Source organism: Pantoea sp. FN0305 (assembly GCF_050113845.1).
GTDB lineage: Bacteria > Pseudomonadota > Gammaproteobacteria > Enterobacterales > Enterobacteriaceae > Mixta > Mixta alhagi.
This window is the reverse complement of sequence record NZ_JBNJSN010000008.1, coordinates 115343-230685: the sequence shown is the minus strand read 5'-3', so window position 1 is coordinate 230685 and position 115343 is coordinate 115343. Positions and strand designations below refer to the sequence as shown.

99 protein-coding genes, 2 pseudogenes and 1 CRISPR repeat array (2 of these 102 running past the window's edge) are annotated in these 115343 nt (G+C 53.7%); of the genes and pseudogenes, 41 read left to right on the top strand and 60 right to left on the bottom strand.

The window, feature by feature from the left end; translation table 11 throughout:
* From glnD to ACQE3Y_RS16730, 3 genes are all read left to right on the top strand, one after another.
* Positions 1 to 827: the end of a bifunctional uridylyltransferase/uridylyl-removing protein GlnD gene (gene glnD, locus ACQE3Y_RS16740; protein WP_426974528.1), read on the top strand. 1828 nt of this gene lie to the left of the window's left edge; 827 of the gene's 2655 nt are visible here — the last part of the coding sequence; its start codon lies beyond the left edge, outside the window; it ends in the stop codon at positions 825 to 827.
* Positions 828 to 918: 91 nt separating this feature from the next.
* Positions 919 to 1746, top strand: a complete 828-nt coding sequence (dapD, locus tag ACQE3Y_RS16735) for a 2,3,4,5-tetrahydropyridine-2,6-dicarboxylate N-succinyltransferase (protein WP_085067924.1) — start codon at positions 919 to 921, stop codon at positions 1744 to 1746.
* Positions 1747 to 2077: 331 nt separating this feature from the next.
* Entirely contained in the window at positions 2078 to 2470 is a 393-nt protein-coding gene (locus tag ACQE3Y_RS16730; protein WP_085067925.1) for a DUF3461 family protein, read from the top strand.
* Between the two features lie 85 nt (positions 2471 to 2555).
* On the opposite strand, the gene ACQE3Y_RS16725 is transcribed toward ACQE3Y_RS16730, so the two are convergent.
* From ACQE3Y_RS16725 to dgt, 3 genes are all read right to left on the bottom strand, one after another.
* The gene (locus ACQE3Y_RS16725; protein ID WP_250651884.1) at positions 2556 to 3713 is read right to left on the bottom strand and encodes a CdaR family transcriptional regulator; all 1158 of its coding nucleotides are present in this window, start codon (positions 3711 to 3713) and stop codon (positions 2556 to 2558) included.
* 191 nt (positions 3714 to 3904) lie between these two features.
* Positions 3905 to 5329 (bottom strand): serine endoprotease DegP, encoded by a 1425-nt coding sequence (gene degP, locus ACQE3Y_RS16720; protein WP_426974526.1) that lies wholly within the window; start codon positions 5327 to 5329, stop codon positions 3905 to 3907.
* A 151-nt stretch (positions 5330 to 5480) separates the two neighbouring features.
* Positions 5481 to 6977: a dGTPase gene (dgt, locus tag ACQE3Y_RS16715; protein ID WP_426982119.1), complete on the bottom strand. Its 1497-nt coding sequence runs from the start codon at positions 6975 to 6977 to the stop codon at positions 5481 to 5483.
* Positions 6978 to 7082: 105 nt separating this feature from the next.
* Here dgt and mtnN point away from each other — a divergent pair, with 105 nt between their 5' ends.
* Positions 7083 to 7781, top strand: coding sequence for a 5'-methylthioadenosine/S-adenosylhomocysteine nucleosidase (gene mtnN / locus ACQE3Y_RS16710; protein WP_426982118.1), 699 nt, complete (start codon positions 7083 to 7085; stop codon positions 7779 to 7781).
* Entirely contained in the window at positions 7774 to 8565 is a 792-nt protein-coding gene (btuF, locus tag ACQE3Y_RS16705) for a vitamin B12 ABC transporter substrate-binding protein BtuF (RefSeq protein WP_426982117.1), read from the top strand. The genes mtnN and btuF overlap by 8 nt, the downstream gene beginning before the upstream one ends.
* A gap of 91 nt (positions 8566 to 8656) precedes the next feature.
* Here the strand turns inward: btuF and erpA are convergent, their stop codons facing one another.
* Both erpA and clcA read right to left on the bottom strand, forming a co-directional pair.
* The gene (gene erpA / locus ACQE3Y_RS16700; RefSeq protein ID WP_352410669.1) at positions 8657 to 9004 is read right to left on the bottom strand and encodes an iron-sulfur cluster insertion protein ErpA; all 348 of its coding nucleotides are present in this window, start codon (positions 9002 to 9004) and stop codon (positions 8657 to 8659) included.
* Positions 9005 to 9083: 79 nt separating this feature from the next.
* Positions 9084 to 10502, bottom strand: coding sequence for a H(+)/Cl(-) exchange transporter ClcA (gene clcA / locus ACQE3Y_RS16695; protein WP_426974523.1), 1419 nt, complete (start codon positions 10500 to 10502; stop codon positions 9084 to 9086).
* Positions 10503 to 10663: 161 nt separating this feature from the next.
* Here clcA and hemL point away from each other — a divergent pair, with 161 nt between their 5' ends.
* Complete coding sequence (gene hemL / locus ACQE3Y_RS16690) at positions 10664 to 11944, top strand: glutamate-1-semialdehyde 2,1-aminomutase (protein WP_426974522.1); 1281 nt, start codon at positions 10664 to 10666, stop codon at positions 11942 to 11944.
* Positions 11945 to 12016: 72 nt separating this feature from the next.
* Here hemL and fhuB read toward each other — a convergent pair whose 3' ends face one another.
* The 7 genes from fhuB to hrpB form a co-directional block, all read right to left on the bottom strand.
* The gene (gene fhuB, locus ACQE3Y_RS16685) at positions 12017 to 14002 is read right to left on the bottom strand and encodes a Fe(3+)-hydroxamate ABC transporter permease FhuB (protein WP_426982116.1); all 1986 of its coding nucleotides are present in this window, start codon (positions 14000 to 14002) and stop codon (positions 12017 to 12019) included.
* Positions 13999 to 14874 (bottom strand): Fe(3+)-hydroxamate ABC transporter substrate-binding protein FhuD, encoded by an 876-nt coding sequence (gene fhuD, locus ACQE3Y_RS16680; protein WP_426982115.1) that lies wholly within the window; start codon positions 14872 to 14874, stop codon positions 13999 to 14001. The genes fhuB and fhuD overlap by 4 nt, the downstream gene beginning before the upstream one ends.
* A gap of 15 nt (positions 14875 to 14889) precedes the next feature.
* A complete protein-coding gene (gene fhuC, locus ACQE3Y_RS16675) occupies positions 14890 to 15684 on the bottom strand; it encodes a Fe3+-hydroxamate ABC transporter ATP-binding protein FhuC (protein WP_085067936.1) in 795 nt (264 codons plus the stop codon).
* Positions 15685 to 15737: 53 nt separating this feature from the next.
* A complete protein-coding gene (gene fhuA, locus ACQE3Y_RS16670) occupies positions 15738 to 17945 on the bottom strand; it encodes a ferrichrome porin FhuA (RefSeq protein WP_426974519.1) in 2208 nt (735 codons plus the stop codon).
* 316 nt (positions 17946 to 18261) lie between these two features.
* Entirely contained in the window at positions 18262 to 20196 is a 1935-nt protein-coding gene (locus tag ACQE3Y_RS16665) for a methyl-accepting chemotaxis protein (protein ID WP_426974518.1), read from the bottom strand.
* A gap of 410 nt (positions 20197 to 20606) precedes the next feature.
* On the bottom strand, positions 20607 to 23129 hold the full coding sequence (mrcB, locus tag ACQE3Y_RS16660; RefSeq protein WP_426982114.1) for a bifunctional glycosyl transferase/transpeptidase: 2523 nt from the start codon (positions 23127 to 23129) through the stop codon (positions 20607 to 20609).
* A gap of 80 nt (positions 23130 to 23209) precedes the next feature.
* Positions 23210 to 25651 carry an ATP-dependent helicase HrpB gene (gene hrpB / locus ACQE3Y_RS16655; protein WP_426982113.1) on the bottom strand — a complete coding sequence of 814 codons (2442 nt, stop codon included), beginning with the start codon at positions 25649 to 25651 and terminating at the stop codon, positions 23210 to 23212.
* A gap of 76 nt (positions 25652 to 25727) precedes the next feature.
* Here hrpB and thpR point away from each other — a divergent pair, with 76 nt between their 5' ends.
* From thpR to panD, 9 genes are all read left to right on the top strand, one after another.
* Positions 25728 to 26261: an RNA 2',3'-cyclic phosphodiesterase gene (gene thpR, locus ACQE3Y_RS16650; protein ID WP_426974515.1), complete on the top strand. Its 534-nt coding sequence runs from the start codon at positions 25728 to 25730 to the stop codon at positions 26259 to 26261.
* Positions 26258 to 26962 (top strand): DNA/RNA nuclease SfsA, encoded by a 705-nt coding sequence (gene sfsA, locus ACQE3Y_RS16645; protein ID WP_426974514.1) that lies wholly within the window; start codon positions 26258 to 26260, stop codon positions 26960 to 26962. Before thpR ends, sfsA begins: the two co-directional genes overlap by 4 nt.
* 176 nt (positions 26963 to 27138) lie before the next feature.
* Positions 27139 to 27594 (top strand): RNA polymerase-binding protein DksA, encoded by a 456-nt coding sequence (gene dksA, locus ACQE3Y_RS16640; RefSeq protein ID WP_013507920.1) that lies wholly within the window; start codon positions 27139 to 27141, stop codon positions 27592 to 27594.
* A 65-nt stretch (positions 27595 to 27659) separates the two neighbouring features.
* Complete coding sequence (gene gluQRS, locus ACQE3Y_RS16635) at positions 27660 to 28586, top strand: tRNA glutamyl-Q(34) synthetase GluQRS (RefSeq protein WP_426974513.1); 927 nt, start codon at positions 27660 to 27662, stop codon at positions 28584 to 28586.
* A gap of 37 nt (positions 28587 to 28623) precedes the next feature.
* Positions 28624 to 30030, top strand: a complete 1407-nt coding sequence (pcnB, locus tag ACQE3Y_RS16630) for a polynucleotide adenylyltransferase PcnB (protein WP_426974561.1) — start codon at positions 28624 to 28626, stop codon at positions 30028 to 30030.
* Positions 30027 to 30506 (top strand): 2-amino-4-hydroxy-6-hydroxymethyldihydropteridine diphosphokinase, encoded by a 480-nt coding sequence (gene folK, locus ACQE3Y_RS16625; protein ID WP_426974512.1) that lies wholly within the window; start codon positions 30027 to 30029, stop codon positions 30504 to 30506. Before pcnB ends, folK begins: the two co-directional genes overlap by 4 nt.
* Positions 30507 to 30612: 106 nt before the next feature.
* On the top strand, positions 30613 to 31407 hold the full coding sequence (panB, locus tag ACQE3Y_RS16620; RefSeq protein WP_426982112.1) for a 3-methyl-2-oxobutanoate hydroxymethyltransferase: 795 nt from the start codon (positions 30613 to 30615) through the stop codon (positions 31405 to 31407).
* A gap of 14 nt (positions 31408 to 31421) precedes the next feature.
* A complete protein-coding gene (gene panC, locus ACQE3Y_RS16615; RefSeq protein WP_426974511.1) occupies positions 31422 to 32276 on the top strand; it encodes a pantoate--beta-alanine ligase in 855 nt (284 codons plus the stop codon).
* A 69-nt stretch (positions 32277 to 32345) separates the two neighbouring features.
* Positions 32346 to 32726, top strand: a complete 381-nt coding sequence (panD, locus tag ACQE3Y_RS16610) for an aspartate 1-decarboxylase (protein WP_038628123.1) — start codon at positions 32346 to 32348, stop codon at positions 32724 to 32726.
* A gap of 39 nt (positions 32727 to 32765) precedes the next feature.
* Here the strand turns inward: panD and ACQE3Y_RS16605 are convergent, their stop codons facing one another.
* The 5 genes from ACQE3Y_RS16605 to ACQE3Y_RS16585 all read right to left on the bottom strand — a co-directional run bounded on the left by ACQE3Y_RS16605 (position 32766) and on the right by ACQE3Y_RS16585 (position 36369).
* Positions 32766 to 33338 (bottom strand): DUF1349 domain-containing protein, encoded by a 573-nt coding sequence (locus tag ACQE3Y_RS16605; RefSeq protein WP_426982111.1) that lies wholly within the window; start codon positions 33336 to 33338, stop codon positions 32766 to 32768.
* Between the two features lie 20 nt (positions 33339 to 33358).
* Positions 33359 to 33913 (bottom strand): sugar O-acetyltransferase, encoded by a 555-nt coding sequence (locus ACQE3Y_RS16600; RefSeq protein ID WP_426974509.1) that lies wholly within the window; start codon positions 33911 to 33913, stop codon positions 33359 to 33361.
* A 41-nt stretch (positions 33914 to 33954) separates the two neighbouring features.
* Positions 33955 to 34497 carry a TetR/AcrR family transcriptional regulator gene (locus ACQE3Y_RS16595; RefSeq protein ID WP_426982110.1) on the bottom strand — a complete coding sequence of 181 codons (543 nt, stop codon included), beginning with the start codon at positions 34495 to 34497 and terminating at the stop codon, positions 33955 to 33957.
* Between the two features lie 178 nt (positions 34498 to 34675).
* On the bottom strand, positions 34676 to 35446 hold the full coding sequence (locus tag ACQE3Y_RS16590) for an ABC transporter permease (protein WP_085067952.1): 771 nt from the start codon (positions 35444 to 35446) through the stop codon (positions 34676 to 34678).
* Positions 35443 to 36369: an ABC transporter ATP-binding protein gene (locus ACQE3Y_RS16585; RefSeq protein ID WP_085067953.1), complete on the bottom strand. Its 927-nt coding sequence runs from the start codon at positions 36367 to 36369 to the stop codon at positions 35443 to 35445. The genes ACQE3Y_RS16590 and ACQE3Y_RS16585 overlap by 4 nt, the downstream gene beginning before the upstream one ends.
* Before the next feature lie 112 nt (positions 36370 to 36481).
* On the opposite strand from ACQE3Y_RS16585, the gene can reads away from it, so the two are divergent.
* Positions 36482 to 37144 carry a carbonate dehydratase gene (gene can / locus ACQE3Y_RS16580; protein ID WP_208615334.1) on the top strand — a complete coding sequence of 221 codons (663 nt, stop codon included), beginning with the start codon at positions 36482 to 36484 and terminating at the stop codon, positions 37142 to 37144.
* A 79-nt stretch (positions 37145 to 37223) separates the two neighbouring features.
* On the opposite strand, the gene hpt is transcribed toward can, so the two are convergent.
* Positions 37224 to 37760 carry a hypoxanthine phosphoribosyltransferase gene (gene hpt / locus ACQE3Y_RS16575; RefSeq protein ID WP_426974507.1) on the bottom strand — a complete coding sequence of 179 codons (537 nt, stop codon included), beginning with the start codon at positions 37758 to 37760 and terminating at the stop codon, positions 37224 to 37226.
* Positions 37761 to 38008: 248 nt separating this feature from the next.
* Here hpt and ACQE3Y_RS16570 point away from each other — a divergent pair, with 248 nt between their 5' ends.
* Positions 38009 to 39292: a cystathionine gamma-synthase family protein gene (locus ACQE3Y_RS16570; protein WP_426974506.1), complete on the top strand. Its 1284-nt coding sequence runs from the start codon at positions 38009 to 38011 to the stop codon at positions 39290 to 39292.
* A gap of 103 nt (positions 39293 to 39395) precedes the next feature.
* Here the strand turns inward: ACQE3Y_RS16570 and ACQE3Y_RS16565 are convergent, their stop codons facing one another.
* The gene (locus ACQE3Y_RS16565; RefSeq protein WP_426982109.1) at positions 39396 to 39611 is read right to left on the bottom strand and encodes a hypothetical protein; all 216 of its coding nucleotides are present in this window, start codon (positions 39609 to 39611) and stop codon (positions 39396 to 39398) included.
* A gap of 152 nt (positions 39612 to 39763) precedes the next feature.
* Positions 39764 to 41374, bottom strand: a complete 1611-nt coding sequence (gene cueO, locus ACQE3Y_RS16560; protein ID WP_426982108.1) for a multicopper oxidase CueO — start codon at positions 41372 to 41374, stop codon at positions 39764 to 39766.
* Positions 41375 to 41835: 461 nt separating this feature from the next.
* On the opposite strand from cueO, the gene ACQE3Y_RS16555 reads away from it, so the two are divergent.
* The 3 genes from ACQE3Y_RS16555 to speD all read left to right on the top strand — a co-directional run bounded on the left by ACQE3Y_RS16555 (position 41836) and on the right by speD (position 43987).
* The gene (locus ACQE3Y_RS16555) at positions 41836 to 42183 is read left to right on the top strand and encodes a YacC family pilotin-like protein (protein WP_085067958.1); all 348 of its coding nucleotides are present in this window, start codon (positions 41836 to 41838) and stop codon (positions 42181 to 42183) included.
* Positions 42184 to 42290: 107 nt separating this feature from the next.
* Positions 42291 to 43163 carry a polyamine aminopropyltransferase gene (speE, locus tag ACQE3Y_RS16550; RefSeq protein WP_426974503.1) on the top strand — a complete coding sequence of 291 codons (873 nt, stop codon included), beginning with the start codon at positions 42291 to 42293 and terminating at the stop codon, positions 43161 to 43163.
* A gap of 14 nt (positions 43164 to 43177) precedes the next feature.
* Complete coding sequence (speD, locus tag ACQE3Y_RS16545; protein WP_085067960.1) at positions 43178 to 43987, top strand: adenosylmethionine decarboxylase; 810 nt, start codon at positions 43178 to 43180, stop codon at positions 43985 to 43987.
* Positions 43988 to 44029: 42 nt separating this feature from the next.
* Here speD and ACQE3Y_RS16540 read toward each other — a convergent pair whose 3' ends face one another.
* The 3 genes from ACQE3Y_RS16540 to dtnK are packed head-to-tail and all read right to left on the bottom strand — an operon-like array spanning position 44030 to position 47045.
* Complete coding sequence (locus tag ACQE3Y_RS16540; protein ID WP_426982107.1) at positions 44030 to 44803, bottom strand: DeoR/GlpR family DNA-binding transcription regulator; 774 nt, start codon at positions 44801 to 44803, stop codon at positions 44030 to 44032.
* Between the two features lie 6 nt (positions 44804 to 44809).
* A complete protein-coding gene (locus ACQE3Y_RS16535; RefSeq protein ID WP_426982135.1) occupies positions 44810 to 45766 on the bottom strand; it encodes a D-threonate 4-phosphate dehydrogenase in 957 nt (318 codons plus the stop codon).
* A 16-nt stretch (positions 45767 to 45782) separates the two neighbouring features.
* Complete coding sequence (dtnK, locus tag ACQE3Y_RS16530; protein WP_426982106.1) at positions 45783 to 47045, bottom strand: D-threonate kinase; 1263 nt, start codon at positions 47043 to 47045, stop codon at positions 45783 to 45785.
* Between the two features lie 233 nt (positions 47046 to 47278).
* Here dtnK and ACQE3Y_RS16525 point away from each other — a divergent pair, with 233 nt between their 5' ends.
* From ACQE3Y_RS16525 to ACQE3Y_RS16500, 6 genes are all read left to right on the top strand, one after another.
* The gene (locus ACQE3Y_RS16525) at positions 47279 to 48427 is read left to right on the top strand and encodes an iron-containing alcohol dehydrogenase (protein ID WP_426974498.1); all 1149 of its coding nucleotides are present in this window, start codon (positions 47279 to 47281) and stop codon (positions 48425 to 48427) included.
* A gap of 14 nt (positions 48428 to 48441) precedes the next feature.
* Positions 48442 to 49326, top strand: a complete 885-nt coding sequence (locus ACQE3Y_RS16520) for a dihydrodipicolinate synthase family protein (RefSeq protein ID WP_426982105.1) — start codon at positions 48442 to 48444, stop codon at positions 49324 to 49326.
* Positions 49327 to 49406: 80 nt separating this feature from the next.
* Positions 49407 to 50816, top strand: a complete 1410-nt coding sequence (locus tag ACQE3Y_RS16515) for a sodium:solute symporter family protein (protein ID WP_426982104.1) — start codon at positions 49407 to 49409, stop codon at positions 50814 to 50816.
* 70 nt (positions 50817 to 50886) lie between these two features.
* On the top strand, positions 50887 to 51993 hold the full coding sequence (locus ACQE3Y_RS16510; protein WP_426982134.1) for a sialidase family protein: 1107 nt from the start codon (positions 50887 to 50889) through the stop codon (positions 51991 to 51993).
* Positions 51994 to 52017: 24 nt separating this feature from the next.
* Positions 52018 to 52494, top strand: a complete 477-nt coding sequence (locus tag ACQE3Y_RS16505) for a YhcH/YjgK/YiaL family protein (RefSeq protein ID WP_426982103.1) — start codon at positions 52018 to 52020, stop codon at positions 52492 to 52494.
* On the top strand, positions 52491 to 53171 hold the full coding sequence (locus ACQE3Y_RS16500; RefSeq protein ID WP_426974494.1) for an SDR family NAD(P)-dependent oxidoreductase: 681 nt from the start codon (positions 52491 to 52493) through the stop codon (positions 53169 to 53171). Before ACQE3Y_RS16505 ends, ACQE3Y_RS16500 begins: the two co-directional genes overlap by 4 nt.
* A gap of 31 nt (positions 53172 to 53202) precedes the next feature.
* On the opposite strand, the gene yacL is transcribed toward ACQE3Y_RS16500, so the two are convergent.
* From yacL to ACQE3Y_RS16480, 4 genes are all read right to left on the bottom strand, one after another.
* A complete protein-coding gene (gene yacL, locus ACQE3Y_RS16495) occupies positions 53203 to 53565 on the bottom strand; it encodes a protein YacL (RefSeq protein ID WP_250651849.1) in 363 nt (120 codons plus the stop codon).
* 211 nt (positions 53566 to 53776) lie between these two features.
* Entirely contained in the window at positions 53777 to 56374 is a 2598-nt protein-coding gene (gene acnB / locus ACQE3Y_RS16490) for a bifunctional aconitate hydratase 2/2-methylisocitrate dehydratase (RefSeq protein ID WP_426982102.1), read from the bottom strand.
* Positions 56375 to 56736: 362 nt separating this feature from the next.
* Positions 56737 to 57240, bottom strand: a complete 504-nt coding sequence (locus ACQE3Y_RS16485; protein ID WP_426974492.1) for a phenolic acid decarboxylase — start codon at positions 57238 to 57240, stop codon at positions 56737 to 56739.
* A 344-nt stretch (positions 57241 to 57584) separates the two neighbouring features.
* Positions 57585 to 57905 carry a type II toxin-antitoxin system RelE/ParE family toxin gene (locus tag ACQE3Y_RS16480; protein WP_426982133.1) on the bottom strand — a complete coding sequence of 107 codons (321 nt, stop codon included), beginning with the start codon at positions 57903 to 57905 and terminating at the stop codon, positions 57585 to 57587.
* A 330-nt stretch (positions 57906 to 58235) separates the two neighbouring features.
* On the opposite strand from ACQE3Y_RS16480, the gene umuD reads away from it, so the two are divergent.
* From umuD to ACQE3Y_RS16465, 3 genes are all read left to right on the top strand, one after another.
* Entirely contained in the window at positions 58236 to 58670 is a 435-nt protein-coding gene (gene umuD, locus ACQE3Y_RS16475) for a translesion error-prone DNA polymerase V autoproteolytic subunit (protein WP_426974491.1), read from the top strand.
* The gene (gene umuC / locus ACQE3Y_RS16470) at positions 58658 to 59923 is read left to right on the top strand and encodes a translesion error-prone DNA polymerase V subunit UmuC (protein ID WP_426982101.1); all 1266 of its coding nucleotides are present in this window, start codon (positions 58658 to 58660) and stop codon (positions 59921 to 59923) included. Before umuD ends, umuC begins: the two co-directional genes overlap by 13 nt.
* A gap of 683 nt (positions 59924 to 60606) precedes the next feature.
* On the top strand, positions 60607 to 61125 hold the full coding sequence (locus tag ACQE3Y_RS16465; RefSeq protein WP_426982100.1) for a serine acetyltransferase: 519 nt from the start codon (positions 60607 to 60609) through the stop codon (positions 61123 to 61125).
* 376 nt (positions 61126 to 61501) lie between these two features.
* On the opposite strand, the pseudogene ACQE3Y_RS16460 reads toward ACQE3Y_RS16465, so the two are convergent.
* The 9 genes and pseudogenes from ACQE3Y_RS16460 to casA all read right to left on the bottom strand — a co-directional run bounded on the left by ACQE3Y_RS16460 (position 61502) and on the right by casA (position 71066).
* A pseudogene (locus ACQE3Y_RS16460) lies at positions 61502 to 61740 on the bottom strand (helix-turn-helix domain-containing protein).
* Between the two features lie 7 nt (positions 61741 to 61747).
* Positions 61748 to 62083: pseudogene (locus ACQE3Y_RS16455) on the bottom strand (type II toxin-antitoxin system RelE/ParE family toxin).
* Between the two features lie 115 nt (positions 62084 to 62198).
* A CRISPR array of direct repeats spans positions 62199 to 65097; the repeat unit is 29 nt; unit sequence CGGTTTATCCCCGCTGGCGCGGGGAACAC.
* Between the two features lie 93 nt (positions 65098 to 65190).
* Complete coding sequence (gene cas2e / locus ACQE3Y_RS16450; protein ID WP_426982099.1) at positions 65191 to 65475, bottom strand: type I-E CRISPR-associated endoribonuclease Cas2e; 285 nt, start codon at positions 65473 to 65475, stop codon at positions 65191 to 65193.
* 2 nt (positions 65476 to 65477) lie between these two features.
* Entirely contained in the window at positions 65478 to 66395 is a 918-nt protein-coding gene (gene cas1e, locus ACQE3Y_RS16445; RefSeq protein WP_426982098.1) for a type I-E CRISPR-associated endonuclease Cas1e, read from the bottom strand.
* Positions 66395 to 67099: a type I-E CRISPR-associated protein Cas6/Cse3/CasE gene (gene cas6e, locus ACQE3Y_RS16440; RefSeq protein ID WP_426982097.1), complete on the bottom strand. Its 705-nt coding sequence runs from the start codon at positions 67097 to 67099 to the stop codon at positions 66395 to 66397. The genes cas1e and cas6e overlap by 1 nt, the downstream gene beginning before the upstream one ends.
* Positions 67099 to 67824, bottom strand: coding sequence for a type I-E CRISPR-associated protein Cas5/CasD (gene cas5e, locus ACQE3Y_RS16435; RefSeq protein WP_426982096.1), 726 nt, complete (start codon positions 67822 to 67824; stop codon positions 67099 to 67101). The genes cas6e and cas5e overlap by 1 nt, the downstream gene beginning before the upstream one ends.
* A gap of 9 nt (positions 67825 to 67833) precedes the next feature.
* Positions 67834 to 68889 (bottom strand): type I-E CRISPR-associated protein Cas7/Cse4/CasC, encoded by a 1056-nt coding sequence (gene cas7e / locus ACQE3Y_RS16430; protein ID WP_426982095.1) that lies wholly within the window; start codon positions 68887 to 68889, stop codon positions 67834 to 67836.
* Positions 68890 to 68911: 22 nt separating this feature from the next.
* Positions 68912 to 69514 carry a type I-E CRISPR-associated protein Cse2/CasB gene (casB, locus tag ACQE3Y_RS16425; protein ID WP_426982094.1) on the bottom strand — a complete coding sequence of 201 codons (603 nt, stop codon included), beginning with the start codon at positions 69512 to 69514 and terminating at the stop codon, positions 68912 to 68914.
* Positions 69507 to 71066, bottom strand: coding sequence for a type I-E CRISPR-associated protein Cse1/CasA (gene casA, locus ACQE3Y_RS16420; protein ID WP_426982093.1), 1560 nt, complete (start codon positions 71064 to 71066; stop codon positions 69507 to 69509). Before casA ends, casB begins: the two co-directional genes overlap by 8 nt.
* Positions 71067 to 71626: 560 nt before the next feature.
* Between casA and cas3 the strand changes: the two genes are divergently transcribed.
* Positions 71627 to 74341: a CRISPR-associated helicase Cas3' gene (gene cas3, locus ACQE3Y_RS16415; RefSeq protein WP_426982092.1), complete on the top strand. Its 2715-nt coding sequence runs from the start codon at positions 71627 to 71629 to the stop codon at positions 74339 to 74341.
* Between the two features lie 154 nt (positions 74342 to 74495).
* Here cas3 and ACQE3Y_RS16410 read toward each other — a convergent pair whose 3' ends face one another.
* The 5 genes from ACQE3Y_RS16410 to pdhR all read right to left on the bottom strand — a co-directional run bounded on the left by ACQE3Y_RS16410 (position 74496) and on the right by pdhR (position 83306).
* Entirely contained in the window at positions 74496 to 75644 is a 1149-nt protein-coding gene (locus tag ACQE3Y_RS16410) for an acyltransferase family protein (RefSeq protein ID WP_426982091.1), read from the bottom strand.
* A 505-nt stretch (positions 75645 to 76149) separates the two neighbouring features.
* Complete coding sequence (gene lpdA, locus ACQE3Y_RS16405) at positions 76150 to 77574, bottom strand: dihydrolipoyl dehydrogenase (protein ID WP_085067978.1); 1425 nt, start codon at positions 77572 to 77574, stop codon at positions 76150 to 76152.
* A 219-nt stretch (positions 77575 to 77793) separates the two neighbouring features.
* Entirely contained in the window at positions 77794 to 79689 is a 1896-nt protein-coding gene (gene aceF, locus ACQE3Y_RS16400; RefSeq protein WP_250651848.1) for a pyruvate dehydrogenase complex dihydrolipoyllysine-residue acetyltransferase, read from the bottom strand.
* Positions 79690 to 79702: 13 nt separating this feature from the next.
* Positions 79703 to 82366: a pyruvate dehydrogenase (acetyl-transferring), homodimeric type gene (gene aceE, locus ACQE3Y_RS16395; RefSeq protein ID WP_426974488.1), complete on the bottom strand. Its 2664-nt coding sequence runs from the start codon at positions 82364 to 82366 to the stop codon at positions 79703 to 79705.
* A gap of 175 nt (positions 82367 to 82541) precedes the next feature.
* Entirely contained in the window at positions 82542 to 83306 is a 765-nt protein-coding gene (pdhR, locus tag ACQE3Y_RS16390; protein ID WP_085067981.1) for a pyruvate dehydrogenase complex transcriptional repressor PdhR, read from the bottom strand.
* 537 nt (positions 83307 to 83843) lie between these two features.
* Here pdhR and aroP point away from each other — a divergent pair.
* The 3 genes from aroP (at position 83844) to ACQE3Y_RS16375 (ending at position 87751) form a co-directional block, all read left to right on the top strand.
* The gene (aroP, locus tag ACQE3Y_RS16385) at positions 83844 to 85199 is read left to right on the top strand and encodes an aromatic amino acid transporter AroP (RefSeq protein ID WP_426974487.1); all 1356 of its coding nucleotides are present in this window, start codon (positions 83844 to 83846) and stop codon (positions 85197 to 85199) included.
* A 165-nt stretch (positions 85200 to 85364) separates the two neighbouring features.
* Positions 85365 to 86780: a glycoside-pentoside-hexuronide (GPH):cation symporter gene (locus ACQE3Y_RS16380; RefSeq protein ID WP_426974557.1), complete on the top strand. Its 1416-nt coding sequence runs from the start codon at positions 85365 to 85367 to the stop codon at positions 86778 to 86780.
* Positions 86777 to 87751: a glycoside hydrolase family 43 protein gene (locus ACQE3Y_RS16375; protein ID WP_426982090.1), complete on the top strand. Its 975-nt coding sequence runs from the start codon at positions 86777 to 86779 to the stop codon at positions 87749 to 87751. Before ACQE3Y_RS16380 ends, ACQE3Y_RS16375 begins: the two co-directional genes overlap by 4 nt.
* Here ACQE3Y_RS16375 and ampE read toward each other — a convergent pair.
* Complete coding sequence (gene ampE, locus ACQE3Y_RS16370) at positions 87722 to 88576, bottom strand: beta-lactamase regulator AmpE (protein ID WP_426982089.1); 855 nt, start codon at positions 88574 to 88576, stop codon at positions 87722 to 87724. The two genes, ACQE3Y_RS16375 and ampE, sit on opposite strands and share 30 nt — an antisense overlap.
* The gene (ampD, locus tag ACQE3Y_RS16365; protein ID WP_426974484.1) at positions 88573 to 89148 is read right to left on the bottom strand and encodes a 1,6-anhydro-N-acetylmuramyl-L-alanine amidase AmpD; all 576 of its coding nucleotides are present in this window, start codon (positions 89146 to 89148) and stop codon (positions 88573 to 88575) included. The genes ampE and ampD overlap by 4 nt, the downstream gene beginning before the upstream one ends.
* Positions 89149 to 89494: 346 nt before the next feature.
* Here ampD and nadC point away from each other — a divergent pair, with 346 nt between their 5' ends.
* From nadC to hofC, 4 genes are all read left to right on the top strand, one after another.
* Positions 89495 to 90385 (top strand): carboxylating nicotinate-nucleotide diphosphorylase, encoded by an 891-nt coding sequence (gene nadC, locus ACQE3Y_RS16360; RefSeq protein WP_426982088.1) that lies wholly within the window; start codon positions 89495 to 89497, stop codon positions 90383 to 90385.
* Between the two features lie 193 nt (positions 90386 to 90578).
* Positions 90579 to 91019 (top strand): prepilin peptidase-dependent pilin, encoded by a 441-nt coding sequence (gene ppdD / locus ACQE3Y_RS16355; protein WP_426974482.1) that lies wholly within the window; start codon positions 90579 to 90581, stop codon positions 91017 to 91019.
* A complete protein-coding gene (gene gspE, locus ACQE3Y_RS16350) occupies positions 91019 to 92395 on the top strand; it encodes a type II secretion system protein GspE (RefSeq protein ID WP_426982132.1) in 1377 nt (458 codons plus the stop codon). Before ppdD ends, gspE begins: the two co-directional genes overlap by 1 nt.
* Positions 92388 to 93587, top strand: a complete 1200-nt coding sequence (gene hofC / locus ACQE3Y_RS16345) for a protein transport protein HofC (RefSeq protein ID WP_426982087.1) — start codon at positions 92388 to 92390, stop codon at positions 93585 to 93587. The genes gspE and hofC overlap by 8 nt, the downstream gene beginning before the upstream one ends.
* Here the strand turns inward: hofC and ACQE3Y_RS16340 are convergent.
* Positions 93584 to 94624: a GMP reductase gene (locus ACQE3Y_RS16340; protein ID WP_426974480.1), complete on the bottom strand. Its 1041-nt coding sequence runs from the start codon at positions 94622 to 94624 to the stop codon at positions 93584 to 93586. The two genes, hofC and ACQE3Y_RS16340, sit on opposite strands and share 4 nt — an antisense overlap.
* Positions 94625 to 94864: 240 nt before the next feature.
* Between ACQE3Y_RS16340 and coaE the strand changes: the two genes are divergently transcribed.
* From coaE to yacG, 3 genes are read left to right on the top strand one after another with little or no spacing between them, the layout of a single operon-like run.
* Positions 94865 to 95476, top strand: a complete 612-nt coding sequence (coaE, locus tag ACQE3Y_RS16335) for a dephospho-CoA kinase (RefSeq protein WP_250651837.1) — start codon at positions 94865 to 94867, stop codon at positions 95474 to 95476.
* A 4-nt stretch (positions 95477 to 95480) separates the two neighbouring features.
* The gene (zapD, locus tag ACQE3Y_RS16330) at positions 95481 to 96224 is read left to right on the top strand and encodes a cell division protein ZapD (RefSeq protein ID WP_426982086.1); all 744 of its coding nucleotides are present in this window, start codon (positions 95481 to 95483) and stop codon (positions 96222 to 96224) included.
* 10 nt (positions 96225 to 96234) lie between these two features.
* Positions 96235 to 96441 (top strand): DNA gyrase inhibitor YacG, encoded by a 207-nt coding sequence (gene yacG, locus ACQE3Y_RS16325; RefSeq protein WP_085067994.1) that lies wholly within the window; start codon positions 96235 to 96237, stop codon positions 96439 to 96441.
* Positions 96442 to 96468: 27 nt separating this feature from the next.
* Here the strand turns inward: yacG and mutT are convergent, their stop codons facing one another.
* Entirely contained in the window at positions 96469 to 96867 is a 399-nt protein-coding gene (mutT, locus tag ACQE3Y_RS16320) for an 8-oxo-dGTP diphosphatase MutT (RefSeq protein WP_426974477.1), read from the bottom strand.
* 925 nt (positions 96868 to 97792) lie between these two features.
* Between mutT and ACQE3Y_RS16315 the strand changes: the two genes are divergently transcribed.
* Positions 97793 to 97981, top strand: coding sequence for a hypothetical protein (locus ACQE3Y_RS16315; RefSeq protein WP_426982085.1), 189 nt, complete (start codon positions 97793 to 97795; stop codon positions 97979 to 97981).
* Between the two features lie 241 nt (positions 97982 to 98222).
* Here the strand turns inward: ACQE3Y_RS16315 and ACQE3Y_RS16310 are convergent, their stop codons facing one another.
* The 15 genes from ACQE3Y_RS16310 to murE form a co-directional block, all read right to left on the bottom strand.
* Positions 98223 to 98678 carry an Hcp family type VI secretion system effector gene (locus tag ACQE3Y_RS16310; RefSeq protein ID WP_250651831.1) on the bottom strand — a complete coding sequence of 152 codons (456 nt, stop codon included), beginning with the start codon at positions 98676 to 98678 and terminating at the stop codon, positions 98223 to 98225.
* Positions 98679 to 98888: 210 nt separating this feature from the next.
* A complete protein-coding gene (secA, locus tag ACQE3Y_RS16305) occupies positions 98889 to 101594 on the bottom strand; it encodes a preprotein translocase subunit SecA (RefSeq protein ID WP_426974473.1) in 2706 nt (901 codons plus the stop codon).
* Between the two features lie 77 nt (positions 101595 to 101671).
* Complete coding sequence (secM, locus tag ACQE3Y_RS16300; RefSeq protein WP_250651829.1) at positions 101672 to 102181, bottom strand: secA translation cis-regulator SecM; 510 nt, start codon at positions 102179 to 102181, stop codon at positions 101672 to 101674.
* A 285-nt stretch (positions 102182 to 102466) separates the two neighbouring features.
* Positions 102467 to 103384, bottom strand: coding sequence for a UDP-3-O-acyl-N-acetylglucosamine deacetylase (lpxC, locus tag ACQE3Y_RS16295; protein ID WP_085072222.1), 918 nt, complete (start codon positions 103382 to 103384; stop codon positions 102467 to 102469).
* 100 nt (positions 103385 to 103484) lie between these two features.
* Positions 103485 to 104642, bottom strand: coding sequence for a cell division protein FtsZ (ftsZ, locus tag ACQE3Y_RS16290; RefSeq protein ID WP_085068000.1), 1158 nt, complete (start codon positions 104640 to 104642; stop codon positions 103485 to 103487).
* Between the two features lie 72 nt (positions 104643 to 104714).
* Complete coding sequence (gene ftsA / locus ACQE3Y_RS16285; RefSeq protein ID WP_038628246.1) at positions 104715 to 105971, bottom strand: cell division protein FtsA; 1257 nt, start codon at positions 105969 to 105971, stop codon at positions 104715 to 104717.
* Complete coding sequence (ftsQ, locus tag ACQE3Y_RS16280) at positions 105968 to 106810, bottom strand: cell division protein FtsQ (RefSeq protein WP_426974472.1); 843 nt, start codon at positions 106808 to 106810, stop codon at positions 105968 to 105970. Before ftsQ ends, ftsA begins: the two co-directional genes overlap by 4 nt.
* Position 106811: 1 nt before the next feature.
* Entirely contained in the window at positions 106812 to 107732 is a 921-nt protein-coding gene (locus ACQE3Y_RS16275; protein WP_426982084.1) for a D-alanine--D-alanine ligase, read from the bottom strand.
* On the bottom strand, positions 107725 to 109200 hold the full coding sequence (gene murC / locus ACQE3Y_RS16270) for a UDP-N-acetylmuramate--L-alanine ligase (RefSeq protein WP_426974469.1): 1476 nt from the start codon (positions 109198 to 109200) through the stop codon (positions 107725 to 107727). Before murC ends, ACQE3Y_RS16275 begins: the two co-directional genes overlap by 8 nt.
* A 45-nt stretch (positions 109201 to 109245) precedes the next feature.
* A complete protein-coding gene (gene murG, locus ACQE3Y_RS16265; protein WP_426974468.1) occupies positions 109246 to 110307 on the bottom strand; it encodes an undecaprenyldiphospho-muramoylpentapeptide beta-N-acetylglucosaminyltransferase in 1062 nt (353 codons plus the stop codon).
* A complete protein-coding gene (ftsW, locus tag ACQE3Y_RS16260) occupies positions 110304 to 111521 on the bottom strand; it encodes a cell division protein FtsW (protein WP_426974467.1) in 1218 nt (405 codons plus the stop codon). Before ftsW ends, murG begins: the two co-directional genes overlap by 4 nt.
* The gene (murD, locus tag ACQE3Y_RS16255) at positions 111521 to 112837 is read right to left on the bottom strand and encodes a UDP-N-acetylmuramoyl-L-alanine--D-glutamate ligase (RefSeq protein WP_426974466.1); all 1317 of its coding nucleotides are present in this window, start codon (positions 112835 to 112837) and stop codon (positions 111521 to 111523) included. The genes ftsW and murD overlap by 1 nt, the downstream gene beginning before the upstream one ends.
* 2 nt (positions 112838 to 112839) lie before the next feature.
* A complete protein-coding gene (gene mraY, locus ACQE3Y_RS16250) occupies positions 112840 to 113922 on the bottom strand; it encodes a phospho-N-acetylmuramoyl-pentapeptide-transferase (RefSeq protein ID WP_085068007.1) in 1083 nt (360 codons plus the stop codon).
* Entirely contained in the window at positions 113916 to 115277 is a 1362-nt protein-coding gene (gene murF, locus ACQE3Y_RS16245) for a UDP-N-acetylmuramoyl-tripeptide--D-alanyl-D-alanine ligase (protein WP_426974465.1), read from the bottom strand. The genes mraY and murF overlap by 7 nt, the downstream gene beginning before the upstream one ends.
* Positions 115274 to 115343, bottom strand: the 3' portion of a protein-coding gene (murE, locus tag ACQE3Y_RS16240) for a UDP-N-acetylmuramoyl-L-alanyl-D-glutamate--2,6-diaminopimelate ligase (RefSeq protein ID WP_426974464.1). It continues 1418 nt past the right edge of the window; only the last 70 of its 1488 coding nucleotides appear in the window; its start codon lies off the right edge, out of view; the stop codon is at positions 115274 to 115276. Before murE ends, murF begins: the two co-directional genes overlap by 4 nt.

The window sequence follows — 115343 nt, the reverse complement described above, 5'->3', positions numbered from 1 at the left end:
AGCTGTTTTTCGCCACGGAAAAACAGCTGCGACGCGGAATGGAAAATTCACCCGATCTGCGTGAGCGTGTGCGCCATCATCGCCTGCAGGCGCTGGCTCTGCTGCGTATGGACAACATCAATGAAGAGAGGCTGCACCAAATCTGGAGCCGCTGTCGCGCCGACTATTTTCTGCGCCATACGCCTAACCAGCTCGCCTGGCATGCGCGCCATTTAATGAATCATGACCTGCACAAGCCGCTGGTATTGGTCAGTCCGCAGGCGACGCGCGGCGGCACGGAAATCTTTATCTGGAGCCCGGATCGCCCCTATCTGTTTGCTGCCGTTGCGGGCGAGCTGGACCGCCGTAATCTCAGCGTGCACGATGCGCAGATCTTTACCAGCCGTGACGGTATGGCAATGGATACCTTTATTGTGCTGGAGCCGGACGGCAGCCCGCTGGCGGCGGATCGCCACCAGATGATTATCCAGGCGCTGGATCAGGCGATTACCCAAACCAGCTGGACGCCGCCGCGCACCCGCCGCCAGTCAGCCAAGCTGAAACACTTTAATGTCGATACCGAGGTGCGTTTTCTGCCCTCTTTCAACGAACGCCGCACCTGGCTGGAGCTGATTGCGCTTGATCGTCCTGGCCTGCTGGCGCAGGTGGGCGAAGTCTTTGCCGACCTGGGCATTTCGCTGCACGGCGCACGCATCAGCACCATTGGCGAACGGGTCGAGGATCTGTTTATTCTGGCTGATGATGAACGCCGCGCGCTGAGCGCCAATTTGCGACATAAGCTGCAACAACGGTTGACAGAGGCCCTTGATCCAAACGATAAAGTGTGACTCAGATCTTTTTACACAGCCGTTCGCCAAATCATCGGAGCAACAGCGATAGTGTGCGATGGTGAATGCAATAACCAGGATGAAAATACACATGCAACAGTTACAGAGTGTCATTGAGAGCGCGTTTGAGCGCCGTGCCGATATCACGCCCGCCAGCGTAGATTCCGCCACCCGCGAAGCCGTAGAGCAGGTTATCGCTCTGCTGGACAGCGGCGCCCTGCGCGTAGCCGAAAAGATTGATGGTGAATGGGTCACGCATCAGTGGCTGAAAAAAGCGGTGCTGCTCTCTTTCCGTATCAATGACAATCAGGTAATCGACGGCGCTGAAAGCCGCTATTACGACAAGGTGCCGATGAAGTTTGCCGCTTATGATGAAGCGCGCTTCAAAAAAGAGGGCTTCCGTGTGGTGCCACCAGCGGCCGTTCGTCAGGGGGCCTTTATTGCCCGTAACACCGTGCTGATGCCTTCCTATGTTAATATTGGCGCATGGGTTGATGAAGGCTCGATGGTTGATACCTGGGCGACCGTGGGTTCTTGTGCTCAGATTGGTAAAAACGTGCATCTTTCTGGCGGCGTCGGCATCGGCGGCGTACTGGAGCCGCTTCAGGCTAACCCGACCATCATTGAAGACAACTGCTTTATCGGCGCCCGTTCTGAAATCGTCGAAGGGGTAATCGTTGAAGAAGGTTCCGTGATTTCCATGGGCGTTTATATTGGTCAAAGCACCAAAATTTACGATCGTGAAACCGGCGAAATCCACTATGGCCGCGTTCCGGCTGGCTCAGTTGTGGTTTCCGGCAACCTGCCGTCAAAAGATGGCTCTTACAGCCTCTATTGCGCGGTCATCGTGAAAAAAGTTGATGCAAAAACACGCGGCAAAGTTGGCATCAATGAGCTGCTGCGCACCATTGATGAATAACGCCTGATCCTCTGCCCTGCCTTAACGGCAGGGTAAGTTCGCGTCTGTTTTCGCCTTTTCCCGCGCCGTTCCGGCCTGCGTTTTCCTTTTTCCCTCACCGTTATCCACGCCGCTTTGCCTGCAAATTAAAGGTGCGTTTATTTTTTACGCAGGCGATAATTTATCTCCGCCATTTCTGCGGCGCAATTTCCCGAAAGTCGTCGTTTATGTCTACAGTGATGACAGGCCCTTTGTGCTGCTTCAGCAGGATGCTCGTACAGCGTCAGGGCCGAAATAAGGTGTAACGGAAGAGTTGCGACGCCCTAATTTCACGTTCACAGGAAACATCGCCATGTATGACAATTTAAAAAGCCTGGGCATTTCCAATCCGGAAGATATCGATCGCTACAGCCTGCGTCAGGAAGCGAATAACGACATTCTGAAAATTTACTTCCGTAAAGATAAAGGCGAATTTTTTGCCAAAAGCGTTAAATTTAAATATCCGCGCCAGCGTAAAACCGTGGTGGCGGATGGCATTGGGCAAGGCTACAAAGAGGTGCAGGAGATCAGCCCTAACCTGCGCTATGTGATTGATGAGCTGGATCAAATCTGCCAGCGCGATCAGGTAGAAATCGATCTGAAGCGTAAAATCCTTGACGACCTGCGTCATCTGGAAAACGTGGTTTCCAACAAGATCGCTGAAATTGAATCCGATCTGGATAAGCTGACGCGCAACAGCCGCTAATGAAAAACAGGATAGCCAACACGCCTGGCTTTTCGGGCATGAGGTTATCAACACGCCTGATACGCCGCGCTGCGGCGTATTCTCTTTAGGGCTGCTCATCCAGCTGTAGCGCCACGTACAGCAGCAGCCGATCGTCAAAATGGCCCAGGTTAAGCCCGGTCAGTTCAGAAATCCGGTTCAGCCGGTACTCCAGCGTATTACGATGAATAAACAGCGCCCGGGCGGTGGCCGAAGGCTGCACGTTATGAGTGAACCAGGCGATTAGCGTACGCCGCAACAGGCCGTTATTATCCATCGCTTTCAGTTTTGCCAGCGGACGCGACAGCTCATTTGCCTGCCAGCCGCCGCGCAGGCTATCAAGCAGCACCGGCAGCACTAAATCCTGATAAAAAAAGCTGCGCTGTTCCGGCATACGCTGTTTGCCAACGCTCATGGTGGTTTGCGCCGTGCGGTAAGAGCGGGCAATACTGCCCTCGCCGGTAAAGTAGTTGCCCAGCGCAATGCGAATACGCAGATGCCCACTCTCTTTCATGCGCCCTAATAGTTGATCAACGCGCCGCCGGTGCTCATCCTGATCGTAACGGCCATGAGCATTCAGCGCCGGTTTCAACACCACCATTTCCGTAAGGGAAACGATGGCAATCAGATTATCGCGCTCTGGCATGGTCAACAGCGTCTGTAACTGCTGCAGCTCCGCCATCGCACTGTCCACGCCCAGTTGCCCGCTGTCGACCTCTACCACCGCAACCACGCGCGGCTGATTAAGGTCGATACCCAGCCGCTGCGCCCATGCCATCAGCGCCGGAGAAAGGGTTTCACTACGGATAAGATTCAGCACCAGCTCTTCGCGCAGACGGCTATCCTGCGCCAGCATATGCAGCAGTCGCGCCTGCTCCAGCATCATCTCCGCCGTCATACAGACCAACTCGCCATACTGACGCAGTGAAACGGGATCGCCAGTCAGGCCGATGACTCCAACGATTTCACCGGCAATACGCAGCGGTAAATTGATACCGGGCCGTACGCCATGCAGATGGCGCGCAACGGCTTCGTCAATATCCACCACACGCGCTTGCGACAGCGCCAGCAGCGCGCCTTCGTGCAATTCACCAATGCGTTCCCGATCGCCGCTGCCGATAATCCGGCCACGGGCATCCATGACGTTGACGTTACTGTCGATAATTTTCATGGTGCGCGCAACGATATCCTGGGCCAGACGAGCATCCAGGTGATAGTTAGCCATCTTTCACTCCAGTCAGGGCCTGAAGAAGCAGCATACGTTGACGATCGCAGCGAAGCATTGTGCATTTGCACGAAGCACCGCTTCGGTTAATAAATTTGCGGGCGATATCACAAACTAAAAAACGGCCCGACGAACAAGCCGTCGGGCCGTTGAGCTCTCTGTTTTGCTGCGGGTTTCCCGGCAGGAACGCGTTATTGCATAAGCAGATAGATATTGCTGTCGCCGCGTTTGATATTCAGCGCCAGCACGGAGGGCTTGGTATCAAGGATTTTACGTAGCTCGCCAAGATTGGTCACTGGCTGCTGGTTTACACCAAGAATAATATCGTCTTTTTTCAGGCCGATACGTGCTGCGGAGCTGCCAGGTTTAACGCTGTCCACCCGCACGCCTTTCTGACCGTTAACTTCCGCGTTGCTCAGACCCGCGCCCTCAATGCCGGTATAGATGGTTGCGGAATCGACATTACTCTGTGAGCTTTGTTGCAGCTCAACCGTAACCGTCAGCGGTTTACCATCACGCAGCAGGCCCAGTTCCAGTTTAGTGCCAACCGGCAGCGAGCCGACTTCAGCACGCAACGCGGCAAAGCTGGAGATCTGTTTTTTGTTCAGCGAGGTGATCACATCGCCCGCCTTAATGCCCGCTTTAGCAGCGGAAGACTTCGGCATCACCTGGCTGACAAAGGCACCGCGTTGCGCATCCACTTTCATCGCTTTCGCCAGCTCAGAATTCAGCTCGGTGCCCATGATGCCCAGTTCGCCACGTTTTACCTGACCATATTCCACCATCTGTGCAGTGAGGTTCTTCACCATATTGCTGGGGATGGCGAAGCCGATACCAATGTTGCCGCCGTCCGGAGCCAGTATCGCGGTATTAATCCCAATGAGTTCACCGTTCAGATTAACCAACGCGCCGCCGGAGTTACCACGGTTAATGGCCGCATCGGTCTGGATAAAGTTCTCGTAATTTTCCACATTCAGGCCGCTACGACCCAGCGCGGAGACAATACCGGACGTGACGGTTTCGCCCAGCCCGTACGGGTTACCGATCGCAACCGTATAGTCACCGACGCGCAGGGTGTCAGAGTCAGCCATGGTAATGGCAGTAAGATTTTTAAAATCCTGAAGCTGAATCAGCGCAATATCGGAACGCGGATCTTTGCCGATCACTTTCGCCTCATAACGGCGTCCGTCGCTGAGCTGCACCTGAATTTTGGTGGCATTATCCACGACATGGTTGTTGGTGACGACATACCCTTTCTGCGCATTGATGACTACACCGGAACCCAGCGCGCGGAATTTTTGCTGAGGCGCGTTGCCGCCAGGCGCTGCGCCCTGGCACATCGGCGAGTTCAGGAATGGCGAACCATCCTGACAGAACGGCGAGTTATCACCAAAGAACTGCTGGAACTGTGGCGGCAGACGCGGCGTTTTCACCGAGGTGCTACCTTCAACGTTGATGCTGACAACTGACGGCATCACTTTTTCCAGCATAGGTGCCAGGCTGGGGAGTTGCTGAGTGGAGGAAGAGGCTGTTTCAGCAGCCATAACGTAAGTCGGACTCATCGCCATACCCAGGCTGAGAGCTAATGCGCTTAATACAAGAGTTGTTTTTTTCATTCGTCTGTTACTCGTATTGGATCAATGAAGCTGACCATCATTTTGGCCGTGTTGATGAGATTAAATTTTTACCGCAAAGTTCATCAGTAACTTTTTGGCAAAAGTAAAAAAATATTCTGCATCTTTACAAAACTCCTTTTTTATTACTTCACTATTCAACCGCCATTAAACGCCGGTATTCATCCCAGGCATAAAGATCGGTCATTCCACTAATATAGTCCTGAATCAGACGCGCACGATAATAACGTTCCCACAACAGCCGCTGATATTTATGCTCAATTTTCAAAGTGCGCATATGTTGTTGATAAGCACGGCGGTGTTTGCCAGATAGCTTATGAAACAGTCGGGTTTCGATAGGATGTCCGGCCAGGAAATCTTCGGTCATCAGCGTGGTAAAAGCTTCATAATTTAGCTTAAGCAGCGGCTGGTAAACCTCCAGCAGCCCTTTTATTACCCGATAGCCCTGTAATTCGAGCTGTTCAACTTCTGAATGATTAAATACATGGCGGCGCGCGACGGTTTTAAATAACTTCAGCAACCTGCCCTCTTCGCCCTCGTCTTCCAGCAACGCATGATTAAAGTCGCCGTTAAAAATGGCCGCCAGATTATCCACGAAACGATTAACCGCGTGGGCCACCAGCACATTTTGCACGCTCACACGCAGCGACATAAAAAATTGATCGCTTCGGCCGCGAATTTTCTTTCCGTTTGCCTCGCGCCAGGCATAACCAATGGTGCGGCTGAAAGCATCGCCGGGACGCACCGGCCCCCACAGTTTTTCCAGATAGCCATACAGCGTATCAACGTTGAAAATGGCCTTCTCTACTGCATCATCAAGGTCGGCAATACAGTAGGAAATATCATCTGCCGCTTCCATGATCCAGGTTAACGGAAAACGGTGATGCTCCTGCAGCTGCGTGGCCGCGCGCAGTTCGGCAATGTAATGGCGCTCGGAAAGATAAAAGCCCGGCTTTTTCATCAGGGTGCTGAACTGTGCTGGCTTTTCGCCCTGCCACCAGGCGGGCGCGGTATATTTCAAAATACAGGCGACCTGACAGTAGGTCAGGTTTAGCTGCAGTAGCGTATGTACCAGACGAATAGCCTGCGCGTTGCCTTCGAAATGACAAAGATCCTGACGGATAATCGCATTCAGGGCGCTGAAGTCCGCCTGCTGCTGTGCGTCGCCATCGTCTACGCCTGCCACCAGCGGATCCACCAGCTCAGCCGGTAAATTGGCGTCGAACCAGTCGTTGATCGCCGCTTCGCCAAAATGACCAAAGGGCGGGTTGCCCACGTCGTGCAACAAACAGGCCATCTCCACCAGACTTTCAAACGCGCCGGATAGCTCCTGCAGACCATATTTTTCCAGGCCGCCGCGCGTTTTCAGGGTTTCAAGGATCTCTTTTGCGATATAACGTCCCGTCTGCTGCACCTCCAGCGAATGTGTCAGCCGCGAACGCACAGCAGCGTTGCGCTCCAGCGGAAACACCTGGGTTTTCTGCTGTAAACGACGGATGGCGGCTGAATTAATAATACGCCCACGATCGCTTTCAAAATGACGGGTAATGGCATATTCGCCCTGCGGCGCTTCCCGACTGTTCCATGGGCGCTGAAAGCTGATCCGCTGCCGGAAATTAATCTTATCCATTGATTCCCCTTGTTTCTGCATGAAAACATCTTGCCGTGGGCCTGTGGTAGACTATGCAACAGTTCAAATGCTGAATTCCACTTTAATTACTTAGCGAGTAACCCTATGAAAGCAGGCATTATTGGTGCAATGGAGCAGGAAGTCACACTGCTGCGCGATAAAATCGAGAATCGTCAGACTATTTCTGTCGCTGGCTGTGAAATTTATACCGGTACCCTGAACGGTGTGGAGGTAGCGCTGCTGAAATCCGGGATCGGTAAAGTTTCCGCCGCGCTGGGCACGGCCCTGCTGCTGGAACGCTGCCGTCCTGATTTCATTATCAATACCGGATCGGCGGGTGGCCTGGATTCTTCGCTGAAAGTGGGCGATATCGTGATATCGGACGAGGTGCGTTATCACGATGCGGACGTCACCGCCTTCGGCTATGAGCCAGGCCAGATGGCAGGCTGTCCTGCCGCTTTTCCGGCTGACAGCGCGCTGATTGCCGCCGCAGAAGCGTGCATTAATCAGCTAAATCTGCACGCGGTACGCGGTCTGGTCGTGAGCGGCGATGCCTTTATCAACGGCGCAGAACCGCTGGCGCGTATTCGCACCACCTTCCCGCAGGCAATTGCGGTAGAGATGGAAGCCACGGCGATCGGTCACGTTTGTCATCAGTTCGCCACGCCTTTTGTAGTCATTCGCGCTATCTCTGACGTTGCCGATCAGGAATCTCACCTTAGCTTTGAAGAGTTTCTTAGCATTGCTGCTCAGCAATCTTCACTGCTGGTGGAAATGCTGCTGGGCAACCTGGCGCGTGGCTAAACGCATTATCGCCTTGCTGGCGCTCTGGCTCTTTTCCAGCCTGGCGCTGGCGGCCAGCGCGCCGCGTGTTATTACGCTGGCGCCGCATCTCACTGAACTCGCCTTCGCCGCCGGGATCACGCCGGTGGCGGTTAGCGCCTGGTCCGATTACCCGCCTGAAGCGAAATCGCTGGAGCAGGTCGCTAACTGGCAGGGTATTAAGCTGGAACGCATTCTGGCGCTAAAGCCGGATTTGGTGCTGGCGTGGCGCGGAGGTTCTCCGCAGCGGCAAATCGATCAGCTGCACACGCTGGGCGTAAAGGTTATCTGGCTGGATCCCGACTCGATTGAAAGCATTATCGCCGCGCTGCATCAGCTGGCGGCGTGGAGCCCCACTCCACAGCAGGCCCATGATGCGGCAGACCGCCTGGCGGTGCGCTTTAAGGCATTGCAACAACACAATAAACAACCAAAACATCGGCGCGTATTCTTACAGTTTGGTCAACAGCCGCTGTTTACTGCCGCACGCGCAACCTTACAAAACCAGCTGTTGACGCTGTGTGGCGGTGAGAATGTGTTTGCAGCCAGCCCGGTGCCCTGGCCGCAGGTCAGCCGCGAGCAGGTACTGGCACGCCATCCCGATCTGATTATCGTGCCTGGCGACAGCCACGCCGCCGCTCAGACGGCACGATTCTGGCAGCCGCAACTGCTGGTGCCGGTGATAGCGATCCCCGAAGACTGGCTAAGCCGTCCCGGTCCGCGTAGCGTGCTGGCCGCAGAAAAATTGTGTCAGGCGCTGCAATAGCAGGCAAAAATCAGGTGGGAAGCGCGTTTGACGGGCGATAAAGGGCAGGAATAATTAGCGTGCTTTACAGGAAGTAAAGCACGCGCTTCTGTCAGATGCTAAAGGAAGAACCACAGCCGCAGGTGGTTTTAGCATTGGGGTTGGTTACGATAAAACGGGAACCTTCCAGGCCTTCGGTATAATCCACCGCGCCACCCACCAGGTATTGCAGACTCATCGGATCCACAACCAGCGACACGCCTGCTTTCTCAATGGTCATATCGCCATCGTTGATTTTATCGTCGAAGGTGAAGCCGTACTGGAAACCACTGCAACCGCCACCGGTAATATAAACCCGCAGTTTCAGATCAGGATTATCTTCATCAGCAATCAGGGTTTTCACCTTGCTGGCTGCCGCCTCGGTAAATTGCAGCGGCAGTGCTGCTACTTCATCACTCATTGAAACACTCCGCAATTGATCCGGCTCAGGCCAGAAATGGCCGCGCTTGTCAATATTATCTAATAGCCTGGTGCAGCAATCAAGTATCCGCCCTCGCACTCTGTGCCTTTTCCCGATCCTGCTGTGCCTGCTGCTTTGCCAGCGTCCTGGCCAATAGTGAGGAGTAGAGCGGCTTGCCGCCCAGAAACTGCGCCAGCAGCGTTGCGCCGAGGCAGGTAATAATCATCGGTAAAATCAGCTGATAATTATCGGTCATCTCCAGCACCAGCACGATGCCGGTCAGAGGCGCACGCACCGAGGCGGCAAACAGCGCGCCCATACCGGCAATAGCAAAGGTACCAGGATCGAGCGTCAACGCCGGCAGCAGCGAAGCGCAGGCCATGCCGAAAGCGGTGCCCAACAACGTGCCCAACGCCAGCATCGGCGCAAAGATGCCGCCCGGCGCGCCTGAACCGAAACAGAGCAGCGTGGTAACCACGCGCGCGATAAAAATAAACAGCAGCATCCCTACGGTATAGTGCCCTGCCGCCGCGATGGGGATCAGACTAAATCCACCGCCTGCCGCTTCTGGTTTAATCACCGCAAGAACCCCGCACAGCCCACCCAGCAGCGCCCCGATAATCAGCGCTTTTTTCATCACGCCGCCGTGCAGCCGCTGAAAAAAGTCCTGAGTAATAAAAATCAGGCGGTTAAACAGCACGCCGACGATGCCGAACAGCATACCCAGCACCAGATAGAGCCACAGCGTATTAATTGGCGCACTGGCAAGCTTGCCGACGGCAATCACCGCATGTTCGCCGTTGAAATAGCGAAACACGATGCTCGACATGATCACGCCGATAAATACCGCTTTAATGGAGATCAGGCTATAGCGGAACTGCAAACGCATCTCTTCGATAATAAACAGAATGCCGGCCAGCGGCGCATTAAACGCGGCGGAAAGACCGGCGGCGGCTCCGGTAGCCAGCAGCGAATGGCGCGCTTCAGCGCTGCGCATACGGAAAAGATCCAGCACCATGCGCCCAACGTTGCCGCCCAGCTGCACCGTTGGCCCTTCCCTTCCCAGCACCATGCCAGCCCCCAGCGTGCCCATGCCGCCAAGGAATTTAACCGGGATCACGCGCCACCAGCGTACCGGACGCAGTTCTTCCAGCGCGCCTTCGATTTCCGGAATACCAGAGCCGCCCGCTTCTGGCGCAAAGCGCCGCACCAGCCAGTAACCGAAAACGGCCAGCAGCGCCGACAATAAAAAGGCCAGAGGAAAAGCCAGCCACAGATGATCGCCTGTGCTGGCCACCACGCCCAGCCGCCAGGCCTGTACCGCCGTTACCGCTTTCTCAAACGCGACCCCAATCAGCCCGGCCAGCGTGCCGACGATGCCTGCGACAAACAGAATCGCGACGGGGGTTTTATCACGCCGTAGCAGCATCCGCAGAAAATCGGTACGCCGCAGGGGAACCACATGTAACTGCTCGGTGGAGGTGGGTGTTTGGTTCATAACGCTCACATCAGTAAATTAATCAAGTCCGTTATCATACGCCGCACCCCATAAAGGGGCAAAAAATGCCAGCCTGCGCAATACTCTTTTTGCCAGCCATTCAACGTGGCCCTAAGTTCCCGTAGAATGGTCGGGTTTTTCTTTCATTCAGGAGCCGATTAATGAGTAAGTCCGAAAACCTGTATCAGCAGGCGCAGCGTTCCATTCCCGGCGGCGTAAACTCGCCGGTACGCGCCTTTACCGGCGTCGGCGGCGTCCCGTTATTTATTGAGCGTGCCGATGGCGCCTGGCTGTACGATGCCGACGGCAAAGCCTATATCGATTATGTTGGATCCTGGGGGCCGATGGTGTTGGGCCATAATCATCCGGCGATCCGCAACGCGGTCATTGAGGCGGCAGAGCGCGGTTTAAGCTTTGGCGCGCCGACCGAGATGGAAGTGAAGATGGCGGAACTGGTGTGCAAACTGGTACCGTCAATGGAAATGGTGCGGATGGTTAACTCCGGCACCGAAGCCACCATGAGCGCCATTCGCCTGGCGCGCGGCTTCACCCGACGCGATAAGATCATCAAATTTGAAGGTTGTTATCATGGCCATGCCGACTGCCTGCTGGTGAAAGCGGGTTCCGGCGCCCTGACGCTCGGCCAGCCGAATTCACCTGGCGTTCCGGCAGATTTCGCAAAGCATACCCTGACCTGCACCTACAATGACCTGGCCTCGGTACGCGCCGCGTTCGAACAATATCCGCATGAAATCGCCTGTATTATCGTTGAGCCGGTAGCGGGCAATATGAACTGTATTCCGCCGCAGCCCGATTTTCTGCCCGGCCTGCGCGCGCTGTGCGACGAGTTCGGCGCGCTGCTGATTATCGATGAGGTGATGACCGGCTTCCGCGTAGCACTGGGCGGCGCTCAGGCGCACTATGGCGTAACGCCGGATCTGACCTGCCTGGGCAAAATCATCGGCGGCGGCATGCCGGTAGGTGCATTCGGCGGACGTCGTGACGTGATGGAAGCGCTGGCGCCGACCGGCCCGGTTTACCAGGCGGGTACGCTCTCTGGCAACCCTATCGCGATGGCCGCCGGTTACGCCTGCCTGACGGAAATCTCCCGACCCGGCACGCACGCCACGCTGACCGAGCTCACGACCCAGCTGGCGCAGGGTCTCCGTGCGGCGGCCCAGGCGGAAAATATCCCGCTGGTGGTGAACCATGTCGGCGGCATGTTCGGTCTGTTCTTCACCGATGCGGCACAAGTCACCTGTTATGACGATGTGACGCGATGCGATACCGAACGCTTTAAGCGTTTCTTCCATTTCATGCTGGAGGAAGGGGTGTACCTGGCGCCGTCGGCGTTTGAAGCGGGCTTTATGTCGCTGGCGCACAGCGCTGAGGATATCCAGCGCACGGTTGATGCGGCGCGTCGCAGCTTTGCGCGTTTGTAAGGGTTTACCTGTAGCCGGCTTAACTCGCGCCGCCATCATCAAACGTTAACGGGCGCCCTGCGGCGCCCGTTGTTATTTCACTTTCCGCAGTAGCCAGACAAAATAAGGCGCGCCGATAAAGGTTGCCAGTAGTCCCGCCGGGATCTGATTCGGAAACGCCGCCATTCTGCCGCCCCAGTCGGCCACAATCATCAGACCGCCGCCCATCAGCGCAGCAACCACCATCTGCGGCAGCGCCCGCCGGAATCCCAGCATACGTGCGATATGCGGCGCCATCAGCCCAATAAAACTGAGTGGTCCGATGGTTAGCGTCGCGGCGGCAGTCAACGCAGAAGCCAGCAGCAGCAAACTAAAACGCGCCGGCATCAGTGCGACGCCAATGGAACGCGCCGTGGCGCTGCCCAGCGGCAAAATGGTTAACCAGCGGCTGGCGAGCGGAGCTATCACCACCAGCACCACGGCTACCAGCGCGGTGCGCAACGCCTGTGCCGCATCCACGCCATAGGTTGAACCTGAGATCCAGCTCAGCAGCTGCGCCATGCGCGGATCGCCGCTGGCCAGCAGCATCGCCAGTAATGTGGTAAAGGCGGTGCTGAAAGCCATCCCCGCCAGCAGCATACGCTCCGGCGAAAAACCGCCGCGCCCGGCCACCAGCATAATCAGCAGCAGCGTAACCGCCGCGCCAAGGCTGCCGGCAGGCAGTAGCCAGGCAAAAGCGTCGCCCGGCACCAGAAACAACATCAGCACCACGCCGCAGGCTGCGCCAGAGCTGATGCCCAGCACTTCCGGGCTGGCCATGGGATTACCGGTCAGGCGCTGTATCAGGCTGCCCGCCACGCCCAGCATCACCCCTGCCGCCAGCGCGGCCACCATGCGCGGTGCGCGCCACGGTTGGAGCTGATGCCAGAGTTCGCCGCTCGCCCACAGCCAGCCGTGCGCATCGCGCCCCAGCGATAGCGCGGTAACCGCCAGCAGCAGCAGTACACCAAGCGCCGCCAGCACCCACCACAGCACATGCTGACGCTCCGCAGGCACGCGGTCGCCCTGATTCAGCGGCGACGGCACCGCCCCGGTACGCAGGCGCGGCAACAGCCACAGCAGAACTGGTGCGCCGACCAGCGCCGTTAAGGTGCCGGTTGAAATCTCACGCCAGTTATCGGTCAGCCAAATCACGCACTGGTCCGTCAGCCAAAGCAACAGTGCGCCCAGCAGCGGGGCCAGTAACATACGACTAACCAGACGGCGTGCGCCCAGCAGTTTCGCCATCAGCGGTGAAAACAGCGCGATAAAGGAGATGATGCCGACAGCATTTACCAGCATGCCGCTCAGAATGATTGCCAGCCCCAGCGCCGCCAGCCGCACCAGCGACAGCGCCATACCCAGATTTTTAGCGACACCATCGTCCAGCCCCAGCACCGTAAGAGGCCGCCGCAACAACAGCGCCAGCGCAAAGCCCAGCAGAAGACGCGGCAGCAAAAAGGTCACGTTGCTCCAGTCCTGCTGGCTTAATGAGCCAGTACTCCACAAGAAAAGGTTTTGTAGCTGATCGTGATTGAAGATAGCGAAGATCTGATTAACCGCGCCGCAGTAAAGGCTCATTACCAGCCCGGCGAGGATCAGGGTCACCGGCGACAGCCGTTTCCCCCAGGCGATGCCAAACACCAGCAGGCCGATGAGTACCGCGCCCGTCATCGCAGCGATCTGCTGCGTGAGCATTCCGCCCGGCAGCGCCCACAGGGTTGCAACCGTGATGCCAAGCTGAGCGCCGCTCGCCACGCCAAGCGTGGTCGGCTCCGCCAGCGGGTTGCGTAATACCTGTTGGAAAAGCACGCCCACCAGCCCCAGCCCTGCCCCGGCCAGCAGCGCCACCGCCAGCCTGGGCAGCAGGCTAAAGTGAAACACCATCTGATCGATATTATTGCGATCCGGCTGCATTAACGCATGTAGCCACTGCGGTGTTGGCAGATGATGAGTAAAATTCAGGCCGGTCAATGCCAGCGCGCCCAGAAACAGCGCACCGATCAGCATTACCGGAAAAGCGAAACGCCTGTGCATCATGCCTCCAGCACATTATCGAGAATACGGCAAAACGTCATCGCCGAGAGCGTTGCACCATAAAACCAGACGGTTGGCACGCGGGTAAAACGTTGCTGACGTACAAAAGGCAGCGACTGCCAAAGCTCGGTTGCAGCGATCTGCTTCATTAAGGCATTATCACCGTGGCTCAGACAGAGCACATCCGCATCAACTATGCTCGCCAGACGCTCGATCCCTACCACTGCGCTGCCCCAGAAATTCGTTTCGCCCTGCCAGGCGTTTTGCAGCCCAAGATTTTGCATCACTTCTAAAAACAGGCTGCCTTTGCCAAAAACAATCGCATGACGTTTATCAATTAACGACATCAGCAACAGCGGCTTCGCAGCGCGCGGTGCAAGACGCATACGCATATCGGCAAAAAATTCATCAAGCATCGCCAGGTGTGCCCGCGCCTGCGGCTCTCGGCCGATACGCTGCGCCAGCTGCGTTAGCGACTGACGTGCCGCCGTTAACGGCTTACCGTCGCTGTTGTTAAAGGCGAATCCCTGGCTGGGAGCGATACGCGCCAGAGTTTGCGGTGAGGGGCCATAGCCGCTGGAATAAAGAATCAGAGAGGGTTTCAGTTGCGTCAGCAATTCAAGGTTCGGCTCAACGCGCAGCCCAACATCTATTACGCTCGCAGGCAGTTCAGGCTTGCCGACCCAGTCGCGATAGTTAAACAGTTCAGCTGCGGCCATCGGCACCACGCCCAGCGCCATCATTAATTCAATCGGCAGCCATTCCAGGGCGACAATGCGCTGCGAATCAATTGTTTCAGCCCGCAGCGTTTGCTGCCAGAGCAGCGGAGAGATCGCCATAGCGGTAAGCAAACGACGGCGTGTTATTGGCAACATAACCACATCCTTGTATCAGTAAACAAAGCTGACCGGCGCGCCACCCTGCGGGTGCGGCAGAATGCCCATTGGAATGTTATAGATGCGTTCCAGCACTTCGCTGTGCATGATGTCCGCCGGCGCGCCCTGAGCGATCATCTCACCGGCGCGTAGCGCGACCAGCGAATCGCAGTAGCGTGCCGCCATATTGATATCGTGCAGAACGGCAATTACCGTCAGCCCACGCTGCTGGCTAAGACGCTGGATCAGCGCCAGCACCTCTACCTGATGCGCAATGTCCAGCGCCGACGTAGGCTCATCCAGCAGCAGGCAGCGGCTGTTCTGCGCCACCAGCATCGCCAGCCAGGCGCGTTGCCGTTCGCCGCCGGAGAGACTATCCACCAGACGCCGGGCAAGGGGCTTCAACCCCACCAGCGTAATCGCTTCCTCCACGCGCTGACGATCTTCTTCACCGTAGCGCCCCAGCGCGCCGTGCCACGGATAGCGGCCTACCGCTACCAGCTCCCGCACCGTCATTCCCTCCGCTGGCGGCAGATGCTGAGGTAAATAGGCAATCTGCCGGGCAAAGGCCTTGCTGTTCCACTGGTCCAGCGGTTTGCCATTTAACAGCACGCGCCCTTCGCTGGCGGGCTGATGTCGGCCTAACATTTTTAGCAAGGTCGATTTGCCGGAGCCGTTATGACCGATCAGGCCGGTAACTTTACCGCTGGGAAAGGTAAGCGAGAGAGGATGCAGCAGCGTGCGTCCGGGCACGCGAAAACTGACTTGATCGAGCGTGAAGGTGGTTTCCTGTGACAGCTGATGTGACATGGTTATCTTCAACGGTGACGGACGCGACCAAAGCCGCGCCCGGATGGATGGATTTAGAAACGGAACGTTGCGGTAGCAACCACCTGGCGTTCAGCGCCCCAATAGCAGGCATAATCGCGATAACAGCTGGCAACGTACTCTCTGTCAAACAAATTATTCACATTCACCCCTACGCTGGATCCCGGCAGTCCAAAGCGAGCCAGATCATATTTCACGGCGGCATCCACCGTGGTGTAACCTGCTACATCAAAGTTTTTATTGGCATTATCACCCACGCTGTAGAGACCTTTACTTTCGCCAACGTAGCGCACCCCTGCGCCCAGCGTCAAACCAGAAAAAGCCGTTTCGTTAAAGGTGTAATCGCCCCACAGGGAAGCCATCTGCCGCGGTACTTGCACCGGCGTGCGTCCCTGCAACTGAGTGTCGTGCGTATATTCTGCATCAATATAAGTATAAGAAGCGGTCATATTGACGTTGGCATTAAGGGCCGCTTTAGCTTCCAGCTCCAGACCGCGCGAGCGTATCTCGCCCCCCTGAACGCTCCAGCCAACGTTTTGCGGATCGGGATCGGCAGTCAGGTTTTTGCTCTTCGTTAATTGATAAACAGCAGCCGTTACGACCAGAGGTCGATCTTTTGGTACATATTTTACGCCTGCCTCATATTGCTTAGCGCGCGAGGCATCAAACGGCTGGCCTTCTACGGTGGTGCCAGATGTGGGCAGGAAAGACTCACTGTAACTGAAATAGGGGGCTACACCATTATCAAAGAGATAATTCAAGCCGCCGCGCCAGGTAAAAGCCTGGTCATGTTTTTCTACTGTCGTACCGGCAAAACGGTTATTAGCCGAGGTTTTGGCAAAATCATAGCGACCACCAAGGGTCAGCACCCACCGGTTCCATTCCATCTGATCCTGAGCATAGAGACCAGTTTGCTCCTGGCGATTCAGGTAGTTATAGGGGGAAGAGTAAGGCGACCAGCTGGCATTGCCATACTGAGGATTGATCGCGTTAATGGAGCTTGCCGTACCAAACTGCGCATCAATATCATTGCGGGTACGCTGATAATCTACGCCAGCTAATATAATATGACTGACCTCGCCTGTGGCTAATTTTGCTTCAGCCTGGTTGTCAACCGTAAACGTAGTCAGGTGTTCTTTGGAGAATGCTGCTCCACGGATGATCTCATTGGTAGCAGCAGTAAAGCTACTGCCATAAATACTGCGGTAATCAGTATGCAGATCGGCATAACGCAGGTTCTGACGCACAGTCCAGGTATCATTAAAACGGTGTTCAAAGTTATAACCAACCATTTTAGTGTTACGCGAAATTTTATTGCTTTTTTCACCTTCATCAAAATTGGTTGGTAGCTTATGCTCATTACCATTTGCTTCAATAATCGGCACTACGGTTCCCTGACGCGGCAGCCAGCCATAATAACCGGTCTCAGGCTCGTTCTGGAACATTGTCAGTAAATCGAAGCGAGTATTGTTATCTGGCCGCCAGCTAAAAGAAGGCGCAATAGTGTAGCGTTTCTCTTTGTTCATCTCTTGCTGCGCATCCTGGCTGCGTGCCAGACCGGTCAGACGATAGCTATATACTCCGTTATCATCGAGTGCATCAGAAAAGTCGAAACCAGTCGCAAAGAGGTTATTACTTCCCATTCTGAACTGTACTTCGCGTAGCTGTGTCGTAGTTGGTCGCTTACTGACCAAAGCAACAACGCCGCCCGGGTTGCTCTTACCATAGAGTACGGAAGCCGGGCCGCGTAATAACTCAGCCCGTTCAAGGAAATAAGGATCTATAGCAAACTCGGAATAATTATCACCTTGCAGCTTCAGCCCATCCAAATACTGGTTGGTATTGGTTTCACTAAACCCACGAATTGACAACGCGTCAATAACCTCAGAGCTGCCACGGTTATTGGTCAGAACGCCAGGTGCATAATTAAAAGCACTTTTAACAGACGTGATGCCGTGCGCTTCCATCTCTTGTTGTGTTACCACCGATACTGACTGCGGGTTCTTTTCGATTGGCGTATCGGTTTTGGTGCCGGTTGCGCTGTGCTTAGCGGCGATAGTTGCAGCCGGTCCCCATGCACTTTCCTGCGGCGCGTCGGCTGTGGCATCCACCACCAGCGTCTGCTCTGCGGCAAAGGCAGAGCCTCCTCCCGCCAGGGTTAGCGCCACCAACACCGCCAGCGGACGTTTCAACAAGCCCGCCGTAGCGGAAGCAGTAAAAATTTTACTACGCGCATTTGCCATTATGTTTTCTCTGAGTGGAAATAGGTCAGGCGATGAAAAAGGAAACGCAAACGATAATTATTCGTATGCTTATTGTTGTGGTTGGATAATATGCGAAACAAACTCAGATCTGCAAGCCCTAATGCGGGGATATACGTGCCCTGCAGGCCAGCTTTAAAGCGGTGATCGAGGCGCTATGAGTCAGATCAAAAAACGGGCGCATCCTGATGCGCCCGTACACTCCCTTTGGGTTCGTGGTTTTGTCCCGCCGTCTGTTTTCCCATTCACGGCGGGAAAGCGATCAATGTTACTGTGGCATCGCCCCGCTTCATCTCTATTACGTTTTACTGGTGCGAAACACTGAAATCGCCTCACGCAACGCCCTTGCCCGTTCAGCCAGCAATCCGGAGGCCGCTGCCGACTGCTCTACCAGCGCGGCATTCTGTTGGGTCGAGCTGTCCATTTGATTAACAGCGATGCTGATCTGCGAAATCCCGGCGCTTTGCTCTTCAGAGGAGGACGAAATATCTTTAACCAGCTGCGCGGTCTGTTCGATCGAGGTAACGCTTTGGTTCACTTTCTTCCGGGCATCCTGCACCATATTAATGCCCTGCATAGAATGCACCACCGACTGCTCAATCAGCTGTTTAATCTCACGTGCGGCGGTTGCCGAGCGCTGCGCCAGCGCACGTACCTCAGCGGCGACCACGGCAAAACCTTTACCATGCTCCCCCGCGCGCGCCGCCTCGACCGCCGCATTCAATGCCAGGATGTTGGTTTGAAAAGAGATGCCATCAATCACGCCAATGATCTCCTGAATTTGCCCGGCGCTGTTGTTGATCTGCTCCATAGAGGCTTTAACAGACTCCATCGCTTCCCCGCCGCTTAATGCGGCTTCTGTCGCCTCCTGCGCCATTTCGGCTGCGTGACGCGTGTTATCCGCGTTCTGACCGATAATGGAGGTCAGCTGTTCCATGCTGGCCGCCGTTTCAGCAAGCGATGCCGCCTGACTCTCTGTCCGCTCGGAAAGATTCTGGTTGCCGCTGGCAATCTCTTCAGAAGAGCTGGCGATAACGTCCGAACTCTCCTGAATAGAAAAAACCAGACTCGACAAACGATGGTTCATTTCACTGAGTGAACGCAACAGGGAGGCTGTTTCGTTATTGCCGTCCACCTGAATATTATGGGTTAAATCGCCGCTGGCGACCTTTTGGGCAATCATGGTCGCTTCATTAAGCGGGCGGGTCACTGTTTTTACAATAAATATGGTAAAAGCAACCATCATTAAAGCTATTAAAATCAGCGATCCCAGTAACCATATCTGTGAAAGACGCTTGTTGTCGCTCTGTTGAGTAAGCAGCTGTGTAAGCGAGTCTGCAGCGGTATGACCAAGATGTTCATATTTATTTAAAATCGTATTAAAACGCAGGGTATAATCGCTTTCACTCAATTTAATCGTTTGCCGATGAGTAAAGATATTATCTGCAACCTGTAGCGCCTCCGCCGATACTTTCCATAGTTGTTCAACCGGCTGAGACAGTTTTATCTTTAATTCATCGTTCAGGGCAAATGCCTTCATAAAGTATTTATGGAATATATCCAGCGATCTCTTTGTCTGTTCTATCTGATCGGCAACCCGGTCATAGTCCGCCTCTTTCTTCACATTATTGGTCGCTAAAAACTCGGCCCCGCTGCCTCGCACCTGAGCCAGGCCAGCAATCATCTCCGGGATGCGGTTAAAAGTGCTCAGCATCAACTGATAGCTGTCCAAATCTGCGTCCAGTGACAGCTTTGAAAAATCAAGTACGTCTACAATCACATCCAGCAACGAGGAGATCAGCTTTTCATGCATTATATTATTTTCAGTCAGCGTAAACGCAGGATCGCTTAGCTTGCGCTGCAGCTCTGCCCATATATCTATGGTGCTTTGCATTTTTTTCATCGCAAATTTGGCCTGCATCATGGTCAGGTTTTTAAGCTGAGAGGTTTGCAGCTTCTCTGCCTCGCTTATCGTAGCTGAGTGGGCTGGCGAAGTGCCTTTACCCTTAGAAATGATAAGATGGCTTTCATCCCAGTGACGCTGATAGATACCGAGCAAGGTTAATAGTTCTTTTTCTGTCAGAATACCTCTAATCTCTTGCTGCTTCACATCAATTGCTTCATTGCCTTGTTTAACCAATAACGCGGTAGGTAAAACAAAAAGCACCAGGGCAAACAGGCCCAGCATTGCTAATTTAGCGGATAAATTAATATTCTTTAATAAATTTCCCACAGTAAATTCCTTTTTATTAAGACAGATACCCATATCTTTCGATTCTGCTGGCTAAAAACGCCAACCATAATTAGACAGATTTAACATCCCTGGAAAAATCTGACATTTCTTAACAGAATAAAAAGAAGCAATAAATAGCAAACCATTCACCCATTATCACTCTTCAGCGAAAGCGTTATTGCCTGAAAAAAAATAACACAGCAATTTCTCACAAAGCAATAAAAAACAAGCGAGCTCTTTGTTAAAAGCTAACAGAAAATTTCTTAGATGCGTTTAATGCTTTAAATAAAACCTAATATCCTGTTTAACACAGGCCGTTTTACCTTATCCCTCCGTCAGAGCAGACAACGCCAAAAAAACGGGCGCTCCTTGCGGATGCGCCCGTTCTATTTATGGCTCAGTAACGTGGGTTAATTACCGCCAAACATGTCTTTTATCCAGCCGGCAACGCCATCGCTATCCTGTTGTTGCGGTTGCTGTTGTTGCTGCTGCTGTTGTTGCATCTGCTGCTGTTGCAACTGTTGCTGTTGCAACTGTTGCTGCTGCCACTGCTGCTGACAAAGCGCGGTGGCATCCGTGGTCCATACCGGAAGCGTACGCCAGCCGCTGCTGCCGGTATCACAGACAAAATTGCCGGCAGAATCCACGGCCATCGAAGCAATATCCTCCGGCGGCGTCAGCACCAGCGGCATCGGAGCCTGGTTATCCAGATAGCGGCGATAGAGCTGCATCGCGCCTGACGAACCATAGAGCTTCGTCGGCTGGTTATTGTCGCGTCCTACCCAGGTAATCGCCACTTCTTTACCATCCACGCCAGCAAACCAGCTGTCGACCTGATTGTTAGTGGTACCGGTTTTCGCGGCCAGATGCGCGTCAGGATAGCGTGCGCCCAGCGCGTGCGCAGTCCCTCGTGCCGCCACCTGTTGCATGGCATAAAGCGTCAGATAAGCCGCCTGCGCCGGTTCAACACGCTCCGCCTGTGGGAAGCTCTGATACAGCACGCTGCCATCTTCGGCAATCACTGAGCGCACGGCAGAGAGTGACGCACGGTTACCGCCGCTGGCAATCGACTGAAACGCCTGCGCGACTTCAATCGGTGTCAGGTTAAGTGCACCCAATAGCATTGCCGGTACCGGATGCAGCTGATCTTTCGGCAGCCCCAGTTTGATCCAGGTACTCATTACGCTGTCCAGCCCCAGCGTCATTCCCAGGTTGACCGTAGGAACGTTCATGGAGTTGGTCAGCGCGTCTACCAACATCACTTTACCGCTGAAACGACGATTATCATTCTGCGGCTTCCATACCTGACCGTTGGGTTGTTTAAGCGCGATAGGTTCATCAGCGATCCAGGTATTCAGACGATACGTATCCGGCTGTGACAGCGCGGTGAGATAAGTTGCCGGTTTCGCCAGCGAGCCAATGGAACGGCGCGCCTGCATGGCACGGTTATAGCCAGCAAACTGCGGATCGGCCCCGCCGACCATCGCCCGGACTTCGCCGCTAAAGCGGTCAACAATCACCATCGCGGTTTCCAGGTCCTTCAGGCCGCGCTGTTTTTTCAGCTCCGGGATGCCCTCTTCCACCGCTTTTTCTGCCGCATCCTGTGAAACCGGATCGAGCGTGGTGAAAATTTTCACGCCGGAGAGATCTTTTACCTTATCGCCCAGTTTCGCCTGCAGCTCACCGCGCACCATCTGCATAAAGGCTGGCTGCGGCGTAATAACCCCGCCTTTTGGCTGTACACCAAGCGGTCGGGCACTGAGCATGTCATACAGCTCCTGATCGATTACCTTCTGCTGTTGTAACAGACGCAGCACCAGATTGCGGCGCTCCAGCGACAGCGTTGGATTACGCCACGGGTTATACAAGGATGCGCCTTTAACCATACCAACCAGCAGCGCCTGCTGATCGAGGCTCAGCTCATCCACCGGGCGACCAAAGTAATAGAGACTGGCCAGCGGAAAGCCCCGGATCTGATCGTTACCGGCCTGACCCAGATAGACCTCGTTCAGATAGAGTTCAAGAATGCGATCTTTGCTGTAGCGCGCATCCATAATCAGCGCCATGTAGGCTTCATTGGCTTTACGCCACAGGGAGCGCTTGTTGGTGAGGAACAGGTTTTTCACCAACTGCTGCGTCAGCGTACTGCCGCCCTGCACCGCACGCCCGGCGGTAATATTCGCCAGGAAGGCACGGCCAATCGAGTAAAGGCTAATGCCGTCGTGCTCATAGAAATGACGGTCTTCGGTTGCGATCAGCGTATCAACCAACAGATCGGGGAAACCGGCGCGCGGCACAAACAGGCGCTGCTCACCGTTAGGGGATTGCAGCATGGTGATCAGGCGCGGGTCGAGCCGAAAGAAACCAAAGTCACGTCCGCTATCAAGGTTTTTGATTTCGCTCAGGGTGCTGTTGCTGAACGTCAGACGTGCACGAATTTGCCCTTCTTTACTGTCGGGGAAATCAAACGGACGGCGGATCATTTCGATGCTGTTCGCCTGCACGGTAAACTCACCGGGCCGCGTCATGCGCGTTACCTGGCGATACTGTGTGCCTTCCAGCAGCGCAATCATCTCTTTTTTATTGTAGGCCATGCCTGGCTCAAGGCTGACCATACGACCATACACCGCCGCCGGCAACTGCCAGACTTTGCCATCGATACGGCTGCGAATTTCTGAATCAAGGTAAACGCCATAGGCAGCCATCACCACCACAAACACGATAAATAGCTTAATCAGCCATCCCAGCCATTTTCTTTTTTTGCTGCGCGGCGGCCGCCCTTTTCCTTTACGTGGCACCGGTCTTTCCTCCTGGTAATCATCATTCTCTTCGTCGTTATACTCTTCCCTGCGGCGTCCCGGTCCACCCGATTGACGTGGCGGTTTGGGCTGTTTCCCTTTGCGCCCGATAGGTTCGCGATCGTTCCCAGACATCTGTTTCGTTTCTCCAGGTAATGGCCGGCTACTCTGTTCTTACTACTTCATTTCGAAAAGCAGAACCCTCTGAAAGATGGCTACTGCGGCGACGCATATTTTTTGGTGCGACGCGTAGGTAACGCGCTGGCCGGATCGTCAGGCCAGGCATGTTTGGGATAGCGTCCTTTCATCTCTTTTTGCACCTCCAGATATGCACCCTGCCAGAAGGCGGCAAGATTGCGGGTAATCTGCAATGGCCGCTGCGCGGGCGATAACAGCTCCAGCACCAGCGCTACGCGCCCTTCCGCAATCGTTGGATTTTGCGCCTCGCCGAACATTTCCTGCAGGCGCACCGCCAGCGCGGGCGGCTTCTCACTATCATAGCGAATCGGCAGACGACTGCCGGTCGGCACAGTGTAATGAGTTGGTAACGCACTATCCAGCCGCTGGCGTTGTGACCATGTGAGCAAATGTAATAATGCGCCCGTCAGACTCACCTGACGCAAACCTTTCATATCACGCACGTTGCTCATCTCCGGCAACAGCCAGCTTTCCAGCGTGGCGAGCAACGACTCATCATCCATCGCAGGCCACTTCTCTTCCGGCAGCCACTGCGCGGCGCATTGCAGCCGCAGCCGCACCTGGCTCGCTTCCGGCGTCCAGTTAAGCACTTCCAGCCCCTTTTCGCGGATCCAGCGCAGCATCGCCGGATGCAGTACCTCAGCATCAGGCTTCGCCAGCGGCTGTGATTTCAGCGCCAGCACGCCAATTTTATCGCGCTGCCAGGCGCGCAGTGTTCCTTTTGCTTCATCCCATTCGATATCGGTTTCGCTACGTACCAGGCCGGGGCAGTCGCGCTGAAGTGTCGTAATCTCTACTGGCAGCGCCAGCAGGATACGTGCTTCAGCCTGCGTATCGCCCTGAAGAAGCTGCGGCGCGATCAACCATTCATGCCGCGTGAGTCCATCCTCATGATCGAGCATCGCGCCCGGGCCGCCCGCCAGCTGATAGCGGCCGCTTTCACCCCGTCGGCGTGCCAGACGATCGGGGAACGCCTGTGCCAGCAGCGTTGGCGCCAGCATCGCGTCCGGCTGTCCGCCTGCGCCATTCAATCGCTTTTGTAACTGACGAGCGCGCTGTTGCCAGCCCGCGTGCGGCGTAAACAGATGATCAAGGAGATTACGACTACCCTGACGCGGCGGTTCTTCAAGGATAGCGGCCAGCCGGGCGGCCGTTGCCTGCGCATCCCGATCGCGGGTGGCGGTTAATAACGCCGCCAGCCGTGGTTCGCTGCCCAGCTTCGCCATTGCGCGTCCCCGTACCGTCAACTGACCGTTTTCGCCAAGCGCGCCGAGCATCCTCAGCAGCTTTTGCGCCGCCAGTAGCGCCGGCGCGGGCGGCGCATCAATCCAGTTCAGCTGGGCGGCGTCATGGCATCCCCACTGCAGTAAATCGAGCCATAATGCGCTTAAATCGCTTTGTAAGATTTCCGGCTCGCTCTGCGCCGCGGCGCGTTCCGCCTGCTCGCGTGCGATCAGATGTAAACAGATGCCGGGTGATAAACGACCGGCGCGTCCGGCGCGCTGCGTCATGGACGCCTGACTGATACGCTGGGTTTGCAGGCGCGTAATGCCGCTGCGCGCATCGAAACGCGCCGTGCGTTCCAGCGCGCTATCCACCACCAGACGAATGCCGTCAATAGTTAAGCTGGTTTCGGCGATATTAGTCGCCAGTACCACCTTACGTTTCCCCTGCGGCGCTGGCAGGATTGCCCGCCGCTGCGCTGCCAGCGGCAGCGCGCCATATAGCGGACACAGCTCAATATCGCTGCTGACGCGCTGCGCCAGCTGGTTTTTCACCCGCTCGATTTCCCCCACACCTGGCAGAAACAGCAGCAGTGAACCACTTTCTTCGCGCAGCAGCTGGGCCACCTCGCGTGCGACAGCCTCATCAAACGGCAGTTGCGTCGGCAGGCTGGCATAGCGCCGCTCTACCGGAAAACTGCGGCCTTCGGAAACAATCAGCGGCGCATCAGGCAGACGCACGCTTAACCGCGCATTGTCCAGCGTAGCGGACATAATCAACAGGCGCAGATCGTCGCGCAGCCCCTGTTGAACATCGAGCAGCAGCGCCAGCGCCAGATCGGCCTGTAAACTGCGTTCATGAAACTCATCCAGGATAACCAGCCCAACGCCGTCCAGCATTGGATCCTGTTGCAGCATGCGCGTCAGAATGCCTTCGGTGACCACTTCCAGCCGGGTAGCAGGCCCAACGCGACTGTCGGCGCGCATGCGATAACCCACGGTTGCGCCGGGCTCTTCACCCAGCTGTTCCGCCAGACGCTGTGCGACATTACGCGCCGCCAGACGACGCGGCTCCAGCATAATAATGCGTCCGGCAATGTTGCCCTGCTGTAACAGCTGCAGTGGCAGCCAGGTGGATTTACCCGCGCCCGTCGGCGCAGCCAGCAACACCTGCGGCGCCTGTTTTAATGCCGCCAGCACCTCTGGCAGCACGGCGCTTACCGGTAATTCACTCAAACGAAACTCCGTCCAGCATTGGTCTTATGATGGTGCGCATTGTAGCATTCCTCTGTGTTGTTTACCGGAGAGTGTTATGAGCGCACGTCGTCTCTTTTTCGGCATCGGATTACCCAAACCGTTGCAACAGCAGCTGGTTCGCTGGCGCGCCGAACAGTTCCCCGAGGAGGCAGGGCGACCGGTGGTGGCCGCCAGCCTGCATATTACGCTGGCATTCCTTGGCGAAATCAGCGATGAAAAAGCGCAGGGGCTGCAACAGCTGGCCGGTCGTATTCGGCAGCCGCCTTTTACCCTACAGCTGGATGATGCCGGACACTGGCCGCGTCCCGGCGTGGTCTGGCTCGGCTGTCGTCAGGCGCCGCGCGGCCTGCTGCAGCTGGCGGAGATGCTGCGCGCTCAGGCGGCGCGCAGCGGCTGTTACCAAAGCCCACAGCCGTTTCATCCGCATATCACCCTGCTGCGCAACGCGACGCGCCCGGTTGCCCTGCCGCCGCGTAATTTCCACTGGCAGTTTACGGTGGATCATTTTTCTTTATACCAGTCGGTTTTCGCCCAGGGGCGAACCCGCTATCGCGCGCTACAAAGCTGGCCGCTGCAGGAGTCCGTATGAATTTTGAACCGGCATTGCGTCCGGCGCGTCTGATAAGCCGCTATAAACGCTTTCTTGCGGATGTCGTCACGCCGGAAGGCGAGGCATTAACGATACACTGCGCCAATACCGGCGCCATGACCGGCTGCGCAACGCCTGGCGATACCGTTTGGTACTCCACCTCCACCAGCCTGACGCGTAAATATCCGCACAGCTGGGAGCTAACGCAAACGCAAACGGGCCATATTATCTGTGTCAATACGCTGCGTGCTAATCAGCTGGTACGTGAAGCGCTGGCAACAGAGCAAATTGCGGAATTGTCTGGTTACCCGCAGTTGCGGGCTGAAGTCAAATATGGCGCAGAACGCAGCCGAATCGATTTTCTGCTGCAGGCGCACAATAAGCCGGAGTGCTATATTGAAGTGAAATCCGTAACACTGTTACAACAGGGTAAAGGATATTTTCCGGATGCGGTGACCGTGCGAGGCCAAAAGCACCTGCGTGAACTGGCCAGCATCGCCCAACGGGGCGAGCGCGCGGTTATGTTATTTACTGTTTTGCACTCGGGGATTGAGGACGTAGCCCCCGCGCGTCATATTGACGCACGTTATGCAGAACAACTGGCACAGGCACAGCAGAGCGGAGTGGAAGTTCTCTGTTATAAGGCGCAGTTATCACCAGCGGGCATGTGGCTGAATCAGCGGATAAACCTGGCGTTGTAATATTTAGTGCGATTTGTTGTGATAAAAAGTAGCGTTGCGCTAAATACGCTTTTCCTCACAGGCTTGTCAAGACATGTTCAGGAATAATTGCCAACCTTGACTGCTTCTGTTATTTATAGCGGCCTGTTTTTTTCCCCTCTGGGGATCGATAGTGCGTGTTATCCAGGAGAAACAACATGCAAGAAGGGCAAAACCGTAAAACATCGTCCCTGAGTATTCTCGCCATCGCTGGGGTGGAGCCGTACCAGGAGAAACCGGGCGAAGAGTATATGAACGAAGCCCAGCTGTCTCACTTCAGGAAAATTCTTGAAGCATGGCGTAATCAACTCAGGGATGAAGTGGATCGTACGGTATCTCATATGCAGGATGAAGCAGCTAACTTTCCTGATCCGGTCGACCGGGCCGCTCAGGAAGAAGAGTTCAGCCTCGAACTGCGCAACCGCGATCGCGAGCGTAAACTGATCAAAAAGATCGAGAAGACCCTGAAAAAGGTGGAAGACGACGATTTCGGCTACTGTGAATCCTGTGGCGTTGAAATTGGTATTCGTCGCCTTGAAGCGCGTCCGACCGCCGATCTTTGCATCGACTGTAAAACGCTGGCGGAAATCCGCGAAAAACAAATGGCTGGCTAACGGCACGTGAAAAGCGGTGGCGCGGGATATCTGTTCCGCGCCGCCGCTGTTACGTGAAAGCGGTTATGTCTACTCCCTGTACAGGACGTTTTGCCCCTTCCCCTTCTGGTGAACTTCACTTCGGCTCGCTTATTGCCGCGCTTGGCAGCTATCTGCACGCCCGTGCTCAGGGTGGCCGCTGGCTGGTACGCATCGAAGATATCGATCCGCCGCGCGAAGTGCCCGGTGCTGCTAACGCGATTCTGCATCAGCTGGAACATTACGGCCTGCACTGGGACGGTGAAGTGGTGTGGCAATCGCAGCGGCATCAGGCCTACCGCGATGCGCTGGAGTGGCTGCGTCAGCATCGCCAAAGTTATTACTGCACCTGTACCCGTAGCCGCATTCAGCAGATTGGCGGCTTTTACGATGGTCACTGCCGCGATCTGCATCTTGATCCGCAGCAGGCGGCATTGCGGCTGCGCCAGCGGCAGCCGGTCAGGCAGTTTCATGATTTACTGCGCGGCGAAGTGCAGGTTGATGCCGCGCTGGCGGAAGAAGATTTTATTATTCATCGCCGTGACGGGCTGTTTGCCTATAACCTTGCGGTAGTGGTGGACGATCATTTTCAGGGCGTGACGGAAATCGTGCGCGGCGCTGATTTAATTGCACCCACGGTACGGCAGATTGCGCTCTGGCGTCAGCTGGGTTGGCAGGAGCCAGCTTACCTGCATCTGCCGCTGGTGCTTAATCATGATGGCAATAAGCTGTCGAAGCAGAACCATGCGCCTGCCCTGCCCAGCGGCGATCCCCGCCCGGTACTGGTCAGGGCGCTGCGCTTTCTGGGACAAGATACGCCGGAAAACTGGCAGGATATAACAACCACGCAGCTGTTAGCGCTGGCTGTTGCGCAGTGGGATTTGGCAAAAGTGCCGCGCGATGACGCGCTGGCTGCCATTGAAACGACAACACCATTCTCAAATGGTTCGCAACAGGCTATGATTAGCCGCTGATTTTACCACCGAATTATCGTCATTATCGAGGTGTCCTATTTTTACCCGAGTAGCTAATTTTTGCCGTAAAGTTCTGAGTCGTGAAGAGACGGCACTGGCAGAGGTTGAGGAAGACGAACTGCAGATGACCGTCATCCCTCGTGAAAGTCACAACATCTCGCGCAAAGACATTAGCGAAAACGCCCTGAAAGTCCTTTATCGCCTGAATAAAGCGGGCTATGAGGCCTATCTGGTGGGCGGTGGTGTCCGTGACCTGCTGCTGGGTAAAGCGCCGAAAGATTTTGATGTGACCACCAACGCCACGCCGGAGCAGATGCGTAAGCTGTTCCGCAACTGCCGTCTGGTTGGCCGTCGCTTCCGTCTTGCTCATGTGATGTTCGGCCCTGAAGTGATCGAAGTGGCTACGTTCCGTGGTCATCATCAGGCTGAAGAAGACAGCAACGCACAGCGCGGCCAAAACGGTATGCTGCTGCGCGACAATATTTTTGGCACCATTGAAGATGATGCCCAGCGTCGCGACTTAACCATCAACAGCCTTTACTACAGCGTGGCTGACTTTAGCGTGCGTGATTACGTCGGCGGCCTGCAGGATTTACAACAGGGCATTATCCGCCTGATTGGCGATCCTGAGACGCGCTATCGTGAAGATCCGGTCAGGATGCTGCGCGTGGTGCGCTTTGCCGCCAAGCTGGATATGACCATCGCGGAAACCACTGCTGAGCCAATACCGCGTCTTGCCACGCTGCTGAACGATATTCCTCCGGCGCGTCTGTTTGAAGAAGCGCTGAAGCTGCTGCAGGCGGGTTACGGTTACAAAACCTATCTGCTGCTGCGCGAATATCAGCTGTTCCAGCCGCTGTTCCCGATCCTGAGCCGTGGCTTTACCGAACACAGCGACAGCCAGATGGAGCAGATGCTGGCACAGGTATTGAAAAATACCGATACGCGTATTCATAACCAGATGCGCGTGAATCCCGCCTTCTTGTTTGCCGCGATGTTCTGGTATCCGCAGCTGGAAAATGCGCAGCGTATCGCACAGGAAAGCGGCCTTGCCTATTACGATGCGTTTGCGCTGGCAATGAATGATGTGCTGGATGAGGCGTGCCGCTCGCTGGCGATCCCGAAACGGATTACCACGCTGGTGCGTGATATCTGGCAGCTACAGTTGCGGATGTCTCGTCGCCACGGCAAGCGCGCGATTAAGCTGATGGAGCATCCTAAGTTCCGTGCCGCATACGATCTGCTGGCGCTGCGCGCTGAAGTGGAAAACAACGCTGAACTGCAGCGTCTGGCGAACTGGTGGGGTGAATTCCAGGCCGCCGCGCCGCCGCAGCAGAATCATATGCTGAAAAACCTCGGCGATGAGCCGGTCGCGCGTCGCCGTCAGCGTCGTCCGCGCAAGCGCCCTGCCGCGCCGCGCCGCGATAACAGCAGCAACGCATGACCCGCGTCTATCTCGCCTTAGGCAGTAATCTGGCCGATCCGCTGCATCAGGTGCGTAACGCACTTGATGCGCTGGATGCCATTCCACAAACGCAGCGGGTCGCGGTCTCCTCTTTTTATCGCACCCCGCCCTATGGACCGCCCGATCAGCCGGACTATCTTAACGCTGCCGTGGCACTTGATACAGCGTTGTCGCCGGAAGCGCTGCTCGACCATACGCAGCGCATTGAGCTGGAACAAGGGCGGGAGCGTAAAGCGGAACGCTGGGGTCCGCGCACGCTGGATCTCGATATTCTGCTGTTCGGCGATCGGGTGCTGCATACGCCGCGCCTGACGGTGCCGCATTACGATATGCATAATCGCGCCTTTATGCTGGTGCCGCTGCTGGAAATCGCGCCGCAGGCCCGGCTGCCTGATGGCCACCCGCTTGCTGCAGTCGCCGCCGGGCTTGACTGCAGCGCTATCCTGCCCTGGTAACAGGCACGCCCGTTTTACCCGGCGTGCCGCCGCAACGATAAGCCATTCCTCTGACTGCGTCGATGATTTACACTTCGCCAACCAGTAAGTTGACGTTGAGAAAGTCATGAAACCTACCACCATTTCGCACCTGCGCCAGTTAAAAGAGGCAGGCAAAAAATTCGCCTCCATCACCGCCTATGACTTCAGCTTTGCCCGACTCTTTGCCGATGAAGGCATGAAGGTGATGCTGGTCGGCGACTCGCTGGGGATGACGGTCATGGGGTATGAGTCTACCCTGCCGGTTACCGTTGAAGATATCGCCTGGCATACGGCTGCGGTACGCCGTGGCGCGCCGCACTGCCTGCTGCTCGCCGATCTGCCGTTTATGAGTTACGCTACGCCGCAGCAGGCCTGTGAAAATGCGGGCCAGCTGATGCGCGCCGGTGCCAATATGGTGAAGCTGGAAGGCGGCGCCTGGCTGACGGAAACCGTGCGTATGCTAACGGATCGCGCCGTACCGGTGTGTGGCCATCTGGGCTTAACGCCACAGTCGGTTAATATCTTTGGCGGTTATAAAGTGCAGGGTCGCGACAGCGAAGCTGCGGATCGGCTGCTTGCCGACGCGCTGGCGCTGGAGGCCGCAGGTGCCCAGCTGATGGTGCTGGAATGCGTTCCGGTGGTGCTGGCGCAGCGCGTCACCGAGGCGCTAAGCATTCCGGTGATCGGCATCGGGGCGGGTAACGTCACCGACGGGCAGATCCTTGTCATGCATGACGCCTTTGGCATTACCGGCGGTCATATTCCCAAATTTGCTAAAAATTTCCTTGCCGAAACCGGTGATATTCGCGCTGCCGTGCGCCAGTATATTCAGGAAGTGGAAGAGGCAAGCTATCCCGCCGCTGAGCACAGTTTCCAGTGAACAGGAGAAAGTCCGTGTTGATTATCGAAACGTTGCCGATGCTACGCCGTGAAATCAGGCGCTGGCGTCAGGAAGGCAAACGCATTGCGCTGGTGCCGACCATGGGCAACCTGCATGAAGGTCATATGACGCTGGTGGATGAAGCCCGCGAGCGCGCCGACATTGTGGTGGTAACTATTTTTGTTAACCCCATGCAGTTCGATCGCGCTGAAGATCTGGCACGCTATCCGCGCACGCTGCAGGAAGATTGTGAAAAGCTGAACCGGGCGCGGGTTGATCTGGTGTTTGCTCCGGCTCCCGCCGATGTCTATCCCAAAGGGCTGGATACCCAGACCTTTGTTGAGGTGCCAGGCCTCTCCAGCCTGCTGGAAGGCGCCAGTCGCCCCGGCCATTTCCGTGGCGTTTCAACCATCGTGAGCAAGCTGTTTAATCTGGTGCAGCCTGATCTGGCCTGCTTCGGCGAAAAGGATTATCAACAGCTGGCGCTGATACGCAAGATGGTTGCGGATATGGGCTACGATATCGATATTATCGGCGTGCCGACGGTGCGTGCGAAAGATGGCCTGGCGCTCAGTTCGCGTAACGGCTATCTGACCGCCGATGAGCGTAAGCTGGCACCGGCGCTGAGCCAGGTAATGAAAACGATGGCGAGTAAGCTGGCCAACGGCGAGCGCCATATTGAAGAGATTATCGAAAGCGCCGAAGCCGAGCTGCGTGATAAAGGATTAACGCCGGACGGCCTGGCGATCTGTGATGCCCAAACGCTGCTGCCGCTCAATGTAGAGAGCAAACAGGCGGTTATTTTAATGGCTGCATGGCTGGGCAAAGCCCGACTGATCGACAATCAGACGGTTGATCTGACCCAGTAGACAAGCGTCGGTAATCCATGAATACTGTCGCTCAACTTTTGATTCGTTGCAGAACAAGGTAACAGAGATATGGTACGCACCATGCTGCAAGGCAAGCTGCATCGAGTGAAAGTCACTCAGGCTGACTTGCACTACGAAGGTTCCTGCGCCATTGACCAGGACTTTCTCGACGCTTCCGGTATTCTTCAGTACGAGGCGATCGATATTTATAACGTAACCAACGGCCAGCGTTTCTCTACCTACGCAATTGCTGCTGAACGTGGTTCGAAAATCATTTCCGTTAACGGCGCGGCTGCCCGCTGCGCCTGTGAAGGTGATATTTTGATTATCTGTTCTTATGTACAGATGCCGGACGAAGAAGCGCGCCAGTGGCAGCCCAAAGTGGCTTATTTCGAAGGTGATAACCAGATGAAACGCCTGGCTAAAGCGGTGCCGGTGCAGGTTGCCTGACCCTCGCAGCGGGGCAGCGTCGCCCCGCTCGCCTGCTTTTTAACTTAAATCGTGCAGCGCTTTGCCATTCGGCGGCGTCAGGCTTATGTCACTGAACATCACTTCCAGCCCGGCGCGCTCTGGGGTACAACACATTATCCCCACCTGATAACGTTCAGCTTTAGCGATATGACACAGCCGTAGCAACGGCCAGACAACGCCGTCAGCTGAATACTGCAGCCGCAGAGCATGGTCACGCAGCGTTAAGCGCATCCAGAAATCACGCGCATCGCCGTTGAACGGGCCGGTTGCCCAGTCAGAACTGCCCTGAGTCAGCACGCTGCCCATCGCCGGCTGTCCATCGTTATATTCAATTCCCGCTTTTAACCAGTGCTGCTCATCAGCCATAAACATAATGCCTGCCTGATCGTACAGGGTATGAAAATCGGCACGCACCCGCGCCTGAAAAGTAAAATCTTCCTGTATCTCGCAGCCCCAAAAGTGGCCGCTGAAGCGGGTAAAACCGTACCAGGTTTCGCGCCAGAAATCGGTTTGACCGTCGGTGATGACGGTTAACTGACCGTTCTCATTGCGCCAGACGGCTGGCTCATTAATCCAGTGAAACTGCGGCATAACAAACCTCAGCATAGTGATTAAATTGTTTTTAGTACCCGGCACGGATTTCCCGCTGCCACCACATTTTCCGGCACGCTTTTCGTTACCACGCTACCGGCGCCAATCACGCTGTTATCGCCAATCGTGACGCCTGGCAATATCTGTACGCCTGCGCCAATCCAGACGTTATTGCCGATGGTAACCGGGCGGGCATATTCCAGCCCTCGATTGCGCTGCTCCACGTCCAGCGGATGACCGGCGGTATGAATGCCGACGCAGGGCGCGATAAAAACGTTGTCGCCGATAGTGACCTTCCCGCAGTCAAGGATCACCAGATTAACGTTGGCATAAAAGTTTTCACCGACTTCGATATTTCGCCCGTAGTCGCAGTAAAAAGGCTGTTCAATCAGGATCTGCTCGCCGGTTTTACCCAGCAGCGCCTTAAGCTGTTTCTCCCGCTGCGCCAAATCACGCGGATCGGTGGTGTTGTAGATTTGCAGCCGGTACTTCACCTCGCCACGTTCGGCGATGAGCGCCGGATCGTAATTGGCATCGTAAAGCAGCCCCGCCAGCGCTTTTTCTGCTTCTGTCATATTCCCTCCATTAGTGCGGATTACAAAGCCAGAAGCCTGAGCTACAGGCTGGCCAGCTGTCGGATGGCATTGGCCACCTGTTCAGGTACGACCGGCATTACTGAACGATGGATCATCATGCCTTCAATAAAAGCGTCGATGGCGACCGCCGCCGTCGGCGAAAAATGGTGCTCCAGCGCGCTGCGGCTGCGTGTCATCCATTCCAGCATCACCGGTTTTAGCTGCGGATGACGGCTGGCGAAAGCGTACAGTTCATAGCTCAGTAGCAGAGTGCGCGATGAGGAAGTGGCATCGCCAAAAATAATGGTGACTACCGCGTCTATCGCCTCCTGCTGTGTTCGTGCGCGGGTGATAAGCGCTGAGAATTGATCGGAAATATGCCGGGAAAGCTGGTTAAAAGCGGCAAAAAGCAGCGCATTCAGGCTGCTGAAATAGTAACTTACCGCGCTAAGCGGCACGGCAGCTTGCGCCGCAACCTTACGATAGGTTGTCCCGGCAACGCCATATTTTACAATTACTTCCAGAGCCGCTTCGGCGATGCGTTCGCGTCGCAGCGGATCCTGGCGCCAGCTTCTCTCTGTCATTTGTGCCTCTCTGTTTTTGCAGCTGACAGCCTGACACAGCCGATGAAATTGTACAGATGTACTAATTGAAGATGTGAGAGCGATCGCAGCCTTTACGTGAGAACAGCAGAAACGCTGCACAGGGGAGAACGCAGGCAAAAAAAAACGCGCTCCGGGGAGCGCGTTCAGCAAGCGGGCATCAGGTGCGTAAACCGCGCCCGCGCTGTATCAGCGTCCAGGCGAGAATATAAAACACCACGATAAAGGCGATCAGTACCGAAAGCGTAAACACCAGCGGAACGTCGTTAATGCCCAAAAAGCCGTAACGGAAGCCGCTGATCATATAGACCACCGGGTTCAGCTTCGAAACCGCCTGCCAGAATGGCGGCAGCAGCGTCAGCGAATAAAACACCCCGCCCAGATAGGTCAGCGGCGTCAAAACAAAGGTCGGGATCAGGCTAATGTCGTCAAAGGTACGGGCAAATACCGCGTTCAGCAGGCCCGCCAGAGAAAACATAATCGCCGTCAGCAGCAGCGTAACCGCCACCATCAGCCAGGAGTGCACGTGGAACGGCACAAAAAAGAGCGAGACCGCCGTAACCAGGATCCCCACGCAGATGCCGCGCGCCACGCCGCCGCCAACGTAACCGGCGATCACGATATGGGTCGGCACCGGTGCCACCAGCAACTCTTCAATGTTGCGCTGAAACTTGGCGCTAAAGAAGGAGGAGGCTACGTTTGCGTAGGCGTTGGTGATCACCGCCATCATAATCAGGCCGGGCACGATAAACTGCATATAGCTGAAGCCGTGCATATCGCCGATGCGCGAGCCGATCAAATTACCAAAAATAATAAAGTAGAGCGTCATGGTGATGACCGGCGGCACCAGCGTCTGGATCCAGATACGGGCAAAACGGTTAATCTCTTTGGCCCAGATGCTTTTCAGCGCAACCCAATATAAGTGCATCATGCGTGACCTCCCGTTTTCCCCTGCACCAGACTCACAAACAGCTCTTCCAGGCGATTCGCCTTGTTACGCATGCTAAGCACCTGCACACCCTGCGCGCTAAGCTGGCTGAAAACGCTGTTTAACCCCTGCTCGCGCATGACCTCAACTTCCAGCGTTGAGGTATCCAGCAGGCGGTACTGGAAGCCTTCCAGCTTCGGCAAGGCGCTTTTCGCCGCCAGATCGAGGATAAAGGTTTCCGATTTCAGCTTCGAAAGCAGCCCTTTCATTGAGGTGTTCTCAACCAGTTCACCGCTCTGAATGATGCCGATATTACGGCAGAGCATTTCTGCTTCTTCCAGATAGTGGGTGGTGAGGATAATGGTGGTGCCCTGCGCGTTTAGCTCTTTCAGGAATACCCACATTGAACGACGCAGCTCAATATCGACGCCAGCGGTCGGCTCATCAAGGATCAGCAGCTTGGGCTGATGCATCAGCGCACGCGCGATCATCAGGCGACGCTTCATGCCGCCGGAAAGCATACGCGCGCGCTCGTTGCGTTTGTTCCACAGGTCGAGCTGGGTCAGGTATTTTTCTGCCCGCTGCTGCGCCTCGCGCCGTTCAACGCCATAGTAACCCGCCTGATTAACCACAATCTGAAAAACGGTTTCAAACGGATTGAAGTTAAACTCCTGCGGCACCAGCCCCAGCTGACGCTTGGCGTTGACCACATCTTTTTCCAGGTCGTAACCAAAGACACGAACCCGACCGCCGCTTTTGTTAACCAGTGAACTGATGATGCCGATGGTGGTTGATTTACCGGCGCCGTTTGGCCCCAGCAACGCATAAAAGTCGCCCGCCTCAACCGACAAATCGATCCCTTTTAGCGCCTGCACGCCGCCGGGATAGGTTTTGGTGAGCTTTTCAAGTTCCAGTGCATACGTCATAGAAGCGTTATTTACCCTGTTTTGTTAACAATCGTTTTTACCGTTTAAAATTACCAAATGTTGTCCTATAGTACGGAAACGCATTTCTGCTTGTTACAGATCGATAACCATCATGAAAGATATTGATACACTAATCAGCAACAACCGCGAATGGTCCAAATTACTGGTTGAAGAAGATCCCGGCTTCTTTGAACGTCTTGCCCTGGCGCAAAAGCCACGCTTTTTGTGGATTGGCTGTTCTGACAGCCGCGTTCCAGCCGAGCGCTTAACCGGCCTTGAGCCAGGTGAACTGTTTGTTCACCGTAATGTAGCCAACCTGGTGATCCATACCGACCTCAACTGTCTCTCCGTGGTGCAATATGCGGTAGAGGTACTGGAGGTGGAACATATCATCATTTGTGGACACTACGGATGCGGCGGCGTGCAGGCGGCGGTAGAAAACCCGGAACTGGGCCTGATCAACAACTGGCTGCTGCATATCCGCGATTTGTGGTACAAGCATAGCTCGTTCCTTGGCGAACTGCCGCCAGAGAAACGCTTTGATAAGCTTTGTGAAATCAACGTCATGGAGCAGGTTTATAACCTGGGCCATTCAACTATTCTGCAATCAGCATGGAAACGTGGGCAGAAAGTCACGATTCACGGCTGGGTTTACGGCATCCATGATGGCTGCCTGCGCGACCTGGAAGTCACCGCCACCAACCGCGAATTGCTTGAACAGCGTTACCATCAAGGCATTGCTAACCTGCTGAATCAACCTGAAAGCCATCGCTAATCAGGGGCAGCATAATAGCCTTTCCGGCAACCGCTATCTTTAATCGATTGTGCTGTCTCTGGCAGCACAATCGCCTGTATTACTCTTCCAGCATGACTACCTTGCCGATGTAAGGCAAATGACGATAGCGCTGCGCGTAGTCAATGCCGTAGCCGACCACGAATTCGTCAGGAATAGAGAAACCGATATATTCAACGTTCACCGCTACTTCACGGCGCGAAGGCTTATCCAGCAGGGTACAGATGGCCAGTGACTTCGGCTCGCGCAGGCTGAGAATTTCCCGCACTTTGCTCAGTGTATTACCAGAATCGATAATATCTTCCACGATCAGCACATCTTTTCCGCGGATGTCTTCATCCAGATCTTTCAGAATTTTCACATCACGGCTGCTGGACATGCCGCTGCCGTAGCTGGATGCGGTCATAAAATCGACTTCGTGTGGCACTTCAATGGTACGGCACAGATCGGCCATAAACATAAAGGAGCCGCGCAGCAGGCCTACCAGCACCATGTCGCTTCCGCTGTCACGGTAGTGCTCAGTGATTTGTTGACCCAGTTCAGCGATACGATTGCGAATCTCCGCTTCGGAGAGCATAACTTCAACGGTGTGTTTCATAGCTTCAGGCTTCGTCATCTGTCGAAAGCAGCAAAGTCTATCATATTTTGTCCGCCAAATACCCCAACGCAGCCAACCTTTGCCCCGGCGAGAAACAGATATACAGACTGCTAAACTTCCAAGACGCGTTATTTAATTATGCTTTTGGTTTTAAAGTTAGAACGTTAAGTCATTTATCAGCCAATGAGCGCCTGTGATAGCGTAAGCTCAATTTATGATGCCAGACGGCTTCATCGCCAGGAGAGATTATGTGCGCTGCTCAGACTAAAAAAACCCATATTGGTAACCGCCCGCTACAGCCGGAAACGCAAATGCTGAACTACGGTTACGATCCTGCCTTATCAGAAGGCGCGGTTAAGCCGCCGGTGTTTTTGACCTCTACCTTTGTTTTCAAAAGCGCTGAAGATGGTCGCGACTTTTTCGATTATGTCTCAGGCCGACGCGAGCCGCCTGCAGGCCTGTCCGGCGGGCTGGTCTATTCCCGCTTTAATCATCCTAACAGCGAAATTGTCGAGGATCGGCTGGCGGTGTATGAGCGGGCTGAAAGCAGCGTGCTGTTCTCTTCGGGAATGTCCGCTATTTCTACCACCCTGCTCGCTTTTGTGCGGCCTGGCGACGTTATTCTGCATTCACAGCCGCTGTATGGCGGCACTGAAACCCTGCTGAGCAAAACCTTCCATCAGCTTGGCGTGGCGGCAGTAGGCTTCAGCGATGGTCTGGATGAGGAAAAAGTACAGGAGGCAGCCGACCGGGCAACGGCGATTGGCCGCGTGGCGGTTATTTTAATTGAAACGCCCGCCAACCCTACCAACAGCCTGGTGGATATCGCCCTGATTCGCCGCGTGGCAGATAAGATTGGCGAACAGCAGGGAAGCCGACCGATTATTGCCTGCGACAATACGCTGCTTGGCCCGCTGTTTCAGCGCCCGCTGGAGCATGGCGCGGACATTTCGCTCTATTCACTCACAAAATATGTTGGCGGACACTCCGATCTGATCGCCGGCGCGGCGATGGGCAGTAAAGCACTGATGAATCAGGTTCGCGCCTTGCGCAGCGCTATTGGTACCCAGCTGGATCCGCACTCCAGCTGGATGCTGGGCCGCTCGCTGGAAACGCTGTCGCTGCGCATGGAAAAAGCGAACAGTAATGCCGAAGCGGTAGCCCGTTTCTTACGCGATCATCAGAAAGTGGAAAAGCTGCACTATCTGAGGTTTCTGGATAGCGACTCTGCGGCGGGTAAAACATTTCAGGCGCAAAGCAGCGGCGCGGGCTCAACCTTTTCCTTTGATGTTCGTGGCGGTCAGCCCGCCGCTTTCCGTTTCCTTAACGCGCTACAGCTGTTTAAGCTGGCGGTAAGCCTCGGCGGTACCGAATCGCTTGCCAGCCATCCGGGCAGCACCACCCATTCCGGCGTGCCCGCTGAAGTACGGCAGCGGATTGGTATTGGCGAAGCGACCATTCGTTTGTCGATTGGCATTGAGAACAGCGACGATCTCATTGAAGATCTCCGCCTGGCGCTGGAGCAGGCATAATCCCGCAGTATGATAAGAAAAGTTAAAGGGCTGTCTGAAAAAGGTGGCCCTTTTATAAAGGGATGGTTTTTAAAAGCACAATGAATAACGCCGCGTTAAATAGTTATGTTTTAGTTTTTTCATCCGTCCCTTTATACCAATGATAAAAAGCTGTTAGCAAATAACAGGATTTATTTACTCCCAGGAATATCAACAGCGCTGCCAGGATATCCGTAAGCTGTTGGCAAGGCGCGCTTACTCTCAAAGAGCTATGCGTAACAATATAAATAGTAGACAGATAGCTAATAGAAAAAATAAGCGAAGACTTTTTACGTGCCATAATTACTCCTTTAATTAATTTCCGTATAAATCTATTTTGCTAAGAAAAGTTTTTAATTAACGATACCGCTATTTATCTGCCGCAAATGAAAAATTAAACCATTAACGCCCGATCGCGTTCACCATAATCGGGCATTGGCAAAAGATATGGGGTTATTCGACGGTAAAGCCCAGCATCATGCCGGTATCTTCATGTTCCAGCAGATGACAGTGCGCCATATACGCCTGCTGAGCGCTGGCCTTATGATTAAAACGCACCAGCACTTCGCTACGCCAGCCTTCCACATGCACCGTATCCTTCCATCCCTGCCGGTGCGGCGCTGGCGGCTTGCCGTTTTCTGAAAGAATACGGAACTGCGTGCCGTGGATATGAAAAGGATGCAGCATCGCATCGCCTTCGCCGGAAATGGTCCACTTCTCCAGCTGGCCCTGCTTCACGGCAAACAGTGACTTGTTCATATCAAAGGCCTGGCCATTGATCTTATTACCATTATGGAAATCATAGCCGGAAGCGGTTTGCGGCGGCATATTCTCTATCGCATGACTGTGGTCCTGATGCGTCATTGCCTGATGATCGTGACCGGCTGAATCCATATGTTGCGCCATAGCATGCCCTGTACTCTCATGGCCCGCCATTGCCTGTTTGCCGTAACGCTGTTGCAGCGCCTGCATCCCCAGCCGATCCAGTTGAGGATCCATCATCAACTGTAACCAACGGCCCGGAAGGTTATCGCTGGCAGGTAACGGCGGCAAATTAGCCAACGTATCCGGCAACGAGCCGCTGGCCATTACCCGCAACGGCAAAATATGCAGCAGCGGCAGCGGCGCATCAAACGGCGCCAGCGTCATGCCCATCTGATTAACCGGCAGCGTTACCAAATCAAAGGCTTTGCCATCGCTGGTATCCACCAGCACTTCAAAACGTTCGCCCGGCAGTAGCATTAGCGTTTCTACCTGCACCGGCTCTGCCAGCAGGCCACCATCGCTGGCGATAACGTACAGCGCGCGCTTGTCGCTGGCCGTCAGGTTAAGTGAGCGAGCGTTGCAACCGTTCAGCAGACGCAGACGCAGCCAGCCACGCGGCACCGCTTGCTGCGGATAAGGCACGCCGTTGGTCAGCATCAGATTGCCAAACCAGCCCACTGCGGCATGCATAACGTCCAGCTGATAATCAATGCCGGTACCCTCTACCGTTAGCTGCTTGTCCTGTAAAATCAGCGGGATGTCATCCACGCCCCACTGCTTCGGCAGCAGCAGCTTTTCTGATTCCTCATCACGCAGCACTACCAGCCCGGCCAGCCCCTGCGCCACCTGATAGCCGGTCTTTCCATGCTGATGCGGATGAAACCAGCAGGTTGCCGCTGGTTGGTCGGGCGTAATGGAAACCGTGCGTTGACCGCCGGGCGCGATCGTGGCCTGCGGGCCGCCATCCACATCCCCCGGCACCTCCAGCCCGTGCCAGTGTACCGTGGTCGCCTGCGACAGGCGGTTTTCCATCAGCACTTTCAGCGTCTTACCACGCGTCATCTCAATCGCCGGACCCAGCAGCGCGCCGTTATAGCCCCAGGTATTGACCGCTTTTCCGTGCCAGTGGCTGGTGCCGGACTGAGCAATCAGGCGCACCGCACCGTGAATATCGGGCTTCAGCAGATCGGGGATCGGTAGCGCCGGGCGACCAGCGGCCAGCGCACGCCCCTGCCAGAAGGGAAACAGGCCTGCGGCACTCAGCGCTGCGGTCAGTTTAAGAAAGTCTCGGCGTTGCATGATGGCGTCCTTTATCATATTGAGGGCGTTATCCTAAACCTTGCCCTAACGGCAAAGTCAAGCTAACAAGCAAATGAACCTAAGATAGCTACATCAATAGGGTTATGGCTTGTTTAATACGCATATCAGGCTTCATCTTTGAAAGGGGCAGATTTATTACTCTTTTTATATCGGGTGGCATCAGAGGAAGGGTTCCTGTGCGGCCTGCATCATAAAAGTAATCGCCTTCAATTCGACCGGCTTTTGTTCAACTCATCTGCCTGCAGACTCTGAGACTTCCCGCAAAATGAGGTGATGACTATCAGACATGGCTCAATTACTGTGTTTCCGGCGTGAAGAAATGGCGCCTGCCAGACTGAATTGGCGATTTTTAGCACAAACGGCAACAAAGCGTAAAAATGGCCTGAAGACGGTGCATAACTGTGCTAACGTCAGATGATTGCAATTTTTAGAGAATGATTATGACGAAGGGCATCAAAGTCCTGTTGCTGTCGGGGCTTCTTGGCTTCTCATCCACCAGCTTTGCGCTTAGCGAATCAGAAGCGGAAGATCTGGCCGATCTGACCGCGGTATTTGTCTATCTAAAAAATGATTGCGGCTATCAGGATCTGCCCGATGCGCAAATCCGCAAGGCGTTGGTTTTCTTTGCCCAGCAGAACCGTTGGGATCTTACCAACTATGGCAGCTACAACATGAAATTACTGGGAGAAGAGAGCTATCGCGATCTGAGCGGCATTGCTGTCTCTAACGATAAGAAATGTAAGGCGTTAGCACGCGACTCGCTCAGCCTGCTGGCTTACGTTAAGTAATTTGCTGCTCTGTGCTCTCCTGCTGCTAATTTGACCGTGCAACCCCATGCAGAGTTAGCTATGATGTGCCGCCCAATTTTCATGGCTATTCTGAGGAGAGCCCCACCATGGCCCAAAATGAAATTTGGTATGAAACGCTTCATGCCGGCTTTGGTCAATATTTCACGGTAGACAAGGTTCTCTATCGTGAAAAGACCGAGCACCAGGATCTGATCATCTTCGAAAATGCGGCTTTCGGTCGCGTCATGGCGCTGGATGGCGTAGTGCAAACCACCGAGCGCGATGAATTCATCTATCACGAAATGTTAACGCACGTTCCGCTGCTGGCCCACGGCAACGCCAAAAAGGTGTTGATTATCGGCGGCGGCGATGGCGGTATGCTGCGTGAAGTCAGTCGTCACGCCGGACTGCAACAGATTACGATGGTGGAAATCGACGCGGGCGTGGTCGAGTTTTGCCGTCAGTATCTGCCCAACCATAGCGCTGGCGCTTATGACGATCCGCGCTTCCGTCTGGTGATCGACGATGGGGTGAACTTCGTTACGCAAACCAGCGAAAAGTTCGATGTGATCATCTCAGACTGTACCGATCCGGTCGGTCCGGGTGAAAGCCTGTTTACCTCTGAGTTTTATCAGGGTTGTAAACGTTGCCTTAATGAAAATGGCATCTTTGTCGCGCAGAATGGCGTTAGCTTTCTGCAACAGGATGAAGCCGTGACCAGCCATCGTAAACTGGGCCACTACTTCAGCGATGTCAGTTTTTATCAGGCGGCGATCCCAACCTATTACGGCGGCATTATGACCTTTGCATGGGCGAGCGATAACCCGGCACTGCGTCAGCTTGATACCGCCACGCTGCAGGCGCGCTTTGCGTCAGCAGGCCTGAACTGCCGTTACTATAATCCGGCAATCCATACGGGCAGTTTTGCTCTGCCGCAATATCTGTTGAATGCACTGTCGGCACCGACCGGGCATTTATAAGGAGGTGAACTAAATTGCAAAAGCTGAAACTACATGGCTTCAACAACCTGACGAAAAGCCTGAGTTTTTGTATCTACGACATTTGCTATGCGAACAGTGAGGCCGAACGCGATGGCTATATTGCTTATATCGATGAGCAGTACAACGCTAACCGTCTGACTGAAATCCTGACCGAAACCTGCTCGATTATCGGCGCTAACGTGCTGAATATCGCGCGTCAGGATTATGAACCGCAAGGTGCCAGCGTCACTATTCTGGTTAGCGAAGAGCCGATCGATCCGAAAGATATTGATAATTCGGAGCATCCCGGCCCGCTGCCTGGTTCGGTAGTCGCTCACCTGGATAAAAGTCATATTTGCGTTCACACCTATCCGGAGAGCCATCCCGAAGGCGGATTATGTACGTTCCGTGCTGATATTGAAGTCTCTACCTGCGGCGTTATTTCCCCGCTGAAGGCGCTGAATTACCTTATCCATCAGCTGGAATCGGACATCGTTACCGTTGATTATCGCGTACGCGGTTTTACCCGTGACGTTAACGGCGTGAAGCACTTTATCGATCATGAGATCAACTCTATACAGAACTTTATGTCGGATGATATGAAGGCGATGTATGATATGGTCGATGTGAATGTTTATCAGGAAAACATCTTTCACACCAAGATGTTGCTGAAAGAATTCGATCTCAAACATTACCTGTTCAACACCAGACCGGAAGACCTGAGTCCGCAGGAACACAAGCGGATTACCGATCTGTTGTGGAAGGAAATGCGTGAAATCTACTATGGCCGTAATATTCCCTCTCTCGGCCTGAAAACGCAGTAAAGCCCCCTGCTTTACCGGGGCGGATCTTCCGCCCCGTTTCGTTTACTTGGCCTGCGTATCCACCAGCGTTAAGGCAAAATCTTCTGCGTTAAGCTGTGCCTGCGCCTCTTCACTTAGCCTGCCGTCGGTAATGACCTCCGTCAGCGCCTGTAACGGCGTTACGCAAAACAGTGACCATGAACCATATTTACTGCTGTCCGCCAGTAATATCCGCTGACGTGCATTAAGCAGCAGATCCTGCTTCAGCCCGGCCTTATCCTCCGTAGGCGTGGTAATACCTTTCTCCAGGCTCCAGGAGTTGCAGCTGACAAAAGCAATATCGGGATGAAGCGTGCGCAACAGGCGGCGTCCGTGTTCACCAATGCATGACTGACTGGAATCATCAATGCGCCCGCCGATAATCGTCACTTCAATTTGTCGGAATCCCGAAAGAAACAGCGCAATATGCAGATCGGCGGTAATGACCCGCAGCGGCAGGTGCGTGAGCTGCCGCGCCAGCTCCAGCATAGTGGTGCCCGCATCCAGCACCACCGCATCGCCCGCTTTTACGCGCGCGGCGGCGGCGCGTGCAATCGCCTGTTTCTCTGCCAGATTGCGCTGGCTTTTTTCTGACGTGGTGGGCTGCTCAGGAATAAAACGGTTTAACGTCACGCCGCCGTGCGTCCTGCTAATAACGCCCTCCCGATCCAGCTTAATCAGATCGCGGCGGATAGTGGCGGGCGAGGCGGAAATGGCCGTTACCAGTTGATCAACGGTAACCAGATTATGTGCTTTCAGATAATCCATAATCTGGTCGAGGCGACTTTGTCCTTTCATCTTTCCCTATGCAAGTTGCATCGCAAGTTGAATCGAGATGGCCATGCTCTCAGACTTCGCTTTACCTGTCCAGGCAATATCAAATGCGGTGCCGTGGTCCGCTGAGGTGCGGATAAATGGCAGGCCAGCGGTGATATTTACCCCGTCGTAGAAGCCCAACAGCTTAAGCGGAATATGGCCCTGATCGTGATACATCGCCACCACCATATCGTACTGTCCTTCATAGCACTGAAGATAAACCGTATCCGGCGGACAAGGACCGCGGGCATCAATGCCCCTCTCTTTCATCGCCTGAATCGCCGGACCAACAATGTTGATCTCTTCATCGCCAAACAGGCCATTTTCGCCGGCGTGCGGATTCACCCCAGCTACAGCGATGCGCGGATGCGTATAGCCGACGCGGCGCAAAAACGTATCGGCCATACCAATCACCGTTTCCACGCGTGGCTGATTCAGCGTATCAAGAAATTTGCGCAGCGCGATATGAGTGGTAACGTGGATCACTTTTAGTCGGTCAGTATAGAGCACCATGGCGTAATCTTTACTTTGGGTCAGTTGCGCCAGCAGTTCGGTATGGCCAGGATAGAGGTGACCAGCCGAATGCAGCGCCTCTTTATTTAACGGCGCGGTGGCGATAGCATGCACCTCTCCCGCCAGCGCCAGCGCCGTTGCGCGCTTCACGCAGCGGTACGCCAGGTCGCCCGCCTGCGCCTGAACCTTACCGGACACCAGCGCCTGCGGATCGGCCAGCGGCTCATCCAGCACGTTAATGGTGCCGGGCGTGAAGTGCGCCTGCGCGACTGAAGTGATCTCTTTCAGTTCCATTTGCGGGAGTTTGCCCTGCGCCATTACGCGCCTTAACGTCTCCAGACAACCTACCACCACGGCTGGCGCGCCGTTTAACTCCCCTTCCGCAAGCGCTTTAACAATAATCTCCGGGCCGATACCGGCAGGATCGCCCATGGTTACCGCAATGGTTTTAGTGGTCACTGTACATCTCCTCAATAAACGAGAGCGCGTCACAAAGCACACTCTCAGAACCGAAACCGCCGGCTTTGGTAATTACCGGCAAATCATCAAGCTCGCTGTTGATAAAACAGCCGCATGGAACGCAGGGCGCAACCTCCTGCTGGATGCGATAGCCTTTCGCGCCCAGCGCATGAGCAACCGCAATGGCAATATCCCCGCCCGTCAGAAACAGCCCGCCGATACGCGCCCTGTCGATAATTGCCAGCGTCAGCTCACCCAGCCGCTGGCTGAGACGCTCGCCTAATAACGCGCGACTGCAGTGAAGCTGCTGGCATAGCGCATCAATTTGTTGTCGATCCGCCGCGCTGCGGCTGGTACGTAAAATCGTGTGCTGACCAGTTGCAAGTAGCGCGCTCGCCTGCTGTACCAGCCCGCTAAAATCGGGAACGTCGTGCATAAGCAACTGCGCTGCGTCGATATCTACTACCTGCGCGCGCTGTTGATTGATAGCCAACGCCACCTGACGACGCGTGGCTTCACTCATTGACCCGGCAATCACCAGCACCGGCAGCGCCTGGCGTTTTGTAATACAGGCGCTGGCTGGCAACGCCGCCGCCAGCCCTGCCGCACCTACCAGCAACGGTGTTTCGGGCAGCGAAAGGGCCGCTTCGGCAATCAGCGCCAGATCCTGTTCGGTTAGCGCATCCACCACGACCATCACCGGTGCCTGATGTTGATACTGCCGCAGCAGCGCAGCCAGTTCACCGCTGCGCACCGCAGGCAACGCAACGTCAATCACCTTTAGCTCGCTTTGCTGCTGCAAAAGGGTTTTGATGCGTGACGAGCTAATCGGCGTGCGCGGATCGCTGGCAAACTCGGTTTGCGCCAGCGGCACCTGATGCACCAGGCACTCGCCGTTAAGGGTGGTGCGGCCTGCGCCAGGGATAGCCGCTGCGATCAGCGCCAGACCTTTACCGCTGGCGTGCAATGCGGCTTCAATTTCCGCTCCGGGATTGCCGCGAAAGGTGGAGTCGATTTTTTTGTAGATCAGCAAATCCTGCTGACGCCAGCGGGCCAGCGCCTGCGTTACTGCATCCGCCGCGTCAGAAGCCCCAAGCGCGCGGCTGTCAGTATTGATCACCAGCACATCGGCGCGGCGTGACGGCGACTGCCGGGCAAAGAGCATTACCTCAGTACGCGCGCCCTTCTTCGCCAGCTGAACCCCGGTATCATTAGCGCCGGTAAAATCATCAGCGATGACGATTAATTTCATACATTCCCCTTACTGGCTGCATCACGCTTCGCTCCCCGTCCTGTTTAAGCGTTGTACGCCGCTTACAAAAGAAACTACCCAACCTGTTAATGATTATATTCAATCATGATTGATTAAATGTGAGCAATCTCAAATTAATCACATGCGATTTCCCCTATAAAATTGACCGACAACAATCGTTTTTGAACAAACTAAATCATCGTTCAGCTTTATGGGGAGAAAAGGCAGACCTTATGAACATCAATAGCACCCTTATCAGTGGCTTTCAGGCGCTAAATGACATCAGCTATCTGCCAGAAATCCGACGCAGCCTGCTGCTGGTCACTGATAAAAATATCATCGCCATTCCAGCCGTTGCCGCGATGATTGAAAAGCTGCGTTATCAGGCAGAATCGCTGACTATTCTGGATAGTGTACCGCCAGAACCCAGCCAGCATGACGTTGCAGCACAGCTGAAAAGCCTGGAAGGTTGTAAAGTTGAGACGGTAATTGGCATTGGTGGTGGCAGCGTGCTGGATGTCGCTAAGCTGTTATCGGTTCTGTGCTTGTCGGGCGCGCCTACGCTTGATCAGCTGCTGGCGGGTGAGAAACCCACGGCACGCCTGCCTTCTCTGTTAATCCCAACCACGGCCGGAACCGGCTCGGAAGCGACGCCTAATGCAATTCTGGCAATCCCGGAACAGGAGACCAAGGTCGGCATTATTTCGCCGGTGATGCTGCCTGATTATGTGGCGCTGGCACCGGAACTGACCACCAGCATGCCGCCGCATATCGCCTCTTCTACCGGTATCGATGCGCTTTGCCACCTGATCGAATGCTTTACTGCCACCGTCGCCAATCCAGTTAGCGATAACTATGCGCTGATTGGCCTGAAGAAACTGTTTGCCAGCCTGGAAACCAGCGTGGCCGAACCGCACAACCTGCAGGCGCGTCTGGATATGCTATGGGCCTCTTATTACGGCGGCGCGGCTATCGCTCATGCCGGCACCCATCTGGTTCACGCGCTTTCCTATCCCCTGGGCGGTAAATATCACCTGCCGCACGGCGTTGCTAACGCCATTCTGCTTGCACCCTGTATGCGCGCTGTCCGTCCGGCGGCGGTGACTAAATTTGCTCAGGCGTATGACCTGTTGCCCAACGCCGATCGCTCCCTGAACGATGAAGAAAAATCCCATGCGCTGGTGGACTATTTTGCCGCGCTGGTGCGCCGTCTGAAGCTTCCCGCCAGCCTTGATGAACTGGGAATCAATGCCGACCAGCTGCCACAGCTGGTGGAGTCGGCGCTGGACGTGCAGCGTTTGATTAAAAATGTGCCCACGCCGGTCAGCGCCAGTATGGTGCGAAATATCTATCTGACGCTGTTCCCGGCCCAATCAGCCTGAATAACGAGGTAACAATGAAACAGAAAATTGAAGGCGTGCTGACTGCGATTGTAACCACCTTTGATGCCGAAGGTGCGTTTAAACCAGCGGCACAGCGTGAGCAGGTGCAACGTCAGTTGCAGGCAGGCAACGGCATCTTTTGTGGCGGCACCAACGGCGAATTTTTTGTACTGAATGAACAGGAAAAGCTGGCGGTTATCGAAACCTGCGTTGATGAGACAGCTGGTCGGGCGCCGGTTGTGGCACATATCGGGGAGATCTCCACACGGGAAACGATTCGCCTGGGGAAACAGGTGGCGCAGCTTGGCGTTGACGCCGTGTCGGTCATTACGCCCTGGTTTGTACCACTCAAACAGCAGGAGCTGATCTGGCACTACCGTACGGTAGCAGACGCGCTGGAAGCGCCGCTGTTTTTGTACAACATTCCGGCGCGCACCGGCAATACGCTGCTGCCGGAAACGGTGCGCATTCTGGCCGCGCATCCCAATATTATCGGCATTAAAGACAGCGCTGGCAGTTATGAGAGCCTGAAAGGTTTCCTTGAGACAGCACAGGGGCAGGAAAATTTTTCCGTCCTGAACGGCCCCGATTCGCTGATCCATCGTGGCTTTGTTGAAGGTTGCACCGCCTGTATCTCCGGCCTCGCCAATGTTGCGCCGCGGGAAATCAACGCCATCTGGCGCACTTTTCAGGCAGGCGATCTCGCCGCGTCACAACGGGCGCAGGAAAACGTTACCGGCCTGCGCACCGATTTATACAACGTTGCCTTTTCACCCGCTGCAGTGAAAAAAGCGCTGGCGCTTATGGGCCATGACGTCGGTGAAAGTCGCTATGCCGTGCAGTTCAGCGTGGCAGAAGAACAGCAGATTCGTCAGATCGTGAATCAATACCTGCAATAACTAAAACAACCTATCCACATGATTACGTGAAAAAAGGGACTACCCGGTCCCGGGGCTCATTACGTCTGAGAGAGGCCATAATGAAAGAATTTACCGCTATGGATACGCTGATCATTATCGGGATCGTGGTCGCGTATATTTTATTTACAACCTGGATGACCTGGCGGCTGCGGAGTAAAAGCAGCGGGGACTTTATGGAAGGATCGCGCGCGATGCCGGCATTTATCGTTGGCGTCATGCTGATGTCGGAATACATTGGCGCGAAGTCCACTATTGGCACCGCACAGGCTGCCTTTGAAAACGGCTTCGCCGCGTCATGGTCGGTCATTGGCGCGGCGATAGGTTTTCCGCTGTTCGGTCTGCTGCTGGTAAAACGGATCTATAACACCGGCAAAATTACCATTTCCGGCGCGATCGCGGAAAAGTACGGCACCTCCACGAAAAATATCATCTCCATCATTATGATTTATGCCCTGCTACTGGTGAATGTGGGTAACTACGTCAGCGGCGCAGCGGCTATTTCAACCGTACTCAAAGTTAACCTGCCGATAGCCGCCTTTATTACCGCCATTGTCAGCACCTTCTATTTCGCCTTTGGCGGAATGAAAGGCATGGCCTGGGTTACATTGCTGCACAGCGGCATAAAGTATTTTGGCATTTTGGTAATTCTGGGCGTAGCGCTGCATATGAGCGGCGGTATTACGCCAATGGTGCAGCAAATGCCGGACTTTTACTGGACCTGGGATGGCCACATCGGTGCCAGTACGATTGTGGCCTGGTTGATCGGCACGATTGGCTCTATTTTCTGCACTCAGTTTGTTATCCAGGCGATCTCTTCCACCAAAGATGCCGCCTCGGCTAAGCGCGCAACCTGGATTGCGCTCCTGTTCTGCCTGCCGATTGCTATCGCCATTGCGATTATCGGCGTCGCAGCGAAATTTCTGCATCCCAACATCAACAGCCTGTACGCCCTGCCCGTGTTTTTACAGGATATGAATCCCTGGCTGGCTGGCCTGGTAACAACATCACTGGTTGCCTCGATTTTCGTTAGCGTCAGCACTGTAGCGCTGGCTATCGCCTCGCTGATTGTCAAAGACTTCTATGTGCCGATGCGCAATCCTACGCCGGAGCGCGAGTTTAAAATGACGCGCTGGCTGTCACTGGCGATTGGCTTTCTGCCGCTGATATTTGTGCTGTTCGTGCCGGAGGTGCTTAAGCTCTCGTTCTTTACCCGCGCCATTCGCCTGTCGATCTCGGTTGTGGCAATGATGGCCTTCTACCTGCCCTTCTTTAAAAGCACGCGCGGCGCGAATGCCGGGCTGATCGGCGCCTGCGTAATGACTTCCGTCTGGTATCTGCTGGGCGATCCGTTCGGCATCAACAACATGTATATCGCCCTGATTACCCCGGCGGTGATTATGGTGCTGGATCATCTGATCCCGCAAAAACGTCCGGTAACTAAAACCAATATGCAAAAGAGTGGAGCCTGAAATGACGCAAGCAACCCTTAACCTGCCGACAAAAAGCATAACCGAAATCGTGGACGGCGATCCGGGGCGTATGACGGCAATGTTGCCGTCGCCCTGTCCACAAAACCATGCAGCCAATTTACTGCCGCTGCCGAATGGCGATCTGCTTTGCGTCTGGTTTGGCGGAACGCAGGAAGGCATCGCTGATATTTCCATTTACTGCTCGCGACTGAATCACGGCAGCCGTCAATGGTCGACGCCGCAGCGGCTCTCGGAAGACACCAACCGCTCGGAGCAAAACCCGGTGCTGTTTCTGGCCCCGGATAAGGTGCTGTGGCTGCTGTGGACCGCGCAGAAGTCGGGTAATCAGGATACGGCGATAGTGCGTTATCGCCAGTCACACGATATGGGCAATAGCTGGGGCGAGATTAACACCTTGCTGGATAAGCCTGGCACCTTTATACGCCAGCCAATGGTCGTGATGCCTAACGGCGACTGGCTGCTGCCGGTGTTCTACTGTCAGACCGAGCCGGGTGAAAAATGGGTGGGCAACAACGATATCAGCGCGGTGAAAATCTCACGCGATAACGGCCAGAGCTGGCAGGATGTGCCGGTGCCTGACAGTACCGGCTGCGTGCATATGAATATCACACTGCTGAAGGATGGTTCGCTGCTGGCGCTCTTCCGCAGCCGCTGGGCGGATTTTATCTGGCAGAGTCGCTCTTACGACGGTGGCCAAAGCTGGAGTGCGCCGCAGCCAACGGAATTGCCTAATAATAATTCCTCTATTCAGGTGACAACGCTGGCAAACGGCGATTTAGCGCTGGTGTTTAACAAGATGAGCGCCGCAGGCGCCAGCGAGCGGCGCGCCTCACTTTATGATGAGATTGAAGATGATGAAGACGATATTGCCGCCCAGCCCATAATGCCTGCAGGCCGTAGCGCATTCTGGGGCGCGCCGCGTGCGCCGATGACGCTGGCGATCTCCAAAGACGGCGGCAGAAGCTGGCCGTGGCAGCGTAATCTGGAGGAAGGCGACGGCTACTGCATGACCAATAATTCGCAACAGAAGCTGAACCGGGAGCTTTCTTACCCCAGCATTAAACAGGGACCGGACGGCCTGCTGCATATTGCCTATACCTGGCATCGTCAGGCGATTAAATATGTGTGCGTGGATGAAAGCTGGGTCACGTGTTAACCGCTGTGGGATAAGGAGGAAAGGATGATTGCAGGCAATTTGCAGGCGCTGCCGCTGGCGACGCTGCCCGACACGCTTTACGCGCTGTTGGCGCGCCCGGAATGCGCTTTAACGGCGCTGCAGGCGATGCCCGACGGCCGCTGGCAGCCGGAGGGCGCTGGCTGGTTTTGCACTATCAGCGACAGCGAAACCGCCCCACTCGGGCAGCGGCATACCGAGTACCACCGACAATGGCTGGATATTCAGGTCCTGTTGGCAGGCGAAGAGATTATTCGTTATGACGTGGCGGACGCCCGCCAGATAGTGGCAGAGGAGCGTAAGCCCGATCTGTTTATTGTGAAACATGCGCAGCTGCGTCAGCAGCTTTATTTGCAGCCGGGTGATTTCGCTATCTTTGCGCCTGGCGAAGCGCATCAGGCGCTGTGCGCGGTTGATAAACCTGCGCGGGTACGCAAAGCGGTATTCAAGGTTTCTCCTGAACTGCTGCGAGGAAAACCATGAGCCGTCACGCGTTGGTAACCGGTGCCAGCTCTGGCATTGGGCGCGCTATTGTTGAACGGCTACTGCAGGAGGGCTGGCAGGTCAGTGGGCTGAGCCGTTCAGCAAAAGGCAGTGAGCATCCGGCTCTTCGCTCGATCGCCGTCGATCTGTGCGATCGCACGGCACTGGCGAACGTGTTGAGCGAACTGCCGCCGGTCGATGCCTTTATCCACGCCGCTGGCATGATGCAGGCGGCAGAGCTGGGCGCGCTGAACGAGGAGATCAGCCAGCGGCTGTGGTATTTGCATGTGCTGGTGGCAGAAAGCATAGCGAATGCGCTGGTGGATATTTTGCCCGCTGACGGACGCATTATTCTGATCGGCAGCCGTACCTCACGCGGCGCGGCGGGCCGCAGTCAGTACGTCAGCACCAAAGCGGCGATGACAGGGATGGTGCGCAGCTGGGCGGCTGAGCTGGCCCCACGCGGCATTACCGCGAATGTGGTAGCGCCTGGCGCAACGGCTACGCCGATGCTGAGTCAGCCCGGACGCGCCAGTTCGCCGCCAAAGCTGCCACCGATCGGGCGTTATATTCAACCTGATGAGGTTGCCGCGCTGGTCAGCTTTTTGCTCTCTCCCGCCGCTGCGGCGATTACCGGACAGGAACTGGTGATCTGCGGCGGCGCATCGCTCAGTTAATCAGCGGGGCAGTCGCCGCTGCCCCGCCATCTCAACGCCCCTGCATAAAGGCGCGATAGGCCGCAATCACCGCCAAAAAATCTTCAATGCCGCAAAACGAGAGACTTTCCTCATCGTAATAGCTCATGCCCTCTTCCAGCTCATCGGTATCAAAGGCGAGCTGGTTGGCGCGGATCATTACCTCTTCGCCATTCAGCGAAAGCTGATACTCATGACCCTGATGCAACCACTCTCTTTCGCTGCCTTTGACCTGCGCTGCCGCTGCTTCTACTTCATCAAGCAGCGCCATATTGCCTTTTACTTCTTCATTGAACCAGTGCCCGACCGCCTCATGGCCCATGCTCATGCGCACTTTGACCTGATTGGTGACGTCGCGTAAAAATTCATATTCCATCTTGCTGCCCTTAGCGCATGCTGCTGCGCTTCAATTCACTCGGTTGCGTGCATTATCGCAGCCTGACGTGTGAAAAGCAGCGCCTGACACGGCGCTTTAGCGAGAAAAGCGAGCGGTAAAAGAGGGATAACATACCGGAGAGTGACGCTAACTTTTTACAGGCGTAAAAAAGGGCGGAAAATTCCGCCCTTTTGTCATGCTGTTATGTCTCTCAGACCGCCGTCTGGAAAATCACATCTTTCGCTTTGTCCGTGTACTGATTCAACTGGTCAAAGTTCAGATAGCGATAGGTATCCACCGCAGTTTTATCAACCTGAGCCATAAACTGTTGATACTCGTCTGGCGTTGGCAAACGGCCCAGCAGCGAAGAAACGGCAGCCAGCTCGGCAGAAGCCAGATAGACGTTCGCGCCGGTACCCAGACGGTTCGGGAAGTTACGCGTTGAGGTAGATACCACCGTTGCGCCATCGGCTACACGCGCCTGGTTACCCATGCAGAGCGAGCAACCCGGGATCTCAATACGCGCGCCGCTCTTACCGAACACGCTGTAGTAGCCCTCTTCGGTTAGCTGCGCCGCATCCATTTTGGTCGGCGGTGCGACCCACAGGCGGGTCGGCAACTGGCCTTTATGGCTATCCAGCAGCTTACCTGCCGCGCGGAAGTGGCCGATGTTGGTCATACAGGATCCGATAAAGACCTCGTCGATCTTCTCGTTCTGCACTTCAGACAGCAAACGCGCATCGTCCGGATCGTTCGGCGCACACAGAATCGGCTCCTGAATTTCCGCCAGATCGATTTCGATAACCGCTGCGTACTCCGCATCAGCATCGGCTTCCATCAGTTGCGGATCGGCCAGCCATTTCTCCATGCCCTGAATACGACGCTCCAGCGTACGACGATCGCCGTAGCCTTCCGCAATCATCCATTTCAGCAGAACGATATTGGAGTTCAGATACTCAATGATCGGCTCTTTATCCAGCTTGATGGTACAACCGGCAGCAGAACGCTCAGCGGACGCATCAGACAACTCAAACGCCTGCTCTACTTTCAGATCCGGCAGACCTTCAATTTCCAGAATGCGGCCAGAGAAGATGTTCTTCTTGCCTTTCTTCTCAACGGTCAGCAGACCCTGCTTAATGGCGTACAGCGGGATCGCGTGCACCAGATCGCGCAGGGTGATGCCCGGCTGCATTTTGCCTTTAAAGCGCACCAGCACCGATTCCGGCATATCCAGCGGCATAACGCCGGTTGCGGCAGCGAAGGCCACCAGGCCGGAGCCCGCCGGGAAAGAGATGCCGATCGGGAAGCGGGTATGCGAGTCACCGCCGGTGCCCACGGTATCCGGCAGCAGCATACGGTTCAGCCAGCTGTGGATAATGCCGTCGCCCGGACGCAGCGACACGCCGCCACGGTTCATAATAAAGTCTGGCAGCGTATGGTGTGTCTGCACGTCAACCGGCTTCGGATAGGCGGCGGTATGACAGAAAGATTGCATCACCAGATCGGCGGAGAAGCCGAGGCAGGCGAGATCTTTCAGCTCATCACGCGTCATCGGCCCGGTGGTATCCTGAGAACCCACTGAGGTCATCTTCGGTTCGCAGTACTGACCCGGACGAATGCCGTCCACGCCACAGGCGCGACCCACCATTTTCTGCGCCAGTGAGAAGCCGCGCGTGCTCTGCGCCACATCTTTCGCCTGGCGGAACACATCGCTGTGCGGCAGACCAAGCGACTCACGCGCTTTGGTGGTCAGGCCGCGACCGATGATCAGCGGAATACGGCCACCTGCGCGAACTTCATCCAGCAGCACGTCGGTTTTCAGCGCGAACTCAGCCAGCAGCTCGTTGGTTTCGTGGTGACGCACTTCACCCTTGTAGGGGTAAATGTCGATCACGTCGCCCATATTCAGGTTATTAACGTCCACTTCGATCGGCAGCGCGCCGGCATCTTCCATGGTGTTAAAGAAAATCGGTGCGATTTTACCGCCCAGGACAACGCCGCCGCCTTTTTTGTTCGGCACGTAAGGGATGTCGTCGCCCATAAACCACAGCACCGAGTTGGTAGCGGATTTACGGGAAGAACCGGTACCGACTACATCACCGACATAGGCCAGCGGAAAGCCTTTCGCCTGCAGCGCTTCAATCTGCTTGATCGGACCTACGTTGCCCGGTTCGTCCGGCTCGATGCCTTCGCGGGCGTTTTTCAGCATTGCCAGCGCGTGCAACGGAATATCAGGACGTGACCATGCATCCGGCGCCGGAGAGAGATCGTCGGTATTGGTTTCGCCAGTTACTTTGAATACGGTGACGGTAATTTTTTCAGCCAGCGCCGGACGGTTCAGATACCACTCGGCGTTTGCCCATGACTGCATAACCTGCTGAGCATGCGCATTACCCGCTTTGGCTTTCTCTTCCACATCGTAGAAGTTATCGAACATCAGCAGCGTATTGGCGAGCGCTTTTGCCGCGATGGGCGCCAGCTTCTCATTATCCAGCGCGTCAATCAGCGGATGAATGTTATAGCCGCCCTGCATGGTACCCAGCAGTTCGATCGCTTTTTCAGGTGTTACCAGAGGAGAAGTCGTTTCGCCTTTGGCGATAGCAGCCAGGAAACCGGCTTTGACATAGGCCGCTTCATCAACACCCGGCGGCACGCGATTAATTAACAGATCGGACAGGAATTCTTCTTCACCCGCAGGAGGGTTCTTCAGCAGTTCAACCAGCGCGGCCATTTGGGATGCATCTAAAGGTTTAGCAACAATTCCCTGGGCAGCACGCTCGGCAACGTGCTTACGGTATTCATCTAGCACGACGTTCTCCTCGCTCTCATTGTATATGGCTTTCCGGCCACCTTTTTTCACGGCGATCTGTAGGATGCTTATGTAGGGTAAGGTGTCCGGTTTCGCGTCGGCCAGCATAGCAGGATTTGCTGCACTTGTTAATGCGTTTACAAAAAAGCAACATCTTTTGTCAAAGCTGTTTTCCAGACAGCGCGCCAGTCGTAGCGCTTTATTCATCTTTTTAACGATAAAAATAATTTATGGCTGAGCCGGTTTTGTTAAGGGAATAAACAGCATTGTTGTTGAGAACATAACGTTGAGGCACAAAGGAACAGGCCACACCCGTAACGAGTGTGGCCTGTTTGATGTGCTGCAAAAAGCGAAAGCAGTACTTAGCGTAGATTATCGGGAAAATTGGCGGGCAGTTCGCTGGCCGGGCAGTTAATGACGGTATCGTCATTTTCACCCACGTCACGGACAAGGGTCAGCGTGGCGAACTCATCGATAACTTCAGTGGGATAAGCCGGGCCGGCCTCGCGATAGCTGGCCATTTCGTCCAGATGTTCGTTCTGGAAACAGACGGTTTTTTCCGGGTTGTTCATTACCCAGCGAGGGAAGAAAATGGTGCCATGAAACACCTTATCGGCGAGGTTCACGCTCAGGCTGACATCAGTGCCGGTAGGCTCTGTCCAGGAGATTTTGTAAACATCGCTGGCAAGACGCGCCAGGTAAACGTGCTGATCTTTAACCCAGCGGTTGCCCACCAGGCCGCTGTGAATACGATAATCTATTGTCTCATTGTTTTTGATATAGATTTCATAATTCCAGCCGTTGTCATAGGTGTAAACAAGATGTTTGCCAACAAAACCACTTAGATCATGTTTATCAAAGCTCATATATTTTACTCCTTTTGGTTAACAGGTAAATTATAGCTCACCTCAGCCCTTCTCCCCGGATAAATAAAATATATTTTGTTTTATATCAAAAAGATTAATGAGTGGACACAATAGAGAAACGGATGCTTGATATTTATTGCGGAATCAGGCGACTCCCATTAAATTTTTATGAATAAATGAAGAGGGAGTACAATTGGAGATATACATTTAAAATAAAGTTTAACCTTATGTGGCATTTAATAAAAACAGACAAGATGAGACATTAATTTATATAAATAAATATTTCAAATAGTTTACACCGTTAAATCATAGAATACTCAGCTCGCATATTTCACGCGAGCATTTTATCTAATTAGAATAAAATACCCGATTTTTCCATGCGACTTTGCGTACCGCTCCAGCATTTTAAGGCCAGCCCCCAGCGGATTTTTCTCAAGATTATTCTTCTCTTGAGCGTAGCAATACAGCGTTCTCGCTATGTTTGTCCCGCCTACCCACAGTTTGAACAGGCCACTCCCAATTACGCGACTGTGCGGCATCTTTAGCTGGCCTTCTGCCTCAAGGCGTTCAATCAGCCGATACATCTGACCACGAAGACGGTCCGGCAGTTCTTCCAGTTCCTGAGCCGCAAGTTCTTGTGCTAATACCTTATGCCTCGCGGAGATACGCCCCGACTGACAGCGGCAAAGCCTTGTCGGAACCACTCCGACAGCGCACAAGGCGTCAGAATCGCTTTTAGCGGGTTTGGCTTAACAGGGGGGCAAGGGATAACCTATCAAACCTGAACCGGCTACGCCGGGCTACCGGTGCCCTTTACCTGCGCGTACTATTCGGCATGCGCTAACGCGCATCAAAAGCCCCTCACCAAACGCCTTACATGAATCAGATATAATCCTGAACGCCCCCTTTTAATCGACCAGTACCGGCTATAGATGTTGTTGATTTCCAGAAGACTCGAATATACTGGATAAAAAAACAGTATAAAGGTGTTCCCAATGATCCTGACCCCAGTATTCCCCTGTTTGCCTGAAGGCACAGCAGTTGCTCCTTTTTTCGCAGAAACTATCCCTGCAGGACATCCCAGCCCGGCCAGCGGTTATGAAGCTAACGAATTAAATTTACACGACTTATGTGTTAAACACCCAAGCGCCACTTATTTTCTACGGGTATCGGGTAACTCAATGCAAGACGGCAGGATCCATGACGGGGATATCTTGATTGTCGATCGCGCAGAGCAACCTGGTCACGGTAGTATCGTCATCGCCAGCATAGATAATGAATTTACGGTAAAACAGCTGTTACTAAGACCTCGCCCCTGTCTCATGCCCCTTAATCCTTCCTACAGTCCGATATATTTCGAGCCAGATAGTCTGCAGTTGTGGGGAGTTGTTACCTATTCTTTGCAAAAGCATTCAAGATGTTTGCGCTAATTGATGTTAATTCGATGTACTGCAGCTGCGAAGAGGCCTTCAACCCTTCTCTGATCGGCAGGCCTGTAGTAGTTCTCAGTAATAACGACGGCGCGATCGTAGCCCGAAACCGAGCGGCTAAAGCGTTGGGCCTGAAAATGGCTGAGCCCTATTTTAAGGTACGTCCTTTACTGGAACATCATAATGTCGCTGTTTTTTCAAGCAACTATACCCTTTATGCATCGATGTCAGCACGCTTTGCTACGGTCGTAGAGTCACTGGCGCCACGAACGGAGATTTACAGTATTGATGAGCTCTGGTGTGATCTGAAGGGAATGGAAAATGTCATGAGCCCTGATGCATTCGGGCGGCAGCTACGGCACGAAGTATGGCGCCATACGACGCTGACCTGTGGAGTTGGGATAGCTGCAACGAAAACACTCGCAAAGCTATGCAATCACGCGGCAAAGACCTGGACTGCTACGGGTGGCGTAGTGGCGCTAAGTGACCGTCACCGGCTGGAAAAGCTGATGAGCCTTCTGCCGGTCAGTGAGGTTTGGGGCGTTGGGCGTCGCACTGAAAAAGCGCTCAATGCTATAGGAATCAGGACTGCGCTCGATCTCTGCCGCATGGATATACGCCTGGCGCGTCGGCAGTTTTCAGTTGTGCTTGAGCGTACTATCCGGGAACTGCGAGGCGAACCATGCCTCGCGCTGGAAGAGCATGCAGCACCTAAGCAGCAAATCGTTGTGTCACGTTCCTTCAGTGAGTGTATTACCCAACTCCAGGATATGCAGTTAGCTGTCACCGGATACGCTGTCCGGGCTGCAGAAAAGCTTCGTCAGGAAAAGCAATTTGTCAGAGCCGTGAGCGTTTTTATCCGTACCAGTCCTTATTCCACTCAGGACATGCAGTACAGCAACCAGTCAACCGAACTGCTTGCCATCCCTTCACAGGATACCCGTGATATTGTCGATGCGGCACAGCGCGCTCTGAAGCGGATATGGCGCAATGGCATTCGTTATGTGAAGGCAGGTGTGATGCTTGCCGATTTGCATGGCCGTGAGGTTCAGCTTGATTTGTTTGATCCTGGATCGATACGTCAGAACAGCGATGCACTGATGTTGACGATCGACAGAATAAACCGGGAAGGAAAGAGTCATATTTTTTTCGCCGGTGAAGGGATTAACCCCGGCTTCGCTATGTGCCGGCAGTTACTTTCGCCTGCATATACAACGAACTGGTCAGAGTTACCTACTGCGGTGATCCGGTAAGCAAACCTGCGCTGGGTGAAATTAATTTATGCAAAGATCGTAATAAAGCCTCCCACATCTCATGTCGGGAGCCTGAAACTGGCTCAAATGAGCTAAACTTATACATTCCGCGAATTTATCTTCCATCGTTCCATCATATAATTTCACCGTTTACTAAATAATGACAATTTGATTTTATTATATTGAAAAAATAACGGCTTATGAGGTTACTTTTGGCATCAAAATCATCGCTTAATAATTGTTATTCAATTGTTCAACTCAACAACGAACCGGACCCTAACTCTCAAAGAAAACAAATTACACATATAATAATAATTTAAAATTATATTTTTAAATGCCTTTACATATTGCGTTAATTCCTTTTCACTCTCCCCTATTTGAACTTTTCAGTATTTAATCTCTATTATCATGATATTTAATCTATAAAAAACCTAAATTCTTGTAGGTGAGTTATTTCTTTGATGCAATCGGTTTTCATATTAAAACAAACTCAAACACCCCCCTTTAAATGAGGTGTTATTTAAAAATAGCGCCTAAAAAGCCGCTTATTCTTTCGATTGCCTTTTTGTTTTATGTTTATAATGAAAGAAAAATTCCCCGCAAAATAAAATGACAGGTAACACAGCAACTCCTCCTTTAAGTGGAAAGATTGAAAATGTGGATGCTTATGAGCATCTTAAAGAATGCCTGAGAATCGAAGTCTTAAACAGAGATGGAAAGAAAAATTTTCATGGTTTAAGGTTTTGCACCGAGTGTTTTTTGGTTATAAGGAAAATTTTTATTTTTGGTGGCGTCTTGCGAGCTATATGCATACTTGTCCTTCACCAAGATTGAGGAAATGGGCGCGCAAGATAAATCATAAATTATTACGTAAATATGGCACTGATATCAGCTTAGAGGCTTTTATCGGACCGGGGATGAAAGTTAATCATTACGTTGGCATTATCGTTAGAGCTGAAAGCATCATCGGGAAGAATATTAATTTGCGCCAAAATACGACGATCGGGAGGAAGGATTCTGTCGATACATCTGGAAAAATAATTATTGGGAAAAACGTTGATATTGGAGCCCATAGTTGCATTATTGGTGATATTGTTATCGGTGATAATGTAACAATTGGCGCAATGGCATTTATAAATAAAGATGTTCCTGCTAATAGCATAGTTTATTCAGAAAAATCAATGTTTATCCGCTCAAAATGAAGGCTACGGCATTATCAGGGGAGTGGTGAATAAAGAAATCTTGCCCTGATAATGACGCGGGAAACACTATTACGGAGAGCAGTAATGGGCGACAGAGAGCTTAATTTTTCAGGTTTTTTATAGAGGAGAGTCTCTGGAGCGTTTCATAAATGGCAGCCAGGTGCTTTTTCAGCGAAGCCGGCAAAGCGGCGGCGGGTATTGGCCAGGCTTACATATGACGGTGTTTTCATCATCGAGCTGGAAAAACCAACTTCACTCTACGAAGAAATAAAATACCTAATGCTCGCGAATGAGATAGCAAGTCAGAGCCATATTTTTGGCGATGATTTTCAGCTTGAGCCATGAAAAAAGCTCGTAGTTACGCAGGCTTTTGGAATCAGAAATAAAGCGTTGCAGATTCAATGCCGCACGCTTTAGCGTAGCGGGCGATTGTGTCGACGCTTGCCGATGTGATGTTTTTCTCCATCCGGGAAACTGTAGGCGGCTTCACGCCCATCCGATCGGCCACCTGTGCGCTGGTAAGCCCGGCGTGCTTCCGCCACTCCAGCAAGAGCCCTGTAAGCGCTCTTTACGCTCTTCGGCTTCATATACGGCGCGATACTCCGCATCTTGCATCATTTCATCATGGATCTGTCGGTGCGTTCTGTATTTCACTCTTCATTTCCTCCAGTCTCCGCCAGGCTGTTTCTATCTCAGCGGGCGGCGTTTTCTGTGATTTCTTGATAAAGATTCTCAGCATGTAGATTTTCTGCCCGGACTGATAAACCTACAGCCCCCGCGATATGTCTCCGCCCAAGGTTCGTACTTCGTAAAGACCGTCACCAATCGGCTTGAAGTGCGGCTCACGCAGCGATCGCGGGTCGACCTCCAGCTTTGTGACCAGCCTATCAAACTTGACGCGGACGGCCAGCGGGAGGCTTTTTAACTCAGCCTTGTCATGATAAATGACCTCAAACAATTCGCTTCCCTCCCTGAACCTAACATTAGCCTATGAGCTAAAGGGCTAATATCAGGCGAATAGATTTTTACGCAAAAACAGCCCTATTTAACATAATGGCTTTTGCGCATCGCCGCGGTTTATCCCCGCTGGCGCGGGGAACACTTTTAGCGGCTAAAATCATGCAATACAGCAAACGGTTTATCCCCGCTGGCGCGGGGAACACTTAGCTATCCAGTCTGGCTTAACTGATGATCGCGGTTTATCCCCGCTGGCGCGGGGAACACCTGATGTGAGGTCTGCATGAAATTTCTGAAAGGCGGTTTATCCCCGCTGGCGCGGGGAACACCGAGAGCAAAAACGCGAAGATAATGCTGCGTACGGTTTATCCCCGCTGGCGCGGGGAACACTTACAGAGATTACTACAGAGATTACTACAGATCGGTTTATCCCCGCTGGCGCGGGGAACACTGATAACGGGCTGATCTGGTTTAACCCGTCTGCGGTTTATCCCCGCTGGCGCGGGGAACACGCCACTATCCCCCAAGTAACTATGCAATAAGACGGTTTATCCCCGCTGGCGCGGGGAACACCGCTTCCGACCACAAGCCTAACAACTGTCGAACGGTTTATCCCCGCTGGCGCGGGGAACACGTAATCCCTATGCCGATCAGGTTCTGGTACGTCGGTTTATCCCCGCTGGCGCGGGGAACACTTTAGCTATTCGTGCTATCGCTCCACGATGTGCGGTTTATCCCCGCTGGCGCGGGGAACACATGTACCCGTCAGGGATGAAATCAGCAACGGACGGTTTATCCCCGCTGGCGCGGGGAACACTGGTTGACCGCACGTATAAAGTCCACCAGGATCGGTTTATCCCCGCTGGCGCGGGGAACACAGCGACGCCTCTGAATGGGTTTTGCCAGCAGCCGGTTTATCCCCGCTGGCGCGGGGAACACGTAGCCTGGAGAAAGATACGGGAACCTATTATCGGTTTATCCCCGCTGGCGCGGGGAACACGGGGCCTGGTGCCTCCGGGACCGCCGCCTAGCCGGTTTATCCCCGCTGGCGCGGGGAACACTCGAACATGCGCGGGCCGTTGTAGCCGCAACCCGGTTTATCCCCGCTGGCGCGGGGAACACTTCGTTTCCCCCATCATTTCGCCAAAGGCCATCGGTTTATCCCCGCTGGCGCGGGGAACACTTCAGTTGCACCTAATGTGTAATCGCCAATGGCGGTTTATCCCCGCTGGCGCGGGGAACACACAGTCCCGCTTTTTAGAATTTTCCATGTTCGCGGTTTATCCCCGCTGGCGCGGGGAACACGTGCCGGATACGGGGCGCAAATTAAGCAAAACCGGTTTATCCCCGCTGGCGCGGGGAACACGACTGACGACGGCGTATTTCTGGCGCTGCAAACGGTTTATCCCCGCTGGCGCGGGGAACACGATCGACCTGGCGGAGCGCATCGAGGATATAAACGGTTTATCCCCGCTGGCGCGGGGAACACGAGTGGATGGACTTCACCTGCTCCCACTTCACCGGTTTATCCCCGCTGGCGCGGGGAACACTCGCAGCAGGTCAGGGAACTACATGCCGGTTCCGGTTTATCCCCGCTGGCGCGGGGAACACCGCTCATTGGTGGGGTTAACCGTAAGCGCATGCGGTTTATCCCCGCTGGCGCGGGGAACACGGGCACTCTTTTTCTTCCTTGCCACCCTCACCCGGTTTATCCCCGCTGGCGCGGGGAACACGCTCCGCCCTCTATGCGCATACGCTTAGGCAACGGTTTATCCCCGCTGGCGCGGGGAACACTCGGACGGTCAACCAAAAAACCGTTGTCATCAAGGTTTATCCCCGCTGGCGCGGGGAACACTATACGCCGCTGAATTTGCCGGTCGCCTTACTGCGGTTTATCCCCGCTGGCGCGGGGAACACGGTGCGCTATGCGATAGGCGGGGCCGTTGTTCCGGTTTATCCCCGCTGGCGCGGGGAACACATTAACCGCTGAGCCGGTTAAGGTGCCGCTATCGGTTTATCCCCGCTGGCGCGGGGAACACTTGCGCGCGAATTTCTTTCAGGGCGCGTTTTTCGGTTTATCCCCGCTGGCGCGGGGAACACGACAACTCAACAGCGTACATTTTCCACGACCCCGGTTTATCCCCGCTGGCGCGGGGAACACGTTCCCGTGGTATCGGTGTATCTGAGCGTTTCCGGTTTATCCCCGCTGGCGCGGGGAACACATGAACCGCTCCCAGCCTGAGATTGTTAACGGCGGTTTATCCCCGCTGGCGCGGGGAACACTCAGCATATTGCTCCTGAAGCACACCAACTAACGGTTTATCCCCGCTGGCGCGGGGAACACGCCCACGTATGGCGTAATCTTCCGCCTGAAGACGGTTTATCCCCGCTGGCGCGGGGAACACAGTGGTTATCATGAAGGCACCTCGAAAGATGCCGGTTTATCCCCGCTGGCGCGGGGAACACTTTGAAAACTCCCAATCCAAATATGGCGCTACCGGTTTATCCCCGCTGGCGCGGGGAACACAGGAGGTATGGGCTTGCTTCACTCCCAGTAACCGGTTTATCCCCGCTGGCGCGGGGAACACACCTGGATCTCATCATCTTTGCAGGTGCCAAACGGTTTATCCCCGCTGGCGCGGGGAACACATTTTGCCGGTACTATGGACGAATTAGGGCAGCGGTTTATCCCCGCTGGCGCGGGGAACACCAACCATGCCCGCACTGCGGCGGGCGAGATCGCGGTTTATCCCCGCTGGCGCGGGGAACACTTTATACGAGGTTTGTTTCGGTATGCGAACACCGGTTTATCCCCGCTGGCGCGGGGAACACTCCATCAAAAACAACCACTTAACATTTTCAATCGGTTTATCCCCGCTGGCGCGGGGAACACCGTCTGGTTGGTACGTATTCCAGTGATGTTGGCGGTTTATCCCCGCTGGCGCGGGGAACACTGTGTGGCGTGGTTAAGGTACAACCACCCTGACGGTTTATCCCCGCTGGCGCGGGGAACACTCTAAAACTATATAACTGATTTATATGATTTTTTTTATCGAGTTAAATTCTACCAACTTCTCTCAAATTTTAAAGAACAGTAACTATTTGATTTTATTGAGGCAGGAAAGAAACAAGCCGTAGTCCATCGAGATCTACCGGAATACGACGGTTTTCACCATAGGTCTGAAACTCGAAACCGGATTCGGAATTTGTTGCCCAGGCCATCACTACATTTCCCTCATCCGCTAACCCGGAAATTTGTTCCCAGATCATTTCACGCATACGCGCCGACACATCGCCGATATAAACTCCCGCACGTATTTCAAGTAACCAAACAGCCAGCCTACCGCGTAACCGCGGCGGCACATTTTCGGTAACAACAACCAGCATACTCATGTCTAACGGCTCCGGTGACCAGCTTCTCCCAGCGAAACAGGAAGCGGAATGGCAACAGGCTGAGCATCTTCAGGTACTGGCGGCGGTTCAATCTCTCCTGCCGCCAGCACCTCCTCAATAAGCGGAATTAACCTGCTCAAGGTCTTACCACTGCGGAAAATATCGCGGCAAGCAATACGCACTTCCCGCTCAGGCTCGGCGGGATTACGACGGGCTATTTCAAAAGCCTTAGGTACAACGGTATCGAATTTGATGATATCAGCAATGTCATAAACGAAAGAAAGCGGCTTACCGGAATGAATAAAACCGATAGCTGGCACATAGCCAGCTGCCAGTACTGCAGCTTCCGTCACGCCATACAAACAAGACGTTGCCGCACTGATACATTGGTTAACAGTATCGCCCTTCGCCCAGTCTTTCGGATCATAACGGCGACCTTTCCACTTAACGCCGTACTGCTGCGCCAGTAATGCATATGTTGCCCGAACACGGCTGCCCTCAATACCCCTTAATTGCTCAACTGAACGGCGGGCTGGCGCAGGTTCACCAAAACGCAGCTCAAACATCTTACGTACTACCTTAAGACGCAGATCCGAATCCAGGGCCAGCTTCGCCTGATACAACAGCTTATCTGAACGGGCACCGCCGGGCTGACCAGAGGCATACACGCGAACACCTGCCTCCCCAACCCAAACCAGTAATGTTCCTACTGTCGCAGCCAGACGCACGGCGGCATGGGAAACTCGCGTTCCGGGTTCCAGCATAATGCAGGCAACGGAACCGACAGGAATATGTGTCCGTACGCCGTTTTTATCAATCAAGACAAACGCACCGTCGATGACATCTATTTGCCCGTACTGAAGGAAAATCATCGAAACGCGATTTTTTAATGGAACAGGATTAAGAGGAAGCCAGTTCATTAGCACTTTCTTCTCACCATTAACATACCGCAACCCAGCGCCTTGCTTTTGCCAAGTCCGTAAAACAATGCCTGTTCAAATAATGCCAGGTTGGTGATACGAAGCGTCCCTTCAAAATCAACACTGCTGAAAACAATGGGTTTTTCCTGGTTTTTACGGATAAAACGGTGCTGATGATACGCCTTTACGCAAGTGCTTCGAGCCAGTGATGCGGAATCCTCTCCCCCAGCCCATAGAGCGAAATCATCTTCCTCCGGTTCGATCAGGCAAAAGCCATGCTTCTGCCCTTGCCTCTCAAGCCACGCCTGCGCCGCTTGCTGCTGTAACATTCCCCATTGTTGCTGAGGCACGCCCTGCGCTTTCGCATGATATTTAGCATCCATCATCACATCGCTACGCTTGTTATTGCGCGTAACAACCGGATTAGCGCGTAGCTGAAAATCGAGCGTTGCGCCTTCTTTAAGCTGCGGTTGAAAACGCTTCGTTTCGATGCTGAACAACGCGTGCTGTGTTAACGGCGGCGTGGCCGACAGAGTAAAAAATCGTCCGTGATCGTCCTGCCGAAACAGAAACTGGCGCGCTTCCTGTTCAGGGAAAAGCTGCCATAGCCATTGATGGCTGGCGTAAAGAGCCGCTGAATTCCATTTAGCCAACATTTGCGGAGATAACTTGCTAAACAAAAGTTGAATACGCGACAGATACATTATTCTCTCCCCCGCAGCTGTCCGCAAAATCGTGTGTAGTTGCCAAATTGCCAGCGCTGACGACTTAATGGCTGGTTGCTGCTACGTTGCTTTTGCTGCCAGGCCAGGCTCTCTTCATCAGGATCGTCCCAGTAACAGACACCTTCGCTCAATGTAAAGCCATGCAATTCTTTTGGGGTCATTTCATTAGCTGCCCGACGAAGAACCTCATACAACGAACCTTTCATCAAACGTGGCGCCAGGGGTAACGCCAGAGGACAACATTTTCGCCCCAGATAGAGAGGGAAATGCGGAGCCAGTAGCCCATCGCATAAGGCATCGAGCGAATATGGCGCGCCGGGTGTAATACTTACTGCCACTTGCCAATAGCCATCACATCGATACTCTCGCTGCGAGATCAACGTGCCGACTTCCTCTGGCGCAAGGTAAAGCTCATCTCGCCGAGTGTAATAACCATGTTTTTTATTTTCACGTGGTGCGCTAACGGTGTGATAGTCCCGAAGCCAGCGATCCTGCGAAGCAAGTGCATGCACTGCCAGATGATAATGCTGGTTAAAAAGGTTCAGCTTGTCCTCTTCGTCGCGAGCTATTCCCATTGCTGCCGCCAGTAATCCCAACAGCGCGGAACGGCCGGGAACCGTAGCGGAATGGCGGATCTCGCCGACAGCCTCTTCCCCCCACGAGGCAAGCGGTGAATAGAGCTGGAAAACCAAATATTCCTTCATCGCTCATCCTCACTGGCTGACAAAAGCCAGTAATTCCGCCAGCGTTCCCTGGCTTTCCTGTACGTTTAGCTCTTTATGCGCATCCGTAGAGTGACCGTAAACTTGATCAAAATTGTCTCGCTGCTGTTTTAAGCGGGTAATTGCCGCCGGGATTTGATCGACATCGCGCACCGGCTGAAAGAACGCTGCCGCCAGTGAACGCGGCTGCCGCTGACCTATTTCAGCCAGGGCATAAGAAGCATAAGCGCGGGAAGCAAAGCTGTTTTGTTTACCGGTAGGCGATACCGTTAAGGCCGTTTCTGTCAACGCAGCGATAGTGCGTTTCGCCAGCGCCTCATCGCCGCCAAGATTTTTTACCAGCAGATCACGGCTGATGCAGATATAGGTATAGAAAAGCGCGGAAGCAAAGCCCTGCTCGCCCATATGGCCAGAGCCAGAGTCTTGTTTACTATTTAGATCGTCAACTGCAGTGAAAAAATCATCCTCAATAGTAACGGCACTAACGCCTAATGCATGGGATACCTGACAGGCAGCTTCAACGTTAAATTCGGGTGAAGAGGCCAGCATACGACCAAACAACGCCATATCTACGCTACGTCTTTCTTTGCGCAGCAATTTTACTTCTTCATCGCCAGGCTCGCGTTTGTCAGCAATGAGGGTATCGACCAGCTGCCTGATGAGATTAATTTCATGATTGCTGACATGGACAATTTGTTCAATTTCGAGTTTTTGCTCATCCGTTGCATTCTTATCTTTTTTAAGCTTCCCAAACTGGGCGGCGATTTTTTCCGCCGCCGCAATGGCTGTCTTAGAAGCAATGCCTGCGTCAATCATCGGCCTGTAAACATACTCCACGCCAATGCGACGTGTGCGTTTACCGATATAGCCATCCATCGCATCTTCGAAAGTTTCCGAACAACGCCATGCGCGCTTGAGGCTTTGCGATGAGACACGCAAACGCTCCACGCCCCCCATAAAAGCTGTTTTCGGTCTGCCGGAATCGTCACGGTTGAGGTTAGCGGGCGCGTATGCAGTAAGTAAGTGAAGCTGAATAAAGGTTGTCATGTTTAATTCCTTCTAAAAATGTCTATTTAGCGCGTGCGGTTGACAGGTATTCGCTTGCCCAACGAATACGGTTTCTGGCAAAGGGATTGTGATTTTCAGGTTGATGCTCTTCGCGTTGCTGCCACTCTTCCATCCATAAAAAAATGCTGTCGGCTAAAGAGAGAACATTAACGCCATTATCGGCACGGATTTTTACTGCTCGAATTAACAGTTGGCAAAACGCTTCAGGATCGCTGGCCTTTTGCAGGCGTTCAAAGCGTAAGGAGGAAAGAACCGGGGCCGCGCCATTTACTTTTTCGCCCAGCTGGGCAGCAAAACTTAACGTTTGTTTATTGCTTTTAATATGGGCCGCCACGCTGACAAATAATGCCAGCGCCATCTTATCAATGGCGCGCAGCGGCATATACTCCGTAAGCTGCTCAAGCAGTGCGCCATACCCTTCGCACATCATCGCGCCATAAGGTGGCTCCATACGTTTCATTTCAGCACGCCAGGCCCGGCCATTAACCTGCGGTTTACCGGGAGCTGCATAGCGCTCTGATAACATATCGAACCACTTGAGCAGCGCCTTTTGCGCCTCCGGGTGGGTAATTTTCCGCATCGCGGCGGTATTGCTGTTAAGCATGGTTGGCCTCCTTTTCTTCCCCTGCCTGTGCCAGTACATCCTTACGCGCTTTTAACTTGCGGTAGCTGCTATCCAGCACGCGCCGCGCCTCAATCTGACGCAGCAGAATATCGGTTGGGCTATCGGGATCGGTTAGTGCATCACGGTCAAACACCCGCAACGCATAGGTATGCATTTCGCTTTCCCACTGGCGCAATGCCCGACGCGCTGGCGGCGCTTTACGCTGTGGGTCTGCCATCAGGGCAGACAGCAAGATACGGAAGGCGGGTTCAGTTTCTTGCCAGAAAGCGGTATCTACCATACTGAAGTCGAATTTTGCCTCTTTCGGATTTTCGAATTTGGCGCTTTTTAATGCATTTCGCAGCAGCGTTAGCGTTTCTGATGCCAGTTGCAGGACCAAATGAATGACGTTCAGAAAGGGTTCTGGATCCGCAACCTGTATTAAAGGAATACGATGTTGATACCAGCAGCGCGCTTTGGCGTTATCCATATCCCAGGCAAAGCACCAAAGGCCGGTGTTTTTTCTTCGTCTGGCGGCGCGAACTACCTTCGCAGGCTGGCTTTTATTGAACTGATCAACACGCTCTAAAATCAGTCCCAGCCAGTCTTTATAGCTTAACCCGCCCGGCTGACCCTTTAACGCCAGCCAGGGCGCAGAGGGATCTTTTAGCGCCTGACGATAAGGTGAGAACGGATGCAGCCAGCCGTCATACTGGACGCCATAATTTTTTACGCGCATCTGCATCAACAATTTATCGTGGCTTTCTCCGCATAGATCGCAAACGCCAGCCTGAGTATGGATAAAGTCGAGTTCAATGCGACGCGGCATTCCCCAGTAAGCCTGTAGCGGATGGGCGTTTTCCGGCGTCACGATGTTGCCAGCTTTTTCACTGGTTTTTGTCGGGGCCATCCAGGGGAAAACATTGGGGAACTGCTCAGGATTAAGATGCTCTTCCTGCGGTAATACATTAAGCCAAAGCTTTTTCCACAGCGGGATTCGTTCCTCTTCCTGCGGGACGACAAGCGTGGTTAACGGCCCACCGCCGCGCATTCCAACGCGATAGCCTGCCCCGCCCGCTGGCGAGTTGGTTTGCACCGCAAACAACGCCATCACCGCACAACAAGAACAGATGCGCTCAATGCTGCCTCGTTTTACAAAATGATCTTTATTGAGCTTAAGCGTATTGCCGCCCGGCGCTTCAATGAGTAACCCGGAGATCGGGCTGCTTTCACTGCTCAGCGGTTCAAGGCTTTGCAGGAACGCGGGTTTTTCCGGGCCGAAATGTAAAGCAGAGGAAACAGAATTTAATGCCTGTGTCCAGCCCCCCTCATCGATCCCATCGTCCCAGCATTCTTGCCAGTCATCTTCATCCTCTGGCGCAACGGTACATTGCAGTACGCCAATCAGCATTTGCCATGCCGCGCCCTGAAAATCAGCCCTGGGATACGCGACATCAATAATATTGTCATTCAATAGTTCAGACAGAGAGATTCTGGTTTTCTTTCCATCAGCAAGGATGACAGGAAGCCATTTCTCCTGGGTTAAGTCCATAGCATTACTCCTGTAAGGCTGGCCCCTCCGGGCCAGCCGGACGTTAGTGCTTCAATCCCGAGAAAAGAAGCGCTAACAAAAACAGCACTTCTTCTTGAGTTAGCGCGAAAGAAATCACCATATTTTATCCTTACAAGATTGCTGGTGACCGAGACGTCCGTTAGAATTCAGTTACCACACTGCTCCAGCCGGACGCCTGCCTCCAACGGCGGGCATCCGTTCTGGATGTATTTCCGTTGTTATACGCATACTAAAGAATCACCCAACCAATATCAATAAGCTAGTACAGTTAAGATTACATTGAAAATATCTTTTTAAGTTGCTATATTTGGTTTGTTCCCTCATGTAGGGTGCAAACCACTAGTACAGTTTCTTAAGAGTACGTTCCCTGCGGCGGCAGGGATAAACCGCTAGTACAGTTCTTTAAATTACGTTCCCCACGTCAGTGGGGATAAACTTCTGCTCTCACAACGAAGACCTCCTGTTTAAAAATTATTTATTCCGCGTGTCATACCGCTTAGTATCCTTAATATTCTTCCTTTTTATGCCAGGATAAAACTATGACAACATTATCCACGCCGGACTTCCTCCGCTATTGGGGGAAAACTAACAAATCTGAAAATAATAAAAATGATCCTTATCATTTATTAGCCTTTCACTGTCTTGATGTTGCCGCATGTGGATACTTTATTGTTAAAAACAATATTTTCAATATTAATAATATGCTTCAAAAATGTGGCATTGCGGATAGAGATGGCGCGAACTGGATAGCCTGGCTTTTTGCCACGCATGATATTGGAAAATTCGCCAGAGGCTTTCAAAAGTTCGCTCTTTTCCCGGACGCACCTTTAGTTCCTCCTGTTAGCAATGTTTCCGCTATCGAGCGCCATGACACGTTAGGTTTTTATCTGTGGAATAAAATCTTTGAGAACTGGTGCAATAATAGTAATGACTTTATTCCCGGCATTGAACAAGAGACTCGCATTAAGTTTGAAACCGCATTAACTATCTGGATGTCCGTTAGCACAGGTCATCACGGCATCCCGCCGGATACATTAAAAAACGGCAGTTCCCTGGCATTTAATACGGAAGATATTGCTGCCGCCACTCATTATCTGGAAGCTTTAAATCAGCTATTCCCCTTCACATTGGTGCAAGAGTGGCAGAAAAAAGCCGGTAAGAAGAATCTAAGGCAGCAAAGCTGGTTTTTTGCCGGCGTGATGACGCTGGCCGACTGGATAGGATCTGATGAAACGCACTTTCCATTGATAAGTTCTCCAATGCCCCTAAAAGATTACTGGCCCCTAGCCTGTGAAAAAGCCCAGCGAGCAATTTTAACGCTTCCGTCTTTGTCAGAGCGTAGTCTTTATCAAGGTCATCAGACGCTGTTCCCCTTTATTAAAACGCTTACGCCACTTCAGCAACAGGCAACGATGCTCGATATTTCTGCAGCCGGACCGCAACTCATTATTATGGAAGATGTAACGGGCGCAGGTAAAACTGAGGCGGCGATGATTCTGGTTCATCGTTTAATCTCTGCCAGTAAAGGTAAAGGTCTGTATGTTGGTCTGCCGACTATGGCCACTGCAAATGCAATGTATACACGACTGGCGAAAGCTTATCGCGCGCTGTTTGCTGAAGAAGCCAGACCTTCGCTGGTGCTGGCACACGGCGGGCGTGAAATGTCTGCCTCTTTTCGTCAGTCGGTATGGCAACGAGATGAAGGCTCAGCGGAAAATTATACGCAGGGTGATGCCAGTGCGCTGGCAGAGTGCCACGCCTGGTTTGCTGACTCACGCAAAAAAGCGTTACTGGCGGAAGTAGGTGTCGGCACGCTGGACCAGTTACTGATGGCGGTTATGCCCTTTCGTCATCAGTCATTACGTCTGTTGGGTATTCAGGAGAAAATACTGCTGCTGGATGAGGTACATGCCTACGATGGCTATATGGTGAAATTACTGGAAGGATTGCTCCGCTTTCATGCTGCACAAGGCGGCAGTGCGATTATTCTGAGCGCCACACTGCCTGCTGCGTTGCGGGAAAAATTGCTTAATGCATTTAATGATGGGGCCGGATTTGCTGCACCAGAAATCGGCGAAGAGGCAGATTATCCCTGGTTGAGTCACCTTTCTTCCGCTGGTCTTACTGAACAACCTTTGACAACGCGCCCGGAAGTACAGCGTACGGTAACCATTAACTGGCTCCAGACGCGAAGCCATGCACTGGATATTATTTATCAGGTAGTAGAATCTGGCGGTTGCATCTGCTGGATACGCAATACCGTTGATGAAGCTATGGAAGTTTTTCAACAACTGCTCAATGAAGGAAAAATCCCAGCGCAAAACATATTGTTATTTCATAGTCGCTTTGCCTTTGCAGACAGAATGGCTATCGAGGAAAAAACGCTTAACTGGTTTGGCAAAGATGCGTTGGTTTCTGAGCGTCGGGGGAAAGTTCTGATTGCGACTCAGGTTGTTGAACAGAGTCTGGATTTAGATTTTGACTGGATGATTTCTGATTTAGCGCCCATTGATTTACTGATCCAGCGAGCCGGTCGTTTGCAACGCCATACCCGTAATGCGCAAGGGGAATGTAAAAATACCTTACCTGATGAACGTCATGCGCCGATCCTGCACATACTTGCGCCTGAATGGCAGCCTCATGCGGAACAGGATTGGTTGGGAGAAGAACTACGCGGCACCGGATTTGTTTATCCGGATCATGCCTGTTTATGGCGGACTCAGGCGTTATTAAGAGCGTCGGGAGAAATTCGTATGCCCGAAAATGCCCGGATGCTGGTCGATGGCGTTTATGAGCAAAAAATTGCTGCACCTGAAAATTTACAGTCTATTGCCGACATGGCATTTGGTAAAATACTAAGCCAGCGATCTGTGGCGGCACAAAATTTATTACAGCGCGATAAAGGTTATGACAGAGAAGCCAGCGATTTCTTTTGGGATAAAGATCGTGAATTCTCTACTCGCCTGGGTGAAGAAAGCATTGATGTTTATCTCGCCTGGCTGGATGAAAACAATGTATTACAACCGATAGTAAGTGAAGGCGAATTTTGTTGGGAACAGAGTCGGGTTTCAGTACGCCGATCCTGGTGGCAAAAACAGTGCGGGGCATTTACATGCCCGAAAGATGAAGCCCTTGAGCTGTTCCGCAAAAAGCAGCACCGTCCAATAGCACACGTTATTTTGGTAACGCCAGCTGGAGAATCACCTTATTACAGCAAACGGTTTGGGTTAACTGGCCGAGCTAAAAGCGAATAAATAGAACGAGCATGGCAAGCTGCCCCGTCACTACCGGAAGAGAATGAAAGATTACTGAAACCACAAAAGCTATCGAAGCCGATAATCACCGTTCAAATAATAATCCCCGCTGGCGCGGGGATTTTTTAAACCGGACAAAGCTAACAGGGAGCACTTATCCCGTTACATCTTGTGCAGAGGGACGCGGAGCCAGTACACGTTTACCCAGCTGAATACCCGGTTTTTCTACAAAGCGATACAGTAATGTAGCAATACCATAAGTAAGCGGCAGGCAGATGCCACAGATGATCGCAAACCGCAGCGGCGCACTTAACGCGTCCATATTATAGTCCCGCAGCAGCAGAGCGATGGCAGGCACCACAATCAACAAATGCACCAGGTAGACGGAGTAAGAAACATCACCTAACCAGGTACTGACACGATTCGTCAGAATGGCGCGCGGCAGTTTTATTAACTTTTCCATCAGCGAGCCTGGACGGTGTTGCCAGAGCACTGCCGTCATGCCAATAATCATGGCCGCCTCAAAGACAATCTGCAGTTTACTAACGCCGATGGCGATAATAGCGCTGACTACGGGTGCGATTAACGCCAGCAGCAAATAAACCAGCTGTTTTTTACGCACCGCTTCTGCCATCAACATTCCGGCAATAAACACATGCAGCTTAATCAGAATCATCGACGGCATAATAAAGGCTTCATAATAGCCTGCCAGCACAAAACGGCCGATGGTACATAACAGCATGATCAGCAACAGGGTTGGCACATATCCAAGCCGCAGCGTCAGTAACATAATAAACGGGAATAGCATATAAAACTGCATTTCCAGCCCGATGCTCCAGTCAGGAAGCACGGTATTGAAACCATATTCAGGTAATAAACCAAAGATAAAACTGATATGCGCAATTATATTGGCAACCGACTGATCGGAATAGCGAGATGTCTCTGTCGCGGTGCTAGGATAAAACTGAGCAATCGTATCGCGCATTTCACCAAACCACGGGCCGTAAGCCACAGCGATAACCAGCAATAAATAGTACAGCGGAGCAATACGGAAAAACCGTCTAATCCAAAATTTCTTAACGGTGTTTGCGCTATTCCACGGCTCTTTTTCCTGGCGCTCGATATAGTTTTTCGGCATCAGATAACCTGAAAGCAAGATAAACAGATCGACGCCAATACTGGGCATAGAAACGATAGGGATCGCGCAATGCACCAGTAGGCTGGCATGCCCCAGCAATACCCAGAGCGAAGCAAATCCGCGCAGGCCCTCTAATTCAGTTGACCACCCTCTTGTCGTTGACATTTTTACCTCTGGTTAAGCCTGGTAATAGATAGAGGAAGGGCAATGAAATAGGATTGCTAAACAATGTTAATGTATCCTAAAAGTAAATTATCAGAAAAAACTTAGCGCATGTGTGGTAAAAAAAGGCCTCTTAAGCCTGTAAAAATGCGGAAATAGAGCGGTAAAATAAATAATGTTATCTTGTAATTACCTAACACGGTTAAATTTCAATACTATAAAACTTAAGCCAGTGTAATTCATATTGTAAAACCGGGAGTTATGCACTGAAGGAAGCGTTAATTTACTGCACCCGTCATGCTTAAACTGAATTGTGGATCTTAAGTCAAATCCCTGCTGACGGCGGAAAACATGTCCTGATTGTCCATATAGTCATAATCAGAATCGGTCTCCCCCGTTAACGAGCAGAACGAAAAAGCTGTGCGGAAACCGCTAACGTTTCCTTTTAAAACGCAAAAAAAAACGGCCCCTTTCGGAGCCGTTAGCATTTTTCTTACCCGCAGAAGCGTTATTTTTTCTTCGCTTTCGGGTTAGGCAGATCGGTGATGCTGCCTTCGAAAATCTCTGCTGCCAGACCAACCGACTCATGAAGCGTCGGGTGGGCGTGGATGGTCAGCGCGATATCTTCCGCATCACAGCCCATTTCGATCGCCAGGCCGATTTCGCCCAGCAGCTCGCCGCCGTTGGTGCCGACAATGGCGCCACCGATCACACGATGAGTCTCTTTATCGAAAATCAGCTTGGTCATACCGTCTGCACAGTCAGAAGCGATAGCACGACCAGAAGCAGCCCACGGGAAGGTGGCCGTTTCATAGCTGATGCCTTGCTCTTTCGCTTCTTTCTCAGTCAGACCAACCCATGCGACTTCTGGCTCGGTGTAGGCGATGGACGGAATAACTTTCGGATCGAAGTAGTGCTTCTTACCGGCAATAACTTCTGCCGCAACGTGACCTTCATGTACGCCTTTGTGCGCCAGCATCGGCTGGCCGACGATATCGCCGATAGCGTAGATATGCGGTACGTTAGTGCGCATCTGTTTATCAACGCGGATAAAGCCGCGCTCGTCCACTTCTACGCCCGCTTTACCGGCATCCAGGTTTTTACCGTTCGGCACACGACCGATAGCAACCAGCACTGCGTCGTAACGCTGCGCTTCGGCAGGCGCTTTTTTGCCTTCCATAGAGACGTAGATGCCGTCTTCTTTGGCTTCAACTGCAGTCACCTTGGTTTCCAGCATCAGGTTGAATTTCTTGCTGATGCGTTTGGTAAAGACCTTAACCACGTCTTTATCGGCAGCCGGGATCACCTGGTCGAACATCTCAACCACGTCAATTTCTGAACCCAGCGCATGATAAACGGTGCCCATTTCCAGGCCGATAATACCGCCGCCCATCACCAGCATACGTTTCGGTACTTCTTTCAGCTCAAGCGCAGCTGTGGAATCCCAAACGCGTGGATCTTCATGAGGAATGAAAGGTAGCTGAATCGGACGTGAACCCGCCGCAATAATGGCATTATCAAAGTTGATGGTGGTCGCGCCGTTTTCACCTTCAACCACCAGCGTATTTGCACCGGTGAATTTACCGAGGCCGTTAACCACTTTGACTTTACGACCTTTCGCCATGCCAGACAGACCGCCGGTCAGCTGATTGATGACTTTTTCTTTCCAGGTACGGATCTTGTCAATGTCGGTTTGCGGTTCGCCAAAAACGATGCCGTGTTCCGCCAGCGCTTTCGCTTCTTCGATAACTTTCGCTACGTGCAGCAGCGCTTTAGAAGGGATACAACCTACGTTAAGGCAAACACCGCCAAGGGTGCTGTAACGCTCTACCAGTACGGTCTCCAGACCTAAATCCGCGCAGCGAAAGGCTGCAGAGTAGCCCGCAGGACCTGCCCCAAGCACAACGACCTGGGTTTTAATCTCTGTACTCATCATGACCTCTTAATTGACTATCCGGCGGTCAGACGTCACTTACCTGATTCACAGTACGCCCTTCATCCACCGGGACGCGTTCACCGCAAGAGTTTACAGAATTGTTAACAGACTGCAAACCGCTTCGGCTCAGTAAGATCCCATTTCCCAACTTCAGACCGGCTTAGCATGGAAAAGCTGGCCTGTTAAAAGGCCGGCATAAGCCGGCCTTTATTGTTACTACATCACCAGACGGCGGATATCGCTTAAGGTGTTGTTGATGATGGTGATGAAACGCGCACCATCCGCACCATCGATAACACGGTGATCGAAGGAGAGAGAGATCGGCAGCATTAAACGCGGCACAAACTCTTTACCATTCCACACCGGCTCCATTGAGGACTTAGAAACGCCCAGAATAGCCACTTCCGGCGCGTTCACAATCGGCGCGAAGTGGGTAGTACCCAGGCCGCCGATGCTGGAGATGGTGAAACAGCCGCCCTGCATTTCGCCAGCGGTCAGCTTACCGTCACGCGCTTTTTTGGAGATGGTCATTAGCTCGCGGGAAAGTTCAATGATGCCTTTCTTGTTAACATCTTTGAACACCGGAACCACCAGGCCGTTCGGCGTATCAACCGCCACGCCGATGTTGATGTATTTCTTCAGCGTCAGCTTCTGGCCATCTTCAGACAGTGAGCTGTTGAAGCGCGGCATCTGCTCCAGCGCGGCAGCAACAGCTTTCATGATGAAGACTACCGGAGTGATCTTCACATCCAGCTTACGCTTCTCAGCTTCAGCGTTCTGCTGCTTACGGAACGTCTCCAGCTCGGTGATATCGGTTTTGTCGAAGTGCGTAACGTGCGGGATCATCACCCAGTTACGGCTCAGGTTAGCACCAGAAATTTTCTGGATACGTCCCAACTCCACCTCTTCCACCTCACCGAACTTGCTAAAGTCCACTTTCGGCCACGGCAGCATGCCCGGCAGGCCACCACCGGTTGCGGCAGCAGGCGCGGATTCAGCGCGTTTCACCGCATCTTTCACGTAAGTCTGGACGTCTTCTTTCAGAATACGTCCCTTACGGCCGGTGCCTTTGACTTTCGCCAGGTTAACGCCGAACTCACGTGCCAGACGACGGATAACCGGCGTCGCGTGTACATAGGCGTCATTCTCAGCAAACTCATCTTTACCGGATGCTTTTGCCGGAGCGGATGCAGCCGGAGCCGCCTGCTCAGCTTTTGCTGCTGGCGCGGACGCTTCTTTCTGTGCTGCCGGAGCTGCTGCAGGCGCAGCGCCTTCCACTTCAAACAGCATAATCAGCGAGCCGGTGCTGACTTTGTCGCCGGTGTTGATTTTGATCTCTTTAACCGTACCCGCGAACGGTGCCGGCACTTCCATTGAGGCTTTATCGCCTTCAACGGTGATCAGCGACTGCTCGGCGGTGACTTTATCACCCGCCTTCACCAGGATTTCGGTCACTTCAACTTCATCACCGCCGATATCCGGTACGTTCACTTCTTTGGTAGCCGAACCGCCAGAGGCTGCAGGCGCGGTAGCCGCTTCCTCTTTTACCTGCGGTTTAGCTGCTGCCGCGTTACCGGAAGCTGCGGTTTCAAATACCATAATCAATGAACCGGTGCTGACTTTGTCGCCGGTGTTGATTTTGATCTCTTTAACCGTACCTGCGAACGGCGCCGGTACTTCCATTGAGGCTTTATCGCCTTCAACGGTGATCAGCGACTGCTCGGCTTCAACCTTGTCGCCAACTTTGACCAGGATTTCGGTTACTTCGACTTCGTCGCTGCCGATGTCCGGGACATTCACTTCTTTGCTTTCCGCAGCGGCGGCAGGCTGTGCATCAGCCTTTTTCTCGGCGGCCGGTGCTGGCGCTGCTTCTGCAGCGCCCTCCGCTTCAAAAATCATAATCAGCGAGCCGGTTTCTACTTTGTCGCCGGTGTTGATTTTAATCTCTTTGACCACGCCCGCCTGCGGCGAAGGCACTTCCATTGAAGCTTTATCGCCTTCAACGGTGATCAGCGACTGCTCGGCTTCAACCTTATCGCCAACCTTTACCAGGATTTCGGTCACTTCAACTTCATCTGCGCCGATGTCCGGGACATTAATTTCGATAGCCATTAATCTTTACCTCTTATGCCAGACGCGGGTTGACTTTATCTGCATCGATATTGAATTTGGTAATGGCGTCTGCCACTACTTTCTTATCGATTTCGCCGCGTTTAGCCAGTTCACCCAGCGCTGCTACTACCACATAGGATGCGTCCACTTCAAAGTGGTGACGCAGGTTTTCACGGCTGTCAGAACGGCCAAAGCCGTCGGTGCCCAGTACGCGATAATCGCTGGCCGGGATATAGCTGCGAACCTGTTCCGCAAACAGTTTCATGTAGTCGGTAGACGCAACGGCCGGTGCATCGTTCATCACCTGAGCGATATACGGCACGCGCGCTTGTTCTGTAGGATGCAGCATGTTCCAGCGTTCACAATCCTGGCCGTCGCGTGCCAGTTCAGTGAAGGAAGTCACACTGTAAACGTCAGAGCCGATACCGTAATCTTTCGCCAGGATCTCTGCCGCTTCGCGTACGTGACGCAGGATAGCGCCGGAGCCCAGCAGCTGTACTTTACCTTTGCTGCCTTCCAGGGTTTCCAGCTTGTAGATACCCTTACGGATACCCTCTTCTACGCCCTGCGGCATTGCCGGCATGCGGTAGTTTTCGTTCAGCGTGGTGATGTAGTAGTAAATATTTTCCTGCGCTTCGCCATACATACGCGTCAGGCCGTCCTGCATGATCACCGCGACCTCATAGGCATAAGCCGGATCGTAGGAGATACAGTTCGGGATCGTCAGCGCCTGAATGTGGCTGTGACCATCTTCATGCTGCAGACCTTCGCCGTTCAGGGTAGTACGACCGGAGGTACCGCCGATAAGGAAGCCACGCGCCTGTTGGTCGCCCGCCGCCCAGCAGAGATCGCCGATACGCTGGAAGCCGAACATTGAGTAGTAGATGTAGAACGGAATCATCGGCAGGTTGTTGGTGCTGTAAGAGGTCGCAGCAGCCAGCCAGGACGCGCCTGCACCCAGCTCGTTGATCCCTTCCTGCAGAATCTGGCCTTTCTCATCTTCTTTATAATAAGCAACCTGCTCACGGTCCTGCGGCGTGTACTGCTGGCCGTTCGGGCTGTAAATACCGATCTGACGGAACAGGCCTTCCATACCAAAGGTACGTGCTTCATCAGCGATGATCGGCACCAGACGATCTTTGATCGACTTGTTCTTCAGCATCACGTTCAGCGCACGCACAAAGGCGATGGTGGTAGAGATTTCTTTGTTCTGCTCTTCCAGCAGCGGCGCGAAATCTTCCAGCGACGGCAGCTCAAGCTTCTCGGTGAAGTTTGGCTGACGGCTTGGCAGATAACCACCCAGCTTCTGACGCTGGCCGTGCAGATAGGTGTACTCTTCAGAACCTTCTTCGAAGGTCACATACGGCAGCGTTTCCAGGTTTTCATCGGTTACCGGAACATTGAAGCGATCGCGAACGTAGCGCACGCCTTCCATGTTCATTTTCTTCACCTGGTGAGCGATGTTTTTACCTTCAGCGGTGTCGCCCATACCATAGCCTTTAATGGTATGTGCCAGGATTACCACCGGCTTGCCCTTGGTCTCCTGCGCTTTTTTAAATGCCGCATAGATTTTCTTCGGATCGTGACCGCCACGGTTCAGAGCGAAAATCTCGTCGTCGGACATATCTTTCACCAGCGCAGCGGTTTCCGGATATTTACCGAAGAAGTGCTCACGCACATAGGCGCCGTTGCGGGATTTAAAGGTCTGATAGTCGCCGTCAACGGTTTCGTTCATCAGCTGGATCAGCTTGCCGCTGGTATCTTTACGCAGCAGTTCGTCCCAACGGCTGCCCCAGATCACCTTGATCACTTCCCAGCCGGCGCCGCCAAAGATGCCTTCCAGTTCGTTGATGATCTTGCCGTTGCCGGTTACCGGACCATCCAGACGCTGCAGGTTACAGTTGATAACGAAAACCAGGTTATCCAGCTTCTCGCGGGTGGCGATAGTGATCGCGCCTTTAGATTCCGGCTCATCCATTTCGCCATCGCCAAGGAAAGCGTAAACGGTCTGACCAGAGGTATCTTTCAGACCACGATGCTCCAGATATTTCAGGAACTTCGCCTGATAGATCGCCGACAGCGGACCCAGACCCATAGAAACGGTCGGGAACTGCCAGAAGTCCGGCATCAGCTTAGGATGCGGATAGGAAGAGAGACCTTTGCCATGCACTTCCTGACGGAAGTTGTTCATCTGCTCTTCGGTCAGACGACCTTCAAGGAAGGCGCGTGAATAAACGCCCGGAGAGATGTGGCCCTGGAAATACACCAGATCGCCGCCGTCTTTATCGTTGCGCGCGCGGAAGAAATGGTTGAAACACACTTCATAAATGGTCGCCGATGACTGGAAAGATGAGAGGTGACCGCCCAGCTCCAGATCTTTTTTCGACGCACGCAGTACCGCCATCATGGCGTTCCAGCGAATTGCGGAACGGATACGACGCTCCAGAGAGGTATTGCCCGGATAGTCCGGCTCTTCTTCAACGGCGATAGAGTTAACATAGTTGCTGACAGCAGAGCCTGCAGCGACATTCACGCCGCCTTTACGCGCTTCACTCAGAACCTGATCGATCAGGAACTGCGCACGCTCAACACCTTCTTCACGGATGACCGATTCGATCGCCTGTAGCCAGTCGCGGGTTTCGATCGGATCCACGTCATTATGTAAACGTTCTGACATGGGGGTATTCCTTATCTGTGTCTAATTCGTTGAATTGTCTGGAGCCTGTCTCCCTGCATTCTGATTCAGTCCAAAATGCAAGGAGACAGGCCCGTCGTTAGTTGCCGCGTATCCCTTTTGTTTTACAGGTTGATGAGCTAACCCTGCAAAATATGTGGTTATATCAGTTTACGCGTTATTCCTTACGTTGCTGTAAACGACGCAGGGAGCGTTCACGACGCGTCTGCTCCCGACTTCTGTCCAGCAATATCTCCTCGATAAACGCCAGATGGCGGTGTGAAGCCTCGCGCGCCTTTTCCGGCTCGCGGGCGACAATCGCCTCAAAAATACTGGCGCGATGACTGCTTACCTGCGCCAGCATTTCCCGGCGTGAGTAGAGCAATTCAAAGTTTTGACGAACGTTTTTTTCCAGCATCGGGCCCATTGAGCGTAGCAAATGCAGCAGCACCACATTATGCGCCGCCTCTGTTACGGCAATCTGATACTGCATAACCGCATCGGCTTCGGCATCCAGATCGCCGCTCTGTTGGGTATGCTGGATAGCCAGATGGCAATCGCGTATGCGCTGCAAATCTTCTTCGGTTCCCCGCAGCGCAGCGTAATAAGCCGCGATACCTTCCAGCGCATGACGGGTTTCCAGCAGGTCGAACTGAGATTCGGGGTGATCGGCGAGTAACGCCACCAGAGGATCGCTTAGGCTTTGCCAAAGATTCTTCTGAACAAAGGTGCCACCGCCCTGTCGACGCAGCAGAAGCCCTTTTGCCTCCAGACGCTGTATCGCTTCACGCAAAGAGGGGCGAGAAACGTCAAACTGCTTAGCCAGCTCCCGCTCAGGGAGAAGCTTTTCACCCGGACGCAGCGTTCCCTCCATGATCAGGGACTCAAGCTGTTGCTCAATTGCATCCGAGAGCTTTGGTTGGCGAATCTTACTGTAGGCCATTGTCCCTTCTTCTGCCAGGCACCGAAGTCAATTGGTAATACCAATTGCAAAAAAGTGAAGCTAAAGTAACAAAGTATTCACCTTCTGTCTATATGGCATCTGCCAGAAGCAGGGTGAAGGTCACGTCCTTAAATGGACGAAAACAGTAACGAAAATGCGTTATTTCCGGTGGGATGCTAAATATCGCCGCTGATTTTTACCAAACCTTACACAGATTTAGATCCGAATCTCATTTTATGTCATAAGCGAAAGCTATTCGTCTTTATTCGAATTAAATGGCACAAAAAAGAAATTCTGGCGTGACGGCAGCAACGTTTTTTATGGCGCGCTGCGTACCGGCAGAGAAAGCAGGTGCATTCGGGCGCGCTTAACATTATTCTTGGCGTCGGGGTAGCATCGCAGGCAATTTGCACTAACCCAAACTGTAAAATAAACAATACAAAAAGCGTAACGGTATAAATACAAGCGTACCGTCTGTCTGCGGGCATTACAGCGCCAACTCTTCAGGGAAGGCGAAGAACTAACACGAGGGTTTTTATGGAACAACAGCAGGGCGATACGCTGAAGCGCGGATTAAAAAACCGTCATATTCAGCTGATTGCATTGGGCGGTGCCGTGGGTACTGGCCTGTTTCTGGGAATCGGGCAAACCATTCAGATGGCCGGGCCATCGGTCTTATTAGGCTATGCCATCGGCGGTTTTATCGCGTTTCTGATTATGCGTCAGCTGGGCGAAATGGTGGTGGAAGAGCCGGTTGCCGGATCCTTTAGCCACTTCGCCTATAAATACTGGGGCAACTTTGCAGGCTTCGCTTCTGGCTGGAACTATTGGGTGCTGTATGTGCTGGTTGCAATGGCTGAACTCACGGCTGTCGGCAAGTACATTCAGGTCTGGTGGCCTGACTTTCCCTCGTGGGCCACTGCCGCTGTGTTCTTCGTTCTGATAAACGCCATCAACATGACCAACGTAAAAGTTTACGGTGAGATGGAGTTTTGGTTCGCCATTATTAAAGTTGTCGCGGTTGTTGGCATGATCCTGTTTGGCGGCTGGCTGCTGCTGAGCGGTCAGGGCGGCCCGCAGGCTTCGGTCAGCAACATCTGGGCGCAGGGCGGCTTTTTCCCGCACGGCATTAGCGGGCTGGTTATGGCGATGGCGGTGATTATGTTCTCGTTCGGCGGTCTGGAGCTGGTCGGCATTACCGCCGCTGAAGCGGATGATCCGTCGAAAAGCATTCCGCGTGCCACTAACCAGGTGATCTACCGCATCCTTATTTTCTATATCGGTTCGCTGGCGGTGCTGCTGTCGCTCTATCCGTGGGTCAAGGTGGTTGGCGAAAGCAGTCCGTTCGTGATGATTTTTCACGACCTTGGTGAAACGCTGGTGGCCAACGTGTTGAACGTGGTGTTTCTGACGGCGGCGCTCTCGGTCTATAACAGCTGCGTCTACAGCAACAGCCGTATGCTTTATGGCCTGGCGAAACAGGGCAGCGGCCCGCAGGCGCTGCTGAAGGTCGACCGTCGCGGCGTTCCTTATGTTGCGCTGGGCGTATCGGCGCTGGCTACGGCGATTTGCGTACTGATTAACTATTTGATGCCGGGCGAAGCCTTCGGCCTGCTGATGGCGCTGGTGGTTTCTGCTCTGGTGATTAACTGGGCGATGATCAGTCTGGCGCATCTGAAATTCCGTAGAGCGAAAGATCGTCAGGGCGTGCAGACCCGTTTCCGCGCCATTCTCTATCCGGCCGGTAACTGGATCTGTTTGGTGTTTCTGGCCGCGATTCTGGTGATTATGCTGATGACGCCGGGCATGGCGATCTCCGTCTGGCTTATTCCGGTCTGGCTGGTAGTGTTGGCGATGGGTTACGCCATCAAAAACCGATCGCAGCGAAGCTGATAATTTACCGGGCGCATAAGCGCCCGGTTTTGTTTGCGCCAATAGTTACGCTCTTCACACTTTTCTCTTCGCAGTTATTTTGTCCATCTTGATGACCAACCTGTATTAGTGCCCGCAATCGTTAAGCCGTAATAATCATTCCAGTGCTCACAGGAGAATAAAATGATGAAAGGCTCTGCGCTTCCTTTTAGAGAAAAGCTGGGTTACGGCATGGGCGACGCTGGCTGTAATATGATTGGCGGCGCCATTATGCTGTTCCTTAGCTACTTCTATACCGATGTCTTTGGCCTGTCGCCTGCGCTGGTCGGCGTGTTACTGCTTTCCGTACGCGTATTGGATGCGGTAACCGATCCTCTGATGGGCGCGATCGCCGATCGCACCCAAAGCCGCTGGGGCCGCTTTCGTCCCTGGCTGCTGTGGGTATCAGTTCCGTATGTAGTATTTAGCGTACTGATGTTTACCACGCCGGACTGGAGTTATGAATACAAGGTGGTCTACGCCTTTGTCACCTACTTCCTGATGTCGCTGGCCTACACGGCAATTAATATTCCCTACTGCTCGCTGGGCGGCGTCATTACTAACGATCCCCATGAACGCGTTTCCTGCCAGTCTTACCGGTTTGTAATGGTTGGCATCGCGACGCTAATCTTGTCGCTTACCCTGTTACCGATGACCGAGTGGTTCGGCGGCGGCGATCGGGCGCGGGGCTATCAGATGGCGATGGGCGTAATGGCCATTATCGGACTGCTGATGTTCCTTTACTGCTTCGCTACCGTGCGCGAGCGTATTCGCCCTGCTGTGCCGAGCAATGACGACCTGAAAAACGACCTGCGCGATGTCTGGAAAAACGACCAGTGGGTGCGAATTTTGCTGTTGACCTTTTGTAACGTATGTCCGGGCTTTATTCGCATGGCGGCCACCATGTATTACGTGACCTGGGTGATGGGTCAATCCACCCACTTCGCTACGCTGTTTATCAGTCTTGGCGTGGTTGGCATGATGATCGGCAGCACGCTGGCGAAGGTCATGACCGACCGCTGGTGTAAGCTGAAAGTCTTTTTCTGGACCAACATCGCGCTGGCTATTTTTTCCTGCGGCTTTTATTTCCTTAATCCACAGGCCACGGTGCTGGTTACCCTGATGTATTTTCTGCTCAATATCCTGCACCAAATTCCCTCTCCGCTGCACTGGTCGCTGATGGCGGATGTAGATGACTATGGCGAATGGAAAACCGGCAAGCGTATTACCGGCATCAGCTTCTCCGGGAATCTCTTCTTCCTGAAGGTCGGTCTGGCGGTAGCCGGGGCGATGGTAGGTTTCCTGCTCTCATTTTATGGCTATGATGCGGGCGCTAAGCAGCAGGGCAGCAGCGCGCTGAACGGTATTGTGTTGCTGTTCACCGTGATCCCCGGCATCGGTTATTTGATTACCGCAGGCGTGGTTCGCCTGTTAAAAGTCGATCGTCATTTAATGCAAACCATTCAGCAGGATCTGGCGAAACGGCGTGAAAACTATCGTGAGCTGAGCGCGCTGCGCGAAGGCAATGCTTTTGATATTAAACCAGAAGGAACGGCATCATGACTCAGTGGCCCAACCCGTTAATTGAACAACGCGCGGACCCCTTTATTTTACGCTACGAGGATCGCTACTACTTTATCGCCTCCGTTCCTGAATACGATCGCCTTGAGCTACGCTGCGCCGACACCCTCGTCGATCTTGCCGCAGCGCAGCCGGTGGTAGTGTGGCGTAAGCCTGATGTCGGTCCGATGAGCGCATTAATCTGGGCACCGGAGATGCATCATATCGATGGGCAATGGGTGATCTACTTCGCCGCAGCACCAACGCGCGAGATTAAAGAAGGTCTGTTTCAGCATCGGATGTACGCCCTGACCTGTGATGATGCCGATCCGTTAAACGGCAACTGGCAGGAGCGTGGTCGTATCCGCACTCCTATCGACAGCTTCTCGCTGGATGCCACCACCTTTCATCATCAGGGCAAACAGTGGTATTTGTGGGCGCAAAAGGATCCGGCAATCCCGGGTAACTCAAACCTTTATCTGGCAGAGCTGGAGAATCCCTGGACGCTAAAAGGCAAGCCGGTGATGCTCAGCCGTCCTGAATATGAATGGGAATGTGCCGGCTTTAGCGTCAACGAAGGGCCAGCGGTAATTCGTCACGGCAACCGACTGTTTGTGAGCTATTCAGCCAGCGCAACGGATGAAAATTACTGCCTGGGGCTGCTGTGGATCGATGTGGATGACGACCCAATGCAACCAGCCAACTGGAACAAATCAGCCCGACCGGTCTTTTCCACCAGCTGGGAAAACCAGCAGTATGGACCGGGCCACAACAGCTTTACCGTAGATGAGGCGGGTAACGATCTGCTGGTCTATCACGCACGCAACTATACGGAAATTGAAGGCGATCCGCTGTGGGATCCGAACCGCCATACGCGCATTAAAGATATTCGCTGGGATGCTAACGGCATGCCTGACTTCGGCGTGCCGCCAGCCGATACGCTGCTAAACCAGCGTGCCGTAAATAGTCAGTAACGCGACTACGACCACGATCACCAGCGAGACCTTTTTGGCCAGCGCCACGGCTATCCGTGGCGTTTCCACGCTGTCCCACCGCTCGTCGCGCTCCAGCGAATACTGCGCCAGATGCGTTAACACCTGATACTGCGGGCGACGTAGGTCGCTCAGCACAGCAAACCAGGCCGGCAGCGCCCGCTCGCCATGTCCCAGCAGTGCATAAGCCGCACCAGCCAGCCGAACCGGTATCCAGTCGACCCAGTGCAGAATACGGTCGATCCCGGAGCGGGCACGCTCAAGCGGCGTATGGTGCTTTGCCAGCCAGCTCTGCCATGCACGCAGAAAAGCGTAACCCACCAGCAGCACCGGCCCGTAAGCACCGCCAACTACAAACCAGAACAGCGGCGCCAGATAAAAACGGTAATTGATCCACAGCAGCGCGTTTTGCAGCTCCTTCAACGTTTCCTGCTGGTTGCACTCCACCGGCATGCCGTGAATCAGCGTCAGCTCTTCCGCCATCGCGCTACAGGCATTGGCATCGCCATGACTGGCCGCCTTCAGATAAGCATGGTAATGCAGCCGCACCGAGCCCGCACCGATACACAGTATGCCAATCAGGATCCAGAACAGCAGTTGTACCATGCCAAAAAACAGTCCGCGCAGCGACAGAATCACCACCAAAACCACCAGCATCACCACCAGCGTCATGGCAATGGTTCGCCAGAGTGAAAAGTGACGGCGTTGACGGAAAAAAGGCTCCAGTCGATGGTCAAGCTGCCAGTGTTCGCCCATTTTAAACAGGCGCTCCCAACCTAAAACCAGTAACAAGGAAAAAAGCGTCATGCATTCCGCTCCGGTAAATGTAAGCTGGCGGCTTCCGGCAAGCCGCGCAGAAAGCGAGCCCAGTCAAATGCCGGGCCAGGATCGGTTTTACGCGCCGGTGCAATATCACTGTGCCCGGTAATTTGCGCAGGTGTAATCGGATAATGCTGCATCAGCAGATGCGTCAGGGCCTGTAAAGCCTGATACTGCGCGTCGCTGTAGGCCAGCGTATCGGTGCCTTCGAGTTCAATGCCAATCGAGAAATCATTGCAGTTATCGCGGCCCTGCCAGCAGGAGATACCTGCATGCCAGGCGCGCTTATCGAAAGGAACATACTGCACGATTTCCCCATCGCGTCGAATCAGGCAGTGGGCCGCCACGCGCAGATGCGCAATATTGGCAAACCAGGGATGTGCCTCAGGGTCGAGCGTGCCGGTAAACAAAGCATCAATCCACGGGCCGCCAAACTCGCCGGGCGGCAGGCTGATGTTATGCACCACCAGCAGGCTGGGAGCCTCTCCCTGCGGGCGAATATTGAAATGCGGCGACGGCACATGGCGAACGCCCATTAGCCAGCCATCTTTTAACTCCATGCCTGGGTCTCCTGTTCGTTTTTTTCCACAGCCTAACATGAATTTGTCACTCTCTTTACATTCCTTGTGCCACTGTTAAAAACAGGTCTCCAGCGCCGGTAGGGAGACATCAGTTAACAGGTGCCGTCCGGTAACCGACAGGCCTTTTGTGGGCAGGTTAAAGAGAACATTTACCGTTTCCTTTGCAACCAATTTATTCACCAATACCCTGGCGATAACAAAAGCGCCACCATAAAAACCTTTGTAGCAAAAAAGTTTAGTGCACTAAACTTTTTCACGCTCTACTGGTGCCAGCCAGCCGTCCAGGCTACATTAAGCCCACACTAAAAACCATGACGGGAACCCTATGACACAGCGACGTTATAATCCAGAGAGCCGACGGGCGGCGCTGCTTTCACGTATCGAAGATGACATTCCAGGTAGCGTAGAGCAAGCATTACGCGAAGATCTCGGCGGCGAAATTAATGCAGATAATGATATTACCGCCAGTCTGCTGCCTGCCGATAAACAGGCACAGGCCACCGTTATCACGCGGGAAGCCGGTGTTTTCTGTGGTAAACGCTGGGTAGAAGAAGTGTTTATTCAGTTGGGCAATCAGGCGCAGCTAACCTGGCATGTTGCTGACGGTGACACCATTGAGCCGGAACAAAAACTTTTTGACGTTGCCGGTCCGGCGCGCCTGTTGCTTACCGCTGAGCGTACCGCGCTTAATTTCGTACAAACGCTTTCCGGCACCGCCAGCGAAGTAAAGCGCTATGTCACGCTGCTGGAAGGCACACAAACCCGGCTGTTGGATACGCGCAAAACCCTGCCAGGCCTGCGTACTGCCCTGAAGTATGCGGTTTTATGCGGCGGCGGCGAGAACCATCGCCTGGGCTTATCCGACGCCTTTCTGATCAAAGAGAACCATATTATCGCCAGCGGCTCGATTCGCCAGGCGGTTGAAAAAGCGCTCTGGCTTCACCCGGATGTGCCGGTTGAGGTAGAAGTGGAAACGCTGGATGAGCTGGCGCAGGCGTTGGCCGCCGGGGCCGATATTGTGATGCTGGATAATTTTACCGTTGAGCAAATGCGCGAAGCGGTAAATATCAACCAGCGCCGCGCGCTGCTGGAGGTTTCCGGCAATGTTACCGACCAGACGTTACGCCTGTTTGCAGAAACCGGCGTTGATTATATTTCGGTTGGCGCCCTGACCAAACATGTCCGCGCGCTGGACCTTTCAATGCGTTTTCATTAATTCCGCCTGTGGCGCCAGGTTTGCGCGCCACCTTCCCTCAGCCAGATATGCGATCCCGCTTCCAGCCTGCGAGCCATCCAGAGTAACAAACTCATCTTTTTTCCAGTCCTGCTTCCTGTTTGTTTATCCCGTTCTCGCCTCGCCTTGCTCTGTAAATTAACGTCTGCCGGGTTATCAACATGGAGGGTTACATATGCAACAACAAGGTTTTACGCTAATTGAGCTGATGATTGTTATTGGGATCGTCGCCATACTCAGCGCTATCGGCATGCCGGCTTACCAGAGCTATCTGCAAAAGGCAGCCCTTACCGATATGCTGCAAACCATGCTGCCTTATAAAACGGCGGTTGAGCTTTGCGCCGTTGAGCATGGCGCAACGTCTGGCTGTAGCGCGGGCAGCAATGGCGTTCCCACCGCGAAGGGCTCGCGCTATGTCTCTGCGGTAAGTGTGGCATCTGGCACCATTAAGCTGACCGGACAGGAGAGCCTGAATGGCCTGACCGTAACGCTGACGCCGCAGTGGCAAAGCAATGAGGGCCAGATGAACTGGCAACGCAGCTGTGACAGCAGTAACGGCAGCCTGAAAGATAACTGTCGCGCTGTTTTCCGCTTTGATGATATTGAGAATCCATGATGAGAGAGCCAGAAAGCAATCTGCGCGAGCTATGTCGTCAATATCAGGCGGTGCTGCTCAATGAAGACGAGAAAACCATTACCGTTGCGCTGGCTGGAGTGCCCTCTGCCGAGATGCTGGAAGCGCTGCATTTCACCAGCCAGCGGCGCGTGCAAACCGAACGCTGGCCGCAGGCGCGACTGGAGCAATATCTTCAGTCAGAGGGCGACAACGCAGAAAAAGCGCAGGAGCCGATTACGCCGCTGGTCAATCATCTCCTGTTGCAGGCTTTTCAACGCCGCGCGTCAGATATTCATATTGAACCCTGTGCTACAGGTATGCGGGTTCGGCTGCGTATTGATGGAGTGCTGCAGCCGCTGCAAAACATTAGCGAAACCCAGCAGGCGGCGCTGATCGCTCGCCTTAAAATTCTTGGCAACCTTGATATCGCCGAACGACGACTGCCGCAGGATGGACAATTTACCCTGCAGCTGCAGGGCTTACAGGCAGCTTTTCGGCTTTCAACCCTGCCCGTGCGTACAGGAGAAAAAGCGGTGATCCGCCTGCTGCAAAGCGAAGCGCAGGATCTGGCGCTGGACAAGCTGGGTATGCCGCCAGATGCCCTTGCCCATTTTCGCCACGCGCTGGCCCAGCCGCAGGGCTTGATTCTGGTTACCGGCCCTACCGGCAGCGGCAAAACCTTTACGCTCTACAGCGGGTTGCACGCGCTGAATCAGCCGGGAAGAAACGTGTGCAGCGTTGAGGATCCGGTGGAGATTCCCCTGCCGGGCGTTAACCAGACGCAAATTAACCCGCGTGCCGGACTCGATTTTCAATGCGTATTGCGCGCCCTGCTGCGCCAGGATCCTGATGTTATTATGCTGGGTGAAATCCGTGATGCGGAAAGCGCCGGGATTGCGGTTAAGGCGGCGCAAACCGGTCATCTGGTGCTATCCACGTTGCACACTAACTCCACGACAGAAACGCTGACCCGACTGGGGCAAATGGGCATTCCAGGCTATCTGCTGGCCTCAGCGCTGCGCCTGGTCATTGCGCAGCGTCTGGTGCGCCGTCTTTGCCCGCACTGCCGCGCTCCGGCAGAAACCCTCCACGATTTGCCTGAGCAGAACAGGACTGGCCCACTGCAGACCTGGCAGGCGGTGGGCTGCGATCACTGCTTCTCTGGCTATTATGGCCGGCTGGCGCTGTTTGAAATGCTTCCCATAAACAGTGAGTTACAAACGGCTATTGCCGGAAACGCCAGTAGCGAAGCCTTAAGCCTGCTGGCTCAGCGACAACAGCTTAACAGTCTGTTTATTGAAGGGCTGAATGCAGTCAATCGGGGAGAGACCTCACTGGCGGAGGTTTATCGGGTAATAGGTGTCGGCCATGGCTAACTGTCGTCTCTGGCACTGGCAGGCGATGAATCAGCAAGGCGAAATCGTTGCGGGAAGCTGGCTGCTGTCGGAAGAGCAGCAAATTATGGCCATTATGGCGCAGCAGCATCTCCTGCCGCTTTCCTGTAAACGCGGCAGATATTACCGCTCAAGAGACTGGAAAACGCCGCAAAAAATCGCGTTGATGCATCAGTTGGCAACGCTGTTAAAAGCGGGCTTAACGCTTTCCGTGGGGCTGCATCTGTTAAGCGAAGGCGAGACACATGCTGGCTGGCGCGCCCTGCTGCTGGCGTTGCAGGAAGAAGTAGCGCAGGGAACACCTTTTTCTGCCGCGCTGGCAAAGTGGCCGATGATCTTCCCGCCGCTCTATGCGGCCCTGATGCAGGTTGGCGAGCTGACTGGTCAGCTGGATCGCTGCTGTTTACAGTTGGCGAGCCAACAGGAGCGGCAGTTGCGCTTACATAAAAAGGTCGTGACCGCATTGCGTTATCCAGGATTTATTTTACTGGTTGCCCTGACGGTGGCGCTTGGCATGCTGTTACTGGTGCTGCCGGAGTTCGTGGCTATTTATCGTGCGTTTAATGCGCCGCTGCCCGCGTTTACCGCCGCCGTGCTGGCTCTCTCCGCCGCGCTGCAACGGCTGTTTGTTCCACTGGCGCTCGCTATAGCGTGCCTGTTTGCCGCATGGCGCTATCTGCGTCAACATCGGCCCGGCTGGCAACGTCGTGAACAACGCTGCCTGTTGCGTACGCCTCTGCTGGCAACCTTGTGGCGCGGTAGCCTGCTTAGTCAGATCTTTACTACCCTCACTTTAACGCAGCAGGCAGGGCTGCCCTTGCTGCAAGGGCTTCAGGCGGTTGAAGATACCCTCACGCCGTTACTGTGGCGCGAAGCAATGCAGCAGCTACAGAGAAAGATTGCTGACGGTACCCAGCTACATCAGGCGATTGCGGATAGCACGCTTTTTACGCCGCTTTGTCGTCAACTGATAAAGGTAGGTGAGGAAGCCGGGGCGCTGGATAACCTGCTGGCACGCCTGGCGCAGTGGCATGAAAACCAGACGCATGAACTGGCGGATACGCTGGCAGCGACGCTGGAACCGGTAATGATGATCATTACCGGTTCCATTGTCGGAACGCTGGTGGTTGCAATGTACCTGCCCATCTTTAACCTGGGCGAGGTGATTGGTTAGCGGTTAAAAACGCGGTTTTCCTGCTCCGCTACGCGAATAAAAGTCGTGCGCTTCGTCAGCTCTTTTAGCCGCTCCGCGCCCACGTAAGTACAAGCGGAACGCAGGCCGCCCAGAATATCGCGCGCCGTTGCCTCTACCGGGCCGCGCAACGGGAGCTTAACCGTCTTGCCTTCGGCCGCGCGATACTCCGCTACGCCGCCAACGTGGCGCTTCATAGCGGATTCAGAACTCATGCCATAAAACAGCATGAATTTTTCACCGTTTTCTTCCACTACGCGCCCTTCGCATTCATCATGCGCGGCCAGCATGCCGCCGAGCATCACGAAATCTGCGCCGCCGCCGAAAGCTTTCGCCACATCGCCCGGCACTGAACAGCCGCCATCGCTGACAATTTGCCCGCCCAGACCATGAGCGGCATCGGCACATTCAATCACCGCCGACAGCTGCGGATATCCTACGCCGGTTTTTACCCGCGTGGTGCACACCGAGCCGGGGCCAATCCCTACTTTCACGATATCCGCACCCGAGAGAATCAGCTCTTCGACCATTTCACCGGTCACCACATTACCAGCGCAGATGGTTTTATCCGGGCAGGCTTCGCGTGCGCGCTGCAGGAATTGTACGAAATGTTCAGAATAGCCGTTGGCCACATCGATACAGATAAATTTGAGTGCGGGAGAAAGCGCCAGTATCGCCTGCAGTTTAGTGAAGTCCGCATCCGAGGTTCCGGTGGATACCATGACATGCTGCAGTACCTGTTCAGGCACGCGTTGAACAAAGGCACGCCACTCATCAACGCTGTAGTGTTTATGCACCGCAGTCAGGATATCAAAGCTGGCCAGCACTTCCGCCATGCGAAAGGTGCCCACGGTATCCATATTGGCGGCAATGATGGGAATACCAGACCAGGCGATGCCGGAGTGTTTAAAAGTAAACTCACGGCTCAGCTCCACCTGCGAGCGGCTTTTCAGAGTAGAACGCTTGGGACGAATCAGCACATCTTTAAAACCAAGCTTTAGATCTTCTTCAATACGCATAACATCATTCCTGGGTTTTTGGCGACGATCTGACGATCGGGTGCTGCTGCCAGCTCCAGTGACGTTATCATACGCGCTAAAAACGCGCGTACAAGACTGCGAAAATGGCTTTAATTACGCTACAATCCCGTAAATTTACCTGAAGATAGTTAATGTGATCGCCACGGCAAAATTTATAGCTGTCGCTAGCGGTTAATCGCAGGCAACCAGGTGTTTACAGGCGAAGCAGGAACTGAACAGATGTCTTATACAGTCGCGCTGACCGGTGGAATCGGCAGTGGAAAAAGTACCGTTGCTGCCGCCTTTGCCGGGCATGGCGTGGAAATTATTGATGCGGACATTATTGCCCGTCAGGTAGTAGAACCAGGCCAGCCCGCATTGCAGGAAATTGCGACGCGCTTTGGTCCAACGATTCTCCATGCGGACGGTACGCTAAATCGCGCCGCGCTGCGTCAGACTATCTTTAACTCCCCGGCTGAGAAAGCCTGGTTAAATCAGTTATTACATCCACTGATCCATGCCGAGACGCGCCGACAGCTGGCGGCAGTCCGCTCGCCCTGGTGCTTATGGGTGGTGCCGCTGCTGGTGGAAAACCGGTTGGAAAAACTGGCCGATCGGGTACTGGTGGTTGACGTTGAGCCTGAGGTTCAGATTCAACGAACCATGGCCCGCGACCAGATCACGCGCGAACAGGCTGAAAAAATCATTGCAGCCCAGGCCACGCGTGCGGCGCGGCTGGCCGTAGCGGATGACATCATTGAAAACAGCGGGCAACCTCACGAAGTGTTGCCGCTGGTCGCCGAACTGAATCAGCGCTATCTGGCGCTGGCCGGAGCGATAAAACAGGATTAACAGCATGAGCAAAATCGTTCTTTTTGAACACCCGTTAAATGAGAAAATGCGTACCTGGCTAAGAATTGAGTTTTTGCTCCAGCAGCTGCAGGCCAGTATCAATATCACCAGTCACCTTACCGCTCTGACATTTTTCCGCAACATCAGTGAGCTGTTGGATGTTTTTGAACGTGGAGAGCTGCGTACCGAGATCCTTAAAGAGCTGGAGCGCCAGCAACAAAAACTGCTGGCCTGGAGCGATGTCCCGGGCGTGGATATCCAGCGTGTAGAAGCGCTGCGTCAGCAGCTAAAATCATGCGCCAGCGAGCTAATGGCTGCGCCGCGTATTGGTCAGGCCTTACGAGAAGATCGCCTTATTGCGCTGGTGCGTCAGCGTTTAAGCATTCCCGGCGGCTGCTGCAGTTTTGATTTGCCAACGCTCCATGTCTGGCTGCATCTTGATCAGTCGTTGCGGGATACGCAGGTCGCCAGCTGGATGGAAACGTTGGATCCGCTACGCCAGGCATTGTTTATGATTCTGGAGCTGATCCGCCAGTCCGGCGTTTTCCGCCATCAGACCAGCCTGAACGGCTTTTATCAGGATAACGCTGAAGGTGCCGATTTGCTGCGCCTGCAGCTACCGCTGGAAGTCAGTCTGTACCCGCAGGTTTCGGGCCATAAAACCCGTTATGCGATTCGTTTTTTACCGCTCGACAGCGAACGTGGCGAAATTCCGGCACGTCTCGATTTCGAGTTGGCCTGTTGTTAGAGGTGTAATGATGAACAATGATGTGACTACCGTCGCCTGCCCAACCTGCGGCAAGGCGGTTATCTGGGGTGAACAGAGCCCGTTTCGGCCTTTCTGCTGTAAACGCTGTCAGCTTATCGATTTAGGCGAATGGGCTGCTGAAGAGAAACGTATCGCCAGCAGTAACGATCTGTCAGACAGCGATGACTGGAGCGAAGAGGATATTCCCCGTCATTAATTGTCAGGGCAGCAAAGCTGCCTCTGATTACGGGCGCGCCTCGGCCAGCAGGCGCGCAACCAGCTTGTGATTGGCTGGCGGAAATTCGTCAGCAATCAGCTCACGCTGTGGCACCCAACGCTGCGGCTGCCCTTCCCGTCCCCACGGCTCGCCTTGCCACTGTTCAACCAGAAAGAAGTGCAGCGTGACGCGCACATCCTGGTAGGTATGATCGGCATTGCCAAATGCGGTAGCCGCGATGACGGCAATGCCGGTTTCTTCCAGCAGCTCACGCTTCAGTGCCTGCTCAGGCGTTTCGCCTGGCTCGATTTTGCCGCCTGGGAACTCCCACATATTCGCCATATGGGAATTGGCCGGACGACGCGTCAGAAAGATTTCCTGCTGCGCATTACGGATGATGCCAACAGCTACCTGAAGATGTTTCATTTTCGCATCCTTGTTAATGGAATGAAGGGCAGTATAGCTTGATTTTGTTACGCTTTATACCGTTCCGGCTGCGGATACGAGCGGCTCATCTCGCCTCTCCACCGCCCTGTTCTTTGCGCTTTCTGTTATTTAACGCCACGCCAGAACAGGCCTTGTTAACAGGTCAATTAATGCGCAACTGTTTTCAAGCGGTTATAATGCCAGCGTTTGTTTTATTATGGATGATAAACAATGAATGCTTCGCTTTATTTAAAACGGCAATTACTCGCCGAGAGGAAAATAGCGCAATCGCTGGAAAAAGGCATGCGAGCATCCTTTATTTCGGCGGAGTAAACGCTGGATGATATTTATCATGGCGCGGAGCGTATCTCCTGGTACTCAAGCTGCTTTATCGAGAAGCATCATGATGTTTGCCAGCAGCTAAAAACGGAAGATGTAAGGATGTGTAAAGCCTTACTGTCACTTTACAAAAGAAAGGATGTGATCGCCGAACTATTTCAATATTACATTGATTATGTTTTACAAAACATGGAAGTTGAGCAGGCTAAAGTTATTGCGTTAAAGACATTCGGCTTTAATACAGAGAGGCTTACCGCAAAACAACTAATAAAGCACTGGCTTACTCATTAGCGAAAGGAGTTTCTGAATCTCTTGTTATTAGTGCCACCGTAAGAAGCGTATTAAACACAACGGCTTTTAGTGGTTTCAGCATTATTCAATTTTATGGCAAAGCTCAGAAATCAGCCTTAGCTGCGCGTCGATTGAAAGTATTGGAGCCAAAATTTTATAACATTCTCTATCAGGCAAATATAGAAATGCTTTATATCTATGTGGAACCGGTTCTCTATAAAACAATAACAGAAATAAAGGCGTTATCTGAGCCCCACCTGGAAGATATCATTGATATTTTAAGAAGGAGCGTTTCATGATAAAGTTTTTAAAAAAAGCGCTTTTAGAATTTGTTTTACTGGAAACCGTGCCCATTATTGCTATTATCTTGCTTGGTATTTTCTTTTCTGCATATTTCCCCGAACATTGGGGGAAACTGATGCTGCTTAGCATTATGTTTGTTTTTTACTTTTTCATAAAACTATTTACCCGCATGGATAAGTAAATGACCCTTTTACAATTGAAGCGATAGCATGATTCGCACAAGACCATAATTAATGATTAAAACTCTAAAAGCAGATCTATTGGCCCATTAATGTAATTTATCTTTTTTATATTAATCATAATAGCATCTGTTTTATTGCTGCCAGTTACCGGAGGAAATTAACAATAGTAACTATCCCAGCCCTCTGTTGTTACTGAGCCGATTTACATATGTCATCAAATAAGAAACGGCGTCCTTTTGCTCAAAAAACAGAATGATGATTTTTAATATCCCAGCCGTAGCGGGTTTCCGCGCCTTTGCCGCCTTTGGCCGTCTGCTCCCAGTACTGCATTTTCACCGCATCCGCTTCAAACTGATATTCTATGCTGCCCAGATCGTCACCGTCATTTAGCACCACCTGAGCGACAAATACATTCTCCAGCGTAATACGATAGTATTCGATACCACCAGAACCCGCTTTGCAGGCTGACAGCTCTACTTTACGGATCCTGCTGCCGTTAGATGCATAAAGCAGCAGCGTTGGTGTGGCTTTATCTATCAGCGCATGGACCGTTAAATTTCTATACTCAACCAGGGCATTGCCTGCGGCACTTCGGCGGTTTCCCCAATTATGGGAAAGTACATCGATCCAGCCTGCATGATGTGCGTCCTGTGATTCTCCAGCTACGTGTTCAACTTTGAGATAAAGACTGCTCATAACTCTGCCATCCTTAAGCGGTTATACTCTGAGCAGGCGAGTATAGCTTTCCTGATTTATAAAATCTTTAACGGTTCAGTTAATTACACTGCTGATTTACAAAGATTTTTCACCAGCAAGATATTAAAAATTTATTAGATCGCAGCGCTACCAACTAATGCACCCAATAAAAAAGGGAGCCTTTTGGCTCCCTTTTCGCATTCGCGTCTATCAGGCCAGGCGGCCGTGACACTGCTTGTATTTTTTACCGGAACCACATGGGCAAGGATCGTTACGTCCAACCTTACGCTCGCCGGTTTCAGCAGCCAGTGCGGCGGCCGCTTCCGTAGCATCATCAACGTGGCTTAACTGCTGCTGCTGTGCCAGACGCTCTGCATCTTCACGGCGCTGTGCTTCCATCGCCTCGACTTCTTCCGGCATACGCACCTGTACTTTGCTCAGGGTGCTGATCACTTCATATTTCAGTGATTCCAGCATGGCAGCAAACATAGCGAAAGATTCACGCTTGTACTCCTGCTTCGGATCCTTCTGTGCGTAGCCGCGCAGATGAATACCCTGACGTAAATAGTCCATCGCCGCCAGATGCTCTTTCCACAGCGAATCCAGCGTTTGCAGCATGACGCCTTTTTCAAAGCTGCGCATCATCTCGGCGCCGACCACTTCTTCTTTACGCTGATATTCTTCTTTCGCCTGCGTCATAATACGCTCGCGCAGCGTTTCCTCATGCAACTCAGGCTCTTTATCCAGCCACTGGCGAATCGGCATATCCAGATCGAAATCGTTTTTCAGGCGCTCTTCCAGCCCGGCAACATCCCACATCTCTTCCAGCGACTGCGGCGGAATATAGCTGTCGATGGTGGACTTAAATACGTCCTCGCGAATGCTGTTGATGGTTTCGCTAACGTCAGCCACGTCCAACAGTTCATTACGCTGTGAGTAAATAGCACGACGCTGATCGTTGGCAACATCATCATATTCCAGCAGCTGCTTACGAATATCAAAGTTGCGGCTTTCCACTTTACGTTGCGCGTTGGCAATGGCCTTGGTAACCCAGGGGTGCTCAATGGCTTCGCCCGGCTTCATCCCCAGCTTACGCATCATATTCGATACGCGATCGGAGGCGAAAATACGCATCAGCGCATCTTCCATCGACAGATAGAAACGGGATGAGCCCTGATCACCCTGACGACCTGAACGGCCGCGCAGCTGGTTATCGATACGACGCGACTCATGGCGCTCAGTACCGATAATATGCAGGCCGCCCGATGCCAGTACCGCATCATGACGCGCTTTCCAGGCCGTCTTAATGGCAGCAATCTGCTCTTCGGTCGGGTTTTCCAGCGCAGCAACTTCTGCCTGCCAGCTACCGCCCAGCATAATGTCAGTACCACGACCCGCCATGTTGGTGGCGATGGTCACCGCGCCCGGCTGACCAGCCTGCGCCACGATATCTGCCTCACGCGCGTGGAACTTCGCGTTCAGTACATTGTGCTTGATACCGGCACGCGTCAGCTCGTTAGATACCACTTCCGATTTTTCGATCGAAATCGTACCAACAAGGATCGGCTGACCGTTGGCGGTACGCTCACGAATATCCTCAATGATCGCATCGATCTTCTCTTTCTCAGTCATGTAGACCAGATCGGGCAGATCCTTACGCACCATCGGGCGGTTGGTGGGGATAACAATCGTATCCAGTTTGTAGATAGAGCTAAATTCAAACGCTTCGGTATCCGCTGTACCGGTCATCCCGGCCAGCTTCTCATACAAGCGGAAGTAGTTCTGGAAAGTGATCGAGGCCAGCGTCTGGTTTTCATTCTGAATCTCAACGCCTTCTTTCGCTTCAATCGCCTGATGCAAGCCATCTGACCAGCGGCGGCCCTGCATAGTACGGCCGGTATGCTCATCGACGATAACCACTTCGCCGTCTTTAACGATGTAGTCAACGTCACGCGTGAACAGCACATGCGCACGCAGGGCAGCAGTAACGTGGTGCATCAGCATGATATTGGTCGGCGAGTAGAGTGATTCGCCTTCCGCCATAATGCCTTCCTGCACCATCAGCTCTTCAATAGCGACCAGACCACGTTCGGTCAGGTGTACCTGACGGGCTTTTTCATCTACCGAGAAATGGCCTTCGCCCTGGAAAGTGTCAGAATCTTCTTTCTCCTGACGGATCAGGTTCGGGATGATTTTGTTTACTTTGATATAAAGTTCAGAGCTGTCTTCTGCCGGGCCGGAGATAATCAGCGGCGTACGCGCTTCATCGATAAGAATGGAGTCCACCTCATCCACCAGCGCATAGTGCAGTTTACGCTGAACGCGCTCTTCCGGGCTGAACGCCATGTTATCGCGCAGATAGTCAAAGCCATATTCGTTATTGGTGCCGTAAGTAATATCGGCGGCGTAGGCTTCACGCTTGGCGGGCGCGGGCATGCCCGGCAGGTTGATGCCCACTGACAGACCAAGGAACTCAAACAGCGGACGGTTGTTTTCCGCGTCGCGCTGCGCCAGATAATCGTTGACGGTCACCACGTGTACGCCTTTACCGCTCAGCGCATTCAGATAAGCAGGCAGCGTCGCGGTCAGGGTTTTACCTTCACCGGTGCGCATTTCAGCGATACAGCGATCGTTCAGTACCATGCCGCCAATCAGCTGCACGTCAAAGTGGCGCATGCCGAATACGCGCTTGCTCGCCTCGCGAACGGTGGCAAAGGCTTCCGGGAGCAGGCTGTCCAGCTCTTCGCCTTTTTCCAGACGAGCGCGAAACGCCTGGGTTTTCGCTTTCAGTTCATCATCAGAGAGCTTTTCGAAATCGGGCTCCATCTTGTTGATGATTTCTACCGTTTTACGCATGCGGCGCAGCGTACGGTCGTTACGACTGCCAAATACCTTGGTTAACAACTTAGTTAGCATAATAAATACATTCTCATTTTTACCGCCGTGTTTGCGGTTCATTTTTTTATAGTATATGGATTAGGACTGCTCAGGCTTCAGCTGAGAATGTAAGGTCCGGCGCGGATACCCTGTACCTGGGCCAGCCAGATGCCGATATGATAATCTGGCGTAACAGAAACGGCAGGTTGTTGCGTATGGCGGATAATAACCGGCTGACGCGGCTCGTGCGTGAGCAGTGCGTTAAGCGTATCTAACAGCGCCATTTTCTGCACGGCGAGCGGCAGGGTCTCTTCCGCATCAGGCAGATTTTGTGGCGTAAGCGCAAAGGAGAGGTGGCGAATGACGGTGCGGATCGCATGCTGATGCCAGTAATCCACGCTGAAGTTGGCGCGACGGACATTCCCCTGCAGCAGCACGAGATTATCAACCCGTACAGCGCTACCGGTAATCAGTTTTTTCGCTGTGGCTTCAGGGCGACTATTTTGTTCAGCATTCTGGGCGTGCGCAGCAGGCAGGCCAAGGCTTGCCGCCACCATGCCAAATAACAGATGCGGCCAAAAGTAACGCCTGCCTAATTGTCGCCAACGGTGAAAAATAGCGATCACAACGGTTTCCGTCTGGCAGGTAGCGACCTGCCCTTCTTCAATGAATAATTAGCGGCTTTGTTCCATCTGGCGTATCAGGCCGGTTGCCGCCTTTAGCAAGGGCAAATCTTATCATCATTGCGTGCGTTAAACATCAGATCGTAGCGGGAGGAGAAGAAAAGAGCGACAGTCTGAACGACAACGGCGCAAATAATGCGCACCGCAATGCAGAAACAAAAACGACTGGCTTTGCTGGCCGGAGAGAGTGAGCCAACGCTACCAGTCGTTTTAAAAGGTTATAGCCTGTTAAGCCAGAACCAGATTTGTTGCCTTGAACGCCACCGGCAGTTCAGCTTCGTCTTCAAAGGTCGCCCATTCCCAGGCTTCCTGTTTCGCCAGCACCGCCTGCAGCAGTTTATTGTTCAGCGCATGGCCTGATTTGTAAGCGGAAAACGCACCTACAATATTATGGCCGCACATGAACAGGTCACCGATAGCATCCAGCATTTTATGGCGAACAAATTCATCTTCGAAGCGTAAACCTTCTTCGTTCAGTACGCGGAAATCGTCTAAGCCTATCGCGCAATCTAAACTACCGCCCAGGCACAGGCCTTTGGACTGCAGGTATTCGATTTCACGCATAAAGCCGAAGGTTCGCGCACGGCTGATCTGACGCATGAACGCTTCCGTAGAGAAATTCAGCTGATAACGCTGTGAGCTGGAATCAATCGCCGGGTGTTTAAAGTCAATGGTGAAATCGAGTGAGAAACCGTTATAGGGTTTGATCTCAGCCCATTTGTCGCCATCTTCAACACGCACAGCCTGTTTAACACGCACGAATTTCTTCGCGCTGTTCAGCTCTTCAACGCCCGCGTCAACCAGCAGGTAGACGAAAGGCGCGGCGCTGCCGTCCATAATCGGCACTTCAGGCGCATTCACTTCGACAATGATATTGTCGATGCCAAGGCCAGCCAGCGCGGCGTTCAGGTGCTCTACGGTGGAAATACGTACGCCTTCATCATTCACCAGGCAAGTACTTAGCATGGTGTCGCGCACGAATTTTGCATCAGCCGGGAAATCAACCGGTGGATTCAAGTCAGTGCGACGATAGATGACCCCGGTATTAGCCGGCGCAGGGCGTAACGTCAGAGAGACTTTCTTGCCGGTATGCAAACCGACGCCAGTCGCCTGAACAATACGTTTTAATGTCCGTTGTTTGATCATCGTATTATCTCGCAAAATCATCATCCGACCGTCAGTCTATATCACTGACGGGCGAATATTTTAGCACAAAGAGCGGAGAATCCCAATTCTCGGGTTATTCCTAATCCGCCTGCTTGCGCAGGAAAGCAGGAATATCCAGGTAGTCAGGCTCTTTGCCAGGCTGCGAGCTTTGATCGTTGACCACTTTCGCAGCGGGCTTTTGCTCTTGCGGCAGCGGAGACATGCCGTGCTGCTGATAGCGATGATCCATTACCGGCTGGCTGCTTGCCTGCTTGTTGGTTACCAGGGTGATTTCCGGACGTTTGTCCATGCCAATCCCGGTAGCCACCACGGTAACACGCAGTTCATCGTTCATTTCCGGATCCAGAGAAGTACCGATAACCACGGTAGCATTATCAGATGCGAAAGCACGAATCGTGTTACCTACGGTCTCGAACTCATCCAGACGCAGGTCGAAACCAGCGGTGATGTTTACCAGCACGCCGCGAGCACCGGAAAGATCGATATCTTCCAGCAGCGGGCTGGAAATAGCCATTTCTGCCGCTTCTTCAGCGCGATCTTCACCACAGGCCACGCCGGAACCCATCATGGCATAACCCATTTCGGACATCACGGTACGCACGTCGGCGAAGTCGACGTTCATCAGACCCGGACGGGTGATCAGCTCGGCAATACCCTGTACCGCGCCTTTCAGTACGTCGTTAGCCGCACCAAACGCATCCAGCAGTGAAATGCCACGGCCCAACACTTTTAACAGCTTATCGTTGGGGATGGTGATCAGTGAATCAACGTGCTTGGAAAGCTCGGCGATGCCCTGCTCGGCAAACGCCATACGCTTTTTGCCTTCAAAGTTGAACGGCTTGGTCACCACCGCAACGGTCAGAATGCCTAACTCTTTCGCGACTTCAGCCACGACCGGCGCTGCACCAGTACCGGTACCGCCGCCCATGCCAGCTGCGATAAAGACCATATCCGCGCCGTCCAGCGCAGAACGCAGCGCTTCACGATCTTCTTCTGCAGAAGTACGCCCTACTTCAGGGTTCGCGCCTGCACCCAGACCTTTAGTAATGTTGGTACCGATTTGGATAGTCTGGCCAACTGCAGTTTTGCGCAACGCCTGCGCGTCCGTATTCACCGCGAAGAACTCAACGCCTTCGATACGCTCGCGGACCATATGCTCGACGGCGTTGCCACCGCCCCCGCCGACGCCGATGACTTTAATCACCGCGTCGTTGGTTAATTCCATAGGTTCAAACATAATTTCTCTCCGTTATGTGCCTGTCGCCTGGAGATCATAAAATAGTGCTAGCATGATCCCCTTTTAGAAAAATTAAAACTCTTTTTTCAGCCAGCTGTTGATACGTTTAAACCAGTTGCCAACTGAAGCACGTTTTTCAACATCCGCCTCACCGCTCAGGTGAGACTCTTTTCCATAGTGCAGAAGACCTACAGCCGTTGAGTAGTAAGGCTCCTGCGCATAATCCGTTAATCCGGTAATGTTCAGCGGCTGACCGATGCGCACCTGCGTATGAAACACACGTTGCGCGCAGGCGGCTAACCCTTCAATCTGCGCCGCGCCGCCGGTAAGCACAATCCCTGCTGCCAGATGATGCTTAACGCCCTGCTGGCGTAACTGTTCCTGCAACTGCAAAATTTCGTCGTTAACCAGATTCAGCAGCTCGGTATAACGTGGCTCAATCACCTCGGCTAATGTCTGACGCTGTAGACTACGCGGCGGGCGTCCGCCCACGCTTGGCACCTCAACGTTCTCATCCTTGCCGACAATCGAGCCCAGCGCGCAGCCATGACGAACCTTGATTGCTTCCGCATCGGTCGGCGGCGTGCCGAAGGCATAGGCGATATCGCTGGTTACCACATTCCCTGCATAGGGAATGACTTTGGTATGGCGCAGCGCGCCGCCGGTATATACGGCGATATCCATCGTACCGCCGCCGATATCAACCACACAGACGCCCAGCTCACGTTCATCTTCGGTCAGCACTGCAAAGCTGGATGCCAGACCGGCAAAAATCAGTTGGTCCACTTTCAGGCCGCAACGTTCAACAGCCTTAACGATATTTTTCGCCATATCGTTGTGACAGGTGATCAAATGCACTTTTGCCTGCATGCGCACGCCCGACAGCCCAACCGGGTTTTTAATCCCTTCCTGATAATCGATCGCGTACTCCTGTGGAATCACATGCAGGATGCGATGCTCATCACGCACGCGCACCGACTTAGCGGTATGCACAACGTTTTCAACATCTTCCTGTGTCACTTCCTCTTCAGAAATCGGAACCATCCCGATTTCGTTCTGGCAACTGATATGTTTACCGGATAAAGCAAGGTAAACGGACGAAATCTGACAGTCCGCCATCAGCTCCGCCTGATCGATAGCGCGCTGTACGCATTTCACTACCGATTCCAGATCGTTTACGCCGCCTTTATCCATACCGCGGGACGGACAACTGCCGACCCCAATAATATTGACCATGCCATCGGGCAGAATTTCCCCTACTAAAGCGGCGACCTTGGCGGTGCCTATCTCAAGTCCTACTACCAGTTTTCTGTCCGTCGCCTTGATCATTGTTGTTTAGCCTGTGCCTGATTCTGTTGCTGATTACTGTCCTGAGGCTCAATAAATGCCGGAGCCCAGCCAACGGCAGCGCCGGAGTCATAGCGCAAATCGACATAACTGACGCGCTTGTTTTCCGCGGTGGCCTGCTGCTGGAGCATCGGCCAGAGTTCAATAAACCGCTTAAGACGCTTCATGTTATCGCTACGGCCCAGCTCAATACGTACATCGTCGCCCGTGACCAATTGCCAGGAGTGGCGAGCAGTCATTGATGCTGCTTTTACGCTAAACTTGCTGGCCGCCAACATTTCATTCATTTGACGATAGCCAGCCAGTACATCCTGCTCGTTTCCTTCAGGGCCATACAGCAACGGTAGCGTTTCTTTGCCGATATGGTTAGCTGGCACGCTAAAAGATTTGCCTTCCGCATCAACCATATGTAAATCATTCCACCGTGCTACCGGCACATACTCAACCAGATGAATCTTTAATTCGTCCGGCCATTGCTTGCGTACGCTGACCTGTTTAATCCACGGCAGACGTTCAATCTGCTGCTGTATCACATTTACATCTTGTGACATAAAAGTGCCGGGCGCGCCCAACGACAGGATGGCCTGACGGATATCGTCGTTGGTGGTGTAATGCGTTTTTCCCGTCACCACCAGTTTTGAAAGCGGCAGACGCGAAGCATCATTCATCCACTTCAGCACCACGAAGCCGCCCGCCAGCATCGTGCCGATCACCAACAGCAGAAACAACATTCCTGCTAACCGAGAGCCATTGCTGCGGCCGGTGCGCGCTTTCGCTTTCTCCTGCGCGTCCCGACGTACGTTCAGAGCCGCCTGCGACATCTTAGTCGGCCAGCTCCAGAATACGCGCCACCAGCTGGGAGAAGCTCATCCCTGCCTGCTTCGCCGCCATTGGCACCAGACTGTGGCTGGTCATGCCAGGAGAGGTATTCACCTCCAGCAGATAGAAGGTGCCGTCACCGTCCATCATTACATCCACACGTCCCCAGCCGCTGCAGCCCAGAGTACGCCAGGCATTCAACACCAGCGCCTGCAGCTCCGCCTCTTTTTCCACGCTCAGTCCGGCCGGGCAGAAGTACTGTGTATCGTCAGAAATGTATTTTGCTTCATAGTCATAGAAGTCGCTGGCTGGCTGAATACGGATCGAAGGCAAAATTTGATCGCCAAGAATGCCCACCGTGTATTCAGGACCGCTAATAAACTTTTCAATCAGCACATCATCATCATGACGAAACGCTTCTTCCAGCGCCGCTGGCAGCTCTGCAGGCTGATTAACGCGTGAAATACCCACGCTGGAGCCTTCGCTGCTGGGTTTAACAAACAGCGGCATACCCAGCTGGGCGATACGCTGCACCAGCGTCTCATCCAGTCCAGCTTCCATCTGCTGGCGGTTGAGCCACACATAGGGCGCAACCGGCAGGTTAGCGCCCTGCCAGAGCAGCTTAGAGCGCCATTTATCCATAGTGATCGCCGAAGCCATCACGCTGCTGCCGGTATAGGGGATCTGCAGGAAATCCAGAACGCCCTGTAAAGTACCATCTTCACCGCCACGACCGTGCAGGGCGATGAACACTTTTGTGTAGCCTTCTTCTTTCAACCGCATAACGGGGAAATCGCGCGGATCAACGCCATGCGCGTCAATACCCGCCTCTTTCAGACCCGCAATCACCGCCTCGCCAGACATTAACGAGACGTCGCGTTCAGCGGAGGTACCACCCAGCAGTACCGCTACTTTATCAGCCATGATGTTCCTCTTCATTGGTCTGCGGTTTCAGTTTTTGGTCAGCCAGTCGACGAGCAATCTTACCAATGTTACCCGCGCCCTGAACCAGGATCAGATCGTTGCCGCTTAATGTCGGGGCAAGGAAATCGAGGATCACATCATGATCTGGCACCAGGATCGGATCCACCTTGCCACGTCCCCGGATCGTCCGGCACAGCGATCGGCTGTCTGCGCCAGGGATCGGCGTTTCACCGGCGGAATAGACATCCAGCATCAGCAATACATCTACCTGCGACAGTACATTGGCGAAATCATCATAAAGATCGCGTGTGCGCGTATAGCGATGCGGCTGGAAAATCATCACCAGCCTTTTATCCGGCCAGCCTGCTCGCGCCGCCTTGATGGTGGCATCCACTTCGGTCGGATGATGGCCATAATCATCAACCAGCATGGCGGAACCAACGGTGCCGTTTACCTGCTGCAGTGGGAACTCGCCGAGGAAGTCGAAGCGACGCCCGGTGCCCTGGAAGCTTTCCAGCGCGCTGAGGATCTCTTCATCATCAATGCCCTCTTCCGTGGCAACGGCAACCGCCGCCGCCGCGTTTAAGGCGTTATGACGACCCGGTGCGTTGAGCGTCACGCGCATCAGCGGCTTGTCATGACGCACCAGCGTAAAGTGCCCTTGCGCGCCGTGCTGCTCGTAATCTTCGATGCGCACGTCAGCATCTTCGCTAAAGCCGTAGGTGGTGATCTGACGTCCCACTCGCGGGATCAAATCGCGGATCACCGCATCATCCACGCAGAGTATGGCCCGGCCATAAAACGGCAAATTGTGCAGAAAATTAATAAAGGTCTGCTTCAGATTTTCGAAGTCGCCCTGGTAGGTATCCATATGGTCAGCTTCGATATTGGTTACAATCGCCACCATCGGTTGCAGATGCAGGAAGGAGGCATCGCTCTCATCCGCTTCCGCAATCAGGTAACGGCTACTGCCCAGACGCGCATGCGTTCCCGCCGCTTTAACCAAACCGCCGTTAACAAAGGTGGGATCGAGTCCGCCTTCGGCATAGATGCTGGTCACCATCGCCGTGGTGGTGGTTTTACCGTGCGTACCGGCCACGGCGATCCCGTGACGGAAACGCATCAGCTCAGCCAGCATTTCAGCTCGACGGATCACCGGAATACGCGCTTCACGCGCGGCGATAATCTCCGGGTTATCCTGCGTAATCGCACTGGAGACCACCACGACACTGGCATCGCTGACGTTTTCCGGGCGATGGTGAAAATAGATGGTGGCGCCCAGCGCGGTCAGATGCTGCGTCACGGCATTAGGCGCTAAATCGGAACCGCTAATCTGATAACCTTCATTGGCCAACACTTCGGCAATACCGCCCATGCCGGCACCGCCGATGCCGACAAAGTGAATGTGCCGGACGCGACGCATCTCGGGCACGATAGAACGCAGTTTCGCCAGTTGTTGAGTATTCATCTTTTCTTTTGCCTGTCGGTACCGCAGTACCTTCTCTTAATTCTGTTAGCGCGCTACGGCGCTGACTTCTGCCGCTACCCGTTCGGTGGCATCGGGAATCGCTACCTGACGCGCCTTTTGCGCCATCAGCAGCAGCGTGGGTCGATCCCACTGCTTTAACGTTTCCGCCACCCCATTCGCAGTAAACTGCGGCTGCTCAAAAATTTTGGCTGCGCCCGCTTTTTCCAGCGGGAGCGCATTCCAGTACTGCTGACGATCTTTATGCTGAAAAGGCACAAAAATAGCAGGAAGGCCTGCAGCAGCGACTTCGCTTACCGTCAGCGCGCCGGAGCGGCATACCACCACATCGGCCCACGCATAGGCCGCCGCCATATCGTCAATAAACTCAGTGATTTTATGCTGATGCGCACCATCCGCTGCGGCATAAGCGGCCAGAACATCGCTCTGTGCCCCTTTCCCGGTCTGATGCCACAGCGTAATGCTATCGCCCATCAGCGCCGCAACCTGCGGCATCGTCTGGTTAAGCACGCGCGCGCCCTGACTGCCGCCAACGACCAGAACCCGAGTCGGACCTTCACGGCCAGCCAGACGTTGCTCCGGGCGGCTGAGTGCCAGCACATCGGTGCGCACCGGATTGCCCACTACCTCGGCATGCGGAAACGCGCCGGGAAATGCCTGCATCACTTTCGTTGCCAGCTTCGCCAGCCATTTATTGGTTAACCCGGCAATGCCATTCTGTTCATGCAGCACCACCGGAATACCGCAGCTCCAGGCCGCCAGCCCGCCGGGCCCTGAGACATAGCCGCCCATGCCAAGCACGACATCAGGCTTCCAGGCTTTCATAATACGGCGGGCCTGACGCCAGGCGTTGAAAATCCGCACCGGCGCAGCCAACATCGCTTTAAGCCCTTTGCCGCGCAATCCGCTAATGCGGATAAAATCGATTTCGATACCGTGTTTCGGCACCAGCTCGGCTTCCATACGATCGGCGGTTCCCAGCCAGCGTACCTGCCAGCCCTGCGCCATCAGATGATGCGCAACGGCCAGGCCCGGGAACACATGTCCACCGGTACCGCCAGCCATTACCATCAACCGCTTTCCACTCATCGCGCACCTCGGGTAAACGCCTGCGCTTTGCTCAGACGCGTCTCATAATCTATGCGTAACAACAACACGATGGCCGTCGACATAATGATCAGACTGGAACCACCGTAACTAATTAACGGCAACGTCAGGCCCTTAGTAGGCAGCATACCCGCTGCCGCGCCGACGTTCACCAACGCCTGGAAGCTAAACCAGACGCCAATCGAGCAAGCCAGAAAGCCGGAAAAGCGCTGATCGATCTCCAGCGCACGTCGGCCAATCGACATCGCCCGAAAAGCGACGAAGAATACCATTAACAGCGCTAAAACCACACCGATATAACCGAGTTCTTCCCCGATAATGGAGAAAATGAAGTCGGTATGCGCCTCTGGTAAATACTCCAGTTTTTGCACAGAGTTACCTAATCCCTGCCCCCAAAACTCACCGCGTCCGAACGCCATCAGCGACTGGGTTAACTGGTAGCCGCTGCCAAACGGATCTTCCCAGGGATCCCAGAAGGAGGTGACGCGGCGCATACGATAGGGTTCGGCAATGATCAACAGGATCACCGCAAAGATACCGGATCCGATAATTGCCAGAAATTGCCACAGCTTGGCACCAGCCAGGAACAGCATCGCCAGCGTAGTAACAAACAGCACCACCACCGTTCCCAGATCCGGCTGGGCCAGCAGCAGCACCGCCAGCACCACCATCACGCCCATCGGTTTACAAAAGCCCCAGAAGTTATTACGTACCTCTTCGACTTTGCGCACCAGGTAGCTGGCGAGATAGCAAAACAGCGAAAGCTTGGACAGCTCGGCTGGCTGAATACGCAGTGGTCCCAGCGCAATCCAGCGCGATGCGCCGTTTACCGAGCTACCAACCACTAATACAATCAACAGCATCAATACCGAGGCCAGTAGCATCATATTGCTGTAACGCTGCCAGACCGCCATCGGGATACGCAGCGTGATCAGCGACATCCCCAATGCCAGCAGCAGATAAAACGCATCACGCTTGGCAAAGTAAAACGGATCTTCTGACAGGCGCTGTCCTACCGGCATAGAGGCGGAAGTCACCATCACAAAGCCGATAATCGCCAGCCCGAAGGTCAACCACAGCAGGGTACGGTCATACAGCACCATGGTGGCCGTATCGCTATTTTCCCGGCTGCCCATTACCCATTCGCGCAGACGCACCGCTACGCCGCCCGCCAGCCCTAAGCCTGGAATACGCATCAGCCCAGCTCCCGTGCCAGCTGGGCGAAACGATCGCCGCGCTGTTCAAAATTACGGAACTGATCAAGACTGGCGCAGGCCGGAGACAGCAGAACGATATCGCCCGGCTGCACCTGCGGCGCGATAGCCCGCATAGCCTGCTCCAGCGTTTCTGTCTGGCTGGAAATTTCCGGGCGCAGCGCCGCCAGTGCCGCACCGTCACGGCCATAACACCAGACACGGATAGCATCACCCTGCAAATAACGCGTCAGCGAGGAGAAATCGGCAGATTTGCCATCGCCGCCCAACAGCAGCCACAGCGTACCCTGCGCTTTTAATCCGCTGAGCGCCGCTTCCGTGCTACCGACGTTGGTCGCTTTAGAGTCATTGATCCAGCGTACGCCGTTGCGTTCATGCACCAGTTGAAAACGATGCGCCAGCCCACGAAAAGTGGTTAAGGCTTTCAGACTGCTGGCGCGAGGAATGCCGACCGCATCCGCCAGCGCCAGCGCAGCCAGCGCATTGGTATAGTTATGCAGCCCAACCAGCGTCATCTCATCGGTATTCAGCACCTTTTCACCCTGCACCCGCAGCCAGATGCTGCCCTGCTGGCGGTTGAGATGATAATCACCTACGTCAACGCCGAAGCTAACGCAGCGCTTATCGGCACCGCGTACCGGCATGGTTAACGCATCATCAGCATTCACTACGCAAACCGCCGCATTTTCATAAATACGCAGTTTGGCGGCACGATATTGCTGCAGCCCCAACGGATAGCGATCCATATGATCTTCACTGACGTTCAGAATGGTTGCCGCTGCCGCTTTCAGGCTGTGGGTGGTTTCCAGCTGGAAGCTGGAAAGTTCCAGTACATAAAGCTGGGCCGGCTGCTGCAACAGACTGAGCGCCGGCAGGCCGATATTGCCGCCCACGCCTACGGCCCAGCCAGCAGCACGCGCCATTTCCCCTACCAGGCTGGTGACAGTACTTTTTCCGTTAGAACCGGTGATCGCCACCACTGGCGCCTGTGCTTCACGACAGAACAGTTCAATATCACCAATAATTTCAACGCCCGCCTCTGCCGCTTCCATCAGTAGCGGATGCGCCAGGGCCATGCCCGGACTGGCGACAATCAGATCGGCCGCCAGCAGCCAGTCGCCGTTAAGCGAGCCCAAATAGCGCTCCACGCTATCAGGCAGCTTATCCAGGCCAGGCGGTGACACTCGGGTATCCATCACGCGCGGCGTTACGCCCTGCGCTAAAAAGAAATCAACACAGGAGAGGCCGGTCAGCCCCAGCCCGATAATGACCACTTTTCTACCCTGATAGTCAGCCATAGTTAACGCACCTTAAGGGTTGCCAGGCCAATCAGCACCAGCATCAGCGAAATGATCCAGAAACGCACGATGACACGCGGCTCCGGCCAGCCTTTCAGTTCATAATGGTGATGAATGGGTGCCATACGGAAAATACGCTGGCCGCGCAGCTTAAAGGAGCCTACCTGCAGAATCACCGACAGCGTTTCTACTACAAACACGCCGCCCATAATCACCAGCAGAAACTCCTGGCGCAGCAGCACGGCGATAGTGCCCAGCGCGCCGCCTAAAGCCAGTGACCCCACATCGCCCATAAACACCTGAGCGGGATAGGTGTTAAACCATAAGAAGCCCAGCCCGGCGCCCACAATAGCGGTGCAGACAATCACCAGTTCACCGGCGTGGCGCAGATAAGGAATATGCAGATAGCCAGCAAAATTCATGTTACCGGTGGCCCAGGCCACCAGCGCAAAACCGGCGGCCACAAAGACCGTTGGCATAATTGCCAGGCCATCCAGCCCGTCGGTCAGGTTAACCGCGTTGCTGGTGCCAACGATAACAAAGTAGGAAAGCAGAATATAAAGCAGCCCCAGTTGCGGCATCACATCTTTGAAAAACGGCACCACCAGCTGTGTCGCCGGTGTATCTTTCCCGACAGCATACATGGTGAAGGCTACCGCCAGCGCAATCAGCGACTGCCAGAAATATTTCCAGCGGGCGATCAGGCCTTTGGTATCTTTACGCACGACTTTGCGGTAATCATCCACAAAGCCCACAATGCCATAGCCGATCAGCACTGTTAACACGCACCAGACGTAAGGGTTAGAAGGATAGGCCCACATCAATACTGAAATGGTAATGGAGGTCAAAATCATGATGCCGCCCATGGTCGGCGTGCCGCGCTTGCTAAAGTGCGACTCCGGCCCTTCGCTACGCACCACTTGTCCAATCTGCAACTTTTGCAGCCAGGCGATCAGGCGCGGCCCCATCCACAGCGAGATAAACAGTGCGGTCAGCAGGCTGACAATGGCGCGAAACGTCAAATATGAGAAGACGTTAAAGCCGGAATAAAAAGCGACCAAATGTTCGGCCAGCCAAACTAACATGTTCCTTTCTCCTGTAAGGTTTGTATTACCTGCTCCATGGCGGCACTACGAGAACCTTTAACTAAAACGGTAATCACCTGATGCTCAGCAAGCAGCGATAATAAACGCGCGCTCAGCGCCGCTTTATCGCTGAAGTGTTCGCCGACACTGCTGGCATCGCTGATATGCTGGCTTAACGATCCCACGCTCAGTACCTTATCGATACCGGCATGACGGGCGGCCTCGCCAACCTGACGATGGCATTCAACCGCCTCCTCGCCCAGCTCCGCCATATCGCCGGTAACCATCACGCGATAGCCCGGCATATCCGCCAGAACCTGCGCGGCGGCGGTCATTGATCCGACATTGGCGTTATAGCTGTCGTCCAGCAGCAGCTTTTGCGGACCGAGAATAATAGGGAACAGACGCCCGGGCACCGCCTGCAGCGTGGCTAACCCCTGAGCAATGGCCTCAAGCGGCGCGCCAACCGACAGCGCCAGCGCACTGGCTGCCAGTGCATTAGCGACATTGTGGCGTCCCGGAAGCGGCAGCAGCACCGCCACATCGCCCTGCGGCGTATGCAGCGTAAAAGCCGTTCCCTGTGATTTCACCATCACATCGGTGGCGCAGAAATCTGTGGTTGCCCCTTCGGCGGCGGAAAATCGCCAGACGCGCTGCTGGGTTAACTGGGTTTGCCAGCGCGGCCAGTCATTGCTGTCGGCATTGATAATGGCTGTGCCCGTTGGCGGCAGCCCAAGGAAAATTTCGCCTTTCGCTTTCGCCACGCCCGCCAGAGAGCCGAAGCCCTCCAGATGCGCAGCGGCGAGGTTGTTGACCAGCGCGCTTTCCGGACGCGTTAATCCGGTTGTCCAGGCGATCTCGCCCTGATGATTAGCGCCCAGCTCAATGACTGCGTACTGGTGCGCCGCAGTAAGACGCAACAGCGTCAGCGGCACGCCGATATCATTGTTCAGGTTGCCTGCGGTATAGAGGGTTTCGCCGCACTGACGCAGAATGGCAGCCGTCATCTCTTTTACCGAGGTTTTACCGGAGGAGCCAGTCAGCGCCACCACGCGGGTATTGACCTGTTGGCGAACCCAGGCAGCCAGCTCGCCCAGCGCGATACGCGTATCGCTTACCACCACCTGTGGCACATCAATTTGCAAGCGCTTACTCACCAATAATGCTGCCGCACCTTTAGCAACCGCTTCGCTGGCAAAATCATGCGCATCAAAGCGCTCGCCCTTCAGGGCGATAAACAAACAGCCCGCGCTGACCTTACGCGTATCGGTGGTCACTTCGGCAATCTGCAGATTGCCGCCGATCAGCGTGCCGTTAGCAATTTGCGCCAGCGTTTCCAGGGAAACCGGAATCATGCCATCACCCCCAGCAAACGTGCGACGGTAACGCGGTCGGAATAGTCCAGACGGCGATTACCGACA

What these genes read in the sequence shown, in the direction of transcription:
- dapD (WP_085067924.1), top strand. Translation starts at nt 919, where the DNA reads ATGCAACAGTTACAGAGTGTCATTGAGAGCGCGTTTGAGCGCCGTGCC.
- ACQE3Y_RS16730 (WP_085067925.1), top strand. Translation starts at nt 2,078, where the DNA reads ATGTATGACAATTTAAAAAGCCTGGGCATTTCCAATCCGGAAGATATC.
- ACQE3Y_RS16725 (WP_250651884.1), bottom strand. Translation starts at nt 3,713, where the DNA reads ATGGCTAACTATCACCTGGATGCTCGTCTGGCCCAGGATATCGTTGCG.
- degP (WP_426974526.1), bottom strand. Translation starts at nt 5,329, where the DNA reads ATGAAAAAAACAACTCTTGTATTAAGCGCATTAGCTCTCAGCCTGGGT.
- dgt (WP_426982119.1), bottom strand. Translation starts at nt 6,977, where the DNA reads ATGGATAAGATTAATTTCCGGCAGCGGATCAGCTTTCAGCGCCCATGG.
- mtnN (WP_426982118.1), top strand. Translation starts at nt 7,083, where the DNA reads ATGAAAGCAGGCATTATTGGTGCAATGGAGCAGGAAGTCACACTGCTG.
- erpA (WP_352410669.1), bottom strand. Translation starts at nt 9,004, where the DNA reads ATGAGTGATGAAGTAGCAGCACTGCCGCTGCAATTTACCGAGGCGGCA.
- clcA (WP_426974523.1), bottom strand. Translation starts at nt 10,502, where the DNA reads ATGAACCAAACACCCACCTCCACCGAGCAGTTACATGTGGTTCCCCTG.
- hemL (WP_426974522.1), top strand. Translation starts at nt 10,664, where the DNA reads ATGAGTAAGTCCGAAAACCTGTATCAGCAGGCGCAGCGTTCCATTCCC.
- fhuB (WP_426982116.1), bottom strand. Translation starts at nt 14,002, where the DNA reads ATGATGCACAGGCGTTTCGCTTTTCCGGTAATGCTGATCGGTGCGCTG.
- fhuD (WP_426982115.1), bottom strand. Translation starts at nt 14,874, where the DNA reads ATGTTGCCAATAACACGCCGTCGTTTGCTTACCGCTATGGCGATCTCT.
- fhuC (WP_085067936.1), bottom strand. Translation starts at nt 15,684, where the DNA reads ATGTCACATCAGCTGTCACAGGAAACCACCTTCACGCTCGATCAAGTC.
- fhuA (WP_426974519.1), bottom strand. Translation starts at nt 17,945, where the DNA reads ATGGCAAATGCGCGTAGTAAAATTTTTACTGCTTCCGCTACGGCGGGC.
- mrcB (WP_426982114.1), bottom strand. Translation starts at nt 23,129, where the DNA reads ATGTCTGGGAACGATCGCGAACCTATCGGGCGCAAAGGGAAACAGCCC.
- thpR (WP_426974515.1), top strand. Translation starts at nt 25,728, where the DNA reads ATGAGCGCACGTCGTCTCTTTTTCGGCATCGGATTACCCAAACCGTTG.
- sfsA (WP_426974514.1), top strand. Translation starts at nt 26,258, where the DNA reads ATGAATTTTGAACCGGCATTGCGTCCGGCGCGTCTGATAAGCCGCTAT.
- dksA (WP_013507920.1), top strand. Translation starts at nt 27,139, where the DNA reads ATGCAAGAAGGGCAAAACCGTAAAACATCGTCCCTGAGTATTCTCGCC.
- gluQRS (WP_426974513.1), top strand. Translation starts at nt 27,660, where the DNA reads ATGTCTACTCCCTGTACAGGACGTTTTGCCCCTTCCCCTTCTGGTGAA.
- folK (WP_426974512.1), top strand. Translation starts at nt 30,027, where the DNA reads ATGACCCGCGTCTATCTCGCCTTAGGCAGTAATCTGGCCGATCCGCTG.
- panB (WP_426982112.1), top strand. Translation starts at nt 30,613, where the DNA reads ATGAAACCTACCACCATTTCGCACCTGCGCCAGTTAAAAGAGGCAGGC.
- panD (WP_038628123.1), top strand. Translation starts at nt 32,346, where the DNA reads ATGGTACGCACCATGCTGCAAGGCAAGCTGCATCGAGTGAAAGTCACT.
- ACQE3Y_RS16605 (WP_426982111.1), bottom strand. Translation starts at nt 33,338, where the DNA reads ATGCCGCAGTTTCACTGGATTAATGAGCCAGCCGTCTGGCGCAATGAG.
- ACQE3Y_RS16600 (WP_426974509.1), bottom strand. Translation starts at nt 33,913, where the DNA reads ATGACAGAAGCAGAAAAAGCGCTGGCGGGGCTGCTTTACGATGCCAAT.
- ACQE3Y_RS16595 (WP_426982110.1), bottom strand. Translation starts at nt 34,497, where the DNA reads ATGACAGAGAGAAGCTGGCGCCAGGATCCGCTGCGACGCGAACGCATC.
- ACQE3Y_RS16590 (WP_085067952.1), bottom strand. Translation starts at nt 35,446, where the DNA reads ATGATGCACTTATATTGGGTTGCGCTGAAAAGCATCTGGGCCAAAGAG.
- ACQE3Y_RS16585 (WP_085067953.1), bottom strand. Translation starts at nt 36,369, where the DNA reads ATGACGTATGCACTGGAACTTGAAAAGCTCACCAAAACCTATCCCGGC.
- can (WP_208615334.1), top strand. Translation starts at nt 36,482, where the DNA reads ATGAAAGATATTGATACACTAATCAGCAACAACCGCGAATGGTCCAAA.
- hpt (WP_426974507.1), bottom strand. Translation starts at nt 37,760, where the DNA reads ATGAAACACACCGTTGAAGTTATGCTCTCCGAAGCGGAGATTCGCAAT.
- ACQE3Y_RS16570 (WP_426974506.1), top strand. Translation starts at nt 38,009, where the DNA reads ATGTGCGCTGCTCAGACTAAAAAAACCCATATTGGTAACCGCCCGCTA.
- ACQE3Y_RS16565 (WP_426982109.1), bottom strand. Translation starts at nt 39,611, where the DNA reads ATGGCACGTAAAAAGTCTTCGCTTATTTTTTCTATTAGCTATCTGTCT.
- cueO (WP_426982108.1), bottom strand. Translation starts at nt 41,374, where the DNA reads ATGCAACGCCGAGACTTTCTTAAACTGACCGCAGCGCTGAGTGCCGCA.
- ACQE3Y_RS16555 (WP_085067958.1), top strand. Translation starts at nt 41,836, where the DNA reads ATGACGAAGGGCATCAAAGTCCTGTTGCTGTCGGGGCTTCTTGGCTTC.
- speE (WP_426974503.1), top strand. Translation starts at nt 42,291, where the DNA reads ATGGCCCAAAATGAAATTTGGTATGAAACGCTTCATGCCGGCTTTGGT.
- ACQE3Y_RS16540 (WP_426982107.1), bottom strand. Translation starts at nt 44,803, where the DNA reads ATGAAAGGACAAAGTCGCCTCGACCAGATTATGGATTATCTGAAAGCA.
- ACQE3Y_RS16535 (WP_426982135.1), bottom strand. Translation starts at nt 45,766, where the DNA reads ATGGGCGATCCTGCCGGTATCGGCCCGGAGATTATTGTTAAAGCGCTT.
- dtnK (WP_426982106.1), bottom strand. Translation starts at nt 47,045, where the DNA reads ATGAAATTAATCGTCATCGCTGATGATTTTACCGGCGCTAATGATACC.
- ACQE3Y_RS16525 (WP_426974498.1), top strand. Translation starts at nt 47,279, where the DNA reads ATGAACATCAATAGCACCCTTATCAGTGGCTTTCAGGCGCTAAATGAC.
- ACQE3Y_RS16520 (WP_426982105.1), top strand. Translation starts at nt 48,442, where the DNA reads ATGAAACAGAAAATTGAAGGCGTGCTGACTGCGATTGTAACCACCTTT.
- ACQE3Y_RS16515 (WP_426982104.1), top strand. Translation starts at nt 49,407, where the DNA reads ATGAAAGAATTTACCGCTATGGATACGCTGATCATTATCGGGATCGTG.
- ACQE3Y_RS16510 (WP_426982134.1), top strand. Translation starts at nt 50,887, where the DNA reads ATGACGGCAATGTTGCCGTCGCCCTGTCCACAAAACCATGCAGCCAAT.
- ACQE3Y_RS16505 (WP_426982103.1), top strand. Translation starts at nt 52,018, where the DNA reads ATGATTGCAGGCAATTTGCAGGCGCTGCCGCTGGCGACGCTGCCCGAC.
- ACQE3Y_RS16500 (WP_426974494.1), top strand. Translation starts at nt 52,491, where the DNA reads ATGAGCCGTCACGCGTTGGTAACCGGTGCCAGCTCTGGCATTGGGCGC.
- yacL (WP_250651849.1), bottom strand. Translation starts at nt 53,565, where the DNA reads ATGGAATATGAATTTTTACGCGACGTCACCAATCAGGTCAAAGTGCGC.
- ACQE3Y_RS16485 (WP_426974492.1), bottom strand. Translation starts at nt 57,240, where the DNA reads ATGAGCTTTGATAAACATGATCTAAGTGGTTTTGTTGGCAAACATCTT.
- umuD (WP_426974491.1), top strand. Translation starts at nt 58,236, where the DNA reads ATGATCCTGACCCCAGTATTCCCCTGTTTGCCTGAAGGCACAGCAGTT.
- umuC (WP_426982101.1), top strand. Translation starts at nt 58,658, where the DNA reads ATGTTTGCGCTAATTGATGTTAATTCGATGTACTGCAGCTGCGAAGAG.
- ACQE3Y_RS16465 (WP_426982100.1), top strand. Translation starts at nt 60,607, where the DNA reads ATGCCTGAGAATCGAAGTCTTAAACAGAGATGGAAAGAAAAATTTTCA.
- cas2e (WP_426982099.1), bottom strand. Translation starts at nt 65,475, where the DNA reads ATGAGTATGCTGGTTGTTGTTACCGAAAATGTGCCGCCGCGGTTACGC.
- cas1e (WP_426982098.1), bottom strand. Translation starts at nt 66,395, where the DNA reads ATGAACTGGCTTCCTCTTAATCCTGTTCCATTAAAAAATCGCGTTTCG.
- cas6e (WP_426982097.1), bottom strand. Translation starts at nt 67,099, where the DNA reads ATGTATCTGTCGCGTATTCAACTTTTGTTTAGCAAGTTATCTCCGCAA.
- cas5e (WP_426982096.1), bottom strand. Translation starts at nt 67,824, where the DNA reads ATGAAGGAATATTTGGTTTTCCAGCTCTATTCACCGCTTGCCTCGTGG.
- cas7e (WP_426982095.1), bottom strand. Translation starts at nt 68,889, where the DNA reads ATGACAACCTTTATTCAGCTTCACTTACTTACTGCATACGCGCCCGCT.
- casB (WP_426982094.1), bottom strand. Translation starts at nt 69,514, where the DNA reads ATGCTTAACAGCAATACCGCCGCGATGCGGAAAATTACCCACCCGGAG.
- casA (WP_426982093.1), bottom strand. Translation starts at nt 71,066, where the DNA reads ATGGACTTAACCCAGGAGAAATGGCTTCCTGTCATCCTTGCTGATGGA.
- cas3 (WP_426982092.1), top strand. Translation starts at nt 71,627, where the DNA reads ATGACAACATTATCCACGCCGGACTTCCTCCGCTATTGGGGGAAAACT.
- ACQE3Y_RS16410 (WP_426982091.1), bottom strand. Translation starts at nt 75,644, where the DNA reads ATGTCAACGACAAGAGGGTGGTCAACTGAATTAGAGGGCCTGCGCGGA.
- lpdA (WP_085067978.1), bottom strand. Translation starts at nt 77,574, where the DNA reads ATGAGTACAGAGATTAAAACCCAGGTCGTTGTGCTTGGGGCAGGTCCT.
- aceF (WP_250651848.1), bottom strand. Translation starts at nt 79,689, where the DNA reads ATGGCTATCGAAATTAATGTCCCGGACATCGGCGCAGATGAAGTTGAA.
- aceE (WP_426974488.1), bottom strand. Translation starts at nt 82,366, where the DNA reads ATGTCAGAACGTTTACATAATGACGTGGATCCGATCGAAACCCGCGAC.
- pdhR (WP_085067981.1), bottom strand. Translation starts at nt 83,306, where the DNA reads ATGGCCTACAGTAAGATTCGCCAACCAAAGCTCTCGGATGCAATTGAG.
- aroP (WP_426974487.1), top strand. Translation starts at nt 83,844, where the DNA reads ATGGAACAACAGCAGGGCGATACGCTGAAGCGCGGATTAAAAAACCGT.
- ACQE3Y_RS16380 (WP_426974557.1), top strand. Translation starts at nt 85,365, where the DNA reads ATGAAAGGCTCTGCGCTTCCTTTTAGAGAAAAGCTGGGTTACGGCATG.
- ACQE3Y_RS16375 (WP_426982090.1), top strand. Translation starts at nt 86,777, where the DNA reads ATGACTCAGTGGCCCAACCCGTTAATTGAACAACGCGCGGACCCCTTT.
- ampE (WP_426982089.1), bottom strand. Translation starts at nt 88,576, where the DNA reads ATGACGCTTTTTTCCTTGTTACTGGTTTTAGGTTGGGAGCGCCTGTTT.
- ampD (WP_426974484.1), bottom strand. Translation starts at nt 89,148, where the DNA reads ATGGAGTTAAAAGATGGCTGGCTAATGGGCGTTCGCCATGTGCCGTCG.
- nadC (WP_426982088.1), top strand. Translation starts at nt 89,495, where the DNA reads ATGACACAGCGACGTTATAATCCAGAGAGCCGACGGGCGGCGCTGCTT.
- ppdD (WP_426974482.1), top strand. Translation starts at nt 90,579, where the DNA reads ATGCAACAACAAGGTTTTACGCTAATTGAGCTGATGATTGTTATTGGG.
- gspE (WP_426982132.1), top strand. Translation starts at nt 91,019, where the DNA reads ATGAGAGAGCCAGAAAGCAATCTGCGCGAGCTATGTCGTCAATATCAG.
- hofC (WP_426982087.1), top strand. Translation starts at nt 92,388, where the DNA reads ATGGCTAACTGTCGTCTCTGGCACTGGCAGGCGATGAATCAGCAAGGC.
- ACQE3Y_RS16340 (WP_426974480.1), bottom strand. Translation starts at nt 94,624, where the DNA reads ATGCGTATTGAAGAAGATCTAAAGCTTGGTTTTAAAGATGTGCTGATT.
- coaE (WP_250651837.1), top strand. Translation starts at nt 94,865, where the DNA reads ATGTCTTATACAGTCGCGCTGACCGGTGGAATCGGCAGTGGAAAAAGT.
- zapD (WP_426982086.1), top strand. Translation starts at nt 95,481, where the DNA reads ATGAGCAAAATCGTTCTTTTTGAACACCCGTTAAATGAGAAAATGCGT.
- yacG (WP_085067994.1), top strand. Translation starts at nt 96,235, where the DNA reads ATGAACAATGATGTGACTACCGTCGCCTGCCCAACCTGCGGCAAGGCG.
- mutT (WP_426974477.1), bottom strand. Translation starts at nt 96,867, where the DNA reads ATGAAACATCTTCAGGTAGCTGTTGGCATCATCCGTAATGCGCAGCAG.
- ACQE3Y_RS16315 (WP_426982085.1), top strand. Translation starts at nt 97,793, where the DNA reads ATGATAAAGTTTTTAAAAAAAGCGCTTTTAGAATTTGTTTTACTGGAA.
- ACQE3Y_RS16310 (WP_250651831.1), bottom strand. Translation starts at nt 98,678, where the DNA reads ATGAGCAGTCTTTATCTCAAAGTTGAACACGTAGCTGGAGAATCACAG.
- secA (WP_426974473.1), bottom strand. Translation starts at nt 101,594, where the DNA reads ATGCTAACTAAGTTGTTAACCAAGGTATTTGGCAGTCGTAACGACCGT.
- lpxC (WP_085072222.1), bottom strand. Translation starts at nt 103,384, where the DNA reads ATGATCAAACAACGGACATTAAAACGTATTGTTCAGGCGACTGGCGTC.
- ftsZ (WP_085068000.1), bottom strand. Translation starts at nt 104,642, where the DNA reads ATGTTTGAACCTATGGAATTAACCAACGACGCGGTGATTAAAGTCATC.
- ftsA (WP_038628246.1), bottom strand. Translation starts at nt 105,971, where the DNA reads ATGATCAAGGCGACGGACAGAAAACTGGTAGTAGGACTTGAGATAGGC.
- ftsQ (WP_426974472.1), bottom strand. Translation starts at nt 106,810, where the DNA reads ATGTCGCAGGCGGCTCTGAACGTACGTCGGGACGCGCAGGAGAAAGCG.
- ACQE3Y_RS16275 (WP_426982084.1), bottom strand. Translation starts at nt 107,732, where the DNA reads ATGGCTGATAAAGTAGCGGTACTGCTGGGTGGTACCTCCGCTGAACGC.
- murC (WP_426974469.1), bottom strand. Translation starts at nt 109,200, where the DNA reads ATGAATACTCAACAACTGGCGAAACTGCGTTCTATCGTGCCCGAGATG.
- murG (WP_426974468.1), bottom strand. Translation starts at nt 110,307, where the DNA reads ATGAGTGGAAAGCGGTTGATGGTAATGGCTGGCGGTACCGGTGGACAT.
- ftsW (WP_426974467.1), bottom strand. Translation starts at nt 111,521, where the DNA reads ATGCGTATTCCAGGCTTAGGGCTGGCGGGCGGCGTAGCGGTGCGTCTG.
- murD (WP_426974466.1), bottom strand. Translation starts at nt 112,837, where the DNA reads ATGGCTGACTATCAGGGTAGAAAAGTGGTCATTATCGGGCTGGGGCTG.
- mraY (WP_085068007.1), bottom strand. Translation starts at nt 113,922, where the DNA reads ATGTTAGTTTGGCTGGCCGAACATTTGGTCGCTTTTTATTCCGGCTTT.
- murF (WP_426974465.1), bottom strand. Translation starts at nt 115,277, where the DNA reads ATGATTCCGGTTTCCCTGGAAACGCTGGCGCAAATTGCTAACGGCACG.